At 59.5% G+C, this 111,223-nt stretch carries 114 protein-coding genes, 3 tRNA genes and 1 pseudogene (1 of these 118 cut by a window edge); 62 read left to right on the forward strand and 56 right to left on the reverse strand.

Going from position 1 to position 111,223, the window contains the following annotated elements:
* Nucleotides 1–95, reverse strand: partial view of an alpha/beta hydrolase gene (locus VOY09_RS02010; RefSeq protein WP_322892555.1) — the start only. Its footprint begins 559 nt before the window's first position; 95 of the gene's 654 nt are visible here — the first part of the coding sequence; its start codon is at nt 93–95; its stop codon lies off the left edge, out of view.
* 165 nt (nt 96–260) lie between these two features.
* Here VOY09_RS02010 and VOY09_RS02015 point away from each other — a divergent pair, with 165 nt between their 5' ends.
* From VOY09_RS02015 to VOY09_RS02060, 10 genes are all read left to right on the forward strand, one after another.
* On the forward strand, nt 261–722 hold the full coding sequence (locus VOY09_RS02015; RefSeq protein ID WP_322892554.1) for an Rrf2 family transcriptional regulator: 462 nt from the start codon (nt 261–263) through the stop codon (nt 720–722).
* A gap of 25 nt (nt 723–747) precedes the next feature.
* Nucleotides 748–1,779: a cysteine desulfurase family protein gene (locus tag VOY09_RS02020; RefSeq protein ID WP_322892553.1), complete on the forward strand. Its 1,032-nt coding sequence runs from the start codon at nt 748–750 to the stop codon at nt 1,777–1,779.
* Between the two features lie 10 nt (nt 1,780–1,789).
* Nucleotides 1,790–3,313, forward strand: coding sequence for a Fe-S cluster assembly protein SufB (gene sufB, locus VOY09_RS02025; protein ID WP_322892552.1), 1,524 nt, complete (start codon nt 1,790–1,792; stop codon nt 3,311–3,313).
* Complete coding sequence (locus VOY09_RS02030; protein ID WP_322892551.1) at nt 3,310–3,552, forward strand: hypothetical protein; 243 nt, start codon at nt 3,310–3,312, stop codon at nt 3,550–3,552. Before sufB ends, VOY09_RS02030 begins: the two co-directional genes overlap by 4 nt.
* 19 nt (nt 3,553–3,571) lie before the next feature.
* Entirely contained in the window at nt 3,572–4,330 is a 759-nt protein-coding gene (gene sufC / locus VOY09_RS02035) for a Fe-S cluster assembly ATPase SufC (protein WP_322892550.1), read from the forward strand.
* Nucleotides 4,330–5,616, forward strand: coding sequence for a SufB/SufD family protein (locus VOY09_RS02040; protein ID WP_322892549.1), 1,287 nt, complete (start codon nt 4,330–4,332; stop codon nt 5,614–5,616). The genes sufC and VOY09_RS02040 overlap by 1 nt, the downstream gene beginning before the upstream one ends.
* Nucleotides 5,616–6,119: a YIP1 family protein gene (locus tag VOY09_RS02045; protein WP_322892548.1), complete on the forward strand. Its 504-nt coding sequence runs from the start codon at nt 5,616–5,618 to the stop codon at nt 6,117–6,119. The genes VOY09_RS02040 and VOY09_RS02045 overlap by 1 nt, the downstream gene beginning before the upstream one ends.
* Nucleotides 6,116–6,712, forward strand: a complete 597-nt coding sequence (locus tag VOY09_RS02050; protein ID WP_322892547.1) for a YIP1 family protein — start codon at nt 6,116–6,118, stop codon at nt 6,710–6,712. Before VOY09_RS02045 ends, VOY09_RS02050 begins: the two co-directional genes overlap by 4 nt.
* Nucleotides 6,709–7,932 (forward strand): cysteine desulfurase, encoded by a 1,224-nt coding sequence (locus VOY09_RS02055; protein WP_322892546.1) that lies wholly within the window; start codon nt 6,709–6,711, stop codon nt 7,930–7,932. The genes VOY09_RS02050 and VOY09_RS02055 overlap by 4 nt, the downstream gene beginning before the upstream one ends.
* 48 nt (nt 7,933–7,980) lie before the next feature.
* Nucleotides 7,981–8,057 (forward strand) — tRNA-Arg (locus VOY09_RS02060).
* A gap of 120 nt (nt 8,058–8,177) precedes the next feature.
* Here the strand turns inward: VOY09_RS02060 and guaA are convergent.
* Nucleotides 8,178–9,737 carry a glutamine-hydrolyzing GMP synthase gene (gene guaA, locus VOY09_RS02065; RefSeq protein WP_322892545.1) on the reverse strand — a complete coding sequence of 520 codons (1,560 nt, stop codon included), beginning with the start codon at nt 9,735–9,737 and terminating at the stop codon, nt 8,178–8,180.
* Between the two features lie 134 nt (nt 9,738–9,871).
* On the opposite strand from guaA, the gene VOY09_RS02070 reads away from it, so the two are divergent.
* A complete protein-coding gene (locus VOY09_RS02070) occupies nt 9,872–11,422 on the forward strand; it encodes a trimethylamine methyltransferase family protein (protein WP_322892544.1) in 1,551 nt (516 codons plus the stop codon).
* Nucleotides 11,423–11,467: 45 nt separating this feature from the next.
* On the opposite strand, the gene VOY09_RS02075 is transcribed toward VOY09_RS02070, so the two are convergent.
* A complete protein-coding gene (locus VOY09_RS02075; RefSeq protein ID WP_322892543.1) occupies nt 11,468–11,764 on the reverse strand; it encodes a DUF6477 family protein in 297 nt (98 codons plus the stop codon).
* 242 nt (nt 11,765–12,006) lie between these two features.
* Here VOY09_RS02075 and VOY09_RS02080 point away from each other — a divergent pair, with 242 nt between their 5' ends.
* Nucleotides 12,007–13,128: a DUF6456 domain-containing protein gene (locus tag VOY09_RS02080; protein ID WP_322892542.1), complete on the forward strand. Its 1,122-nt coding sequence runs from the start codon at nt 12,007–12,009 to the stop codon at nt 13,126–13,128.
* 101 nt (nt 13,129–13,229) lie between these two features.
* Nucleotides 13,230–14,189, forward strand: coding sequence for a lipoyl synthase (gene lipA, locus VOY09_RS02085; RefSeq protein ID WP_322892541.1), 960 nt, complete (start codon nt 13,230–13,232; stop codon nt 14,187–14,189).
* Between the two features lie 107 nt (nt 14,190–14,296).
* Here the strand turns inward: lipA and VOY09_RS02090 are convergent, their stop codons facing one another.
* From VOY09_RS02090 to hpt, 3 genes are all read right to left on the reverse strand, one after another.
* A complete protein-coding gene (locus VOY09_RS02090) occupies nt 14,297–15,163 on the reverse strand; it encodes a cytochrome c (RefSeq protein ID WP_322892540.1) in 867 nt (288 codons plus the stop codon).
* Nucleotides 15,163–15,627, reverse strand: coding sequence for a cytochrome c (locus VOY09_RS02095; protein ID WP_322892539.1), 465 nt, complete (start codon nt 15,625–15,627; stop codon nt 15,163–15,165). The genes VOY09_RS02090 and VOY09_RS02095 overlap by 1 nt, the downstream gene beginning before the upstream one ends.
* A 100-nt stretch (nt 15,628–15,727) precedes the next feature.
* Nucleotides 15,728–16,270, reverse strand: a complete 543-nt coding sequence (gene hpt / locus VOY09_RS02100; protein ID WP_322892538.1) for a hypoxanthine phosphoribosyltransferase — start codon at nt 16,268–16,270, stop codon at nt 15,728–15,730.
* Between the two features lie 132 nt (nt 16,271–16,402).
* Here hpt and VOY09_RS02105 point away from each other — a divergent pair, with 132 nt between their 5' ends.
* Complete coding sequence (locus VOY09_RS02105; RefSeq protein ID WP_322892537.1) at nt 16,403–16,876, forward strand: type II toxin-antitoxin system RatA family toxin; 474 nt, start codon at nt 16,403–16,405, stop codon at nt 16,874–16,876.
* On the opposite strand, the gene VOY09_RS02110 is transcribed toward VOY09_RS02105, so the two are convergent.
* Genes VOY09_RS02110 through VOY09_RS02120 form a run of 3 tightly spaced genes read right to left on the reverse strand, consistent with a single transcriptional unit; the run spans nt 16,837 to nt 18,919 of the window.
* A complete protein-coding gene (locus VOY09_RS02110; protein WP_322892536.1) occupies nt 16,837–17,304 on the reverse strand; it encodes a CinA family protein in 468 nt (155 codons plus the stop codon). The genes VOY09_RS02105 and VOY09_RS02110 overlap by 40 nt on opposite strands.
* Nucleotides 17,301–17,789, reverse strand: a complete 489-nt coding sequence (locus VOY09_RS02115) for a phosphatidylglycerophosphatase A (protein ID WP_322892535.1) — start codon at nt 17,787–17,789, stop codon at nt 17,301–17,303. The genes VOY09_RS02110 and VOY09_RS02115 overlap by 4 nt, the downstream gene beginning before the upstream one ends.
* Entirely contained in the window at nt 17,786–18,919 is a 1,134-nt protein-coding gene (locus VOY09_RS02120) for a bifunctional 2-C-methyl-D-erythritol 4-phosphate cytidylyltransferase/2-C-methyl-D-erythritol 2,4-cyclodiphosphate synthase (RefSeq protein WP_322892534.1), read from the reverse strand. The genes VOY09_RS02115 and VOY09_RS02120 overlap by 4 nt, the downstream gene beginning before the upstream one ends.
* A gap of 195 nt (nt 18,920–19,114) precedes the next feature.
* Here VOY09_RS02120 and dusB point away from each other — a divergent pair, with 195 nt between their 5' ends.
* The 9 genes from dusB to hflX all read left to right on the forward strand — a co-directional run bounded on the left by dusB (nt 19,115) and on the right by hflX (nt 30,827).
* The gene (dusB, locus tag VOY09_RS02125) at nt 19,115–20,104 is read left to right on the forward strand and encodes a tRNA dihydrouridine synthase DusB (protein WP_416236719.1); all 990 of its coding nucleotides are present in this window, start codon (nt 19,115–19,117) and stop codon (nt 20,102–20,104) included.
* Nucleotides 20,101–21,177: a two-component system sensor histidine kinase NtrB gene (locus tag VOY09_RS02130; protein ID WP_322892533.1), complete on the forward strand. Its 1,077-nt coding sequence runs from the start codon at nt 20,101–20,103 to the stop codon at nt 21,175–21,177. Before dusB ends, VOY09_RS02130 begins: the two co-directional genes overlap by 4 nt.
* The gene (locus tag VOY09_RS02135) at nt 21,177–22,550 is read left to right on the forward strand and encodes a response regulator (protein WP_322892532.1); all 1,374 of its coding nucleotides are present in this window, start codon (nt 21,177–21,179) and stop codon (nt 22,548–22,550) included. The genes VOY09_RS02130 and VOY09_RS02135 overlap by 1 nt, the downstream gene beginning before the upstream one ends.
* A 183-nt stretch (nt 22,551–22,733) precedes the next feature.
* Nucleotides 22,734–24,902, forward strand: coding sequence for a PAS domain-containing sensor histidine kinase (locus VOY09_RS02140; RefSeq protein ID WP_322892948.1), 2,169 nt, complete (start codon nt 22,734–22,736; stop codon nt 24,900–24,902).
* 7 nt (nt 24,903–24,909) lie between these two features.
* Nucleotides 24,910–26,313 (forward strand): sigma-54 dependent transcriptional regulator, encoded by a 1,404-nt coding sequence (locus VOY09_RS02145; RefSeq protein WP_322892531.1) that lies wholly within the window; start codon nt 24,910–24,912, stop codon nt 26,311–26,313.
* A complete protein-coding gene (trkA, locus tag VOY09_RS02150) occupies nt 26,310–27,686 on the forward strand; it encodes a Trk system potassium transporter TrkA (RefSeq protein WP_322892530.1) in 1,377 nt (458 codons plus the stop codon). Before VOY09_RS02145 ends, trkA begins: the two co-directional genes overlap by 4 nt.
* A complete protein-coding gene (locus tag VOY09_RS02155) occupies nt 27,686–29,206 on the forward strand; it encodes a TrkH family potassium uptake protein (RefSeq protein ID WP_322892529.1) in 1,521 nt (506 codons plus the stop codon). The genes trkA and VOY09_RS02155 overlap by 1 nt, the downstream gene beginning before the upstream one ends.
* A 110-nt stretch (nt 29,207–29,316) precedes the next feature.
* Complete coding sequence (gene hfq / locus VOY09_RS02160; protein WP_007204924.1) at nt 29,317–29,550, forward strand: RNA chaperone Hfq; 234 nt, start codon at nt 29,317–29,319, stop codon at nt 29,548–29,550.
* A 2-nt stretch (nt 29,551–29,552) separates the two neighbouring features.
* A complete protein-coding gene (gene hflX, locus VOY09_RS02165; protein WP_322892528.1) occupies nt 29,553–30,827 on the forward strand; it encodes a GTPase HflX in 1,275 nt (424 codons plus the stop codon).
* Between the two features lie 47 nt (nt 30,828–30,874).
* Here the strand turns inward: hflX and VOY09_RS02170 are convergent, their stop codons facing one another.
* From VOY09_RS02170 to VOY09_RS02200, 7 genes are all read right to left on the reverse strand, one after another.
* Complete coding sequence (locus VOY09_RS02170) at nt 30,875–33,337, reverse strand: penicillin acylase family protein (protein ID WP_322892527.1); 2,463 nt, start codon at nt 33,335–33,337, stop codon at nt 30,875–30,877.
* 55 nt (nt 33,338–33,392) lie between these two features.
* Entirely contained in the window at nt 33,393–34,697 is a 1,305-nt protein-coding gene (locus tag VOY09_RS02175; RefSeq protein ID WP_322892526.1) for a branched-chain amino acid ABC transporter permease, read from the reverse strand.
* Complete coding sequence (locus VOY09_RS02180; RefSeq protein ID WP_322892525.1) at nt 34,694–35,704, reverse strand: branched-chain amino acid ABC transporter permease; 1,011 nt, start codon at nt 35,702–35,704, stop codon at nt 34,694–34,696. The genes VOY09_RS02175 and VOY09_RS02180 overlap by 4 nt, the downstream gene beginning before the upstream one ends.
* A gap of 454 nt (nt 35,705–36,158) precedes the next feature.
* Nucleotides 36,159–36,983 carry an ABC transporter ATP-binding protein gene (locus VOY09_RS02185; RefSeq protein ID WP_322892523.1) on the reverse strand — a complete coding sequence of 275 codons (825 nt, stop codon included), beginning with the start codon at nt 36,981–36,983 and terminating at the stop codon, nt 36,159–36,161.
* The gene (locus VOY09_RS02190; protein WP_322892522.1) at nt 36,980–37,762 is read right to left on the reverse strand and encodes an ABC transporter ATP-binding protein; all 783 of its coding nucleotides are present in this window, start codon (nt 37,760–37,762) and stop codon (nt 36,980–36,982) included. The genes VOY09_RS02185 and VOY09_RS02190 overlap by 4 nt, the downstream gene beginning before the upstream one ends.
* Nucleotides 37,763–37,858: 96 nt before the next feature.
* Nucleotides 37,859–39,043 carry an ABC transporter substrate-binding protein gene (locus VOY09_RS02195; protein WP_322892521.1) on the reverse strand — a complete coding sequence of 395 codons (1,185 nt, stop codon included), beginning with the start codon at nt 39,041–39,043 and terminating at the stop codon, nt 37,859–37,861.
* Nucleotides 39,044–39,176: 133 nt separating this feature from the next.
* The gene (locus VOY09_RS02200) at nt 39,177–40,178 is read right to left on the reverse strand and encodes a GlxA family transcriptional regulator (protein ID WP_322892520.1); all 1,002 of its coding nucleotides are present in this window, start codon (nt 40,176–40,178) and stop codon (nt 39,177–39,179) included.
* 155 nt (nt 40,179–40,333) lie between these two features.
* Here VOY09_RS02200 and VOY09_RS02205 point away from each other — a divergent pair, with 155 nt between their 5' ends.
* Nucleotides 40,334–41,704 carry a class II 3-deoxy-7-phosphoheptulonate synthase gene (locus tag VOY09_RS02205; RefSeq protein WP_322892519.1) on the forward strand — a complete coding sequence of 457 codons (1,371 nt, stop codon included), beginning with the start codon at nt 40,334–40,336 and terminating at the stop codon, nt 41,702–41,704.
* On the opposite strand, the gene VOY09_RS02210 is transcribed toward VOY09_RS02205, so the two are convergent.
* Nucleotides 41,705–42,334 carry a PAS domain-containing protein gene (locus tag VOY09_RS02210; protein WP_322892518.1) on the reverse strand — a complete coding sequence of 210 codons (630 nt, stop codon included), beginning with the start codon at nt 42,332–42,334 and terminating at the stop codon, nt 41,705–41,707.
* A gap of 180 nt (nt 42,335–42,514) precedes the next feature.
* Here VOY09_RS02210 and VOY09_RS02215 point away from each other — a divergent pair, with 180 nt between their 5' ends.
* The 3 genes from VOY09_RS02215 to VOY09_RS02225 are packed head-to-tail and all read left to right on the forward strand — an operon-like array spanning nt 42,515 to nt 44,565.
* Nucleotides 42,515–43,405 carry a YicC/YloC family endoribonuclease gene (locus VOY09_RS02215; protein WP_322892517.1) on the forward strand — a complete coding sequence of 297 codons (891 nt, stop codon included), beginning with the start codon at nt 42,515–42,517 and terminating at the stop codon, nt 43,403–43,405.
* A 3-nt stretch (nt 43,406–43,408) separates the two neighbouring features.
* Nucleotides 43,409–44,047 (forward strand): guanylate kinase, encoded by a 639-nt coding sequence (gene gmk / locus VOY09_RS02220; RefSeq protein WP_322892516.1) that lies wholly within the window; start codon nt 43,409–43,411, stop codon nt 44,045–44,047.
* Nucleotides 44,044–44,565: a gamma carbonic anhydrase family protein gene (locus VOY09_RS02225; RefSeq protein WP_322892515.1), complete on the forward strand. Its 522-nt coding sequence runs from the start codon at nt 44,044–44,046 to the stop codon at nt 44,563–44,565. The genes gmk and VOY09_RS02225 overlap by 4 nt, the downstream gene beginning before the upstream one ends.
* On the opposite strand, the gene VOY09_RS02230 is transcribed toward VOY09_RS02225, so the two are convergent.
* Nucleotides 44,540–44,932 carry a hypothetical protein gene (locus tag VOY09_RS02230; RefSeq protein ID WP_322892514.1) on the reverse strand — a complete coding sequence of 131 codons (393 nt, stop codon included), beginning with the start codon at nt 44,930–44,932 and terminating at the stop codon, nt 44,540–44,542. The two genes, VOY09_RS02225 and VOY09_RS02230, sit on opposite strands and share 26 nt — an antisense overlap.
* A gap of 151 nt (nt 44,933–45,083) precedes the next feature.
* Between VOY09_RS02230 and VOY09_RS02235 the strand changes: the two genes are divergently transcribed.
* The 4 genes from VOY09_RS02235 to VOY09_RS02250 all read left to right on the forward strand — a co-directional run bounded on the left by VOY09_RS02235 (nt 45,084) and on the right by VOY09_RS02250 (nt 48,287).
* A complete protein-coding gene (locus VOY09_RS02235) occupies nt 45,084–46,136 on the forward strand; it encodes an ATP-binding protein (protein WP_322892947.1) in 1,053 nt (350 codons plus the stop codon).
* Between the two features lie 74 nt (nt 46,137–46,210).
* Nucleotides 46,211–46,918, forward strand: a complete 708-nt coding sequence (gene phoU / locus VOY09_RS02240) for a phosphate signaling complex protein PhoU (protein ID WP_322892513.1) — start codon at nt 46,211–46,213, stop codon at nt 46,916–46,918.
* A 146-nt stretch (nt 46,919–47,064) separates the two neighbouring features.
* A complete protein-coding gene (gene aroQ, locus VOY09_RS02245) occupies nt 47,065–47,514 on the forward strand; it encodes a type II 3-dehydroquinate dehydratase (protein ID WP_322892512.1) in 450 nt (149 codons plus the stop codon).
* Nucleotides 47,515–47,540: 26 nt separating this feature from the next.
* Complete coding sequence (locus VOY09_RS02250; protein WP_416236725.1) at nt 47,541–48,287, forward strand: helix-turn-helix transcriptional regulator; 747 nt, start codon at nt 47,541–47,543, stop codon at nt 48,285–48,287.
* A gap of 352 nt (nt 48,288–48,639) precedes the next feature.
* Here VOY09_RS02250 and tsf read toward each other — a convergent pair whose 3' ends face one another.
* The 3 genes from tsf to VOY09_RS02265 all read right to left on the reverse strand — a co-directional run bounded on the left by tsf (nt 48,640) and on the right by VOY09_RS02265 (nt 51,395).
* On the reverse strand, nt 48,640–49,512 hold the full coding sequence (tsf, locus tag VOY09_RS02255) for a translation elongation factor Ts (RefSeq protein ID WP_322892510.1): 873 nt from the start codon (nt 49,510–49,512) through the stop codon (nt 48,640–48,642).
* Between the two features lie 69 nt (nt 49,513–49,581).
* Complete coding sequence (gene rpsB, locus VOY09_RS02260) at nt 49,582–50,367, reverse strand: 30S ribosomal protein S2 (protein ID WP_322892509.1); 786 nt, start codon at nt 50,365–50,367, stop codon at nt 49,582–49,584.
* A 149-nt stretch (nt 50,368–50,516) separates the two neighbouring features.
* A complete protein-coding gene (locus VOY09_RS02265) occupies nt 50,517–51,395 on the reverse strand; it encodes a HupE/UreJ family protein (RefSeq protein WP_322892508.1) in 879 nt (292 codons plus the stop codon).
* Nucleotides 51,396–51,503: 108 nt separating this feature from the next.
* Between VOY09_RS02265 and VOY09_RS02270 the strand changes: the two genes are divergently transcribed.
* The 4 genes from VOY09_RS02270 to VOY09_RS02285 all read left to right on the forward strand — a co-directional run bounded on the left by VOY09_RS02270 (nt 51,504) and on the right by VOY09_RS02285 (nt 54,714).
* Nucleotides 51,504–52,394: a PfkB family carbohydrate kinase gene (locus VOY09_RS02270; RefSeq protein ID WP_322892507.1), complete on the forward strand. Its 891-nt coding sequence runs from the start codon at nt 51,504–51,506 to the stop codon at nt 52,392–52,394.
* Nucleotides 52,391–53,296, forward strand: coding sequence for a pseudouridine-5'-phosphate glycosidase (locus VOY09_RS02275; protein WP_322892506.1), 906 nt, complete (start codon nt 52,391–52,393; stop codon nt 53,294–53,296). Before VOY09_RS02270 ends, VOY09_RS02275 begins: the two co-directional genes overlap by 4 nt.
* An 82-nt stretch (nt 53,297–53,378) precedes the next feature.
* Nucleotides 53,379–54,107 carry a DUF502 domain-containing protein gene (locus VOY09_RS02280; RefSeq protein ID WP_322892505.1) on the forward strand — a complete coding sequence of 243 codons (729 nt, stop codon included), beginning with the start codon at nt 53,379–53,381 and terminating at the stop codon, nt 54,105–54,107.
* A gap of 4 nt (nt 54,108–54,111) precedes the next feature.
* Nucleotides 54,112–54,714 carry a LysE/ArgO family amino acid transporter gene (locus tag VOY09_RS02285; protein ID WP_322892504.1) on the forward strand — a complete coding sequence of 201 codons (603 nt, stop codon included), beginning with the start codon at nt 54,112–54,114 and terminating at the stop codon, nt 54,712–54,714.
* Here VOY09_RS02285 and VOY09_RS02290 read toward each other — a convergent pair.
* A complete protein-coding gene (locus VOY09_RS02290; RefSeq protein WP_322892503.1) occupies nt 54,707–55,738 on the reverse strand; it encodes a patatin-like phospholipase family protein in 1,032 nt (343 codons plus the stop codon). The two genes, VOY09_RS02285 and VOY09_RS02290, sit on opposite strands and share 8 nt — an antisense overlap.
* A complete protein-coding gene (locus VOY09_RS02295; protein WP_322892502.1) occupies nt 55,735–56,508 on the reverse strand; it encodes a 3-hydroxybutyrate dehydrogenase in 774 nt (257 codons plus the stop codon). Before VOY09_RS02295 ends, VOY09_RS02290 begins: the two co-directional genes overlap by 4 nt.
* A 295-nt stretch (nt 56,509–56,803) precedes the next feature.
* On the opposite strand from VOY09_RS02295, the gene VOY09_RS02300 reads away from it, so the two are divergent.
* Nucleotides 56,804–58,594 carry an extracellular solute-binding protein gene (locus VOY09_RS02300; protein WP_416236724.1) on the forward strand — a complete coding sequence of 597 codons (1,791 nt, stop codon included), beginning with the start codon at nt 56,804–56,806 and terminating at the stop codon, nt 58,592–58,594.
* A gap of 76 nt (nt 58,595–58,670) precedes the next feature.
* Here VOY09_RS02300 and VOY09_RS02305 read toward each other — a convergent pair whose 3' ends face one another.
* Nucleotides 58,671–59,294 carry an XRE family transcriptional regulator gene (locus tag VOY09_RS02305; RefSeq protein WP_322892500.1) on the reverse strand — a complete coding sequence of 208 codons (624 nt, stop codon included), beginning with the start codon at nt 59,292–59,294 and terminating at the stop codon, nt 58,671–58,673.
* 99 nt (nt 59,295–59,393) lie between these two features.
* Here VOY09_RS02305 and VOY09_RS02310 point away from each other — a divergent pair, with 99 nt between their 5' ends.
* Entirely contained in the window at nt 59,394–60,038 is a 645-nt protein-coding gene (locus tag VOY09_RS02310; RefSeq protein ID WP_322892499.1) for a DsbA family oxidoreductase, read from the forward strand.
* A complete protein-coding gene (locus VOY09_RS02315) occupies nt 60,035–61,243 on the forward strand; it encodes a multidrug effflux MFS transporter (RefSeq protein ID WP_322892498.1) in 1,209 nt (402 codons plus the stop codon). Before VOY09_RS02310 ends, VOY09_RS02315 begins: the two co-directional genes overlap by 4 nt.
* 52 nt (nt 61,244–61,295) lie before the next feature.
* On the opposite strand, the gene mfd is transcribed toward VOY09_RS02315, so the two are convergent.
* Both mfd and VOY09_RS02325 read right to left on the reverse strand, forming a co-directional pair.
* On the reverse strand, nt 61,296–64,742 hold the full coding sequence (mfd, locus tag VOY09_RS02320) for a transcription-repair coupling factor (RefSeq protein WP_322892497.1): 3,447 nt from the start codon (nt 64,740–64,742) through the stop codon (nt 61,296–61,298).
* A gap of 38 nt (nt 64,743–64,780) precedes the next feature.
* Complete coding sequence (locus tag VOY09_RS02325; RefSeq protein WP_322892496.1) at nt 64,781–65,305, reverse strand: hypothetical protein; 525 nt, start codon at nt 65,303–65,305, stop codon at nt 64,781–64,783.
* Nucleotides 65,306–65,426: 121 nt separating this feature from the next.
* Between VOY09_RS02325 and hemB the strand changes: the two genes are divergently transcribed.
* From hemB to VOY09_RS02340, 3 genes are all read left to right on the forward strand, one after another.
* Complete coding sequence (gene hemB, locus VOY09_RS02330) at nt 65,427–66,425, forward strand: porphobilinogen synthase (protein ID WP_322892495.1); 999 nt, start codon at nt 65,427–65,429, stop codon at nt 66,423–66,425.
* A 118-nt stretch (nt 66,426–66,543) separates the two neighbouring features.
* Entirely contained in the window at nt 66,544–67,101 is a 558-nt protein-coding gene (locus VOY09_RS02335) for a YSC84-related protein (protein WP_322892494.1), read from the forward strand.
* Nucleotides 67,102–67,115: 14 nt separating this feature from the next.
* The gene (locus VOY09_RS02340; RefSeq protein ID WP_322892493.1) at nt 67,116–67,706 is read left to right on the forward strand and encodes a nucleotidyltransferase family protein; all 591 of its coding nucleotides are present in this window, start codon (nt 67,116–67,118) and stop codon (nt 67,704–67,706) included.
* Here the strand turns inward: VOY09_RS02340 and VOY09_RS02345 are convergent.
* Nucleotides 67,703–68,497 carry a Hint domain-containing protein gene (locus VOY09_RS02345; protein WP_322892492.1) on the reverse strand — a complete coding sequence of 265 codons (795 nt, stop codon included), beginning with the start codon at nt 68,495–68,497 and terminating at the stop codon, nt 67,703–67,705. The two genes, VOY09_RS02340 and VOY09_RS02345, sit on opposite strands and share 4 nt — an antisense overlap.
* Nucleotides 68,498–68,793: 296 nt before the next feature.
* A tRNA-Leu gene (locus VOY09_RS02350) sits at nt 68,794–68,879 on the reverse strand.
* A gap of 109 nt (nt 68,880–68,988) precedes the next feature.
* Here VOY09_RS02350 and VOY09_RS02355 point away from each other — a divergent pair.
* The 8 genes and pseudogenes from VOY09_RS02355 (at nt 68,989) to gluQRS (ending at nt 77,948) form a co-directional block, all read left to right on the forward strand.
* Complete coding sequence (locus tag VOY09_RS02355) at nt 68,989–69,567, forward strand: YqaA family protein (protein ID WP_322892491.1); 579 nt, start codon at nt 68,989–68,991, stop codon at nt 69,565–69,567.
* A complete protein-coding gene (locus VOY09_RS02360) occupies nt 69,564–70,031 on the forward strand; it encodes a disulfide bond formation protein B (RefSeq protein WP_322892490.1) in 468 nt (155 codons plus the stop codon). The genes VOY09_RS02355 and VOY09_RS02360 overlap by 4 nt, the downstream gene beginning before the upstream one ends.
* A 75-nt stretch (nt 70,032–70,106) precedes the next feature.
* Entirely contained in the window at nt 70,107–71,036 is a 930-nt protein-coding gene (gene rocF / locus VOY09_RS02365) for an arginase (protein WP_322892489.1), read from the forward strand.
* 30 nt (nt 71,037–71,066) lie between these two features.
* A pseudogene (locus VOY09_RS02370) lies at nt 71,067–72,058 on the forward strand (ornithine cyclodeaminase).
* 102 nt (nt 72,059–72,160) lie between these two features.
* Nucleotides 72,161–74,893: a DNA gyrase subunit A gene (gene gyrA / locus VOY09_RS02375; protein ID WP_322892488.1), complete on the forward strand. Its 2,733-nt coding sequence runs from the start codon at nt 72,161–72,163 to the stop codon at nt 74,891–74,893.
* Between the two features lie 43 nt (nt 74,894–74,936).
* Nucleotides 74,937–75,647: a hypothetical protein gene (locus VOY09_RS02380; RefSeq protein ID WP_322892487.1), complete on the forward strand. Its 711-nt coding sequence runs from the start codon at nt 74,937–74,939 to the stop codon at nt 75,645–75,647.
* Between the two features lie 94 nt (nt 75,648–75,741).
* Nucleotides 75,742–77,097 (forward strand): methylenetetrahydrofolate--tRNA-(uracil(54)-C(5))-methyltransferase (FADH(2)-oxidizing) TrmFO, encoded by a 1,356-nt coding sequence (trmFO, locus tag VOY09_RS02385; RefSeq protein ID WP_322892486.1) that lies wholly within the window; start codon nt 75,742–75,744, stop codon nt 77,095–77,097.
* Complete coding sequence (gene gluQRS / locus VOY09_RS02390) at nt 77,094–77,948, forward strand: tRNA glutamyl-Q(34) synthetase GluQRS (protein ID WP_322892485.1); 855 nt, start codon at nt 77,094–77,096, stop codon at nt 77,946–77,948. The genes trmFO and gluQRS overlap by 4 nt, the downstream gene beginning before the upstream one ends.
* Here gluQRS and hisI read toward each other — a convergent pair.
* Nucleotides 77,920–78,297: a phosphoribosyl-AMP cyclohydrolase gene (hisI, locus tag VOY09_RS02395; protein ID WP_322892484.1), complete on the reverse strand. Its 378-nt coding sequence runs from the start codon at nt 78,295–78,297 to the stop codon at nt 77,920–77,922. The two genes, gluQRS and hisI, sit on opposite strands and share 29 nt — an antisense overlap.
* 67 nt (nt 78,298–78,364) lie before the next feature.
* Between hisI and VOY09_RS02400 the strand changes: the two genes are divergently transcribed.
* Nucleotides 78,365–78,811, forward strand: coding sequence for an iron-sulfur cluster assembly scaffold protein (locus tag VOY09_RS02400; protein ID WP_322892483.1), 447 nt, complete (start codon nt 78,365–78,367; stop codon nt 78,809–78,811).
* 157 nt (nt 78,812–78,968) lie between these two features.
* Here the strand turns inward: VOY09_RS02400 and VOY09_RS02405 are convergent, their stop codons facing one another.
* From VOY09_RS02405 to VOY09_RS02425, 5 genes are all read right to left on the reverse strand, one after another.
* Entirely contained in the window at nt 78,969–79,091 is a 123-nt protein-coding gene (locus tag VOY09_RS02405) for a hypothetical protein (protein ID WP_322892482.1), read from the reverse strand.
* Nucleotides 79,092–79,182: 91 nt separating this feature from the next.
* Nucleotides 79,183–81,273, reverse strand: coding sequence for an ATP-dependent DNA helicase RecG (gene recG, locus VOY09_RS02410; protein WP_322892481.1), 2,091 nt, complete (start codon nt 81,271–81,273; stop codon nt 79,183–79,185).
* Nucleotides 81,270–83,408, reverse strand: coding sequence for an NAD-dependent DNA ligase LigA (ligA, locus tag VOY09_RS02415; RefSeq protein WP_322892480.1), 2,139 nt, complete (start codon nt 83,406–83,408; stop codon nt 81,270–81,272). Before ligA ends, recG begins: the two co-directional genes overlap by 4 nt.
* Before the next feature lie 77 nt (nt 83,409–83,485).
* On the reverse strand, nt 83,486–84,199 hold the full coding sequence (ctrA, locus tag VOY09_RS02420; RefSeq protein ID WP_322892479.1) for a response regulator transcription factor CtrA: 714 nt from the start codon (nt 84,197–84,199) through the stop codon (nt 83,486–83,488).
* Between the two features lie 89 nt (nt 84,200–84,288).
* Complete coding sequence (locus VOY09_RS02425; RefSeq protein ID WP_322892478.1) at nt 84,289–84,567, reverse strand: DUF1153 domain-containing protein; 279 nt, start codon at nt 84,565–84,567, stop codon at nt 84,289–84,291.
* Between the two features lie 130 nt (nt 84,568–84,697).
* Here VOY09_RS02425 and mnmA point away from each other — a divergent pair, with 130 nt between their 5' ends.
* The 7 genes from mnmA to VOY09_RS02460 all read left to right on the forward strand — a co-directional run bounded on the left by mnmA (nt 84,698) and on the right by VOY09_RS02460 (nt 90,798).
* The gene (gene mnmA / locus VOY09_RS02430; protein ID WP_322892477.1) at nt 84,698–85,837 is read left to right on the forward strand and encodes a tRNA 2-thiouridine(34) synthase MnmA; all 1,140 of its coding nucleotides are present in this window, start codon (nt 84,698–84,700) and stop codon (nt 85,835–85,837) included.
* Between the two features lie 111 nt (nt 85,838–85,948).
* Nucleotides 85,949–86,812 carry an ATPase gene (locus VOY09_RS02435; protein WP_322892476.1) on the forward strand — a complete coding sequence of 288 codons (864 nt, stop codon included), beginning with the start codon at nt 85,949–85,951 and terminating at the stop codon, nt 86,810–86,812.
* A 36-nt stretch (nt 86,813–86,848) separates the two neighbouring features.
* On the forward strand, nt 86,849–87,766 hold the full coding sequence (metA, locus tag VOY09_RS02440; protein ID WP_322892475.1) for a homoserine O-acetyltransferase MetA: 918 nt from the start codon (nt 86,849–86,851) through the stop codon (nt 87,764–87,766).
* Entirely contained in the window at nt 87,756–88,748 is a 993-nt protein-coding gene (locus VOY09_RS02445) for an alpha/beta hydrolase (RefSeq protein WP_322892474.1), read from the forward strand. The genes metA and VOY09_RS02445 overlap by 11 nt, the downstream gene beginning before the upstream one ends.
* A gap of 45 nt (nt 88,749–88,793) precedes the next feature.
* The gene (ppk2, locus tag VOY09_RS02450; RefSeq protein WP_322892473.1) at nt 88,794–89,663 is read left to right on the forward strand and encodes a polyphosphate kinase 2; all 870 of its coding nucleotides are present in this window, start codon (nt 88,794–88,796) and stop codon (nt 89,661–89,663) included.
* On the forward strand, nt 89,656–90,273 hold the full coding sequence (locus VOY09_RS02455) for a TetR/AcrR family transcriptional regulator (protein ID WP_322892472.1): 618 nt from the start codon (nt 89,656–89,658) through the stop codon (nt 90,271–90,273). The genes ppk2 and VOY09_RS02455 overlap by 8 nt, the downstream gene beginning before the upstream one ends.
* A gap of 9 nt (nt 90,274–90,282) precedes the next feature.
* Entirely contained in the window at nt 90,283–90,798 is a 516-nt protein-coding gene (locus VOY09_RS02460) for an acyloxyacyl hydrolase (RefSeq protein ID WP_322892471.1), read from the forward strand.
* A gap of 77 nt (nt 90,799–90,875) precedes the next feature.
* Here VOY09_RS02460 and VOY09_RS02465 read toward each other — a convergent pair whose 3' ends face one another.
* From VOY09_RS02465 to VOY09_RS02490, 6 genes are all read right to left on the reverse strand, one after another.
* Nucleotides 90,876–91,961 carry an ABC transporter ATP-binding protein gene (locus VOY09_RS02465; protein WP_322892470.1) on the reverse strand — a complete coding sequence of 362 codons (1,086 nt, stop codon included), beginning with the start codon at nt 91,959–91,961 and terminating at the stop codon, nt 90,876–90,878.
* On the reverse strand, nt 91,958–92,758 hold the full coding sequence (locus VOY09_RS02470; RefSeq protein WP_322892469.1) for an ABC transporter permease: 801 nt from the start codon (nt 92,756–92,758) through the stop codon (nt 91,958–91,960). The genes VOY09_RS02465 and VOY09_RS02470 overlap by 4 nt, the downstream gene beginning before the upstream one ends.
* Entirely contained in the window at nt 92,755–93,627 is an 873-nt protein-coding gene (locus VOY09_RS02475) for an ABC transporter permease (RefSeq protein WP_322892468.1), read from the reverse strand. The genes VOY09_RS02470 and VOY09_RS02475 overlap by 4 nt, the downstream gene beginning before the upstream one ends.
* A gap of 155 nt (nt 93,628–93,782) precedes the next feature.
* Nucleotides 93,783–94,277 (reverse strand): 30S ribosomal protein S9, encoded by a 495-nt coding sequence (gene rpsI, locus VOY09_RS02480; RefSeq protein ID WP_322892467.1) that lies wholly within the window; start codon nt 94,275–94,277, stop codon nt 93,783–93,785.
* Nucleotides 94,277–94,738: a 50S ribosomal protein L13 gene (rplM, locus tag VOY09_RS02485; protein WP_322892466.1), complete on the reverse strand. Its 462-nt coding sequence runs from the start codon at nt 94,736–94,738 to the stop codon at nt 94,277–94,279. Before rplM ends, rpsI begins: the two co-directional genes overlap by 1 nt.
* A gap of 145 nt (nt 94,739–94,883) precedes the next feature.
* On the reverse strand, nt 94,884–95,300 hold the full coding sequence (locus VOY09_RS02490; RefSeq protein ID WP_322892465.1) for a PaaI family thioesterase: 417 nt from the start codon (nt 95,298–95,300) through the stop codon (nt 94,884–94,886).
* A 61-nt stretch (nt 95,301–95,361) separates the two neighbouring features.
* On the opposite strand from VOY09_RS02490, the gene VOY09_RS02495 reads away from it, so the two are divergent.
* Nucleotides 95,362–96,153 carry an enoyl-CoA hydratase gene (locus tag VOY09_RS02495; protein ID WP_322892464.1) on the forward strand — a complete coding sequence of 264 codons (792 nt, stop codon included), beginning with the start codon at nt 95,362–95,364 and terminating at the stop codon, nt 96,151–96,153.
* Between the two features lie 35 nt (nt 96,154–96,188).
* Here VOY09_RS02495 and VOY09_RS02500 read toward each other — a convergent pair whose 3' ends face one another.
* From VOY09_RS02500 to VOY09_RS02510, 3 genes are all read right to left on the reverse strand, one after another.
* A complete protein-coding gene (locus VOY09_RS02500) occupies nt 96,189–97,658 on the reverse strand; it encodes a carboxypeptidase M32 (protein ID WP_322892463.1) in 1,470 nt (489 codons plus the stop codon).
* A 1-nt stretch (nt 97,659) separates the two neighbouring features.
* Entirely contained in the window at nt 97,660–98,796 is a 1,137-nt protein-coding gene (ctaA, locus tag VOY09_RS02505; RefSeq protein WP_322892462.1) for a heme A synthase, read from the reverse strand.
* Nucleotides 98,797–98,869: 73 nt separating this feature from the next.
* A complete protein-coding gene (locus VOY09_RS02510; protein ID WP_322892461.1) occupies nt 98,870–99,604 on the reverse strand; it encodes an RNA methyltransferase in 735 nt (244 codons plus the stop codon).
* A 126-nt stretch (nt 99,605–99,730) separates the two neighbouring features.
* On the opposite strand from VOY09_RS02510, the gene VOY09_RS02515 reads away from it, so the two are divergent.
* Nucleotides 99,731–100,357, forward strand: a complete 627-nt coding sequence (locus VOY09_RS02515) for a thiamine phosphate synthase (protein WP_322892460.1) — start codon at nt 99,731–99,733, stop codon at nt 100,355–100,357.
* Between the two features lie 7 nt (nt 100,358–100,364).
* Here the strand turns inward: VOY09_RS02515 and VOY09_RS02520 are convergent, their stop codons facing one another.
* The 3 genes from VOY09_RS02520 to VOY09_RS02530 all read right to left on the reverse strand — a co-directional run bounded on the left by VOY09_RS02520 (nt 100,365) and on the right by VOY09_RS02530 (nt 102,311).
* Nucleotides 100,365–101,228: a lysophospholipid acyltransferase family protein gene (locus VOY09_RS02520; protein ID WP_322892459.1), complete on the reverse strand. Its 864-nt coding sequence runs from the start codon at nt 101,226–101,228 to the stop codon at nt 100,365–100,367.
* Entirely contained in the window at nt 101,221–102,036 is an 816-nt protein-coding gene (locus VOY09_RS02525; protein ID WP_322892458.1) for a GNAT family N-acetyltransferase, read from the reverse strand. The genes VOY09_RS02520 and VOY09_RS02525 overlap by 8 nt, the downstream gene beginning before the upstream one ends.
* A gap of 77 nt (nt 102,037–102,113) precedes the next feature.
* The gene (locus VOY09_RS02530; protein ID WP_322892457.1) at nt 102,114–102,311 is read right to left on the reverse strand and encodes a DUF3553 domain-containing protein; all 198 of its coding nucleotides are present in this window, start codon (nt 102,309–102,311) and stop codon (nt 102,114–102,116) included.
* 29 nt (nt 102,312–102,340) lie between these two features.
* On the opposite strand from VOY09_RS02530, the gene VOY09_RS02535 reads away from it, so the two are divergent.
* Nucleotides 102,341–102,931 (forward strand): histidine phosphotransferase family protein, encoded by a 591-nt coding sequence (locus tag VOY09_RS02535; RefSeq protein ID WP_322892456.1) that lies wholly within the window; start codon nt 102,341–102,343, stop codon nt 102,929–102,931.
* Between the two features lie 87 nt (nt 102,932–103,018).
* Here the strand turns inward: VOY09_RS02535 and VOY09_RS02540 are convergent, their stop codons facing one another.
* From VOY09_RS02540 to VOY09_RS02570, 7 genes are all read right to left on the reverse strand, one after another.
* A complete protein-coding gene (locus VOY09_RS02540; protein ID WP_322892455.1) occupies nt 103,019–104,275 on the reverse strand; it encodes a glutamate-5-semialdehyde dehydrogenase in 1,257 nt (418 codons plus the stop codon).
* A gap of 9 nt (nt 104,276–104,284) precedes the next feature.
* The gene (gene proB / locus VOY09_RS02545) at nt 104,285–105,391 is read right to left on the reverse strand and encodes a glutamate 5-kinase (RefSeq protein WP_322892454.1); all 1,107 of its coding nucleotides are present in this window, start codon (nt 105,389–105,391) and stop codon (nt 104,285–104,287) included.
* Nucleotides 105,379–106,425 carry a GTPase ObgE gene (gene obgE, locus VOY09_RS02550; protein ID WP_322892453.1) on the reverse strand — a complete coding sequence of 349 codons (1,047 nt, stop codon included), beginning with the start codon at nt 106,423–106,425 and terminating at the stop codon, nt 105,379–105,381. Before obgE ends, proB begins: the two co-directional genes overlap by 13 nt.
* 39 nt (nt 106,426–106,464) lie before the next feature.
* The gene (locus VOY09_RS02555) at nt 106,465–106,965 is read right to left on the reverse strand and encodes a GNAT family N-acetyltransferase (protein WP_322892452.1); all 501 of its coding nucleotides are present in this window, start codon (nt 106,963–106,965) and stop codon (nt 106,465–106,467) included.
* Between the two features lie 64 nt (nt 106,966–107,029).
* A complete protein-coding gene (locus VOY09_RS02560) occupies nt 107,030–107,572 on the reverse strand; it encodes a GNAT family N-acetyltransferase (protein WP_322892451.1) in 543 nt (180 codons plus the stop codon).
* A 123-nt stretch (nt 107,573–107,695) separates the two neighbouring features.
* Complete coding sequence (gene rpmA / locus VOY09_RS02565; RefSeq protein WP_322892450.1) at nt 107,696–107,965, reverse strand: 50S ribosomal protein L27; 270 nt, start codon at nt 107,963–107,965, stop codon at nt 107,696–107,698.
* Nucleotides 107,966–107,976: 11 nt separating this feature from the next.
* A complete protein-coding gene (locus tag VOY09_RS02570; RefSeq protein ID WP_322892449.1) occupies nt 107,977–108,627 on the reverse strand; it encodes a 50S ribosomal protein L21 in 651 nt (216 codons plus the stop codon).
* Nucleotides 108,628–108,805: 178 nt separating this feature from the next.
* Between VOY09_RS02570 and VOY09_RS02575 the strand changes: the two genes are divergently transcribed.
* Complete coding sequence (locus VOY09_RS02575) at nt 108,806–109,141, forward strand: hypothetical protein (protein WP_322892448.1); 336 nt, start codon at nt 108,806–108,808, stop codon at nt 109,139–109,141.
* Here the strand turns inward: VOY09_RS02575 and VOY09_RS02580 are convergent.
* Both VOY09_RS02580 and VOY09_RS02585 read right to left on the reverse strand, forming a co-directional pair.
* Nucleotides 109,138–109,545, reverse strand: a complete 408-nt coding sequence (locus VOY09_RS02580; RefSeq protein ID WP_322892447.1) for a hypothetical protein — start codon at nt 109,543–109,545, stop codon at nt 109,138–109,140. The genes VOY09_RS02575 and VOY09_RS02580 overlap by 4 nt on opposite strands.
* A gap of 64 nt (nt 109,546–109,609) precedes the next feature.
* Nucleotides 109,610–110,431, reverse strand: a complete 822-nt coding sequence (locus VOY09_RS02585) for a DUF2059 domain-containing protein (protein ID WP_322892446.1) — start codon at nt 110,429–110,431, stop codon at nt 109,610–109,612.
* A gap of 130 nt (nt 110,432–110,561) precedes the next feature.
* Between VOY09_RS02585 and VOY09_RS02590 the strand changes: the two genes are divergently transcribed.
* A tRNA-Ser gene (locus VOY09_RS02590) sits at nt 110,562–110,651 on the forward strand.
* Between the two features lie 134 nt (nt 110,652–110,785).
* On the opposite strand, the gene VOY09_RS02595 is transcribed toward VOY09_RS02590, so the two are convergent.
* Nucleotides 110,786–111,106: a hypothetical protein gene (locus tag VOY09_RS02595; protein WP_322892445.1), complete on the reverse strand. Its 321-nt coding sequence runs from the start codon at nt 111,104–111,106 to the stop codon at nt 110,786–110,788.
* Nucleotides 111,107–111,223: the final 117 nt, after the last annotated feature.

Here is a 111,223-nt window from a genome sequence, read left to right on the forward strand (position 1 = left end):
TGCAACACGATGGCGATTGGCGCGTCACGGTCCTTTTGCGGATGATAGCGCCCTTCAAGGCGTCCTTCGGGTCCGGGGAAGATGACTTCGGGCATATAATTTTCCGTCGCTGGTTGGGTGCGAGGTTTCTTGACGAAAACACTCGGGCACCTTAGAAGGATTCTAAACTAGGGGTCGCGACCCCAGGTCCGGTTCACGGTTGAGTAATGACGCAGCCGTGCGCCGTCAATGGATTTGCAGGGATTGGGCAGGGCGCGGGTATGAAGTTAAGCACAAAAGGCCGTTATGCGATGGTCGCTCTGGCCGATCTGGCGTTGCAGCCGAAAGAGGCCTTGGTCAATCTGACCGAGATTTCCAAGCGGCAGGATATTTCCCTGCCCTATCTGGAGCAATTATTCGTCAAACTGCGCCGGGCCGGTCTGGTGGATTCTGTGCGCGGACCGGGCGGCGGGTATCGCCTGTCACGCCCCGCCTCGGAAATCCGCGTGGCGGAGATATTGGGCGCCGTGGATGAAACGGTTTCGGCCATGCACAAAGGGGCCGGGGCCTCGGGCGGTGCGTCCGGCAGCCGCGCGCAATCGCTGACCAACCGGCTGTGGGAAGGGTTGTCGGCGCATGTCTATGTGTTTCTGCATCAGGCGCGTTTGTCGGATGTGATCAGCAATGGTCTGGCCCCTTGCCCAGCCGTGCCTGCCTTGTTCGAGGTCGTCGATGAGGATTGAGCGTCGCAAAACAGGTCGTCCCTGAATGAGGGTCTATCTGGATCATAACGCCACCACCCCTTTGCGGGCAGAGGCGCGCGACGCGATGCTGGCGGCGATGGATGTGGCGGGCAATCCGTCGAGCGTCCACGCCGAAGGCCGCGCGGCCAAGGCGATAGTCGAACGCGCCCGCGCGCAGGTGGCCGAGGCTGTCGGCGCAGGCGAGGCGGATATCGTGTTCGTCTCAGGCGCGACCGAGGCTGCGGCGCTGGCGCTGGCCGGGCGCGGATTGCAGGCGGGACCGGTTGAGCATGATGCGGTCCATGCTTGGGTCGATCCGGTTCTGCCGGTTATCGACGGTGCCGTGCAGGTGACTGACCCTGCGCGCGCGACCTTGCAATTGGCGAATTCCGAAACCGGCATCGTGCAGCGCCTGCCGGATGGCTTGGCCGTCTCTGATATCACCCAAGGTTTTGGCCGGGTGGCGTTTTCCTATGCCTGGGCCGGTGTGCAGATGGTGTTTCTTTCAGCGCATAAATTCGGTGGCCCCAAGGGGATCGGCGCCTTGATCATCCCGCGTGGGCATGACCTGAGCGCGCAGATCAAAGGCGGCGGGCAGGAAATGGGCCGCAGGTCCGGCACCGAAAATGTCATGGCCATCGCCGGGATGGGCGCTGCAGCCGCTGCTGCACAGGCCGATCTGGCGGCGGGGCGTTGGGAACGGGTTGCGGAACTTAGAAATATTCTAGAAAAGGCCATTGAGGCTGCCGAAAAGAATACTATTTTTGTAGGGAAAGGCGCGGAGCGTTTGCCGAACACATCGTGTTTCGTGACACCGGGCTGGAAAGGCGAAACACAGGTGATGGCGATGGATCTGGCAGGTTTTGCCGTTTCCGCCGGATCGGCCTGTTCGTCGGGCAAAGTCAAGCAAAGCCGCGTGTTACGCGCGCTCGGTCTGGACGGCGATGATGCGGCCTGTGCGCTGCGGGTGTCGCTGGGGCTGGATACAACAGAAGAAGAGGTCTTGCGCTTTGCGCAGGCCTGGACAGAAAAACGCGCGCGGTTGCGCGCGGCATGAGGGGAAAGATATGACTGCTTTGGACAAGATAGACGTCAAAGATGGTGTCGATCAGGAAACGGTCGATGCGGTCGCAGCCCTGTCAGGCACCTATAAACACGGCTGGGAAACCGAGATCGAGATGGATTATGCCCCCAAAGGCGTGAATCCCGATATCGTGCGGCTGATTTCATTCAAGAATGAAGAACCCGAATGGATGACCGAATGGCGTCTGCAGGCCTTTACCCGTTGGGAACAGATGACAGAACCGACCTGGGCGATGGTCAGCTATCCGAAAATCGATTTTCAGGATATTTTCTACTATGCCCGCCCGAAAAGCATGGCGGTCAAGCCGAAGTCCTTGGACGAGGTCGATCCGAAACTGCTGGCGACCTATGCCAAGCTGGGGATTCCTTTGAAAGAACAGGCGATCCTTGCTGGCGTCGAAGGGGCAGAGAATATGCCCGCCGAAGGCCGTAAGGTCGCGGTGGATGCGGTATTCGATTCCGTTTCTGTCGGCACCACCTTTCAGGCGGAGCTGAAAAAGGCTGGCGTGATTTTCTGTTCCATCTCCGAAGCGATCCGCGATCACCCGGAATTGGTGAAGAAATACCTCGGCTCGGTCGTGCCCCAGTCGGATAATTACTATGCGACGCTGAATTCGGCGGTCTTTTCCGATGGTTCGTTCGTCTACATCCCACCGGGCGTGCGCTGCCCGATGGAATTGTCGACTTATTTCCGCATCAATGCCGAAAATACCGGCCAGTTTGAACGCACGCTGATCATCGCGGATAAGGGGTCTTATGTCTCCTACCTCGAAGGTTGCACCGCACCCAAGCGTGACGTCGCCCAATTGCACGCCGCCGTGGTCGAGATCATCATCGAAGAAGATGCAGAGGTGAAATATTCCACCGTGCAGAACTGGTATCCCGGTGATGAAAACGGCAAGGGCGGGATCTATAACTTTGTCACCAAACGCGCCGATTGCCGTGGCGACCGGGCCAAGGTGATGTGGACGCAGGTCGAAACCGGCTCTGCCGTGACATGGAAATACCCAAGCTGCATTCTGCGCGGGGACGATGCACAGGGTGAATTCTATTCCATCGCCATCGCCAACAACATGCAGCAGGCCGATACCGGCACGAAAATGGTGCATCTGGGCAAGAATACCAAATCGCGGATCGTGTCCAAAGGGATCAGCGCGGGCAAGGCGCAGAACACCTATCGCGGGCTGGTGTCAATGCACCCCAAGGCCAAGAACAGCCGCAATTACACCCAATGCGACAGCCTGTTGATCGGCGATCAATGCGGCGCGCATACCGTGCCCTATATCGAGGTGAAGAATAATTCATCGCGGGTGGAACATGAGGCGACGACATCCAAGGTGGACGACGATCAATTGTTCTATTGCCGCAGCCGTGGCATGGACGAAGAAGAAGCCGTCGCATTGGTCGTCAACGGGTTCTGCAAGGAAGTCCTGCAAGCCCTGCCGATGGAATTCGCCATGGAAGCACAGGCGCTGGTCGCCATCAGCCTCGAAGGATCGGTGGGATGAAGCAGATTGACGGGATGCATATGAGTTCTGTGGTCGTGGAACAGGATGCTCATGTCCTGTCTTCCGCAATGATCATGGGCGATCTGCATGTGCGCGGCGGCGCGCGTGTGATCGTCGACGGCATGGTCGGCGGCACCCTGATCGCCGAGGATAGCACCGTTGTCCTGAACAATATGGCTAAACGGATAGAAACGCGCGGCACGGGTGAGATTACCGGCCCCGGCATGCGCGGAAATTGATTGAGTAAGGAAGAATAAAATGTTGGAAATCAACAACCTACACGCCGAACTGGAAGACGATTCCGAAGTAACGATCCTCAAGGGTCTGTCGCTCTCTATCAAACCGGGCGAGGTGCATGCGATCATGGGCCCGAACGGGTCGGGCAAATCGACCCTGTCCTACATCTTGTCCGGCAAGGATGGCTATAAGGTCACCGATGGTTCCGCAACTTTGGAAGGTGCCGATCTGCTGGATTTGGAACCCGAAGAACGTGCCGCCGCTGGCCTGTTTCTGGCCTTCCAATACCCTGTTGAAATCCCCGGTGTCGGCAACATGACCTTTCTGCGCACCGCTGTGAACGCACAGCGCAAAGCGCGCGGGGAAGAGGAATTGAGCGCGGGTGATTTCCTGAAAGAAGTCCGCGCGAAGGCCAAGGATTTGCAGATCGACGCTGACATGCTCAAGCGGCCCGTGAATGTGGGATTCTCGGGTGGTGAAAAGAAACGCAATGAAATCCTGCAAATGGCGATGCTGGAACCCAAGATGTGCATTCTGGATGAAACCGATTCCGGTCTGGATGTCGATGCGATGAAACTGGTCGCAGACGGCGTGAATGCGTTGCGGTCTGACAACCGCTCATTCCTTGTGATCACCCATTATCAGCGCCTGCTCGACCATATCAAACCGGATTTCGTGCATATCCTGTCGGGTGGCAGGATCATCAAATCAGGCGGCCCGGAACTGGCGCTTGAGGTGGAAAACAACGGTTACGCCGATCTGTTGGCGGGGGCGGCCTGATGGCAGTCGCGCAACTGAAACTGGATACCACGACCAACCGGCTGGCCGCAGTCACCTTGCCTGACGGTGCCGTCTGGGCGCAGGCCGCGCGCAGCGATGCGCTGGCGCGGGTCAGCGCGATGGGCCTGCCCACGCGGCGCGATGAATATTGGCGCTACACCGATCCGGCCTCCTTGGTGGCGGTCGATGCCCCAGCGGCGGCATTGTTCGACAATGGCGAAGGGCCGCTTTTCGCGGGCCTCGACAAGATCGCGCTGGTCTTTGTCGATGGCGTTTTCGACGCCAGCCAGTCGGATGATCTGACAGGCGTGGGGCTGGAGATCGACCATCTGTCCACCGCGACGCAAGCTGATATCCATTGGGCGACAGACCTTTATGGCAAGCTGGAGGAGCGTGGCCAGCATCCTGTGCCGCGCCCGCTGGCGGCACTTAACACCGCTATTGCGACGGATGGCATCGTCATCCGCGCAACTGCCGCCGTGACCAAGCCCGTGCATATCACCTATCTGCACCAATCCACGACCTCGGATGTCACCCTGCACCATGTCGTCCGGGTCGAGGAAGGCGCAAGCCTGACCCTGCTGGAAACCGGCCCCGGTGCCGCGCGGCTGAACACCTGTCTTGAGGTCGATATCGCCAATACTGGCCAGTTCCACCACATCCGCGCCCAAGGCAACGACCATGAACGCCGCGCCGTGACGCATTGCTTCGCGCAGCTTGGCACGGAATCGGTGTTCAAATCCTTCACGCTGACCTTCAACGGTGTGCTGACGCGCAATGAATGCGTGATCGACATCCGCGGCGATGATGCCATCGCCCATGTGGCAGGTGCCTGCGTCGGCGACGGCGATGATTTCCACCATGATGACACGGTGTTCGTGACCCACGACGCGTTGCGCGGCGAAAGCCGTCAGGTGTTCAAAAAGGTCCTGCGCAACGGCGCCGTCGGCGTGTTCCAGGGCAAAATCCTCGTCAAACAAGGCGCGCAGAAAACCGATGGCTATCAGATCAGCCAATCGCTGCTGCTGGATGACGACAGCCAGTTCCTCGCCAAGCCGGAACTGGAAATCTACGCCGATGACGTCGCCTGTTCACACGGCTCCACCACCGGGGCGATTGATGAAACGGCCTTGTTCTATCTGCGCTCGCGCGGGGTGCCGCTCCATACGGCGCGCAATCTGCTGACGTTGTCCTTCCTTGCCGAAGCCTTGGCCGAGATTGAAGACGAAGCCTTGGCCGAAGAACTGCAGACCCGGCTGGAAGGCTGGCTGGCGCGGCGCGCCTGATGCCAGTCACCAGCGACATCGTGCGGACATGGCGCGCGCCGCGTGCGGTGATGCGCGATATTCTGGCGCAGGGCAGGCGGGAGGATCGGGCAATCGCCTATTTGCTGATCGCCTGTTTCCTGATCTTCATCGCGCAATGGCCACGGTTGTCACGGATGGCGGCTGGCTTTGATCTGGCACCGGGGGCCGAGGTGCCGGAACTCGACCGGCTGATCGCCTATGAATTTCTGGCATGGCTCATGGTCTGGCCGCTGTTCTTGTATTTCATCGCGGCCGTCACACATCTGATCGCGCGGCTGTTTGGTGGCAAGGGCAGCATGTATAGCGCACGGATCGCCCTGTTCTGGACGATGCTGGCAACCTCGCCCGCGATTCTGCTGCACGGCATGATGCGCGGTTTCGTCGGGCCGGGGCTTGAGGCGAATATCATCGGCGCATTCTGGCTGATCGCCTTTGCTATCATCTGGGTCCAATCACTCCGCGAAGCAGAAAGCAAACCATGAATATGACACCGCAAACTGCTTTCCGCGCGCTTTGGGGCACGATCACGGACCCGGCCAATGCGGCGCGCCATGTGCTGCAATGGCCGATCAGCCTGCTGAACCTCTGGTCCGTTCTGGTGCTGGTCGCGGTGCTGAACGTGCTGATGCTGGCTTTGTTGCAGGCGGTGTCGCCGGTACCGGTGGTATTGCAGGACCAAGGGCTGGTGCTGACGCCGTTCAGCTATGCTGCCATCATCCTCGTGTTCCTGTTCCTGCTGGTCTACACGATCTACCAAATCGGTCGGATGATGGGCGGCCAAGGCAGTGTCGAGGATTGTCTGAAAGCCATCATCCTGTTCCAGACCGTCAGCGTCTCGCTCGAGGCGGTGCAGGTCCTGCTGGTGATCATCAGCCCGATGATTGCAGGATATTTCGGCATCATTTCGCTGGTGATCCTGATCCGCTGCATTTTGAATTTCGTCAATGTGATGCACCGCTTTGAAAGTATTGGCAAAACCATTTTGACCTTGCTTTTCGCGCTGATCGCCACCGCCCTGATCGCCGGGATCGTCCTGTCGGTTCTGGGCGTCGCACCAACAGGGATGCAAGCATGAGCCTTGATATCGCAAAAATCCGCGCCGATTTCCCGATCCTGTCGCGGCAGGTGAATGGCAAACCCTTGGTTTACCTTGATAACGGGGCCTCGGCGCAAAAACCGCAGGTGGTGATCGATGCAGTCACCCAGGCCTATTCCCAGGAATATGCCAATGTGCATCGCGGCCTGCATTACCTGTCCAACCTTGCGACGGACAAATACGAATCCGTGCGCGGCACGATTGCGCGCTTTCTCAATGCCGGGTCCGAGGAGGAGATCATCATGAACTCCGGCACCACCGAGGGGATCAATATGGTCGCCTATGGCTGGGCCATGCCCCGGATGGAAGCAGGCGATGAAATCGTCCTGTCAATCATGGAACATCACGCCAATATCGTGCCCTGGCATTTCCTGCGCGAACGGCAGGGCGTGGTGATCAAATGGGTCGAAACCGATGCCCGCGGCGATCTGGACCCGCAAAAGGTGATCGATGCAATTGGACCCAAGACGAAACTGGTTGCCATCACCCATATGTCCAACGTGCTCGGCACAGTGGTGGATATCAAGGCGATCACCGCCGGTGCCCATGCCAAGGGCGTGCCGGTGCTGGTCGACGGCTCACAGGCCGCCGTGCATATGCCCGTCGATGTGCAGGATCTGGGCTGCGATTTCTATGCGATCACCGGGCATAAACTCTATGGCCCATCAGGGTCTGGCGCGATCTATGTGAAACGCGAAAGGATGGCCGAAATGCGCCCCTTCATGGGCGGCGGCGATATGATCCGTGAAGTGGGCCGCGACACCGTCACATGGAACGACCCCCCGATGATGTTCGAGGCGGGCACCCCCGGCATCGTCCAGATGATCGGCCTCGGCGTGGCCTTGGATTACATGACCGGGCTTGGCATGGCGCAGATCGCCGAACATGAACGGCAACTGCGCAATTACGCCCGCGACAGGCTGGACGGTCTGAACTGGGTGCAGGTGCAGGGCACATCCGACACCAAAGGCGCGATCTTTTCCTTCACGCTGGACGGTGCAGCCCATGCGCATGACATTTCCACGGTGCTGGACAAGAAAGGCGTCGCCGTGCGCGCCGGATCACATTGCGCCATGCCGCTGATGGAGCATATGGGGCTGGGTGCCACCTGCCGCGCGTCCTTCGCGGTCTATAACACCACCGACGAGGTCGATATCCTGATCGACGCGCTGGAATTGTGCCACGACCTGTTTTCCTGATATTTGACATTGCGAGGGGCCACTGGCCCCGCTATAGAACCCTCAAATGCACCCGTAGCTCAGCTGGATAGAGCGCTGCCCTCCGAAGGCAGAGGCCACAGGTTCGAATCCTGTCGGGTGCACCAATAATCCTTTGTAAATAAAGCGATAACTGCACTGCATTTTTGCTGTGTTCTGCGGCCGGATACCGATTGGATGCGGAAATAAAAACGCCGCCCGGATCTGGGGCGGCGTTTTTTTTCGTTTCATTCCCACTCAATCGTGCCGGGCGGTTTGGAGGTGATATCATAGGTCACCCGGTTGATGCCGGTGACTTCATTGATGATCCGTGTGGCGGTTTCGCCAAGGAAATCATGGCTGAACGGGTAGTAATCCGCCGTCATCCCGTCAACTGACGTGACCGCGCGGAGCGCACAGGCGAAATCATAGGTCCGCCCGTCACCCATCACGCCGACCGTGCGCACCGGCAGGATTGCCACGAAGGCTTGCCAGATATCATCATAGAGCCCGTGTTTGCGGATCTGGTCGATAAAGACCGCATCGGCCTTGCGCAGGATATCCAGCTTTTCGCGGGTGATTTCGCCGGGGCAACGGATCGCGAGGCCCGGGCCGGGGAAGGGGTGACGCCCGATGAAACTGGGCGGCAGGCCGAGTTCGGCACCCAAGGCGCGCACTTCATCCTTGAAGAGTTCGCGCAGGGGTTCGACCAGTTTCAACCCCATTTTCTCGGGCAAACCGCCGACATTATGGTGGCTTTTGATCGTCACAGAGGGGCCGCCCGAAAACGACACCGATTCGATCACATCGGGGTAGAGCGTGCCTTGGGCGAGGAATTCTGCGCCTTCGATCCCGTTGGCGTATTTCTGGAACACGTCGATGAACAACCCGCCGATGATCTTGCGCTTGGTTTCGGGGTCACTGACACCGTCGAGTTTACCAAGGAACAATTCCTTTTCGTCGGCATGGATCAGCGGCATGTTGTAATGGTCGCGGAACATGGTCACGACCTCTTCGGCCTCGCCCAGCCGCAAAAGGCCGTGATCGACGAACACGCAGGTCAGCTGGTCGCCGATGGCTTCATGGATCAGCACGGCGGCGACAGAGGAATCAACGCCGCCCGACAGACCGCAGATCACCTGTTTGTCGCCGACCTGTTCGCGGATCGCGGCAATCGCCTGTTCGCGGTAGGCCCCCATTGTCCAATCGCCGGAGAAACCTGCGATGCGGACGAAGTTTTCGTAAAGCCGCGCGCCGTTGGGGGTGTGATGCACTTCGGGGTGGAATTGCACGGCATAGAAATGCCGTTCGATATCTGCCGTGATCGCGAATGGTGCATTGGGCGAGGTGCCGTAGACCGCGAAACCGGGCGCGATGGCAGAGACATGGTCGCCATGGCTCATCCAGACCTGTTCGCGGTCGGTCAGGAACCAGCCTTCGAGCAGGTCGAGCTTTTCGACGGGCGTCACAAAGGCCCGGCCGAATTCGGCGGTGCCATGGCCGCGTTCGACCTTGCCACCAAGGACATGCATCATCACTTGCTGGCCATAGCAGATACCAAGGATCGGCACGCCAAGGTCGAACACCGATTTGGGCGGCATCGGCGCACCATCGGCAAAGACCGAGGATGGACCGCCCGAGAAAATCACGGCCTTGGGCGCGAAATCCTTCAGGAATTCATCCGTCACATTATGGAACGGGTGAATTTCGCAATAGACGTTCAATTCGCGCAGACGCCGCGCGATCAGCTGGGTGACCTGAGAGCCGAAATCAATGATCAGCAGGCGTTCATAAGTGATGTTTTCCATGTGCTCTCCGGTAAAGCCAGTTGCGGGTCTGCGCAAGAGGCGGGGAATGTCGTTTTCGCATGTGAAGGGGCGCAAATACGGCAAGGGCTGCGCCGAGCGCCCGCTAGAAAGAGCGAAACCTTGGAGGAATCGCCATGTCTGATGAAGCCGTTACACCATCCCGCCGTGCCCGTGGCGGCGGCGGGGCCGCCAGACGTGCGGAACGCACGGCGGTCAGCGTCGAAACTGCGAAGTATATTGAGCGCAATATCCCCAATTACGAGGTGCTGACCGAAGAGGCCCTGCAGGTGATCGAGGCCAATGCTGAAACGGTGCTGGCCGAAATCGGGGTGAATTTCGTCGATAACCCTGCTGCGCTGGAATTGTGGCGCGATGCGGGGGCGCAGATTGATGGCGAACGCGTCCGCATTCCGCGCGGTCTGGCGCGCCAACTTTGTGCCACGGCGCCTGCGGAATTTACCCAACATGCCCGCAACCCCGAGCGCAATGTGGTTATGGGTGGCAAGAATCTGGTGCTCGCCCCGGTTTACGGCCCGCCTTTCGTGCGCGATGCCGAAGGGGGGCGGCGTTACGCAACCATGGCGGATTTCGAGAAATTCGTGAAACTGGGCTATATGTCGAAATGGCTGCATCATTCGGGCGGGACGGTGTGCGAACCCACCGATATTCCGGTGAACAAACGCCATCTGGACATGCTGCTGGCGCATATGGTGCTGAGCGATAAGCCGTTCATGGGGTCGGTGACGGAACCCAGCCGCGCGCAGGATTCGGTCGAGATGTGCGAGATCCTGTTCGGCAAGGACTTCGTGCGCGACAATACGGTGATGACATCGCTGATCAATATCAACTCTCCCCTGACGTTCGATTCTGTGATGATGGGCGCGTTGGAGGTCTTTGCGCGGCATAATCAGGCATCGATCATCAGCCCCTTCATCGTCGGCGGCGCGATGGCCCCGGTTTCTGTCGCCGGTACGTTGACTCAGGTTTTGGCCGAAGTGATGGCCGGTGTCGCTTATTCCCAGTTGATCCGCCCCGGATCGCCGGTGATTTTCGGCACTTTCGTCGCCTCGATCGACATGAATTCCGGCGCGCCGACCTTTGGCACACCAGAGGCGAGCCAGATCACCTATGGCGCGGGGCAACTGGCGCGGCGGATGGGCTTGCCTTACCGTTCCGCTGGTGCGTTCTGTGGGTCGAAATTGCCCGATGCGCAGGCCGCCTATGAAACCGCCAACAGCCTGAATATGGGGCTTTTGTCGGGGGTGAATTTCATGCTCCACGCCTGCGGCTGGCTGGAAGGTGGGCTGGTCGCCTCTTTCGAAAAATTCGTCATGGATGCCGATCAGTTGGGCACTCTGCATCATTTCGCGCGCGGCGTGGATATGTCCGAAAACGGGCAGGCGATGGATGCTTTGGCCGAGGTCGGGCCGGGCGGGCATTTCCTGGGCTGCGACCATACACAGGCGAATTTCAAGGCGGCTTTCTGGCGATCCGACCTGTTCGATTACAAACCGTTTGAGACATGGGACGAAGAAGGCGCGCGTGATACCCAAGCTTTGGCATCTTTGCGGGTCAAAAAGCTGATCGACACCTACCAGCAACCGCCGCTGGACCCTGAGATCGAGGCGCGGTTGCGCGCCTATGTGGCTGACAAGAAGGCCGCGATGCCGGATGCTTTTGGCTGACCTTCCCCGCGGGGAAGGTTTTGCATATCTTCCCCGCGGGGAAGATCACAGAGCGCGCGGGGTGAGGGCGGTGAGCAGACGCGCCTCGCCGACAATCGCGGTCAGCAAGGCGACATGACGGGCGGGTGAATATTGCGCAAGCTGCGCGATCCGGCTGCGGTCCATTTCTGCCTCAATCTCTAGCAGGGCCATGATCGCTGCGGCGGGGCGCGGCAGCACAGCGGTTTTCAACAGCCGGGGCAATTGTGCCTCGCGGCGATAGTCGTCACTGCCGAAATGGGCGGCGCGGGCCAGAAGCGCAGGGCGCTGCAACTGGCGGATACGGGTCATGAGATCAATCATTGGGGCAGCCTTTCTGGATAAATGGTCTGACCTGTATCGCACAGCCCCGGCGGGTGTTGCCTGATCGCCAAAAGTTAAGAACGCTGCGGTTACGAATATTTATCCTTTGGTAAGAATACTTGACAGAGCTGAAACCTGGTTAACACATAGGTAACCATACATCTCTAGGTTGTGTACATGACAAACATCCTGCCAAGGGTTTTGCCTGGACCGGAGATATCTGCCGGGAAAGGAAGATGCAGATGACCATACGACCGGGACCGGAACGGTCTGATAATTTCCCGCCATGGGTGCCAGAGGCCGTCCGCCATTATCTGGAGCATACCGAGACGGGCATGTCGATCCGAGCTCTGGCGCGCGCCAGCGCCTGCCATCCGTCCACCGTGTTGCGGCAGGTCCGCAAGCTGGAAATCCGCCGCGATGATCTGCTGATCGACGGCGCGTTGAAATCCCTTTCCATGCGCGCCAGCGCCGGGTCTGAACAAAGCCAGAAGGAAACACCACAGATGACATCGGATGAAGCTTTGCCAGAGGCGTCGGGCGGGATCGCCCTGACCCAGCGCCGGATCGATGATGAGGCGCGCCGCATTCTGCGACGGCTGTGCGAACATGGGGCGGTGCTGGCGGCGGCCCGCGACATGGATACCGCCGTTGTCGTGCGCGAAAGCCAAAGCGGTGCGCCGTTGCGCACGACAAGCGTGGACCGGGAAATCGCGCAGGCGATGGCGTTGAAAGACTGGATCGCCTGTGCCGATCCCGATGCGCGGATCGCGCGCTACTTCATCACCAATCTGGGGCGCGCGGCCTTGCGTCGTCTGACTGCGCAGGATGAAAACCGCGCCGGTGGATTTTCCGACAAACGCGCCGGCAAGGATGGCGATGCCCGCTGGGACATGATGGCGCTGGACAGCGGTGAGCGGCCGGTCGCGCGCTATCACGTCACTGAAAGCCCGCTCGTCGGTCTGGCCCGCAGGCGGGATCGTGATGGCGGGATGTTTCTGAGCCGGGATCTGGTAGCCACGGGCGAGCGGTTGCGCGAGGATTTTGAGCTGGCGCAGCTGGCGACGGGAGGCGGGCGCGGTTGGGACAAGGCGGCTTTGGGGCAGATCCCCGATATCCAGCCTGATGCCCCGGCCCATAGCCGGGCCGCGCATGACCGGGTGCGTGCCGCGTTGCGGGATCTGGGGCCGGGGCTGGGCGATGTGGTGTTGCGCTGTTGTTGTCTTCTCGAAGGGCTGGAAGCGACCGAGAAATGCATGGGCTGGTCGGCAAGGTCCGGCAAGATCGTGCTGCGCATCGCGCTTGAACGGCTGGCGCGGCATTATGCCCAAACCCACGGCCCCTATGCTCCGCGCATCGGTTAGGCGCATGTGCTGCGCGCAGTGCTGTCATGTGGGGACGCTTGGGATTGGACAAATCCCGCGCGCAAGGCTACCTGTATTGCATATCTGAGCGGAGCGAGCCTATGTCCCCACGCGATCTGAAAATCCCGGCCCAGCGCCACCCTGAAAAGCAGCGCCGCGAAGACGCGCCGCAACCGAAGAAACCGGATTGGATCAGGGTCAAGGCACCGACATCGGAAGGCTATAAAACCACCCGCGATATTATGCGCGAACATAAGCTGGTGACGGTCTGTGAAGAGGCGGGTTGCCCCAATGTCGGCGAATGCTGGTCACAGGGCCATGCCACGATGATGATCATGGGCGAGGTCTGCACCCGCGCCTGCACCTTCTGCAATATCGCGACCGGCAAACCGCCGGAGGCTCTGGATGTGTTCGAACCGGGCCGTGTCGCCGATGCAGTGAAGAAACTGGGGCTGAACCATGTCGTGATCACCTCCGTGGACCGCGACGATGTCGAGGATGGCGGTGCGGAACATTTCGCCCAGACAATCCGCGCGGTGCGCCGGCAAAGCCCCGGCACCACGATCGAGATCCTGACCCCGGATTTCATCCGCTGCGATCCATCGGTGTTGGAGGTGGTGGTGAAAGCGCGCCCCGATGTCTTTAACCATAATCTGGAAACAGTGCCGGGCCTTTACCCCGAGGTGCGCCCCGGTGCGCGCTATTTCCACAGCTTACGCCTGTTGCAACGGGTCAAGGAACTCGACCCGTCGATGTTCACCAAATCCGGGATCATGGTGGGGCTGGGCGAGGATAAGCAATCGGTCCAGCAGGTCATGGATGATATGCGCGCCGCGGATATCGATTTCCTGACCATTGGCCAATATCTGCAACCGACGCCAAAACACCACCGGGTGGACCGTTTCGTCACGCCAGAGGAATTCGCAGGCTATGAAAAAGCCGCCTATGGCAAGGGGTTCCTGATGGTCTCGGCTACGCCGCTGACCCGGTCATCCTATCACGCAGGCGATGACTTTGCCCGCTTGCGGGATGCACGGAATAAAAAACTCGGGATCGCCTGACGTCCCCTTCTTATTTCTGGAAATACTTCTGGGGGTTTGGGGGCAGAGCCCCCATTGCGGCTGTGCCGCAGCCTCCGGCGGGGATATTTGGGCTCGGACGATGAGGTTTAAGGGAGTGCCTTGAGATAGGCGGCAATGGCCAGACGGTCCTCATCGCTCAATTGTTCGGTGTTGCGGATCACATCGGCCATGGTGCCACCGGCGCTGTCGAAGTCCGGGGTGAACCCGCTGCTGAGGTATTCGGCGATATCCTGTTCAGACCAATCCAACCCGGCGGGCGTGATATCGGGAATGCGCCCGTCGCCGCTGGGGTTCGGCGCACCTGTCATCCATGCGGCGCGGTCCAGCCCGCCCAAGGCATCGCGCGGCGTGTGGCATTCGGCGCAATGGCCCAAAGCCTCGACCAAGACCCGTCCGCGTTCCAGTTCGGGCTTGGGGGCGTCCATCACCCAATCGTCGCGCAGGTAGAGCGCTTTCCATGGGCCGAGCGTGGCGCGGATGTTATAGGGAAAGGTCAGATCATGGGGCTGGCTGGGGGTGGCATCGGCGGGCAGGGTCCGCAGATGGGCGATCAGGTCGGCGACGTCCTGCAGGTCGGCCTTGATATAGCTGGTATAGGGGAAGGCGGGGTAATAGTGCGCCCCATCGGGCGATACGCCGCGCATGATCGCGCTCGCCAATTCCAGATCGGACCAGCCGCCGATACCCTGCACCGGGTCAGGCGAGATATTGGGCGCGACGAAAGTGCCGAAGTCGCTGGCGAAGCTTTTGCCGCCTGCCAGCACCTCGGGCGGGCCATCCGGCGCCGCATGGCAAGAGGCGCAGCCCGCGGCGGCAAAAGTGATCGCGCCGCGCGTGGCATCGCCGGTGATCCCGTCAAGGGCAGAGGCGGGCAGGGGTGTGGGTTTGGTGGCGAACCAGCCCGCGCCGATGCCAGCCGCAACGATCCCGGCAACCCAAAGCCAGCGGACCATTAATTTGCAGGCGCGCGATAGGTCTCGTGACAGGCACCGCAGGATTGGCCGACCGGGCCAAAGGCGCCTTTCAGCGCATCCAAGCCATCACCGGCAACCATGGCCAAGGCGGCGGTTGCGGTTTCCATGTCCTGTTTGACCTCCAGATAGCCCTCCGGATCGGTCCAGATTTCGGCGCGCGCGCGGCTGCGTTCCAGCGTACTGTCGGTGCCCTCAACCCAGAACGCGCTTTGGTCAATCGCGGCCATGGCGGCCAGATTATTCGCCGCAGCGGCGGCGACCTCGGCATCATAGGGGATGCGGTCCTGTGCCATCTGGCCCAAAGGGGTGAGGTAGAAGCCGTAAAGCCCCATATGCGCCTGACGGGCGGTCAGGGCGCGGTCTTGGTCCTCGGTCAGATCCTGCGCCAGCAGGGCTGTGGCGGACAGGCAAAGAGTGGTGGCAAGCAAGGTAAAGCGGCGCATGGCAATCTCCGGTTGGGCGGCGTTGACGCAAGGTTAGCCCGGCGTTGCGCGAATCCATAAACACGAAAATGTCAGCGGCTTGTGTGGCCTGCCCGCTGCCTCAGGTGAACCTGACCTTGCCGATATAGGGCAGGTTGCGGTTGCGCTGGCCGTAATCGATGCCGTAGCCGACGACGAATTCATCGGGGATTTCAAACCCGATCCAATCGGCTTTGAAATCCACTTCTCTGCGCGCGGGTTTATCGAGCAAGGCAATGGTCCGCAGGCGGGCAGGATTGCGCGACAACAGGAACTTGGTGACATGCGCCAATGTATGGCCGGTATCGACGATATCTTCGACCACCAGCACATCGCGGCCTGCGATCTGGCCACGCAGATCTTTCAATATTCTGACCTCGCGGCTGGTCTGCATGCCGTCGCCATAAGAGGAGGCTTCTAAAAAATCAACTTCGACGGGAAGATCCAACTCGCGCACCAGATCGGCGATAAAGACGAAGGAGCCGCGCAGCAGGCCCACGACGACCAGCTTGTCGGTGCCGGCGAAATCCTTGGCAATGTCGCGTGCCAATTCTTCGATCCTTGCGGCGATGGATTTCGCGCTGATCATCTGGTCGATCACATAGGGGGGATGGTCGGCGGGCATCATGGTCTCCGGGTCTGGGGCAGGGGTGTTGTGGCGCAAATCGCGGACTGCGACAATGGTGCATTTCTGACGCGCTGCCCTTGAAACCCGCACCGTTTTGGCCGACAGAGCGCAAAGCCAAGGAGTGCGATGATGCCACAACATTCCGAAACCCGGGTTCTGCCTTTTGCTGCGGACCAGATGTATGCGCTGGTTGGCGATGTTGCCAATTACCCGAAATTCCTGCCCTGGACCGCTGCCGCACGCATCCGCAGCACGGTTGATAAGGGCGATCATATCGTGATGTTGGCCGATCTGGTGATTTCGTTCAAAGTGTTTCGGGAAACCTTTGGATCACAGGTCACGCTCTGGCCCGAGACCCGGCGGATTGACACCGCTTATCTGGATGGCCCGTTCAAACATATGGAAAGCCAGTGGAATTTCCGGGATGTGGAGGGCGGCTGCGAAGTGTCGTTCTTTGTCGATTTCGAATTCCGCAATCGGCTGTTGCAGGGTGCTGCGGGGATGTTTTTCAACGAGGCGATGCAGCGGATCGTGCGCGCGTTCGAGCGCCGCGCGCATGAGCTTTATGATGACAAGGCGGCCAAGAGTAAGCCCAAGGCGTGATTTGCTGAGGCTTGCCGCACTTGTGCGCGGCCCAAAGCGCCGAATTCGATTGTTTCTGTCTGGCACTCGATCGTTGTGGCGATACCGAAACAGACGCGGCCTTCGGGTTTGTGGTCTGACCCGCCCGGCCCTGCGATGCCAGTGACCGAGACAGAGAGTTGCGCATTTGAATGTGCCAGCGCGCCTTGCGCCATTTCCGCCGCCACCTGTTCGGAGACTGCGCCATGCGCGTCGAGCGTGGCTTTCTGCACCCCCAGCATCTGCATTTTCGCGGCATTGGTGTAGGTCACAAAGCCCCGGTCAAAGACGGCTGATGATCCCGCCACATCCGTCAGTGCCGCGCTGATCATGCCGCCGGTGCAGCTTTCCGCTGTCGTGATCATCATGCCGCGCGCTTTGGCCGCGTCCAGCACGGCGGCGGGATTCATAGCAGCACCAGATGGAACAGGGCGGCCAGCGCCATGACGCCGATGGCGGCGAAGAGACCCGCGATCACATCGTCCAGCATGACGCCGGTCGGGCCATGTTTGCGGTCGGCCCAGCCGATGGGGCCGATCTTGGTGATGTCGAACAGGCGGAACAGCAGGAAGGCCGCGACCCAGCCGGGCCAGAGCGCCAGCAGATCGGCGTCGCGGGCGGCGGCACCGAATACCACGGGCAGGAGGGCGATCCATTGGCCTGCGACCTCGTCAATCACGATTTCGGAAGGGTCGTGATCGGCTTTGCCTGCGGTTTCCACGCCGGTCGCCCAGACACCGAGGGCATAGGCCAGCACGATGCCCGCGACCAAGGCCCAAGGGCCTGCGAGTATTGCCAGCGCATAGGCAACGGGCAAAGCGGCGAGTGATCCCCAGGTGCCGGGGGCGGGGCGCAGGTGGCCGATGTAGAAAAAGGTTGCGATCAGATGACTCATGATTTCACCAATGTGACTGTGGCCAGAGAGGCGATGCCTTCCTCGCGCCCGGTGAAGCCGAGCCGTTCGGAGGTGGTGGCTTTCACGCTGATGCGGTCGGCAGCAAGGCCCATGATGGCGGCGAGCGCCGCTTTCATTGCCGGTTGGTGCGGGCCGATTTTGGGGTATTCGCAGACCAAGGTGCAATCGACGTTGCTGATCTGGTAGCCAGCGTCATGGGCAAGGGCCACGGCATGGCGCAGGAAGATATGGCTTTCCGCGCCTTTCCATTGCGGGTCTGACGGCGGGAAATGCTGGCCGATATCGCCCTGCCCAAGCGCGCCATAGATCGCGTCGGTCACGGCATGCATACCGACATCGGCGTCGGAATGGCCTTGGAGGGACCGGCCGTGCGGGACCTTCACGCCGCAAAGCCAGACATGATCACCCGGGCCAAAGCGGTGGACGTCATAGCCGTTGCCGCATCTGATATCCATATTCTGTCCCATCAATCTGGCTGCGCGGGCGAAATCGCCGGGCGTCGTGACTTTGATATTGCTTTCATCGCCCGGCACGATGGCGACGTCCAGCCCGGCGGCGCGGGCCACGCCGACGTCATCGGTGGCGTCATCCTGATGCATCTGATGGGCGGCGAGCAAGGGCGCAAGGTGAAACCCCTGCGGTGTTTGCGCGCGGTACAGGGCGCTGCGGTCCTGCACGCCGGTGACCTGATCGCCCTCGCCGTGCCAGAGCGTATCGGTGACAGCGACGGCGGGTGCGGCCCCTTGATGCGTTTCCAGTGCCGCCAAGACTCGGTCGATGATCGCCGCAGTGACCAAAGGGCGGGCGGCGTCGTGAATCAGCACCTGCGTCGTGCCTGCGGGCGCGGCGGCGAGGCCTGCCATGACGCTTTGCTTGCGGGTCGCACCACCGGCGATGACCTGCGCCTTTGGCATGTCGCGCCACAGATCGCTGTTGATATCATCGGGATGCAGCGCCAGCACCAGATCGCTCACCAGCGGATGATCCGCGAAAGGCTGCATCGCATGGGCGGCAATGCTGCGGCTGCCAAGCCTTTGCCATTGTTTGGGAATATCCCCGCCTGCGCGGGTGCCACGGCCTGCGGCGACGATGATGGCACAGATGCTCATGGTGATCCTGTCGTTGCTATCACAGGTGTAAGCTGCTGCGCAGGGCGGTGCAATTCGTCTCTTTGTCGGGCGGTTTGCCTAAGTTTTGGGCATATGCTATGGAATGGGGATAATTCACCCCGGATGGCGTTGTGGTGTCACCTGATCCGGCCTATTTCAACGGCAACGCACACCCTTTAGGCGCATGTGATCTCCTTGGCTTATAACAATACCATTGATCTTGACCAATTGTCCTTGCAGCCACCTGTGGCGCTGGCGCCGCTTGCCGGGATCACCGATCTGCCGTTCCGGCAATTGGTGGCGTCTTTCGGGGCCGGTTGGGTCGTCAGCGAAATGGTCGCCAGTCAGGAAATGGTGCAGGCGAAACCCGGCGTGCGCGAACGGGCCGAGCTGGGGTTTGATCAGGCAGGCACCGCTGTGCAGATCGCCGGACGTGAGGCGCATTGGATGGCCGAGGCGGCGCGGATGATCGAGGCCAATGGCGCAGCGATGATCGATATCAATATGGGCTGTCCGGCAAAGAAAGTGACCAATGGCTATTCGGGCTCGGCGCTGCTGCGCGACCCGGATCATGCCTTGCGGTTGATCGAGGCGGTGGTAAATGCGGTCAAGGTCCCGGTCACGCTGAAAACAAGGCTGGGCTGGGATCATGATTGCCTGAATGCCGCTGATGTGGCGCGGCGTGCGGAAAATGCCGGGATCAGGCTGGTCACGATCCATGGGCGCACGCGCTGTCAGTTTTACAAAGGCAGCGCCGATTGGGCGGCGATCCGCGCGATCAAGGATGCCGTGACGATCCCCGTCATCGCCAATGGCGATATCACCGGGCCGCAGGCGGCGCGTGATGCGCTGGCGCAATCGGGGGCGGATGGCGTGATGATCGGGCGCGGCGCGCAGGGGCGGCCCTGGGTTTTGGCGCAGGTGGCGGCGGCTTTGCATGGCGGGCCGTTGCCGGTGATACCGCAAGGGTCGACATTTTATGACATGGTTTCGGGGCATTACACAGCAATGTTGTCGTTTTACGGGATCGATATGGGCCGCCGCGTGGCGCGCAAACATCTGGGGTGGTATATGGATGATGCGGGCACGCCTGCCGGGTTACGCAAGGCGATCCTGACCCATGCCAACCCTGATGACGTGCTGCGCGATCTGCCGGATGCTTTGGCGCTGCGGGTGGCGGCATGATCGAGGATTCCGCGCTTTGGTCCTCCCTCCCGGTGCCCGCGCTGCTGCTGGACGGCGATGATGTGATCATCCAAAGCAATGCGGCGGCAGAGAGTTTTCTGAACCTGTCGACACGGTCGCTGGTCGGGCAAAGGATATGGGAAAAGGTGCTGATTGATGCGCCACTGGAGGCACCGTTTGCCCGCGCCCGCGCGAACCGGTCATCGCTTTTCGTCAATGATGTCGATGTCGGCAGCGGTGAAAATGCGCCGATGCAATGCAATCTGCAATTCGCCCCGGTGCAGGGCAGCGACGATGTGATGATCGTCATGATCAGCCCGCGCGAGATCGCGAGCCGGATCACGCAGAACCTGTCATCCGCCAAGGCCGCGAAATCAGCGATCGGCATGGCCGAAATGCTGGCACATGAGATCAAGAACCCGCTGGCCGGGATCACCGGTGCTGCGCAGCTGCTGTCGATGGGGCTGAGCAAAGAAGATCAGGAATTGACCGATCTGATCGTCGAGGAAAGCCGCCGTATCGTCAAATTGCTGGAACAGGTCGAACAATTCGGCAATCTGCGCCCACCCTTGCTGAAACCCGTCAATATCCACGATGTGCTGGACCGCGCGCGGCAAAGCGCCTCGGTCGGGTTTGGCGCGCATATGCTGTTTATCGAGGATTACGACCCGTCCTTGCCCCGCACCATGGCGGATGCTGATCAGCTTTTGCAGGTGTTTCTGAACCTGCTGAAGAATGCTTCCGAGGCGAATAAGGACGGTGGTGCGATAAGGCTGCATACGTTTTACGACACATCCCTGCGGGTGCGCCGGACCGATGGCACGCAGGCGCGGCTGCCATTGCAGATCGAGGTGATCGATGACGGGCCGGGCCTACCGCCCAATATTGCCGATGATGTGTTCGAACCCTTCGTGTCGGGTCGTGAAAACGGCACCGGGCTGGGTCTGGCGCTGGTGTCAAAGCTGATCAGCGATGTCGGTGGGTGGATTTCGGTTGAATCCGTGCCGGGGCGCACAGTGTTCCGCATCTCGTTGCCGCTGGCACCCAAAGAGACTGAAACAGGAGAAGAGTGATGGACGGGACAATTCTGGTTGCCGATGACGACCGCACGATCCGCACCGTATTGACGCAGGCGCTGACGCGGGCGGGGTGCAAGGTCCATGCCACATCATCGCTTGTGACGCTGATGCGCTGGGTGGACGAAGGCAAAGGCGATCTGGTGATTTCCGATGTCATCATGCCCGATGGTAACGGGTTGGAGCAATTGCCCAAGATCGCCGCGCTGCGCCCCGGCCTGCCGGTGATCGTGATTTCGGCGCAGAATACGATCATGACGGCGATTCAGGCGGCAGAGGCTGATGCCTATGATTACCTGCCCAAACCTTTCGATCTGCCCGATCTGATGAAACGTGCCGCCCGTGCGCTCGAAACCAAGCGCCGGGCGGGGCCTGCGCGCATCCCCGATGTGAACGCGACCGAACAGGGCGGTGATCTGCCCTTGGTCGGGCGCACCGGGGTGATGCAGGCGCTCTATCGCCTTGTTGCACGGGTGATGAATACGCAATTGCCAGTGCTGATCACCGGCGAAAGCGGGACCGGCAAATCCCTGATCGCGCGCGCGGTGCATGATTTTTCTGACCGGCGCAGCCTGCCGTTTATCACGGTCTCTGCCGCTGATCTGGATGGGATGGATGGGCCGTCGACGATCCTCAGCCGTGCGCGTGGTGGCACGATCCTGTTTGATGAGGTCAGCGATCTGTCGGACGCCGATCAGGGGCGGATCGTGCGGATGCTGGATGCTTTGGGCGAGAATGCGCCGCGGATCATGGCGACATCGCAATCGGACCTGATGGCGCGGATGGAAGAGGGCAAGTTCCGCGAGGATCTGTTCTATCGCCTTGGCGGTGTCACTGTCGCGGTGCCGTCCTTGCGTGAACGCGTTGACGATATCCCGCTGCTGGCGGAACATTTTCTGGCCCGCGCGGAACGTGATGGCGCACCTGTCCGGCGGTTCGGCACAGCCGCGCTGGATATGGTGCGCGCCTATAGCTGGCCGGGCAATGTGCGCCAGTTGGAAAACGCCGTACGCCGCTTGGTCTTTACGGCAGCCGAGGAAGAGATCAGCCGCGCCGAGGTTGAGATGGTGCTGGGTAACCAGCCTGCGATTGAACCGCTTCGGTCGGGGGGCGAGGGCGAGAAACTGTCGGCCTCTGTCGCCAAACATCTGCGGCGCTATTTCGATCTGCATGGCGGGGTCTTGCCGCCGCCCGGTCTTTACAACCGTATTTTGAAAGAGGTCGAGGGGCCGCTGATCGAGATCGCGCTGGATGCTTCGGGCGGTAATCAGGCCAAATGCGCCGATCTTTTGGGGATCAATCGCAATACTTTGCGCAAGAAGATTACAGACCTTGATATCCGCGTGACACGCCGCCGCAAATTGATGTAAAACCGCAACAGAAATGTGGCCCATCTGCGTCAGACTGTAAACTGGGCCATGACATATTGCGGTAACGTGGGGGCGACCTCACCTCAATGACAAGGCGCATGCGTGCGGCGTTCCCTTCTGACATTGGATTTTGCGCGTCTGGGCCGCTGGTTCCGCCAGCGACACGTGCAAAATGCACTGACCATGACATTGATCATCGCGGCGCCGGTGCTGGCGGCGCTGACCTATTTTGTCGTCGGGCCATTGGGGCAGGGTGCGTCATCGCCGCAATTGCAATTGGTCCTGCTGATCGACCTGATCTATGTGCTGATCGTGATGGCGCTGGTCATGCGGCTGGTGGCCAAGATGATTGCCGCAAGGCGCGCAAAGTCTGCCGGGTCACGGCTGCATCTGCGGCTGACCAGTGTTTTTGCGGTGTCCGCCCTGATCCCGACCGTGCTGGTCGCGGTGTTTTCGGTACTGCTGCTGTCGGTCGCATTGGACGGGTTGTTTTCAGAACCTGTGGGCAATGTGCTGCGCACCTCGCTCACCACCGCGCAGGCCTATGAAGAGGAGCATATCCACGACCTGACCCGCGATGCTGAAGGCCTGGCCAGTTACCTGAACCGTGAACGCCAACGCGATCTGTTCATGGATGACGGGGACGTCCGGCTGGCGCTGGCTGATGTGCAGGGCCAGATTGACCGCAGCCTGACCGAGGCTTTTGTCATCGACAGTGCGGGCGTGATCGCGGCCCGCGCGGTGGGGTCTTACGATTTCTATTATGAACAACCCAGCGCAGAGGAGTTCGCCCGCGCCCGTGCGGAACAGCTGCTGATCATCGAAGATCCGGCCAATAACGAATTCCGCGCGCTGATCCCGCTGCAAACCTTCCCGGACAGGTTTTTATATGTCACCCGCGCTGTGGACGGGAATGTGCTGGCCTTGCTGGATGAAACCACCGAAACCGTGCAGCAATATGAACAATTGGCCAGCGACCGGGGCCGGTTGCTGTTCCAGTTCGGGCTGCTGTATCTGGGGTTTGCGCTGATCCTGATCCTGGGCGCGATCTGGGGCGGGCTTTGGTTTGCCGAACGGCTGTCGCGGCCCATCGGACGCATGGTGACCGCATCGCAAAGGGTGGGTTCAGGCGATCTGGATGTGCGCGTGATCGAGGATGACGGCGACGATGAAATTTCGCAATTGGGCCATTATTTCAATCAGATGACCGGCCAGTTGAAAGGCCAGCGTGAGGCTTTGCTGGAAAGCAACCGGATGTCGGAACGGCGCAGGCGGCTGTTTGATTCTGTGCTGAGTTCGGTCACGTCGGGCGTTGTGGGCCTTGATGCGGATGGGCGGGTGACCTTTGTGAACCCGTCTGCCGGACGGTTATTGTCGGTCAGCGATGCCGCGGCGGATGCGTCTTTGTCGGTCGCTGTGCCGGAATTCGGGGCTTTGTTTGATGAGGTCCGCCAGTCCGGCCACGATTCCGTGCAGGATCAGATCAACCTGATCCGCAAAGGCCAGCAGGAAAGCCTGCTGGTGCGGATGTCGCCGCGCCGCACGGCGGAAGGCGCGCTGGAAGGCTATGTTGTCGCCTTTGACGATGTCACCGATCTGGTCAGCGCGCAGCGCATGGCCGCCTGGGGCGATGTTGCGCGGCGTATCGCGCATGAGATCAAAAACCCGCTGACCCCGATCCAACTGTCTGCTGAACGGATCAAACGCAAATTCCGCGCGCAGGTCGGCGATGATGTTGCCGCATTGGATCAGATGACCGATGTGATCATCCGCCAGACCAATGACTTGCGCCGCATTGTGGATGAGTTTTCCAAATTCGCGCGGATGCCGGAGCCGGTGTTGGTACTGAATGATTTAAGCAAAGTCGTCACCGATGCGGTGGCCTTGCAGCGTGCGGGCCAGCCAAAGGTCCGCATCACCGCCGATCTGCCGCAGGAGCCGGTGCTGGCGGATATGGATGCGACGATGATCAGTCAGGCCTTGCTGAACCTGATCAAGAATGCGGGCGAAGCGACTGAAACCTATATCGAAAAAAACGATGCTGAAGGTTATGAGGCAGAGGTCAGGATCGCGATGCATCAGGATGGCAACCGGGTTGCGATCACGATTTCCGACAATGGCATCGGGTTGCCCGAAGACAGGTTGCGTCTGTTTGAACCCTATGTGACGACACGCGACAAAGGCACCGGGCTGGGCCTGCCTATCGTCAAGAAGATCATCGAGGAACATGGCGGCAGTCTGACACTGACGGATGCTGATGTTTTCGAAGGCCAGACGCATCACGGTGCGCAGGCCATCATTCAGCTTCCGGCAGTGCCGGCGGCGACTTTAAAAGCAAAAATACCTGCATGAGGACGATATGGGCGATATCCTGATTACCGACGACGAACGCGATATCCGCGAACTGATCTCTGACATCCTGCGCGATGAAGGCTTTACCACGCGGTTGGCTGGCACTTCTGACGAATGTATGGCGCAGATCGCGACCGAAACACCGGCGCTGATGATCCTAGATATCTGGCTCAAGGACAGCAGCATGGATGGGATTGATATCCTGAAAGCGGTGAAGCGCGATCACCCCGAGGTGCCGATTGTCATTATTTCGGGCCATGGCAATATCGAAATTGCTGTCGCGGCAATCAAACAGGGTGCTTATGATTTCATCGAAAAGCCGTTCAATATCGACCAGTTGATGGTCGTTATTCGCCGTGCGATGGAAACCTCGCGCCTGCGTCGCGAGAACAGCGAACTCAAGCGCGGAGAAAGCGTTTCTGCGGAAATGATCGGCGAAAGTGCGGCCTTCCGCACGTTGAAATCGCAGCTGGACAAGGTGACCAAATCGAATGGCCGCGTGATGCTGACCGGGCCTGCCGGATCGGGCAAGGAGATTGCCGCGCGTTACATTCATGCCAATTCTGCCCGGGCCTCTGGCCCGTTTATCACCGTCAGTTCAGCCTCTGTCGCGCCTGACCGGATGGAAGAGGTGTTGTTTGGCCGTGAAGATGCCGGGCGCGGCATCGAACATGGCCTGCTGGAAGAGGCCAATGGCGGCGTCATCTATTTCGACGAAGTGGCCGATATGCCTTTGGGCACGCAGTCAAAAATCCTGCGGGTGCTGGTCGATCAGCGGTTCCAGCGGGTGGGTGGCAATGACAAGGTGCAGGTCGATCTGCGGGTGATCTCAAGCACCAACCGTGATCTGTCCGCTGCCATCGCCGCAGGTGTGTTCCGCGAAGAATTGTTTCATCGTCTGAATGTCGTGCCGATTGCGGTGCCCGCACTGGAAGAACGGCGTGAGGATATTCCGGTGCTGGCAGAACATTTCATTGCGCAGTTCAACACGGCGCAAGGCCTGCCATTGCGCAAACTGGCCGATGATGCGCGTGCGCTTTTGCAGACGATGCATTGGCCGGGCAACGTACGGCAGTTGAAGAACGTCATGGAACGTGTTCTGATTCTTGGCGAAAGCCGCGGCGAAATATCCGCCCGCGAATTGCCATCGACCGAGGATCATACCGATGATGACAGCCGGATCGTACTGGCCGGTGGGCTGGCCACCTTGCCTTTGCGCGAGGCGCGGGAGTTGTTTGAGCGTGAATATCTGCTGACCCAGATCAACCGTTTCGGCGGCAATATCAGCCGCACGGCGTCTTTTGTCGGGATGGAACGGTCTGCCTTGCATCGCAAGCTAAAGTCACTGGGAGTGGTCACCACCTCTAAATCGGGCGGGCGTGTCGCCTATCTTGAAGGTGATCTGGAATGAAAGTCATCATCTGTGGCGCGGGGCAGGTCGGCTGGCAGATCGCCCGGCATCTGTCGGGCGAAAAGAACGATGTCACCGTGGTGGACAATAATCCCGAACTGGTGCGCCGCGCGACAGATACGCTCGATGTGCAAGGGGTCGCGGGCTATGCCAGCCATCCGGATGTGCTGGAACGGGCGGGCGCGCGCGACGCCGATATGATCATCGCCGCGACCTATTCGGATGAGGTGAATATGGTCACCTGTCAGGTCGCGCATTCGGTTTTCGCCGTGCAGCGCAAGATTGCGCGTCTGCGGGCCCAGACCTATCTGGACCCCGCCTATTCCGATCTTTATCGCCGCGATCACCTGCCCATTGATGTGGTGATTTCACCAGAACGCGAAGTGGCCGAGGCCGCTTTGCAGCGCCTTGCTGCGCCTGCGGCTTTTGATACCGAAAGCTTTCTGGACGGGCGGGCGCAATTACTGGGGATCATGATCGAGGATGATTGCCCCGTCATCAACACGCCGCTGCGGCAATTGACCGATCTGTTTTCCACCCTGCGCGCCATTGTCGTGGGGATCAGGCGGGACGGGACATTGTTCGTCCCTTCGGCGGGCGATCAGATTTTTGCGGGCGATGCCTGTTATGTTTTCACCCATACGCAGGACCTGAACCGGACGTTAGAGATTTTCGGCAAGACTCAGGCCAAGCAGGAACGCATCGTCATCATCGGCGGCGGCAATGTCGGGCTGGGCGTCGCACTGGCGCTGGAAGCGCGGACCGACCGTGTCCGGGTCAAGGTCATTGAAAAAGACCGCAATGCCGCCGAACGCGCCGCCGATACGCTGGACCGGACCATCGTGCTGCATGGTGACGGGCTGGACACCGCCCTGCTGGATGAGGCCGGGATTGCCAATGCCGATGCGGTGCTGGCGGTCACGGATGATGACAAGACCAATCTGCTCGCCGCTGTCCGGGCCAAGGAAATGGGCTGCAAAATGGCGATCTCTCTGGTCAATGACCCGACTTTGGTGCCGCTGATGGGCCCGCTGGACATCGATGCCTATATCAACCCGCGTGCTACCACGGTCAGTTCGATCCTGCGCCATATCCGGCATGGCCGGGTGCGCGGTGTCTATTCCATCGGCGATGCCGAGGCCGAAGTGATCGAGGCGCAGGTGCTGGGCACCTCGCCCATTTCAGGGCAAAAGATCAAGGATGTCGATTTCCCCGAAGGCGTGCTGATCGGCGGCATGATGAAGGAAGGCAAGGTCATCCGCCCCACATCGGAAACCCGGATCGAAGAAGGCGATGTGATCGCCATTTTCGCCATGACCCCCGATGTGCCAGAGGTGGAACGGCTGTTGCAGGTCAGTATCGACTTTTTCTGATGCAGTGGATCATCCGCCTTCCGTTTTTTGTGGTGTTGATGGGGCTGGGTGCCATCGCCATGCTGTTGCCCGCGACCCATGCCGCCATCGTGCAGGATTTCACCACGATGCGGGTGTTTTTCTACGGTTTCATCCTGTTTTCGGTGCTGACCGTGCTGATCGCGCTGACAATGTCGAATTACGCGCCCAGCAACGTGGCGCGCAGCCAGTTGATCGGGCTGCTGGCGGCGTTTTCGGTCCTGCCATTGATGTTCGCCCTGCCGTTTTATGAGGCGGTGCGGAACACCAGCTTTTTTGACGCCTGGTTTGAAATGGTGTCGAGCTTTACCACAACAGGCGCCACCACCTATGAAAGGATCAGCGCATTGACCCCGTCGCAGCATCTGTGGCGCTCGACCGTAGGCTGGCTGGGGGGGCTTTTGGTCTGGATTACGGCGGTGTCGATCTTTGCCCCGATGAATCTGGGCGGGTTCGAGGTGCGCGCCACCGCGGCGGTCGGCAAAGGCACCACCGGCACCTTGACCCAGATCGGCGCGGTCAGTGACCCGTCTGAACGGCTGGTGCGCTATACGCTCGCGCTGACCCCGGTCTATATGGGGCTGACGCTGATGCTGTGGATCGGGCTGATGATGCTGGGCGAGCGACCTTATGTCGCACTGGCCCATGCCATGGCGGTGCTGTCCACATCCGGGATCACGCCGATCGGCGGGCTGAATTTCGCCGCCTCGGGGTTTCTGGGTGAGGTGCTGATTTTTGCTTTCTTTGCTTTTGCCCTGTCGCGGTTGACGTTTTCGCGCGGAATCACCGGCGAAAGAAATCAGGTTCTGTGGCGCGATCCTGAATTCATCACCGCCATCGTGCTGATTGTTCTGGTGACGTTGCTGCTGTTTGCGCGCCATTATACCGGGACACCGGACAGCAGCGGCTGGACCAGCCTGCGCAATGTTTTCACATCATTCTGGGGCGCTTTGTTCACCGTTACGTCTTTCCTGACGACGACGGGCTTTGAATCGCGCGCCTGGGACGGGGCGACAGATTGGTCGCGGCTCAGCACGCCCGGGCTGTTCCTGATCGGTCTGGCGCTGATCGGCGGCGGCGTGGCGACCACGGCGGGTGGCGTCAAGCTGTTGCGGATCTATGCCTTGTTCCGGCATCTGGAACGCGAACAGGAACGCCTCCTGTCACCGTCATCGGTGGGCGGCGGCGGGCGCGATGCGCGGCGCATCCGCAAACAGGGGGCCTATATTTCATGGGTGTTCTTCATGCTTTTCGCGCTCAGCATCGCGGGGGTCATGGTGCTGTTGTCGCTGACAGGTGTCGCCTTTGAAACCGGCATGGTGCTGGCTGTCGCGGCCTTGTCGACCACCGGGCCTTTGGCCGTGGTGGCCGCAGAAACCCCGATCCTTTATTCCGAACTGCCCGATGCGGCCAAGATGATCCTTGCAGGGGCCATGGTGCTGGGCCGGTTAGAGACATTGGCGATTATCGCGCTGTTCAATCCAGAGATCTGGCAGCGCTAGTCCTTGGTGCGCCTGTCTTTTTGGGGCTGGAAACTCTGCAATCAGCAGGACATACTAGAGCGGAATGGGGGGCCGGTCTGCGGTCACAAGAACAAAAAAAGGGTGTGGTTATGGCCGCCGATAAAGCAAATCTGCAAGATGCATTTCTGAACCACGTCCGCAAGACCAAGGTTCCGGTGACAATCTTTCTGGTGAACGGCGTCAAGTTGCAGGGTGTGATCACCTGGTTTGACAGTTTCTGCGTGCTGTTGCGGCGCGACGGTCAATCGCAGCTGGTCTATAAAAGCGCGATCTCGACGATCATGCCGGCGCAACCGATCAGCCTTTATGAAGGCGAAGAATAGTTTTGCAAGAACACGATAAGCCCGTCACACGGGCCTGGGTGCTGCACCCGGAACTCAAATCCGACCATACGCGCCGCGCGCCTGTGCCTGCCTTGGCCGAGGCGGTGGCGCTGGCTGCGGCCTTGCCTGACCTGGAAGTGGTTGGGTCCGATATCGTGCGCCTGCCCAAGATGCATGCGGGCAAATTGTTCGGAAAAGGCAAGATCGAGGAATTGAAAACCAGTTTTGCCGCTGCCGATGTTGAACTTGTGCTGGTCGATGGGCCGGTAACACCTGTGCAGCAGCGCAATCTGGAAAAGGCCTGGGGGGTCAAGCTGCTCGACCGAACCGGGCTGATTTTAGAGATTTTCAGCGACCGCGCCCGGACGTCCGAAGGTGTGTTGCAGGTCGAAATGGCGGCTTTGTCCTATCAACGCACAAGGCTGGTCCGCGCATGGACCCACCTTGAACGGCAGCGTGGCGGGCTTGGTTTCGTCGGTGGTCCCGGCGAAACCCAGATCGAGGCGGACAGACGCGCGATTGATGATCAATTGGTCCGACTGCGCCGTCAGCTGGACAAGGTTGGTCGCACCCGGGCGTTGCACCGGGCGTCACGCGCGAAAGTGCCGTTCCCGATTGTCGCTTTGGTGGGCTATACCAACGCGGGCAAATCGACCCTGTTCAACAGCCTGACCGGGGCGGATGTTTTCGCCAAGGACATGCTGTTTGCCACGCTTGATCCGACGATGCGCAAGATCACCTTGCCGACGGGCGATGAGATCATCATGTCCGATACAGTCGGTTTCATCTCTGATCTGCCGACAGAACTGGTGGCTGCGTTTCGTGCGACATTGGAAGAAGTGCTGGACGCCGATCTGATCCTGCATGTGCGCGATATAAGCCATGACCAGACCGAGGAACAATCCCGCGATGTCATGGCGATCCTGCAAAAGCTGGGTGTTGCCGAAGGCGCGCCTTTGATCGAGGTCTGGAACAAGGTCGATCTGCTGGAAGGCGAAGCGCGTGAGGCACGCGTCAATCAGGCCGCGCGCACGGATGATCTGTTCGCTGTCTCTGCGATTACGGGTGAGGGGATGGCGGCATTGCTGGCCGCGATCCCGGAAAAGCTGAAAGATCCACGCACCGAGGCTGTGCTGACGTTAGGCTTTGCCGATGGCCGCAAACGCGCGTGGCTGTTCGAGGCCGGGATTGTTACGCACGACGAACAGACAGAAGACGGCTATAAAATGACAGTGTTCTGGACCGCCTTGCAGGAAGAACGTTTCAACCGCCTCTGATCCTCATCTTCCGAGTATAAATATCCCCGCCGGAGGCTTAAAAGTTTTTACTCGGCGGGCTCCAAAACCGTGACCCCCACGGCTGCTGCGCGCGCCAGATCCGGGTCCAGCGACATCGGAATGTATTCACCGCGCCGCCACAGCTCGCCCAGATTGTCGTAATAGCGCGAGAACGGATGGCCTGATTGCCCGGTCGATGAGATGAAGACCGATGAATCCGGGTCGGCGAAATCATAGACCCCACGGAACCCTGCCGCATGGACGTTCTGGAATGGCGCAGGCCCGGTGCCACGGGTGCGGCCGCGCATCAGCGTGTTGTCATCGCCGCTGGTCGATTGGCGGATATTGACGATCCAGCCAAGGATCGGCGTGGTGCCAAGCACCGGATGGTCATGCGTTGCCTGATGAGCGTCGCCCCAGCGGACAGCCTCGATCGCGGGGCCGTGGTTTTCGGTGATCCAGATCAGCGCCTCGTCCAAGGCCTGACTTGCGATATCGGTGCAGGTCTCAACCGGGGCGGATTGGATGACGTCGCACCAGATGGATGCACCATCCACATCGCGGAAAATCCGTTCCAGAAACACCGGGTCCAGATGGGTGAATTCCGCGGCCAGCGGCCCCAGTTCATCGCGGATCACCCGCGCCTGAAACGCGCGCGCCCAGGCGGCATAGATCAGCGGTTCGGGCAGATGTTCGTTCATCTCACCATTCCAGGCCGCCAGCAGTTCCAGTGCGACCTGCCTGCGCCGTTCCGGCGTGCCATCGGGGGCGGCGTCACCGGTGAACCACAGATCGGCGCCCATGAAGGTCAGCAGGGTTCGGGCGGTGACGCTGACGGTATCCAGCTGCGCCTCGATGAAACTGTCGCGGGTATGCACCTCGCGCGCTTGCATCAGGTTGCGCCAGCGGATCACCCGCTGCGTGTCGCCCCAGTCAAAGGAGACGTGGTCGGGAAAGGGGCGGTCGATCATCTTGTTATTGGTATTGCCGACGATGCCGCCTTCGGGGTTCACGAAACGCGGGTTATCGGCATAGGGAAAGATACCCTGCCAGCGGTTTTCGGGCAGATAGCCGAAACTGGGGTAGCGGCCCTGACTTTGATGCGCCGCGTCACGGATCGGCATCGCGCCGATGGTCTGCATGGCGACACGGTTGCGGTCGGCCAGCGTGATATTCTGCGCCGGTGCGATATGGCCTTCACCTGCCGCAATCGCCTGAGTGACAGAGCGCGCGCGCATCAGCGCCATGGCTGAAGACATCGATGTATCTTGCTGCGACAGGGCGGTCCAGCCAATCGCCGTGACATGGCCCTGCGGGGTGATCGTGCCCAGATCGAACTGATCGGGCGGCATCACTGGCCCGTTTTCGGTCCAGCGCAGGCGGATCGTCACGGCGGGCTGGTCTTTGACATTGATGATGGACTCGCGGGCGCGGAAGTTTTTCCAGCCGTCGAGCCCGCGATATTGGTCGGGATTGTCGGGGTTGACCTGTTCCAGAAAGATATCCTGATCATCGACATTGGCCGTGGTCAGCCCCCAGCCCAGATTGGCGCTGCGCCCTGACAGGATCACCGGCACGCCGGGGATGGTGCCGCCGATCACGCCACCGTCCTGCAGTTCCAGCCGTGCCAGAAACCAGATGCTGGGTGCTGTCAGCCCCAGATGCGGGTCATTGGCCATCAAGGTGGACCCGGTAGCAGAACGTGTCGCATTGGAGGCCCAGGCGTTTGATGCGCCTGCCAAGGCGCGTGGCGGGACCGGCATCAACGGGTCATAGGCCATGCGGGTATTGGGCGTATAGTCCGGAACGCCCGGCACAAGTGCCGCATAGGAGGGCAGGGCCGCCACACCGCTGGTCGGATCATCCGGCAGGATATCGCGCAGACGGTCGGGGCTGACGATGAGTGAGGTGCGGGCGCGTAGCACTTCATTTTCAACGCCGGAGGTCAGTTGCAGCGCCATCAGTTTCAGAATCGCGATGGAATCGGCAGGTTGCCATGGGGCGATGGCATGGTTGAACAGCCACATTTCCGGCGCGCCGCGGCCCAAGGCACCTTTGTTCACCTCTGCGAGCCAGGCATTGACGCCATCGGCATAGGCTTCCAGCGCGGCAAGAGTTTCGGCGTCCTGTGCGGCGACAGAGGCTGTGGCGGCGGAATAAAGGTCATAGCGGCGCATAACCTCATCAATCCCGATTGTGCGGGTGCCGAACAGTTCTGACAGCCGTCCCTGCACAGTGCGGCGCAGCATCGTCATCTGCCACAGCCGGTCCTGCGCATGGGCATAGCCAAGGCCAAAGAAGACGTCAGGATCGCTGTCACCAAAGATATGCGGCACGTTGGCATTGTCGCGCACGATCTCGACCGGGGCGGAAATGCCGGGGACCTGTGCTGTGCCATTGTAATCGGGCAGCGAGCGTGTGGCGAAATAATAGGCCAGAGCGCCCAGCGCCACGACCAGCACGATAACCCCTGTGGTCAGTCTGACCAGCCACCGAAAGATCACGACCATAACGCCCTCGCCTGTCACCTCTGCCCCTTCTAGCAGGGCAGAGGTGAAGAACAAGTCACCGTTCGGGGATCAATCCACGCGGGCTGAACCGCAGCACGATCAGCATCAGCAGACCCATCGTCAGCAGGCGCATATGGGCGGCGGCATCGACCATCCGGGTCTGCATTGCGCTGCCATCGGCCAGACCGCTGGACAGCAGCTGCATCAGCGCCAGACCCATCGGTTCGACCTGCACCCAAAGCCACCAGATCAGGATACCGCCCAGCACGGCACCCCAATTGTTTCCCGAGCCGCCGACGATCACCATCACCCAGACAAGGAAGGTAAAGCGCAACGGCTGATAGCTGCCCGGCGTCAATTGCCCGTCGAGCGTGGTCATCATCGCCCCCGCAATGCCGCAAATGGCCGAGCCGAGGATGAAGATCTGCAGATGCCGCGCGGTGACATCCTTGCCCATGGCACGTGCCGCGGTTTCATTGTCGCGGATCGCGCGCATCATCCGGCCCCATGGGCTGTTCAGTGCTTTTTCCGCCATCCAGAGCAGGATCAGCAGCACGATGGCAAACAGGCCCGCATAGGCAAGTTTGGTATAGATCCCCGAGGCCCAGACCGGGTTCATCCCAAAGCTGAGCGCGCGTTCGACAAAGGCGGGGTCCTGCTGCAACTCAATCTCGAACGGGACAGGGCGGGGCAGGCCGATGACGTTTTTGACGCCGCGCGACAGCCAGTCTTCGTTTTTCAGGACGGCAATGATGATTTCGGCAATGCCCAGCGTCGCAATCGCCAGATAATCGGATCGCAGGCCAAGCGCTGTCTTGCCGATGACCCAGGCCGCCGCCCCGGCGAGCAAGCCGCCCACGGGCCATGCCAGCAGGATCGGGAGGTTCAAACCACCGATATTGCCGCTGACCGAAGGGTTGATCGCCTCGATCGCGACGACGCCGGGATCAAAGACGGCGCGGTAAACAAAGAAGCCGACAGTCAGAATTGCGATGGTCGTCAGATTGCGGATGCGGCCCTTTTGCATCCGGGTCTGCGCCAGCACGGCGGCTACGACAGTCGCGGCACCCAGTGTCAGCCCGATCAGAACATTCCAGCCCCCGGCGGCAAAAGCCCCCGGTGTCGGTGGTGTGGCGACCAGCACGGCGGCCAGACCGCCTAAGGCAACAAAGCCCATGACCCCGATATTGAACAGGCCGGCAAAGCCCCATTGCAGATTGACCCCCAGCGCCATGATCGCGGAAATCAGCCCCATATTGAGAATCAGCAGGGTGGAATTCCACCCCTGCACGAGGCCGGTCCCGATCATCAGGAGAGCGACGAAACCAAACAGCAGCGGTGCGCGGATTGCGGGGTTCATACGGATTGCCCTTTGAACAGGCCGGTCGGCTTGAAAAGCAAGACGATGATCAGGATCGCAAAGCTGACGGCGAATTTATAATCGGTTGACATAAGCTGGACCAAGCCATCAGGGGCAAGGTTTTCCGGTACGACATAGGTCAGCACCCGTTTCCACGCATAAGTCACGGTGACTTCGCTGAAGGCGATCACGAAACCACCGGCGATAGCGCCCAACGGATTGCCCAAACCCCCGACGATGGCGGCGGCAAAGATCGGCAGCAACAACTGGAAATAGGTGAAGGCTTTGAAGGATTTATCCAGCCCATAAAGCACGCCCGCCGTGGTGGCGAGGGCGGCGACAATCATCCATGTCACCTTGACCACCCAATCGGGGTTGATGCCGGATAACAGCGCCAGATCCTCGTTATCGGAAAAGGCGCGCATGGATTTGCCGGTGCGGGTCTTGTTCAGGAACCAGAACAACAGCGCCATGGCGATCAGGGCGACAACCACGGTAATGACCTGCGTGGTGCGGATGGCCAGCCCTTCGGCCAGCCCGGTGGCCTCACGGAACCCACCTGCGGTCACGACGAACCTTTCGCCATCGGCAAAATTGATATCACCCACGCCGATGATGAACCGCACGATCCCGTTCATGACGAACATGACACCCATCGAGACGATCACCAGAATGACCGGAGCCGCCTTTTTCACACGGTAGAATTTATAGACGGCCCAATCGGTGCCAAGCAGCAGCAGACAGCTGATCGCGATGCCAAAGGGCAGGGCGAGCAAGGCGGTCGGCAGCGGACCAAAGGTGATCCCCGCCGCCAGCAGCGCATTGGTGCCGATGATGGTGATCGCGGTGCCAAAGGCCATCGTGTCGCCATGGGCAAAGTTGGAAAACCGCAGGATGCCGTAGATCAGCGTGACACCCAAAGCACCCAAAGCAAGCTGCGCACCATAGGCCAGCCCCGGCACTATCACGAAATTGGCCAGCACGACGATGGCGTTGAGAAAATCCATTTAATTCACCAAATCTGCTAGTTGGGGGGCGCCGCAAAGATCCAGACACTGACGAACCAGTTCGCTGAGTGGTCCATATACAGGTACCCTGCCCAGTTTCGGTTGTTCACCGTAGCGAAGCCGATGAGACGTTAGTAAGTCTGAGATTATTGCCAGAATGTTCTCGTCGATCTGGGGCAAGTTTGCGTTGTTTGCCTTACAAGTGTCCCACAATTTCACAAGATCATGCCCTAGTTTCCGAACTTCATCTTCGTTGTTGCCGTTTTTAAGGAGAAGAGATTTTAAAGATAGCTCAATTGCGTGTGCGCAAAGTGTCATAACTGGCGGCGGCGCAGCCAACTCATAACCAGGCAGGAAGCCAATCTTTCTATCTGCATGATCAGCGCACTCAAAATTTAATCGTGCAAGATAAGCATAGTAATCTGCTCTATTGGTTGTATCGACTGAAAACACTCTATCCCCCAAGAAAGCTGCGGCGCACTTCGGGGTTTGCCAGCAATTCTTTGCCACTGCCGGTATGGGCGTTGCGGCCCTGCACCAAGACATAGGCTTTATCTGCGATTTCAAGCGCTTGGCGCGCGTTCTGTTCAACCATCAGGATCGGAATGCCGGTGCGCGCAACTTCGATGATCCGGTCGAACAATTCATCCATCACGATCGGGCTGACTCCGGCGGTCGGTTCGTCCAGCATCAAAACCTTGGGCTTGGTCATCAGCGCGCGGCCGACCGCGACCTGCTGGCGCTGCCCGCCGGACAATTCGCCCGCCGCCTGATGGCGCTTTTCCTTGAGGATCGGGAACAGATCATAGACCTGCATCATCGTATCGCGGAAATCATCACGGCGGATGAAGGCGCCCATTTCGAGGTTCTCTTCGACCGTCATCGAGGTGAAAATATTGGAGGTCTGCGGCACGAAACCCATGCCTTTGACCACCCGGTCCTGCGGTGTCAGCGTGGTGATATCCTCGCCATCCAGCAAGACACGGCCAGAGCGGACGTTCAGCATCCCGAACACCGCTTTCATCGCGGTGGATTTGCCGGCACCATTGGGGCCGACGATCACCGCAATTTCGCCGCGTTCCACGGCGATGGTACAATCGTGCAGGATATCGGGGCCTTTGCCATAGCCGCCGGTCATTGCCTCGCCAATCAGGAATGGGCTGCCCTGCGCGGCTGTGACCTTGCCGCTTTTGTTGCGTGGCATCTCGCTGCCTTGACCGGCGGGGTTGGTGATGGACCGGTCCTTGTTGCCACGACTGTCCTGATAGGCATTGCTCATGTGGCCACCATATCCTTGTTCTTCAGACCGGTGCCCAGATAGGCCTCGATCACCTGTTCATTGGCCTTGATCTCTGCCAGCGTGCCTTGCGCCAGCACGCGGCCTTCGGCCATGCAGATCACCGGATCGCAAAGCCGTTCAATGAAATCCATGTCATGTTCGATCACGACAAAGGTGTAGCCGCGTTCCTTGTTCAGCCGGATGATCGCATCGCCGATGGTATTGAGCAGGGTGCGGTTCACGCCTGCGCCGACCTCGTCGAGAAAGACGATCTTGGCATCGACCATCATTGTGCGCCCCAGTTCGAGCAGTTTTTTCTGCCCACCGGACAGATTGCCCGCGCGTTCGTCTTTCAGATGTTCAATGGTCAGGAATTCGATGACTTCATCGGCCTTGGCTCGCAAGGCGCGTTCTTCATCAGCGATCCGTTTGCGGCCAAACCATGCGTTCCAGAGCGTTTCACCCGATTGGTCCGCAGGCACCATCATCAGGTTTTCGCGGACGGACATGGATGAAAATTCATGCGCGATCTGAAAGGTACGCAGTAACCCTTTGTGAAACAACTGATGCGGTTCCAGGCCTGTGATGTCTTCGCCCATCATCGTGACGCGCCCGGAGGTTGGTTTCAGAACACCGGCGATGACATTGAAAAGCGTGGTTTTTCCGGCCCCGTTTGGACCGATGAGCCCGGTAATGGACCCTTGTTCGATGCGCAAGGATGCCCCATCGACAGCGTGAAAACCACCAAAGGTCTTCACCAGATTTTCAACGACGATCATTTTTGCTCCCCGCGCGCGGACGTTATCGCCCGTCTTGCTTTGAAAAGCGGCGCAAGGCGTGATGCCCTGCGCCGCTTCGATTCCGATCAGGTGGAATTAACGGTAACCGACGGTGGAGTAAACGCCATCCACGAATTCGATTTCCTGATAATTGCCAGCGGATTCGCCGGGCCCGATCAGTTCCACGGCAGAGGCACCTTCGTAGTTGATGTCTTCACCAGCGGCGATCAGTTCCAGCGCCTTGGCCAGTTCGCCCGGATAGATCATTTCGCCCGGTTCGTTGGCGACGTCCATGACGTGGTCTTTGTAGACAGCGGAATCGGTCGACTCAGCTTTCGCCATCGCCAGCATGATCAGCGCGGCAGCGTCATAGGATTCAGGCGCAAAGGTGCTGGTGCCGTCAAAGCCAGCCGCTTCGGCCAGATCGACGAACAGCGCCGCACCCGGGCTGTCGGTGCCGGGGTAGGAGCCGAAGGTGCCGTCAATTTCGGAGCCGAAACGGTCGTTCAGCGCGGCACCGACCATGCCGTCGGGCAGGTAGAATGTGTCGAAGGCGCCGGTGTCGAGTGCGGCACGGATCACGCCGGACCCGCCTTGGTCGACGTAGCCCGCGACAACCAGCAAGTCACCACCGGCGGATGCCAAGGCGCCGACTTCAGCAGAGTAATCGGCCTTGCCGTCTTCATGCGCTGCAGAGATCGTCACAGTGCCACCTGCAGCCTCAAATTCGGCCTGGAATGCATCGGCGAGACCTTTGCCGTAATCATTGTTGGTATAGGTGATTGCGACGCTGTCGAAACCCCGATCCTGAATGATTTCGGTCATGATCACGCCCTGACGCGCGTCAGAGGGGGCGGTGCGGAAGAACAAACCATCATCTTCGGCAGTGGACAGGCCGGGCGAGGTGGCGGAAGGCGAGATCATCACGATCCCATTGGGCCGCGCTGCGTTTGCAAGGATCGCGCCGGTCACGCCCGAACAATCCGCGCCCATGATGGCATTGACTGCATCCGAGGTGATCAGACGTTCAGCAGCCGCCGTTGCGGCAGCGGCATCAAGGCAGGTGCTGTCTGCACGGACGGATTCGACCGCAGCGCCATCCAGCAACAGGCCGGATTCGGTGACTTCGGCCATCGCCAGTTCGGCACCGGCTGCCATCGCAGGCGTGATCGATTCCAGCGGGCCGGTAAAGCCCAGGATCACACCGATCTTGACGTCCTGCGCAAATGCGCCGCTCGCGATCAGTGTCATGGCGGTCGTTGCCATCATCAGTTTTTTCATTGTCGTCTCCCTTATTGGATATTTTTACCCTGCGGCGCAGATTAGCAGGGTGTTTCCAAAAGGAAAGGCTGAACCAAAAGTGATTTGGCCTTTAAACTCGCCTTGATTCAGTGAATTATCCGTTGCCCTTGCGTCACTCAGGCAGGCGAGCCGCGTGGCTGCCGCGTTCGCGATATGGTGTGGTATCGTAATGCGACCGATAGCATTTGGAAAAATGCGAAGGCGAGGCAAAACCGCAGGCCAGCGCCACATTGATCACCGTCATATCGGTCTGCATCAAGAGATTACGCGCCTTTTGCAACCGCAGTTCCATGTAGTACCGCTTCGGGCTGCGGGCCAGATAGCGGCGGAACAGCCGTTCCAGCTGCCGCGTCGACATGCCCACGTCGCGCGCCAGCACGGCAGGGCTGATCGGTTCTTCGATATTGCCTTCCATCAGCTGGATCACCCGCGACAGTTTGGGATGACGCACGCCGATGCGGGTGGGGATCGACAGGCGCTGCGTGTCTTGATCAGTGCGGATCGCGGAATAGATCAGGATATCGGCAACGGCATTGGCCAGATCCTCGCTGAAGTGATCGGCGATCAGTTTCAGCATCAGATCAATGGACGCCGTGCCGCCAGCGGTGGTGATCCGGTTGCCGTCCACCACGAACACCGATTTGGTCAGGATCACATCTTCGAATTCTTCGGCAAAACTGTCCTGATTCTCCCAATGGATCGTCGCGCGTTTCCCGTCGAGCAGCCCGGCCTTGGCCATTGTATAGCCAGCGGTGCAAAGCCCCGCGACCTGCACACCGCGCCGCGCCTCGCGCCGGAGCCAGTTGAGGATGCGTTTGCTGGTGGCTTTCTGCACATCGAGCCCACTGCACAACATGATCGTGTCGTCACGATCGAGTTCGATCAGGTCGGATTCCAGCTTGAAGGCGCAGCCGTTGGAGCAGGTGGCGATATCGCCGCCATCACCGATGATCACCCAATCGTAAATCTGCTTGCCCGCCGTGCGGTTGGCGATGCGCAGGCTTTCCACCGCGCAGGCGAAACACAGCATGGTAAACTGATCCATCAGCACAAAGACAAACCGGCGCGGTTTCGCGACAGGGCCGACATCGATGATCTGGGGGGCTTGGCTCATGGCGATTTACTTTGGCTGGGACGTCGCGGGACATCACCAGTTTTCCTCTTGCGCGACAAGGGCAAATGTCGGTGGTGCAGATTGGCATTGGCCCTGCCGGATAGGCGCGCTATACCACGCGGGCAAAAAGCGAAATAGTTGACTGGAGCAAGACCATGACTGACTGGCAGAAATCGGACTGGCGCAAAAAGCCACGAGTCCAGATGCCCGATTATACCGACGCGGCAGCGTTGTCGGCTGTCGAGGCGCGTCTTGCCAGCTATCCTCCGCTCGTTTTTGCAGGTGAAGCGCGCAAGCTGAAAAAGCAGCTTGCTGCCGTCAGCCGGGGTGAGGCGTTCATGCTGCAAGGCGGCGATTGTGCCGAAAGTTTTGCGGAATTTTCCGCCAATGGTATCCGCGACACGTTCAAGGTGCTGTTGCAGATGGCGATGGTGCTGACCTATGGCGCGAAAGTGCCGGTGGTGAAAATCGGCCGGATGGCGGGCCAGATGGCCAAGCCACGCTCCGCACCGACCGAGGTGATCGATGGCGTGGAATTGCCCAGCTACCGTGGCGATATCATCAACGGTTTCGATTTCACGCCAGAGGCGCGCAACCCTGATCCAGAGCGGATGTTGCAGGCCTATCTGCAAGCTGCCGCCACGCTGAACCTTTTGCGCGCCTTTTCGACGGGTGGCTTTGCCAATGTGCATCAGGTGCATCAATGGACGCTCGGCTTTACCGATGCCAATGAAGTGCAGAAATATTCCGACATGGCCAGCCGGATCACCGATACGCTGGATTTCATGCAGGCTGCCGGTCTGACGACAGATACGAACCATGAATTGCAGACGGTGGATTTCTATACCAGCCACGAAGCTTTGTTGTTGGAATATGAAGAGGCGCTCTGCCGTCTGGATTCCACATCGGGCAAGATGCTGGCAGGCTCGGGCCATATGATCTGGATCGGCGACCGCACGCGGCAGCCGGATGGCGCGCATGTCGAATTCTGCAAAGGTGTGATGAACCCGATTGGCCTGAAATGTGGCCCGTCGATGACATCGGGGCATCTGAAGGCGCTGATGGCGTCGCTGAACCCCGACAATGAGCCGGGCCGTCTGACGCTGATCGCCCGCTTTGGCGCAGGGGCGGTGGGTGATCACCTGCCACGTCTGATCCGTGCGGTTGAGGAAGAAGGCGCCAATGTCGTCTGGACCTGTGACGCGATGCACGGCAATACGATCAAATCCTCGACCGGCTATAAAACCCGGCCGTTTGAATCGGTGCTGCGCGAGGTGAAGGAATTCTTTGCCATCCACAATGCCGAAGGCACGATCCCCGGCGGTGTGCATTTCGAGATGACTGGCGCAGATGTCACCGAATGCACCGGCGGCGTGCGGGCTGTGACGGATGAGGATCTGTCAGACCGCTATCACACCGCCTGCGATCCACGCCTGAACGCCTCTCAATCTTTGGAACTGGCGTTTCTTGTGGCGGAAGAGCTTTCCGCCCGCCGTAACAAGATCGGCCAGGCCAAGGCCAGTTGATCAGGCGTTATTGACGATTAATCGCAAAGCCGGGCGTATCGCGTCCGGCTTTTGCTGTGGTGAAGGCTGGCTGCTGACCAGTCCGATAGCCAGACTGTCGATCCGCAGCGTCCGTCCGGGAGCCAGATCAAACCGTCTTGGCGCATTGCCTGTCACTGGCTTGGTCACCAAGGCCCCCAGCACCCGGCTGGTCTTGCCCTGATCGTCGCGCAGGGGCAGCAGCATTATTCTGCCTGCCAGCGCTGGGTGAAACAGCTGCGCCGGTGCGATCAGATCGGCAGCGATGATCGCAGGCCGGACAAAGGCGGTTTCCACCAGATCGGACAGCGCGTCGCGGCTGCCGGGTGCGAACAGGATGCTGACCGGCATGCCGCGCGCATCCATCCGCAGCAGATCATGGATGCGTTGTCCTGCCACCCGCATGCGCGCGACACCGGGGGCGACCCTTTGCAGGACAAAGGCATAGGGCAAGGCCGCGTCGATCTGATCTGGCGCGATATCATTACGCGCTGGAATACGCCGGGCATGGCGCAAGGATTGCCAATAGGCTTCAAGACTGCGTAAAATCGGACAATCGGCGCCTGGCAGACTGTCGCGCCCGTTTTCGGGATGATCGCGCGTTGGTGACATGAGACCCTCGGAACTGAAAAACACCATTCCGTTCGGAATGGACACACTATTTACACCGCCAGACATAGCTTAAGTATCCGGCAACTTCACTTAACAAAGTGTTAACGGGTTAACGGCAGCGGGTTGCCCCAAGGCCGGGTTTTCCCTTAGGTGCGGGCAGACCCAAGCAAGAGGCCCGCGATGATCCATTCCATGACCGCATTTGCCAGCCGCACCGGTGATCTGGGGCCAGTGTCATGGGTGCGGGATATGCGCGGCGTCAATGGGCGCGGTCTTGACCTGCGGCTGCGCCTGCCTGACGGGCTGGACGGTCTGGAACAGGCTGTGCGGGCCGCGTTGCAGGGCGCTCTGACGCGCGGCAGTATCACTGTGGCGCTGCGGTTGACCCGCGATGAGGGTGGCAGCGCGCTGCGGCTGGATGAGGGTGCATTGACGGCAGTCTTGCAAGCGCTTGATCAGGTGCAGGAACGCGCCTTTGCGATGGGCGTGACCCTGGGCCAGCCCACGGCGGCGGATGTGCTGGCGCAGCGTGGCGTCTTGGTCGGCAGTGGGGCGCAGGGTGATGATGCAGCGCTTGTCCAGAGCCTGGCGCAGGATTTCACAGCACTTCTGGCGGATTTCACCGCGATGCGCGCCAGCGAAGGCGCGGCGATGCTGGCCCTGATCACCGGCCATCTGACCCGGATCGCCGATCTGACTGCACAGGCCGCCAAGGCGGCAGCAGATCGCGCGCCTGCGCAGCGCGTAACGCTGCAAGGCGCGCTGGCCCGTGTGATGGACAATGTCGAGGGGGCCGACCCAGCACGTGTGGCGCAAGAACTTGCCCTGATCGCTGTAAAATCGGACGTGACCGAAGAAATCGACCGCCTGCATGCGCATGTCGCGGCAGCGCGCGATCTGCTGGCGCAGGACAAACCTGCAGGCCGCAAGCTTGATTTTCTGGCACAGGAATTCAACCGCGAAGCCAATACCTTATGCGCCAAGGCGCAATCCAGCACTCTGACGGCGATCGGGCTTGATCTGAAGGCCGTGATCGAACAGATGCGCGAACAAATCCAGAATGTGGAGTAAACCATGCAACGACGCGGCCTTTTGATCATCCTATCCTCGCCATCGGGCGCGGGGAAATCGACGCTGGCCGGGCGGTTGCGGGTCTGGGATGACAGCCTGCGGTTTTCCGTTTCGGCCACGACACGCGCGCCGCGCATCGGTGAAGAGGATGGGCGCGAATATTATTTTGTCAGCACCGAAGACTTTCAGACGCAGGTTGCGGATGGCGAAATGCTGGAACATGCGCTGGTCTTTGGCAATTATTACGGATCGCCCAAAGCCCCGGTGCAGCATGCCATCGAGGCCGGGCGCGACGTGCTGTTCGACATCGACTGGCAGGGCGCACAGCAGATCAGCAATTCATCCCTCAGCCCGCATGTGCTGTCGATCTTCATCCTGCCGCCATCTATCCCCGAATTGCATCGCCGTCTGGTCAGCCGCGGGCAGGACGCACCCGAGGTGATCGAAAAGCGGATGCAGAAAAGCTGGGACGAGATCAGCCATTGGGACGGCTATGATTATGTGCTGATCAATGACAATATCGACGCGACCGAAGCGGCGCTGAAAACCATCATCAGCGCCGAACGGCTGCGCCGCAGCCAGCAACCGCAATTGGTGGACCATGTCCGCGCCCTGCAAACCCAGTTCGGAGAGTTGATATGAGCCTTTACGCCCTTGGTGATCTGGAACCCGAAATCGCTGCTGACGCCTGGGTTGCCCCCGGCTGTCACGTGATCGGACGTGTCGTGGTCGCGGCGCAGGCATCGATCTGGTTCGGCAGCACGCTGCGCGGTGACAATGAAACGATCCACGTGGGCGCAGGCAGCAATATTCAGGAAAACTGCGTGCTGCATACCGATATGGGTTTTCCGCTGACAATTGGGGCGGGCTGCACGATTGGCCATAAGGTGATGCTGCATGGCTGCACGATTGGGGCCAATTCACTGATCGGGATGGGGGCGATTGTGCTGAACGGCGCTGTGATCGGCGAAAACTGCCTGATCGGGGCAGGGGCGCTGATCACCGAAGGCAAGGTGATTCCCGACGGGTCACTGGTCATGGGCGCGCCGGGCAAGATCATCCGCGAGTTGGATGATCAGGCGATTGCGCGGCTCAAAGCCTCGGCCTTGCATTATCAGAAAAATGCGCTGCGGTTCAGCCAGAACCTGCGGCCGCATTAGCATTGCGCGGGAAAACCAGCAGATCGAAATCCAGTTCCGGGGCAATCGATCTGATCTCTTGCCGGATAATCTCTGGATTGGGCACGTCATCGACAACGGCACAATAGCGCCCGGCAAAGGCCGCAGCGCGCAGACGTCTGGCGACATCCACAGCATCAAATCCTGTGGCAACCAGCGGTGAAATGATCAGATCGGGGGCGATTTGTTTGATCTTTTGATGATCAAGCTCACCCATATCGACAAAGCAGAAGCCGGACAGGTCATCGCGCAGGCGGCCAAGTTGTTTCCAACGGGCGACATCGCCCACGACCAATACTTTCACAATTTTTGCCTCTGCCGGACCTTTGGCGAAACTGATCTTATGCATGTCACGTCGCGCCGCCATATAAGACACAAATACTGGTTATCGTTTCGTAAACGTTAACGGTGAATTCAATTCGAGAGTAGTGGTTAATTCCCCCGCGACAATTTGGTCTTGCCTGTGAGACTTGAAAGCACCACTTATCCGCCTGCGCCTGATGAAAGGGACTGCTGTGTCCACTGAACGTATCCTGAACCTGATCGATGCTATCCCGATGCCCGTGCTGGTGATCGGGCCCGATGACCGTATCCGTGCAACGAATCAACCGCTGGAGGCGCTTCTGGGCGGGGATCTGATCGGCAAGCACCATATCACGGCCTTGCGCCAGCCGGCGGTGATCGATGCGATTGCCACGGTCCGCCAGACAGGCACCAAGATGAATGTGCGCTTTGTCACGCGCGAACGTGACAAGGATACGCCGTTTCAGGTGCTGGTGGCACAGGCTGATGGCGATGTCGTGCTGTCATTCGAGGATCAGAGCGCGGCGGAAGATGTCGGCAAGATGCGCCGCGACTTTGTGGCCAATGTCAGCCATGAATTGCGCACGCCGCTGACCGCGCTTTTGGGGTTTATCGAAACGCTCAGCGGGGCGGCGCGCGATGATGCGGCAGCACGGGCGCGGTTTCTGGGCATCATGGCGCATGAGGCGAACCGGATGACCCGGCTGGTGGATGATCTGCTGTCGCTGAGCCGGGTAGAGGAAGATGAACGCGTCCGTCCGCGCGAACAGGTCGAACTGGGGGCTTTGCTGGCCTCGGTGATCAAAGGGCTGGAACCGCAGGCGGCGGCGGCGGATGTCGCCGTGCAGCTTGATCTGAAGCGCGACACGATGCATGTGCCCGGGGATGCGGGGCAATTGACCCAGGTTTTCAGCAATCTGATCGAAAACGGGATCAAATATGGGGCCAGCGGCAAAGAATTGCGTATCACGCTGGAAGAACCCGTCAATCATCTGCGGCTGCGCGGGCAGGGCGTGCAGATCCGCGTGGCCGACAAAGGCGACGGGATCGCCGCCCACCATATCGCGCGGCTGACCGAACGGTTCTACCGCGTCGACAGCCACCGGTCGCGCGAGGTGGGCGGCACCGGGTTGGGTCTGGCGATTGTCAAACATATCATCAACCGGCACCGTGGGCGTTTATTGATCGAAAGCGAATTGGGGCAGGGCACGACTGTCTCCGTCTTTTTGCCGGTGGCACCTTTGTCATAAAATTGTTACGTCCGTGCCACACTGGCGACGACGAACCATGCTATTCTCGGGGCCAGCCCTGACAGGAGATTGCGATGACCGACCATATCTCATCCGCTTATGACCGTGATCTGGAACAGATCACGACGCTGATCGTCAAGATGGGTGGTCTGGTCGAAGATGCGATTTTGAAAGCGGCGCGGTCGCTGGCGGAACGCGATGTCGAACTGGCCGAAGAAGTCCGCAACGCTGATCAGGCCATCGATGATCTGGAAGAGCAGATCAACGAAGAGGCTGCGCGTACGATTGCGCTGCGCGCGCCGGTGTCCAAGGATCTGCGCGCGATCCTGACCGTGCTGCGGCTGGCGGCATCACTGGAACGGATCGGCGATTACGCCAAGAACATTGCGAAACGCACCTCTGTTCTGGTCGAGATGCAGCCGGTCAGCGGATCGGACACCGCCTTGCGCCGCATGGCGCGCGAGGTGGAAGGGATGCTGAAAGACACGCTCGACGCCTATGTGCGCGGTGACGCGGAACTGGCCGAGGATGTGCGCCAGCGCGATCACGAAGTCGATCAGATGTATAATGCTTTGTTCCGCGAATTTCTGACCTTCATGATGGAAGACCCGCGTAACATCACGGCCTGCATGCATCTGCATTTCATGGCCAAGAATATCGAACGGATGGGCGATCTGACGACCAATATGGCCGAACAGGTGATCTATCTGGTCACTGGCGAGATGCCGGATGAGGCACGGCCCAAGGGCGACCGCACATCATTCGTGACGCATCCGCGCTAAGGCAGGGCGTGGTTTGGTGCAGTTAGACTATCAATCCATAAGGCGCATAATCAGTATTATGTTAATTATATACTGATCACGTTTCGAGTACATGCCACTGATCATTTTCCTTTATAGGATTGGTTGAATGATGGTACAAAACCCCTATGCAACATCATATCCTGATCCTGAACGGCCCGAACCTCAATCTGCTTGGCACGCGCCAGCCCGAAGTTTACGGTCCTACGACATTGAAAGATATCGAAAACCTGTGCATGGCTAAGGCAGATGCGCTTGGTGTCACTCTGACCTTCCTGCAATCCAATCATGAAGGCGTGCTGATCGACACATTGCATAATGCGCGCGGTGTGCATGACGGTGTGATCCTGAATGCCGGCGCTTATACCCATACATCGGTCGCGCTGATGGATGCGGTGTCGTCGATCATGTTGCCTGTGGTGGAACTGCACCTGTCCAATATCCACGCGCGTGAAACCTTCAGGCATAAATCCTTTATCGCCCCTGTCGCTATCGGCCAAATCTGCGGTTTTGGTGCGGCGGGCTATCCGCTCGCGATGGAGGCATTGGTCAACTATCTGGGTACTGCTACGGCGTGAAGGATTTCGTTGCCCATCTGGACCGGATGACAAATGCCGGCAGCGTCGAAGATCTGTGGGCCATGCATGTCGATAAAATGGCGGGCTTTGGTTTTGACCGGATCATGTACGGCTATACCCGCTATATGACGCCGCAATCTTTGGGCAACCGGCAGGATTGGGTTTTGCTGTCGACCCAGACCCCTGAATATATGAAGGTGTTTTTCGATGAAGGGCTGTATTTTCAAGCCCCGATGATCAAATGGGCCATGGCCAATGACGGTGCCTGTAGCTGGCGCTGGATGATGAATATGACCTGTGTCGAAAATCTGACACCCAGTGAACGACGGGTGCTTGCCTTTAACCGCTCGATGCAGGTGACGGCGGGCTATACGATCAGTTTCCGGTCCCTGTCGGAACGGACCAAAGGTGCGATCGCGCTGACAGCCGCGCCAGGCATCACCCAGGATCAGGTCGAGCAGGTCTGGGCGGCGCATGGCGATGAAATCACCGTCATGAACAATGTCATGCATCTGAAACTGCTGACCCTGCCCCTTTGCGGTATGCGACAATTGACCAACCGTCAGCGCGAGGTGCTGCAATGGGTCGGTGATGGCAAGACCACTCAGGATATCGCGGTGCTGCTGGGCCTGACCCCGGCGACAGTAGAGAAACATTTGCGGCTGGCGCGCGATGCGCTGGATGTCGCGACCACAGCACAGGCCGTGCTGAAGGCCGCGTTTTACAACCAGATGTATCAGGTTGAGAACAAGCCCAGCCGCATTGAGCCATGATCACACGAAAAGACACGTAAAAGTCAGGATAACCTGACTACAGGTTCGCAATGGTTGTGTCTATGTTGTGTAAGCGCCGCAGGAAACTCGACTTGCGGGGCTGCTGGCAGGTCCTTGTATTTCCGGGGACTTGCTGGAATCCGGGAGACCGGTTCCCTTGATGCGGCAGATTTTGGCTGCCGATGCGGGGGGGAATGCTGGTCTGGATTGATTTTCTTGTCCAAAAGAATTGGATCAATCCAGATCACAGCGGCACCGCCCTTTATCTTCCTGTGGCGGTGCCGTGCAGCGGTCAGCGACAATAAAAAAACGGCCCGCATTGCTGCGCGCCGCTCTTTGCATTTTGTTGATATCAACCGTTCAGTTTGGCGACTTCTGCGGCGAAATCTTCTTTTTCGACTTCGATACCGTCGCCGACTTCCAGACGCACATAGCCGGTGATCTCGACGCCAGCTTCGGCAGCCGCAGCCGCCACGGTCAGGTCCGGGTTCACGACGAATTGCTGGTTCAGCAAGGTGACTTCGGCCATGTATTTCTGCATGCGACCGACGATCATCTTTTCGATCACCGCATCAGGCTTGCCGGATTCGCGGGCGATATCGATCTGAACCTGCTTTTCCTTTTCAACCATTGCTGGATCAAGGTCAGCTTCTGACAAAGCCGATGGGTTGGCTGCTGCGATATGCATCGCGACCTGACGGCCGAATGTTTCGTTATCGCCATTCATTGCGACCAGAACACCGATGTTGCCCATGTTTGGTGCTGCAGCATTGTGGACGTAAGTCACTACCGATCCGCCAGTCAGCGTTGCCATACGGCGCACGGACATGTTTTCACCGATCACGGCGACAGTGTCTGTCACGGTCTGTTCGACGGATTTGCCATTCAGATCAGCCGCTTTCAGCGCATCGACATCATCAACAGTCAATGCAACGTTTGCGATCTTCTGGACCATATTCTGGAAATCGCTGTTTTTCGCAACGAAATCGGTTTCAGAGTTCACTTCGACAGCGATCCCTTTACCGTCTTTCACAGCGACGGCCACCAGACCTTCGGCGGCGGTGCGGCCCGCCTTTTTCGCGGCTTTCGCAAGGCCCTTGGTGCGCAGCCAGTCAACGGCGGCTTCCATATTGCCATCGGTTTCGGTCAGCGCCTTTTTGGCGTCCATCATGCCTGCGCCTGTGCTGTCGCGCAGGTCTTTCACCATTGCAGCGGTGATTGCCATGTTAAATCTCCTTTAACGGAATGGGTCAGGCGGGGCATAACGCCCCTGCCCTAAAGTTTTGTGACGCTTTTACGCGTTGGCGGCTTCAGCTGCGCTTGCGGCCTCTTGCGCCAGCGTTTCTTCGGCGTAATTTTCCATCGCACCCATATCAACGCCAGCAGCGCCAAGCTGCGCTGTCATACCGTCAAGGGCAGCACGGGCGGCCAGATCGGTGTAAAGCGCGATCGCACGGGCCGCGTCGTCATTGCCGGGGATGACATAATCAATGCCCGCAGGCGAACAATTGGTGTCAACCACAGCCACAACGGGGATGCCCAGCTTGTTGGCTTCGGCGATGGCGAGGTCTTCTTTGTTGACGTCAATGACGAACATCAGATCCGGCACGCCGCCCATTTCGCGGATACCGCCGAGCGATGCCTGCAATTTGCCCTGCTCGCGTTCCATGCCAAGACGTTCTTTCTTGGTCAGGCCAGCGAAGCCGTTGGCCGATGCCTCATCAATCGCCTTTAGGCGGTTGATCGACTGCGACACGGTCTGCCAGTTGGTCAGTGTGCCACCGAGCCAGCGGTGGTTCATGTAGAATTGGGCCGATTTTTCAGCAGCTTCCATGATCGGTGTCTGTGCCTGACGCTTGGTGCCGACGAACAGAACGCGGCCGCCTTTGGCGACAGTGTCACGGATGACTTGCAGCGCCTGATCCAGCAATGGCACAGTCTGGGTCAAGTCCATGATATGGATGCCGTTGCGCGACCCATAGATGTATTGACCCATCTTGGGGTTCCAGCGCGCCGTCTGGTGGCCAAAGTGAACGCCAGCTTCCAAAAGCTGACGCATGGAGAACTCTGGAAGAGCCATGGTCGTTTCCTTTCCGGTTTCAGCCTCAGCGGGGGATCAGCCTGTTGGCCAACCGGTGGATGGTCTGGGATTTCTCCCCAGCACACCCGCCCCCGCTTGCGGGATTAAGTGAGGGCGCTATAGACGCCTGTGCTGTGGCGCGCAAGGGGTCAGAGCAGGATCGGTGCCAGCCACCAATAGAGGCAGAGCCCGATCATCGCGGCTGAGACTGGCACGGCCACAATGTGATGATAGGCATCGATCCGGTCCCGCATCGTGACGGACAAAGCGCACAGCGCAAAGAGCGCTGTCAGCGGTGCGGCAAAGACCCAGATAGGTTGGTGCAGGATAGCCACCAAAAACGGCGGGTTCAGTGCGATCAGCGCCAGTGCGGCTGCGGCAAGCACGCCGTAGATCGCATAGCTTTGCAGCACCTCATTGACGCCCTGATCGACGCGGATTGCTTCCCAGATACTGATCCCGACGATGGCTGCGACCAACAGCAAGGCCATCTCGATCCCGATAATATAGCCGACCAGCGCAGGCAGGATCGCAGGCACTGATGCGTCAAATCCATTGGCAAGGCCAAAGCCGTGGATCAGCGCCAGCCCGAAGACAAGGATGACACGCCGCATGCCGAAAACTTTGCCAAAGATATTATCGATAGCAAGGATCACGACAGATACCGCCATTAGCGGAAAGACGACCTGCGGCGATATGCTGATGATCCCGTAGGCGCCCAGCGTCAGCGCGCTGATATAACCCAGTGCGAATAGACCAAGCTGCCAGATCAGCGGCCCGCTTCGCCTGCTCAGGAAAAGCAGGGCCAGCACGAACAGGATATGCACCGGCCCACCCGGCAGGATGTTTTCAAACCCCTGTGGCAGCATTTGCAGAACGCTGCCCCATGCCGTGACAGGGGCGTCGGACAAATCTGTGTTTTCGACAATTGCGGTATCATTCACCGGCTCTTGCGCGATCAGCGGCGTGACCGGCCACAGCAGCGCAGCGCTGATCCAGACCGGCAGTTTGGGAAGAGACACGATCATAGGCGCGCTTTCTGTAAATACCTTGCCAAGGGTAAGGTGCGGCTGGCCCGTGTCAACGTCGAAGGGACGGGCCTTGCTCTTGCCCGTACTTCGAGGCAGAAGCGCGGCATGACACATCAGCCTGATATCCTGTGCATCGGTTCGGTCCTGTGGGACGTGATCGGGCGCGCGCCCAGCCATATGCGTGTGGGATCGGACGTGCCGGGGCGGATCACCCGCCTGCCGGGTGGTGTCGCGATGAATATCGCGATGACGTTGCGCCGCTTTGCCATGATCCCTGCCCTGTTGACCAATATAGGACGCGATGTGGAGGGTGATGAACTGATCGCTGCCGCGACGGCGATAGGGCTGGTCTGCGATCATGTTTACCGGTCCGAGGATTTACCGACCGATGTTTATATGGCCATCGAAGGCGCAAACGGTCTGATCGCCGCAATTGCCGATGCCCATTCACTGGAGGCCGCAGGCGATAAAATCCTGCGCCCTTTGGCGAGCGGTGCTTTGGGATCACTGGACAGCCCGTGGTCCGGTCCTGTGGCGTTGGATGGCAATCTGACGGTAGAATTGCTGCGCGAAATAGCCACCTCGCCATTGTTCCGCAATGCCGATCTGCGCGTGGCGCCCGCGTCACCGGGCAAGGCGGAACGGTTGCTGGCGCTGCTCGGGCATCCCTCCGCGACGCTTTATGTGAATTTGGAAGAGGCCGGGTTGCTCTGCCAGACGGAATTCGCCTCTTCGGCGCAGGCCGCCGCTGGCCTGATCGCGCGTGGTGCGCGGCGCGCCTTGGTCACCGATGGCGGCAAATCCGCGTCAGAGGCGACAGGCAGCGATATCATCACCCAAACCCCGCCTGCCGTCATGGTCACCCGTGTGACCGGCGCGGGCGATACATTCATGGCCGCCCATATCGCGTCAGAGACGCAAGGGATGACCCGCGCCGATGCTTTGCAGCGCGCCTGTCAGGCCGCGGCCACCTATGTTTCAGGAGAAATACCATGATCCCCATCACCTATTCCGCCGAAGTCGCCGAAGCCCGCGCCAATGGCCGCGCGATTGTGGCATTGGAAAGCACGATCATCACCCATGGCATGCCGTTTCCGCAAAACGTGGAAACCGCGCGTCTGGTCGAACAGGATCTGCGCGATGCCGGGGCCGTGCCTGCGACGATTGCCGTGATGAACGGGACGCTGCATATCGGGCTGGAACCGGCGGAACTTGATGCTTTGGGTCAGGCGCAGCATGTCGCGAAACTGTCGCGCGCTGATCTGGCCGCCTGTATCGCCATGGGTGGCACTGGTGCGACCACCGTTGCGGCGACGATGATCGCATCGCATCTGGCGGGGATTCATGTCTTTGCCACGGGTGGCATCGGTGGCGTGCATCAGGGTGCGGAACTAAGTTTCGATATTTCCGCCGATTTGCAGGAACTGGCGCTGACGCCGGTGACCGTGGTCTGCGCCGGTGCCAAGGCGATCCTTGATCTGCCGAAAACCTTTGAAGTACTGGAAACGCTTGGCGTGCCAGTGATCGTTTATGATCAGGACAGTATTCCCGCCTTCTGGTCTGCTGCCTCCGACATGCCTGCGCCGTTGCGGATGGATGATGCGGCCCAGATCGCGGCAAGCCATCAGATGCGCGTGGCGATGGGCCTGCCCGGTGGGCAATTGGTCACCAACCCGATACCGCAGGCAGATCAGATCGCGGCAGAAACCCTCGCCCCGATCATCGCGCAGGCTTTGGCCGAGGCGGAGGCGCAGAACATCAGCGCCAAGGCGGTGACACCTTTCCTGCTCGACCGGATTTTCGCGCTGACCGAAGGCCGGTCCCTGACCGCCAATATCGCGCTTGTGCGCAACAATGCGCGGCTGGCAGCCAAGATCGCGCTGGCGATGATAAAATAAACCCCGCCAAGGGATTATCCGGCTTGCTGCGGCGCGAATGCGACCTTACGTCTGGAGCTGTTGTTTTAGCCGGATGCCGCCTATGTCTGACCCTGTCATCAAAGATCCCAAACGCCGGACCCGCCCCAGTGTGATGGCCCGGTTGCGGGGCAATTTTCTGGCCGGTCTGATCATCGTCGCGCCGATTGGGCTGACCTTCTGGCTGATCTGGACGGTGGTCGGCTGGGTCGATAGCTGGGTCTGGCCCTTTGTGCCGAATTATTACCATCCCGAGCCCTTGGTAAACCGCCTGCTTGGCCGCACGCCGGGCAATGAAATCACCGTCAATGTGCGCGGTGTCGGTGTGGTGATCTTTCTCGTCTTCACCATCATCATCGGCTGGCTGGGTAAAGGCCTGATCGGGCGGTCATTTCTGGCGATGGGCGAACGCATGGTGGACCGGATGCCCGTGGTCCGCTCGGTCTATAATGCCGCAAAACAGATTGCCGAAACCGTGTTTTCGCAACGCGAGACATCCTTCGACACCGCCTGTCTGGTGGAATATCCGCGCAAGGGCATGTGGGCCATCGCCTTTGTCTCGACCGACGCCAAGGGAGAGATCGCGGCAAAAGTGTCGAACGGCGAAACCATTGTCACTGTCTTCATGCCGACCACGCCGAACCCGACATCTGGCTTTCTGATGTTCCTGCCGCGCAGTGAAATTATCGAGCTGGATATGTCCATCGAAGATGCCGCCAAACTGGTGATTTCTGCCGGGTTGGTTTACCCCAGCAACAAGGCCGTCGCTGACCTCCCCCCGCCGACGGAGTAAGTTTATGTTGAGTGCGGGTGTCACCGGCTTTGCGACCGGATTTGCGTTGATATTGGCGATTGGGGCGCAGAATGCTTTCGTTTTGCGGCAAGGGCTGGCGCGGCAGCATGTGTTCTGGCTGTGCCTGCTTTGCGCCACATCCGATGCCGTGCTGATCACGGCGGGTGTGTTGGGGTTTGGCTATATCGTCACGCTCTACCCGTCTTTTCCGCAGATCATGGCCTGGGGTGGTGCAGCGTTTTTGTTTGTCTACGGCGCGTTGCGGTTCAAAGCTGCTGTAACGGGTGATTACACGATGCAATTGGCGGGCCAATCTGCCGGGCTTTGGACAGTGCTGGCAACCGGCGCTGCTTTCACCTGGCTTAATCCCCATGTCTATCTGGACACTTTGGGATTGGTGGGCGCGGTCTCCACCCAATACACTGACACGGCACTGAAAACCGCCTTTGGAGTCGGCGCGGTGCTGGCGTCCTATACGTTCTTCTTCAGCCTCGGCTATGGCGCCCGCTTGCTTGCACCGGTGATGCAATCGGCCAGCGCATGGCGCAGGCTTGATGTGCTGATCGGCGTTGTGATGTGGGCCTTGGCGATCAAACTGATCAGTTGAACATCGCCGCCAGATCGATGGTGCTTTTGACGTTCAGATCAGCTTTGTGATTTTTCAGAAATGCCTTTGCCGCGGCCTGCCCGGCCTCTTTCAGCCGCGCCAAAACCACCGCCTGCGGGATCGTCTTGGTCGCGACATTGAGTTCGTTCATCAACACATCGTCCGAGATCATATGCACGATGACATCCTTCATCGTGCCAGATGTCAGCGATCCATCCGCGATCAGCCGTTTGACAAAGGCGATGGCGCGGAGTTCGCGCAGCAAGGAAGAGTTGAAACTGATCTCATTAATCCGGTTCTGGATCGCCTGCACATCGGTGGGCAATTCTTCGCGATACAGCGGGTTGATGTTCACGACCAGAATATCGTCTGGCAAGTCTTTGTTAAACAGCGGATAAAGTGCGGGGTTTCCAGCATAGCCACCATCCCAGAACGCCTCTGACTTGCCGGTTTTCGGATCGGTAAATTCCACCGCCTGAAACAGGGTCGGCAGACAGGCCGAGGCCATGATGACATCGGATGAAATCTCATCCCCTGAAAATACCCGGATCTTGCCTGACCGCACATTGGTCGCACAGATATGCAGATCCGGCCCATGGGTCGCACAAACTGCGTCATATTCGAACTTGCTGACAATGTTCTCCAGCGGGTTCCGCATCAAAGGCCCATAAACATAGGGCGACAACATCCGCGTGGTCATGTCCATCATCGCATAGGCGGGCGAATATTTCATCGCCTTGGCCAGCATCGCAGCGGATGGTGTCAGCGCCGATACCCAATCCGACATGCTGTCATCGGTGACCGCACCCACCTGCCCCCAGAGCCAATCGAGATTTTCGCGCGCGCCGTCGCGCCCGTTGCGGACATAGCCTGATTTCAGCGCCGCCGCGTTCAGCGCCCCCGCCGAGGTGCCAGAGATCGCTGCAATCTTAACCTCTTCATCCGCCAGCAGCACATCCAGCACGCCCCAGGTGAAGGCGCCATGCGCGCCGCCGCCTTGCAGGGCCAGATTGATCCGCTTCATTGCGCGGTCCAGCCCCCATCGACAGAAATCGATGTGCCGGTGATCTGGGCTGCTGCGTCAGAACAGAGGAACACCGCCGTGCCGCCCAATTCCTCGACCGTGGCGAATTGTTTGGATGGTTGCCGTTCCAGCAGAACCTTTTCCAACACCTCTTCGCGCGACATGCCGTATTCTTTCATCGTGTCAGGGATCTGCGCCTCGACCAATGGGGTCAGCACATAGCCGGGACATATCGCATTGCAGGTGATCGGGTCTTTCGCGGTTTCCAGACCCACGGTCTTGGTCAGGCCCATAATCCCGTGCTTGGCCGCGACATAGGCGGATTTATAGGGCGAGGCGGTCAGGCCATGCGCGGAGGAGATATTGATGATTCGTCCCCAGCCGCGTTCACGCATGCCAGTGACGGCTGCCGCAGTTGTGTGAAACGCCGATGACAGATTGATCGCGATGATCGCATCCCATTTCTTGGGATCGAAATCCTGAATCGGTGCCACATGCTGAATACCGGCATTGTTCACCAGAATGTCGCAGCCCCCGGAAGCCACGATCAACCGGCGACAATCGTCGCCTTTGGACATATCGGCCTGCACATATTTCGCCTCGACTCCTGTCACATCAGCGATTTCCGCGGCGCGGGCATGGTCTTCTTTACTATCCGTAAAGGAATTCAGCACCACATTCGCGCCCGCTTTGGCCAGTTCGCGCGCGATCCCCAGCCCGATGCCAGAGGTTGATCCGGTGATGACGGCGGTTTTACCTTTAAGCTGCATGTCAGGCTCCTTGTGATGTCGCTTTGCGACTCACCCTATATGCTGCAATTGCAAAGGTCACCTGTCTGCCGGAATCGCCCATAAAAAAACGCCCGCACAAGGCGGGCGTGAAGTTATTGAGGCAGGTTTCATACAGGCAAGAAACCTATCGAGCAGTGCCCCTGTTATAAGCAATCTGTCGCCCGGCTCCAAGCTAAAAGTTTGAAAAGGCTCAAAACCATCTTTACGGTGGTGGAAAGCAAATCAAAAATCTGACGGGGACATCACAAAAATGGCATCTTATCTTGGCGGGCTGATGGCAATTTGCCGCACCGCGATTGCAGTTCTCGCCACGGGCGGTCTGGTCCATGCCCAGCCTCAGCATGGCATAGCTATGTATGGCGATCCTGCACTGCCACCTGATTTTGTGTCCCTGCCCTATATCAACGCCGAAGCGCCCAAAGGCGGGCGCATCGTCACGTCCGAGGTGGGGGGCTATGACAGCCTCAATCCGTTCATCCTGAAAGGGTCGGTGTCGTGGCAATTGCGCTACTTTGTCGGCGAAAGTCTGATGGCGCGCTCGTTGGACGAACCTTTCACCTTGTACGGGCTTCTGGCCGAATCGATTGAGACCGGACCGAACCGGGAATGGGTCGAATTCACACTGCGGCCAGAGGCGCGGTTTTCCGATGGCAGCCCGGTCACCGTCGAAGATGTGATGTGGTCCTACGAGACTTTGGGCACCATCGGCCATCCCCGCTACCTTGGCTTCTGGACGCGGGTCGAGAGCATGGAACAGACCGGCGACCGCTCTGTCCGCTTCACCTTCAACACCGAGGATCGCGAATTGGCGCTGATCGCCGGGATGCGCCCGATCCTGAAAAAGGCGCAATGGGACGGCGTGGATTTCGCGGACAGCACGCTGGATATCGTGCCGATCACCTCTGCCCCATATGTGATCGAGAGTTTCGATGCCGGTCGGTCCATCAGCCTGCGCCGCAACCCCGATTACTGGGGCGCTGATGTGCCCTTCCAGCGCGGCCAGCATAATTTCGACGAGGTCCGTATCGAATTCTTCGGCGACGAAACCGCCGCATTCGAGGCGTTCAAGACGCTGGAGGTCAATACCAACCGCGAATTCAACGTCGCCCGCTGGGAAACCCAATATGATTTCCCTGCCGCCCGCGATGGCGATGTCGTGATGTCGGTGCTGGGCCATGAACGCCCATCGGGCATGACGGGTTTCGTGATGAACAGCCGCCGCGCGCAATTCGCTGATTGGCGGGTGCGTGATGCGCTGATCCATGCGTTCAACTTCGATTTTATCAATGAGGCGATGACCGGATCGGCGCAGCCGCGGATCACATCTTACTGGTCGAATTCCCCGCTAGCGACAGACCACGGCCCCGCGACGGGGCGCGTGCTGGAATTTCTGGAACCTTTCGCCGCTGATCTGACCCCCGGCACGATCGAAGGTTACAGCCTGCCCACCGGCGACGGGTCAGAGCGGAACCGCGCCGGCACCCGCGCGGCACTGGACCAGATGGCAGAGGCAGGCTGGAATGTACAGGACGGTGTCTTGCGCGATGAGGCAGGCAATGCCTTCACGTTCGAGATCCTGCTCGAACAGGGCAGTTCCGAAAATCAGGCGATCATCGACATGTATCGCCAGGCGCTTGGCCGGATCGGGATCACCCCGACAGTCGCGGTCGCCGATGGCGCGCAATACAAGGAACGCGTCGATGCCTATGATTTCGACATGACCTTCTACCGCGTCGCGGTTTCGCTTTCACCCGGCAATGAACAATATAGCTATTTCGGCTCTGAAGCCGCCGACCAACCCGGTGGGCGGAATGTGATGGGCATCAAATCCCCCGCGGTGGATGCCATGATCAACCGCCTGCTGACGTCCGAAAGCGAAGAGGACTTTGTTGCGACGGTGCAAGCGCTGGACCGAATCCTGACCGCTGGGCGCTATGTGATCCCGATCTATCAATGGAACATCAGCCGGATCGCGCATGCCAAGGAATTGCGCTACCCCGAGACCCTGCCGATCTTTGGCGACTGGCCCGGCTGGCAACCCGATGCCTGGTGGTATGAAGACTAAAGCAAAAAGGCCCGGATCAATGCTGGGCCTTTTCAGCTTCTTATTTCCCAAAATACTCCCGCCGGAGGCGTAAAAGTTAAGAAAGCGACGTGACCCAAAGGATCGTCGCATCCTCGGCGCTCAGTGACACAACATTATGCCCCATTGCCGCGTCATAATAGGCGCTGTCGCCGCGCTTCAATTCAATCGGCTCATAAAATTCGGTATACAGCCGGATCTGTCCGGTCAGGACATAGAGAAATTCCTCGCCATCATGGCGGACCCAGCCGTCGAATTCCTCCATGCTGCGGGCACGCACCCGGGCGCGGTAAGGCAGCATTTTCTTGGCACTCAACGCCTCGGCCAGTAGCGCATGTTCATAGGTCGTTGTGATCTGCACCGTTTCGTCACCGTCGCGGGTCACCGCCATCCGACCATTGACCTGCCCCTTGGACGGCGGGGTAAACAATTGCGGCACCGAAATCCCCAGACCCACGGCGAGCTTTTTCAACGCATCATAGGTCGGCGACATCTGCCCGTTTTCAATTTTTGACAGGGTCGAGCGTGCCAGCCCCGCCTGTCGCGCCGCCTGTTCCAGCGTCCAATCCCGCGCCTTGCGCAATTCCCGCACCCGCGCCCCAAGGTCGAGAGGTTGTGCCATAGAACTCGCGCCATTTTCATGGGCGATGCGGATCAGGTTGCGCGGATCAATATCAGACATGACATTTCTTTAAGCAGCGCCGCGCGATCTTGCAACTGACACGGGTCAGGGATAGGCCTGCGGCATCTTTACATGCCATAGCTGACAGGGGGCCTTTTCATGGTCAAACTTGACATTATTTCTGACCCGATCTGCCCCTGGTGCTATATCGGCAAGGCCAATCTGGACCGGGCATTGGCACAATTCCCTGACCATCCGTTCACCGTGGAATGGCACCCGTTTCAGTTGAACCCGGACATGCCAGCAGGCGGGATCGACCGGAAAACCTATATGGAAAGCAAGTTCGGCAGCAAGGAGGCTGCGGCCAAAGCCTATGTGCCTGTTGCAGAACACGCCGAAAAGGCCGGTGTCACGATCAATTTTGAAGCGATGAAAATCGTCCCCAACACGATCAATGCCCATCGTCTGATCCATTGGGCGGGCATCGAGGCGCGACAGAGTTTCGTCGTGGACCTGTTGTTCAAAGCCTATTTCGTCGAAGGCCGCGACATTGGTCGTGACGACGTGCTTGCCGATATCGCGGATAGCGCCGAGATGGATGCCGCGCTGATCACCCGCCTGCTCGAATCCGATTCCGACACGGCTGATATCCGCGCGCGTGACGCACATAGCCGTGAAATGGGGATCACTTCGGTGCCGACTTTTGTTGTCGCCAATCAACATGCCGTGCCCGGCGCACAGCCACCTGACCTTTGGGTCAAAGTCATCAGCGACATCATCGCGCAAGTCGGAGAGTCAGAATGATCGCCCCCACACAAAAGCTCGGCCAGACCGAATTCATCGCCATGATGGCGATGCTTGTCGCCACAGTCGCCTTTTCCATTGACGCGATGTTGCCCGCTCTGCCCGAAATCGGCGCGACGCTGAGCCCCAGCAACCTCAACAATGCGCAGCTGATCATCACCAGCTTCGTGCTGGGCATGGGTTTCGGCACCTTGTTCACCGGGCCTTTGTCGGATGCTTTCGGACGCAAACCTGTGATGGTCGGTGGCGCGATTGTCTATGTCATCGCCTGCGGCATGGCCTGGGCAGCGCAATCATTGGAAATGATGCTCTTCGCCCGCGTGTTGATGGGGCTGGGTGCTGCCGGTCCACGGGTGGTCGCCATCGCGCTGGTGCGTGACCTTTACGAAGGCCGCGACATGGCGCGGATAATGTCCTTTGTCATGGCAGTTTTCGCGCTGGTCCCGGCGCTGGCCCCGACCTTGGGCCATTTCATCATCCTTGGCTTTGGCTGGCGCGCGATCTTTGCGGCCTTCATGCTGTTTTCGGTCGCGACCCTGCTTTGGTTGCTGGTTCGCCAGCCAGAGACGTTGACCCCGGAAAACCGCCGCCCGCTCAGCATCAAGGCCTTGGCAAGCGCCACCGGCCAGATGTTCGCGCATCGCACGGCACGTCTGTCGATCATGGTGCAAACGCTGGTCTTCGCGATCCTGTTCATGGTCCTGTCCTCGACCCAGCAGGTCTTTGACATCACCTTCGGCCAAGGCGAATATTTCCATTACTGGTTCGGCGGTATCGCGATTTTCGCCGCCTCGGCCAGCGTGCTGAACGCGACCTTGGTGATGAAACTGGGGATGCGCGCGATCATCAAAGCAATGCTGACAATCCAGATCGGCCTTACCGTCGCGATGATCGTGATCACCGCCGCCGACGGCCCCTATTGGCTGGCCTTCGGCACCTATGTGATCTGGGTTACCGGCAATTTCTTTCAGGCTGGGCTGACCATTGGGAACCTCAACGCGCTGGCGATGGAAGAAATGGGCCATATCGCCGGCCTTGCCGCCTCGATCATCGCGGCCATCAGCACCGTGGGTGCAGTCATCATCGCCGCACCCATCGCGCTGATGTTCGATGGCACACCGATGCCGATGGCGATTGGTGCGCTGGTCGGTGCCAGCCTCGCACTTTGGCTGACCACCAAGATCAAACGCCCTGGCGAAACCTGATCAACATCGTCAGAGCCTAAATATCCCCGCCGGAGGCCGGAAAAAGCAGGGTTCACCCTGCTTTTTTCGTTTCCTGCGCCAGCTTCCCCGCCAGATCCCGCGCGATGGCAAAGGCCCCTTGGATCTTGTCACGTTCCTTAGCCCAATCGCGCTGCACGACGATCTTGTTATCCCTGACCTTGGCCAAGCCACGCTGGTCATTGATGAAATCCACCAGCCCGGCGGGCGAGGCGAATTTGTCATTGTGGAACCGGATTGTCGCGCCCTTCGGGCCCGCATCCAGCTGGCTGATGCCCGCCTTCTTGCACATCGCCTTGATCCGCACGACCAGCATCAGCGTGTTCACCTCACGCGGCAAAGTGCCGAAACGGTCGATCAATTCAGCGGCAAAGCCTTCCAGTTCGACCTTTGTCGTCAGGTTGGACAGGCGACGATAGAGGCCCAGACGCACATCCAGATCAGGCACGTAATCTTCGGGGATCAGCACCGGCACGCCCAGATTGATCTGCGGCGCCCATTGCCCGTCATCTATGATGCCTTCAGCCTGACCGGACCGGATCGCCATGATCTGATCTTCCAGCATCTGCTGATAGAGCTCATAGCCAACTTCACGCATCTGCCCGGATTGTTCTTCACCCAGCAAATTGCCCGCACCGCGAATGTCGAGGTCTTGTGACGCCAGCATGAACCCCGCACCAAGGCTGTCAATCGATCCCAGCACCCGCAGCCGTTTCTGCGCGGAATCGGTCAGTTTCTGGCGGGGTTTCGTCGTCAGATAGGCATAGGCCCGCGTCTTGGACCGGCCCACCCTGCCCCGGATCTGATAGAGCTGCGACAGCCCGAACATATCCGCGCGCCAGACGATCATCGTATTGGCGGTCGGGATATCCAGCCCCGATTCCACAATCGTCGTCGCCAGCAGCACGTCATATTTACCGTCATAAAAAGCGTTCATCCGGTCGTCGAGTTCCCCCGCCGCCATCTGCCCGGTGGCGCTGATATAGCTGACCTCGGGGACCTCATCGCGCAGAAACGCCTCCATCTCATCCATATCGGTGATCCGGGGGACGACGATAAAGCTCTGCCCGCCGCGATAATGTTCGCGCAGCAAAGCCTCACGCACGGTGATCGTGTCGAATTCACTGACATAAGTGCGGATCGCCAGCCGGTCGATCGGCGGCGTGCCGATGACCGACAGATCGCGCACACCTGACAGCGACAGTTGCAAGGTACGCGGAATCGGCGTCGCGGTCAGGGTCAGAACATGGACATCGGTGCGCAGTTGTTTCAGCCGTTCCTTGTGCTGCACGCCGAATTTCTGTTCTTCATCAATGATCAACAGGCCAAGGTTCTTGAACCGCACAGATTTCGCCAGCAAGGCATGGGTGCCAATGACGATATCCACCGTGCCTTTGGTGATCCCGTCACGGGTCAGGGCGGCATCCTTGGCCGAAACGAACCGCGACAAAGGCCGCACGTTCACCGGGAACCCCCGGAACCTTTCGGCAAAACTCTGGTAATGCTGCCGCGCCAGCAAAGTCGTCGGGGCCACAATTGCCACCTGCACACCGGCCATCGCGGCGACGAAGGCAGCGCGGATCGCCACCTCGGTCTTGCCGAAACCGACATCGCCACAGATCAGCCGGTCCATCGGCTGACCAGAGCCCAGATCGGTCAGCACATCATCAATCGCCGACAATTGGTCATCGGTTTCGGCATAGGGAAAGCGCGCCAGAAACTGATCCCACAACCCGCTTTCGGGTTCCAGCACCGGCGCTTTGCGCAAGGCGCGTTCGGCGGCAACCCGGATCAGCCGTTCCGCGATCTGGCGGATGCGTTCTTTCAGCTTGGCCTTTTTCGCCTGCCACGCGCCGCCGCCGAGTTTGTCGAGAAGGCCTGTCTCATGGCCATATTTCGATAAAAGTTCAATGTTTTCGACAGGCAGATAGAGCTTTGACTCCTCTGCATATTCAATCAGCAGGCACTCATGCGCGGCCCCCAGCGCCGTGACCACCTCCATCCCCTGAAACCGCCCGACGCCGTGATCGACATGGACCACCAGATCGCCGGGGGTCAGGCTGTTGGCCTCGGACAGGAAGTTATCGGCGCGGCGTTTGCGTTTGGTGCTGCGGATCAACCGGTCGCCCAGCACATCCTGTTCGGAAATCACGGTCAGCCCGGGGGATTCAAACCCTTGATCCAAAGGCCAGACCGCCAGATAGACACCGGTTTTGCCGATGCGGGAAAAGTCGGTGACAAGGATGGTTTCCCCCACCCCTTCATCCTCGATCAAGCCTTCCAGCCGATCCCGCGCGCCTTCGGAATAAGACGCGACCACCACCGGACCTACAGCGCTGCGCGCCTTGATATGGCTCGCCAAAGCACCGAACAGGCTCAGGTTTTCCTGCTGGCGCTCAGGCGCGAAACTGCGGCCCATCCGTCCGCCTGCGTCAATCACACCGGGGCCGGTGGACTGCTTATGCGGCGAAAATTGCATGACACGATGGTCGGCGACGGCTTTGGTCCAAGCCGCATCATCAAGATACAGCAATTGCGGCGGCGCGGGCTTATAGACCGAATCCATTCGCCCCTTTTGCGTCAGCGCATGCATCCGCGTGCCATACTGGTCAGAGATCGATTCCCACCGCGCCAGACGCTGCGGGCCGATCTGGTCATCCAGCGTGATCGTGGTCTTTGGCAGATAATCGAACAAGGTTTCCAGATTATCCTGAAAAAAGCCCAGCCAATGTTCCACGCCCGCATGTTTACGGCCCGCGCTGACGGCCTCATAAAGCGGATCATCCGACCCCGCCGCCCCGAATTCGATCCGATAATTCTGCCGGAACCTTGTGATTGACGCTTCGTCGAGGATCACCTCCGACACCGGGGCCAGTTCCACCTCACTCAGCTTTTCAACCGTGCGCTGGGTGGCGGGATCGAACCGGCGCGCAGCGTCCAGCACATCGCCGAACAGGTCAAGCCGCACCGGGCCAGATTGGCCGGGCGGGAAAATGTCGATGATCCCGCCACGCACGGCATAATCACCCGGTTCCATCACATTGGGGCTTTGTGTGAACCCCATCCGCACCAGAAAGGCGCGCAGGGCGCTTTCATCCAGCCGTTTGCCGACCGTGGCGGTAAATGCCGCCTCGCGCAGCACGGACCGCGCCGGCACCCGTTGCGTGGCCGCAGAGAGCGTCGTCAGCAGGATAAACTGCCCCGGCATCCCATGCACAAGGGCGGCCAAAGTCGCCATCCGTGCTGCGGAAATATCGGTATTAGGCGACACCCGGTCATAAGGCAGGCAATCCCACGCCGGAAAGACAAAGACCGGCACCGCAGGCGCAAAAAACGCCAAGGCTGCCTGCACGGCTGCCAGCCTCTTGTCATCGCGCGCGACATGCAAAACGGGCTGACCCTTGGCCAATTCGGCGAGGATCAATCTGGCGTCAAACCCTTCGGGGGCGCCGCTGACGATGATATGATTGCGATCAGACATTGCGCCGAGATATCCTGCACCAGCCGCGTGTCAACTGCTCAAAACATCTGCATCCGGCTCAGGTTGATATACATGCCCAAAAGCGCGGTGAAAAAGATCGCACTCATCGCGATGACCTGTATCCAGAACCGCAAGCGGATCAGGGCTTTGATCAACGCATCGCCGGTTGGTTCATGCGCGGCAAGGCTGCGGCAGGTACGCAGTGTCAACGCGGCCACAAAGATCAGTGGCAAGGCCAGACAGACCACACCCTGCGCCCATTCCACCCGGTAGCCAAAGCCGAGCATCGCCGCAGTGGTGATAAAAAACGCCGCGATCGCAGCAAGGACCAGCCCCGGCGTCCCTGTCAGGGTCAGCAGACGACGCAGATTGATGGCAGTGATCTGTTCCAGATCCTGCATGGCCTGTCCACCGTGCCTGCGGGCGTTATAAATCATGTCAAACGGCACGCCGATGATCCAATGGCTGACACTTGCCCAGGTCACAGCAACGGCCAACCAATACCAGATGTTTGAAAATGTGCGAAAGTCGATCTGGCTGAAAATCAGGTCGGAAAAGGTCAAGGCAATCTCATTTCATACGCGTCAGGCGCGAGCATAGCCGCAGCACCTTGGATTGCCCAGACTTGTGGTGCTGGAAAATCCATGCGACCACATGACAAAACCGTAATGAAGGCGAGCTGTCATGCACCCGATTACCCCTGCTTTCCCTGTCACCCGCCTCCGCCGGATGCGCCGCACCCCGGCCCTGCGCGCGCTGTCGCGCCAGAACACGCTGACGGTGGATGATCTGATCTGGCCGGTTTTCGTGATGGATGGCAAGGATGACGAAACCCCCGTCGCCTCCATGCCCGGCGTGATGCGCCGCACCGTGGACCGGATTGCCAAGGCCGCGGTCGAGGCACAGGCGCTGGGTATCCCCGCGATCTGCATCTTTCCCTATACCGGGATGGAGGCGCGGACCGAAGATTGCGCCATGGCCTGGGATCCCGACAACCTGACCAATCAGGCGATCCGCGCGATCAAGGATGCAGCACCGGATATCGCCGTGATGACGGATATCGCGCTCGATCCTTACAACATCAACGGCCATGACGGTTTCGTCGAGAATGGTGAGATCGTGAATGACCGCACGGTAGAGGCTTTGGTGAAAATGGCGCTGGCGCAGGCCGATGCCGGGGCGGATATTCTTGGGCCATCGGATATGATGGACGGGCGGATCGGAGCGATCCGCATGGCACTGGAAGGGGCCGGGCATCACAATGTCACGATTCTGAGCTATGCAGCGAAATATGCATCGGCCTTCTACGGCCCGTTCCGCGATGCTGTCGGTGCCTCTGCCGCGCTGACCGGCGACAAGAAAACCTATCAGATGGACCCCGGCAATACGGATGAGGCGTTGCGCCTTGTCGCCCGCGACCTCGCCGAAGGGGCCGATATGGTCATGGTCAAACCCGGCATGCCCTACCTCGATATCTGCCGTCAGGTGAAAGACACATTCGGCGTGCCGACCTATGCGTATCAAGTCAGCGGCGAATATGCGATGATGCAGGCGGCGATCCAGAATGGCTGGCTGGACGGCGAAAAGGTCATGATGGAAAGCCTGCTTGGCTTCAAACGCGCGGGCTGCGACGGCATCCTGACCTATTTCGCAATCGAAGCGGCGAAGGTCCTGCAACGCTAGCGCATCGGCGCGAATTAACCGTCACAAGCACCAAAAGCGTGACACTTTGTCCGCAATGGCGTAATCTACAACCATGAAGGGCGGTCAACGCCCCGGTTTGAACATAGGCGGACATGATATGAGCAGTCTTTCACGGCGCGGCTTCGCGCTTGGTGCTTTGGCAGTGGCGGCCCTTGCTGCATGTGACAACGGTGTCGGCAGCGGTGGCGCTGCGATGATCGATGCGCGGGTCGAAGCGACGCTGAACCAGATGTACGCAGAATTCCCCGGCACACGCGATCTGTCGACACGCGCCGCGGGCATGCTGGTGATGCCATTGGTGACCAATGCCGGTCTGGGTCTGGGTGGGTCATTTGGGCGCGGGGCTTTGCGCGTCGGGCCATCCACGGTGGATTATTACTCCGCCACAGCAGGCTCTGCCGGTTTGCAGATCGGCGCGCAGCAATTCAGCTATGTGCTGTTCTTCATGACGCCCGATGCCTTGCTGGATTTCCGGCAGTCGCCCGGCTGGGCCGCCAGTGCCAATATCGATTATGCCGTCAGCAACCAGAGCGAGATGTTGCGCGCCGAAACCACCACATCCCTTTCGCCGGTGATCGCCGTGGTCTTTGGCCAGACCGGCTTGCGCCTTGGCGCGACATTGGAAGGCAGCAAATACACGCGGATCATTCCCTGATCCAGGGGTCTGACATGGTTCCGGTGCTGATCCTTGCAGCCGGCGAATCGCGCCGGATGCGGGGATCGGACAAGTTGCTGCAGGAAGTCTACAGCATGCCTTTGCTGCGCAGGCAGGTGCTGATGGCGCAGGCAGTGGGTCAGCCCGTCTTTGTTGCCCTGCCTGCATGCGACCATCCACGCGCCGCAACGATCAGCGATCTGAATGTGACCATTCTGGCTGTGCCGGAAAGCACGCAAGGCATGTCGGCCACGATGCGCGGCGCTGTTGCGCAATTGCCGGACACCAAGGCGTTCATGATCCTTCTCGCCGATCTGGTCGCCATCACCAGCGCCGATCTGCACATGGTTCTGGACGCGCAACACCGGCACCCCGAACACCTGATCTGGCGCGGTGCGACGACAGATGGTAAACCCGGCCATCCGATCATCTTTGACGCGGCCCTGCGCCCGGATTTCGCGACCCTGACGGGTGATCAAGGCGGCGAACCCATCGTCAGGGCGCATCTGGCGGAAACCTGCCTTGTCCCCCTGCCCGATCAAAGCGCAAGGCTGGATCTGGACACGCCAGAAGATTGGGCGGCCTGGCGCAAGACCACGCTTTAAGCCTGCACCAACATGGCCTCTTCTTGCGACAGGGTCTTGCGGGCTGTGCGATAGGCTTTGCGTCCGGTGCTGCAAGCCAGTTCCGGGAACAGTGTCAGCAATTCGGTGCGTTTTGCCGCATCAATCCCATGCAGCGAATCGTCATTGGGCTGAAATGTCTCCGTCCATGTGCCATCGGAAAAGACGATCTCGTGCTGCGCGCACATGAAATGAATATAAGTCACATCCGGAACATGCAGCGGATCAACACCGGGCATATAGGTCATGTGCTTGGCGGCCAGCAGCATCTCTGTCTCGGCAAAGCTGTCGCGCAGGTGGTCTGCCGCGATCAGCATCCGGTGATTGGGTGACACGACCATATCGCGTTCCGGGCAATTCTGGCCCAAAGCGCCTTTGCGGATGCGCACCGGCCGCATATCGGACGTTAGCGGCAGATCCTGCATCGTCATCGTCTTTTGCCCAGCCCAGGTGATGATCTGCAAACCATTGTCACGGGTCAGCACACGGTCGCCGGGCCGCAACGCCTCTGCCGGGATTTCCCCGTCAGGGGTGGCGATCATCGTGCCCGCCGTAAAGCAAGGGATAATCGCCGCGATCTGCGCAAAAGAAAGATCGGTGCCGCAGTGATATCTGACGCGGCTGCTGTCAGGCTGATCGGTGAAATGCGCGATCTGGCGTACATGCGGACCGGTCAGATCAAGCAGATCATGCCGCGAAAATTCATCAAAGGGCGTGAAGTCAGCACAGTCGGACGCGTTACTCTGCGTCGCAAGACCAAGGGGCTGTTCCATAGGGGTATTGTCCCAGCCGGGTGACGCAACAGGCGTCAGGTTACACAAAAACCGGGTGATACAGCCCGGCACACTAACACAAACAACTCAGCATACAGGCGGATATCCGTTATTGGTCCAAATATCGTACCTGAATTGTCTTTACACGCAAACTGGTTCTGATTGCAAGGTTTACTGCGCATGAACCTTAATGGGGTGTGGTCATACGTCGTCTGCCGTATCGTTGATACGGCTGCGACCATGTCATCGGAGAATGGCGGGTATTTTTGAGAATTCTCAACGCCATAAGGCGTTATTGGTGCCGATGGAGGGACTCGAACCCACACGATGTTACCACCGGGGGATTTTGAATCCCCTGCGTCTACCATTCCGCCACATCGGCACTGGGATGCTTCCTAATGCGGCCCGCAGACGGCGTCAATCGCATTTGCATTGCCTTGACGGGGCATCATTGCCGTGGCCTAAGCAGCCCGACGAATAAGGGCTTGGCCATGTTGCGCAGATTATATGACTGGACGATTTCGCTGGCACGCACGCCCTATGCCCTATGGGCATTGGCGGCGGTGGCCTTTATCGAATCGTCCTTCTTTCCGATTCCGCCTGATGTGCTGATGATCCCGATGATCATCGCGCGCCCGACGCGCGCCTTTATCATTGCGGCTGTGGCGACCTGTGCCTCGGTGCTGGGGGGGATGTTCGGCTATTACATCGGCTTTGCGCTTTACGATTCGGTCGGCGTGCAGATCCTGCAGTTTTACGGGAAAGAGGCGTATTTCACCGAATTCGCCGCCACCTATAACAGCTATGGTGCCTGGGCCGTCCTGGTCGCTGGTGTCACCCCCTTCCCTTACAAGGTGATCACTATCGCGTCGGGGGTCACGCAATTGTCGCTGCCGGTGTTTATCCTCGCCTCGATTGCGGCCCGCGCGTTGCGGTTCTTCCTTGTCGCGGCGCTGCTGTGGAAATTCGGTGAACCGATCCGCGATTTCATCGAACGCCGCCTTGGTCTGGTCTTTATCCTGTTCTGCGTCCTGTTACTGGGCGGTTTCGCATTGCTGGGGGTCTTATGACACGCAACTTTCTCATCTTGCTGGCTGGTGCCGGGTCTTTCGCACTTCTGGCCGGGGCTTTCGTGTTTCAGGCCTTGGGCTATCCGCCCTGTGCCATGTGCCTTTGGCAACGCTGGCCGCATGTGGCCGCGATCCTGGTCGCGGCTTTGGCGCTGCGCTTTGGCGGGCGCGCCCTGCCCGCTTTCGGCGCTGTCGCAGCGGCCGCGACCGGCGCTATCGGCGTGTTCCACACCGGGGTTGAGCGGGATTGGTGGGAAGGTCCGACCTCCTGCACCGGCGGCGGCAGCCTGCAAGGCCTGTCCGGCAATGACCTTCTGGCCATTGAGGGCCCGCGCGTCGTGATGTGCGATCAGGTGTCTTGGGAATTTCTCGCGCTGTCGATGGCAAGCTGGAATGCGATCCTGTCGTTTGGTCTGATGGCGATCTGGATCATCGCATTGCTCCGCCCCAAAGGCGCGCGCTAAGGCCTCCGCCGCGTGTTTTGTCATGGTCGCAACGAACAGGGTTTCCCTCCGCGCGTTTCCGGATAATCTGCCGCCATGACACATAAACATTGCATATTGATTGGCGCCCCCGTGGATTGTGGCAAACGCCGCCGGGGCTGTTTGATGGGGCCTGATGCCTATCGCACCGCTGGCATCGCAGAGGCGATCACTGCGCTGGGGCATAGCTGCACCGATTGGGGCAATCTTGCCCCGGCAGAGGTTACGGTGGGCGAACCCCGTAACCCCTTGGTCTATAAGCTGGCCGAAAATGTCGGCTGGACCAAGACCTTGGCCGATGCCGCGCAAAAAGCCGCCCCCGATGGATTCCCCATTTTCATGGGTGGCGATCATGCGCTGGCGGCGGGCACCGTCTCCGGCATGGCCGCCCATGCGCAGAAACTTGGGCGTCCGTTCTTCGCGCTCTGGCTGGATGCGCATAGCGATATCCACACGCCCGACACCAGCGACAGCGGCAATCTGCATGGCACGCCCGTGGGTTACGTGACCGGGCGCGATGGGTTTGACGATTTCCCACCCCTGCCCGTCCGTGTTGATCCCGCCAATATCTGCATGATCGGCTTGCGGTCTGTTGATGTGGCAGAACATGAAATTCTCGCCGATGGCGATGTCGAACTGGTCGATATGCGCCGGATTGATGAGGAAGGGATCAGGATGCCGTTGCAAGGCTTCCTCGACCGCGTTGCTGCTGTTGACGGGATGCTGCACGTGTCGCTGGACGTTGATTTCCTTGATCCGTCCGTCGCCCCTGCCGTTGGCACCACCGTGCCGGGCGGCGCGACCGTGCGCGAAGGGCATCTGGTCATGGAAATGCTGTCTGATTCCGGTCTGGTGACCTCGCTCGATCTAGTGGAACTGAACCCTTACCTCGATGAACGCGGCAAGACCGCCAATCTGATGGTTGATCTGACAGCCTCCCTACTGGGCCGCCGCGTGTTCGACCGGCCCACGCGGAGCATGAAATGAGCCTGAAAGCCTTTCGTCAGCGTCGATAATATGATGCGGCTGGTGCATCATATCGGGATTGAGACCTTCATCGCCGATCTGGCCGCCGCCATCGAAGAAGATTTCGCCAAATGGGACCAGGCGATAAAACGCCACGCGTCGGGTCGCATTCCGATGTCGGGGTGATCGAATTGATGCCGACCTCTGACGGCGTGCTTTACGGTTTCAAATACGTCAACGGCCACCCCAAGAATATGGGCGAAGGGTTGCAGACGGTGACCGCCTTTGGCGTGCTGTCGGATGTCTATTCCGGCTACCCGAAATTATTCACCGAGATGACCCTGCTGACCGCCCTGCGCACGGCAGCGATGACGGCGGTGGCGACGAAACATCTGGCCGCGCCCGGTGCCGATACGATGGCGATGATCGGCAATGGCGCACAGTCAGAGTTTCAATGTCTGGCGGTCAAGGCGGTTTGTGGTGTGAAAACCGTCCGCCTCTACGACATCGATCCTGCCGCAACCGCGAAATGCGCGCGCAATCTGGCGGGGCTTGGGTTGAACGTGGTCTCCTGCACCTCGCCCGAAGAAGCTGTGGAAGGTGCGCAGATCATCACCACCGCGACCGCTGACAAGGATATGCAGACCATCCTGACCGACAATATGGTCGGCAGCGGCGTCCACATTAACGCCATCGGCGGCGATTGCCCCGGCAAGACCGAATTGCACCGCGATATCGTGGCGCGCGCCAGCACCTTTGTCGAATACACGCCACAAACAAGGATCGAAGGCGAAATCCAGCAGATGGCTCCCGACCATCCTGTGACCGAACTCTGGCAAGTCATCACCGGCCAGACCAAGGGCCGCACATCCGCTGATGAAGTGACTTTGTTCGACGGTGTCGGCTTCGCGATCGAGGATTTCAGCGCCCTGCGTTACGTCCATGCACAGATCAAGGACACGCCCTATTACATCGATCTGGACCTTATCGCCGACCCGGACGATCCACGCGATCTGTTCGGCATGCTGAAACGGGCCAAATAGGGCCGGTTTTACCTATGTTTTGCAATGCGGCATTGCACCCCAGATAGGGTGTCTGTTAGAATGCCGTAACAAAATATAGCAGATAGCAGACAGGCGGCCTTTGTGAACGATACTCCTGAAACCCCTGAAAACGATGATGATTTGCCGGTCACCCGGATGGCCCATGCCGGGCCAACCGTCACCATCGAACATGAGCTGAAAACCAGCTATCTGGATTACGCGATGAGCGTGATTGTATCCCGCGCGATCCCCGATCTGCGCGACGGTCTGAAACCTGTGCACCGCCGCATTCTGTATGGGATGTATGAGGCCGGGAATACGCACGATAAATCCTATCGTAAATCCGCCCGCTCCGTTGGCGACGTGATGGGGAAATACCACCCCCACGGTGACAGCGCGATCTATGACGCTTTGGTGCGGATGGCGCAGGATTTCTCCATGTCGCTGCCGCTGCTGGATGGGCAGGGCAATTTCGGGTCCATGGACGGCGACCGCGCCGCCGCGATGCGCTATACCGAAGTGCGGATGGACAAACCCGCCGCCTATATGCTGGCCGACATCGACAAAGATACCGTTGATTTCCAGGACAATTACGATGGCAAAGACCGCGAACCCACCGTCCTGCCCGCGCGTTTTCCCAATATGCTGGTCAATGGCGCGGGCGGTATCGCTGTCGGCATGGCGACGAATATCCCGCCGCATAACCTTGGCGAAGTCATCGACGCGACATTGGCGCTGATCGACAATCCCGATCTGACGTCAGAGGAAATGATCGACTATATCCCCGCCCCCGATTTCCCCACCGGCGGGATCATTCTGGGCCGGTCCGGCGCGCGCAAAGCCTATCTTGAAGGGCGCGGTTCTGTCATCGTGCGTGCCAAGACGGTGATCGAGGAAATCCGCAAAGACCGCTATGCCATTGTGATCAATGAGATTCCCTATCAGGTCAATAAATCCGTGATGATCGACCGCATCGCCGAGGCCGCGCGCGATAAACGCATCGAAGGCATCGCCCATGTGCAGGACGAATCCGACCGCAACGGTGTGCGCGTGGTGGTCGAACTGAAACGCGATGCCACGGCAGAGGTGGTGCTGAACCAACTGTTCCGCTTCACCCCGATGCAAACCTATTTCGGCTGCAACATGCTGGCGCTCAACGGCGGCAAGCCGGAACAACTGACCTTGCGCGCCTTCCTTGTCGCCTTTGTCGATTTCCGCGAAGAGGTCGTTGCGCGCCGTACCGCGTATGAGCTGCGCAAGGCCCGCGAACGCGCCCATATCCTCTGCGGTCTGGCCGTGGCCGTCACGAATATTGATGAAGTCGTGGCCACCATCCGCGCCTCTGCCGATGCCGCCGATGCGCGGCATACTTTGATGACGCGGCCTTGGCCTGCGGCCGCGATACTTGAATATATCAAGCTGATCGATGATCCGACCCATACTGCCAATGAGGACGGCACTTACAACCTGTCAGAGGCACAGGCGCGTGCTATCCTAGAGTTGCGCCTGCAACGCCTGACCCAGATCGGCGTCAAGGAAGTCACCGATGAATTGCAGGAACTGGCTGGCAAGATCCGCGAATACCTCGAAATCCTCGGCTCCCGCGACCGGATCATGCAGATCATCCGCGACGAGTTGACCGAGGTCCGCGATCTGTTCGCCGTCCCCCGCCGCACCCAGATCCTTGATTGGGCCGGTGATATGGATGATGAGGACCTGATCGAGAAGGAAGATATGGTCGTCACCGTCACCTCCGGCGGCTATATCAAACGCACCGCCTTGGCCGATTTCCGCGCGCAACGGCGTGGTGGCAAGGGTCTGTCGTCAATGGGCACCAAGGACGAGGATGTTGTCACCACCCTCTTCGTCGCCAACACCCATACGCAATTGCTGTTCTTCACGACCGATGGCATGGCCTATAAGCTGAAAACATGGCGTCTGCCTTTGGGCAGCCGCACCGCCAAGGGCAAGGCCATCGTCAACATCCTGCCGATTCCGCAGGGCGTGTCGATTGCCGCGATCATGCCGGTGGACCGGCCAGAGGCAGAATGGGACGCGCTGCAGATCGTCTTTGCAACATCTGCAGGCGATGTGCGCCGCAATGCTTTGTCAGACTTCACCAACGTCAAGTCGAACGGCAAGATCGCCATGAAACTGCCTGATGAACATACGCTTTTGGTCAATGCTCGCATCTGTTCACCGGACGATGACGTGATGCTAGTCACAGATTCTGGCCGCGCGATCCGTTTCCCCACCACCGATGTGCGCGTCTTCAAAGGCCGCGACAGCACCGGGGTGCGCGGGATCAGGTTGCAAGGCGATGACAAGGTCGTCTCGATGAGCATCATCCGGCATTTCGAGGCTGAGGCCGAAGAACGTGCCGCTTACCTCAAAATGCGCCGTGCCATGGCCGGTCTGGCCGATGATGCTGAAGTCGAGGATGAAGAAGCAACGCCGGGCCAGATTTCACAGGAACGCTATGCCGAAATGTCCGCCGCCGAAAACCTGATCCTGACGATCAGTGCCAAAGGCTCGGGGAAATTGTCGTCCAGCCACGATTACCCGGTCCGCGGACGCGGCGGCATGGGTGTCACGGCGATGGACAAGGCGATGCGCGGCGGGCCGCTGGTCACATCCTTCCCGGTCGATATGTCGGATCAGATCATGCTGGTGACCTCGACAGGTCAGTCGATCCGCGTTCCGGTGGAAGGGATTTCCTTCCGGTCGCGCAGCGCTGGCGGCGTGAAAGTGTTCAACACAGGCAAAGGCGAAACCGTGGTCTCTGTGGCCTGGATCGCCGATCAAGGAGACGATGAGACCGAGGCAGATACGTAACCGGCACCGGGACAACCCGGGCCACGAGCAAGAGGCAGAAACGATGTACAGGACACTGACTTTTACGACGGCTTTGATGCTGACCGCAGGGTCTGCGGCAGCACAAGGGTTTACCGGGGCGACGCTGGGCATTGATTACAGCAAATCCTTCGACACAGACGATCTGGGCGGCATCACCTATTACGGTCAGGCACAATTCGAGGCCATGGCAGGCGTCAGCTTTGCGCTTGATGTGACGGCCTATGATTTTGCCATCGCCGGATCGGATGCGCAAAACCTGACCGGCCATGCGATCTATGCGCTGGACCCTTATATCTCGCTTGGGGCCTATTTCGGGCGCGATTGGGTCGATGACGACTCTATCGACACTTACGGCGTGCAGGGCGCCTATGATTACGGCTTCGGCACGGCGCAGGCCTATGCCGGGCTGGGCGACGGTGCCTTTGAAGAAGTGTTTATCGTCGGCGCCGCGGCCAATTACGATTTCGCCGGTGGGATCAGCGCGATTGGCGCGGTTGACCGGGTCAGCTTTGACGGCGGCAATGGCCTCGCCTTTGAGGTCGGTGGCGAATATGCGCTGGAAAATGGCCCGGTGTTCAGCGGTGTGCTGGGCCGGGTGGCGCTGGAAGAGAACAATGCCAGCAATGACGAGCTTTATGTCGGCGTGAAAGCGCGGATCGATCTGGGCTTGCAAGGTGGGACGACCTTTGACCGGCGCGGGTTTTTCGAGGCTTTCCGCGCCGCTGGCAATTAAGGGTTTAGGCAGAGGCCCCGGATTTGATCCGGGGCTGCATCGCGCCAAGATGCGGGGCCTTTTCTTTTGGCCTGCGTCAGCCTAAATGCAGGATATGCAAAACACACTCCATATCATCGGTGGCGGCATGGCCGGGTCCGAAGCCGCCTGGCAAGCCGCCAATCTGGGCATCCAGGTCGTCATCCACGAAATGCGGCCCAAGGTCGGCACTTTCGCCCATCGCACCGGCAATCTGGGGGAAATGGTCTGTTCCAATTCCTTCCGGTCCGACGATCATGAACAGAACGCTGTCGGCCTGCTGCATTGGGAAATGCGTCAGGCGGGCGGCTTGATCATGGAAATGGCCGCGCGGCACCGTCTGCCTGCGGGTGGGGCCTTGGCCGTGGACCGCGACCCTTTCGCGGAGAGCGTGACAGCCGCGCTGAAATCACATCCGAATATCACCGTCGATTACGACGAAATCACCACCCTGCCCGATGATGGTCATTGGATCATCGCCACTGGCCCGCTGACATCGGGTGCCTTGGCCGAGGCGATTGCGGCAGAGACCGGGACCGAGGCGCTGGCGTTTTTCGACGCCATTGCCCCCATCGTTTACCATGAGTCGGTGAATATGGACGTCGCATGGATGCAGTCACGCTATGACAAGGGCGAGACGGTGGAGGAACAGACCGCCTATCTGAACTGCCCGATGAATAAGGACCAGTATGAGGCCTTCATCGACGCGCTACTGGCTGCGGAAAAGACGGAATTCAAAGAAGGCGAAACCGCCGGGTATTTCGACGGCTGCCTGCCGATCGAGGTGATGGCTGAACGCGGCCGCGAAACTCTGCGTTTCGGCCCGATGAAACCTGTCGGCCTGACCAATGCCCATGACCCACAGAACAAAGCCTATGCTGTGGTGCAATTGCGGCGTGATAACGCATTGGGAACGCTCTATAATATCGTGGGCTTTCAGACCAAGATGAAATACGGCGCGCAAAAACGCGTCTTCGCCATGATCCCGGGGCTGGAAGATGCCGAATTCGCCCGTCTTGGCGGCATCCACCGCAACACTTTCATCAACTCGCCCACTTTGCTCGACGATCAGATGCGCCTGCGCTCGCGCCCCAATATCCGCTTTGCGGGCCAGATCACTGGCGTTGAAGGCTACGTGGAAAGTGCGGCCATGGGCCTGCTCGCCGGCCGGATGGCTGCGGCGGAATTGCAGGGGCAACCCCTCGCCCCCGTGCCGAACACCACCGCGATGGGCGCGCTCGTCACCCATATCACCGGCGGTGCAGAGGCGAAAACTTTCCAGCCGATGAACGTAAATTTCGGGCTGTTCCCGCCGCTGGACGGGGTCAAAGGTGGCCGTCGCGGGCGCAAGGACCGGTACAAGGCCTATACCGACCGCGCCAAGCTGGACTGGCAGGATTGGCTTGCGCCACAGGCGCTTGCCGCCGAATGATCACGCGGTTTGCCCCGTCGCCGACGGGGCCGCTGCATCTGGGCCATGCCTATTCCGCGATCCTCGCCCATGACATGGCGCGCGCCGCAGACGGTCAGTTTCTGCTGCGGATCGAGGATATCGACCAGACCCGCGCCCGCCCCGAATGGGAGGCGCAGATCTACGAGGATCTGGCATGGCTTGGCCTGACATGGGACGGGCCAGTCTGGCGGCAATCCGAAAGGATGGACAGCTATCACAAGGTCATCGACGATCTATGGCAGCGCGGGCATCTTTATATCTGCAGCTGCACGCGGCGCGATATTCAGGATGCTCTGAACGCGCCACAGGAAGGGGCTGCTATTGGTCCTGATGGGTTGATCTATCCCGGCATTTGCAAGCCGCAGCGCCGCCTCCGGCGGGAGTATTTGCAACAAAGTGAAAGCAAGCCGCCACGCGATGCGGTGCTGCGCTTTGATATCGATACATTAGCGCGTGAGGTTATGTCGTTTAAAAACAATGGCTTGCAGATTGAAGTGACGCGTGATGATTTGCGCCGCGATGTTGGCGATTTCGTCATCGGGCGCAAGGACAGAGGCACCTCTTACCATCTCAGCGTTGTTTTGGATGATGCCGCGCAAGGGATCACCGATGTCCTGCGCGGCGCGGATCTGACCGAGGCGACGCAGATGCATGTCGCCCTGCAACGCCTGCTCGGCCTGCCGACGCCGATCTATCACCACCACAGGCTGATCCGGGATGAGAACGGCAAACGCCTTGCCAAGCGCCACGATGCCAAGGCGATTGCGAAGTTCCGTGATGAGGGGGCGACCCCGTCAGATATCAGACAGATGGTGGGTTTGGCGCCATAGGCTGCATCAACTCGACCTCGGCATCATCGCGCACCGCCCTGTAGAAACACGACCGCCGCCCGGTGTGGCAGGCAGGACCCGTCTGGTTGACCGTCACCAGAATACAATCACGGTCGCAATCCACCCGGAAATCCACCAATTCCTGCACATGGCCGCTGGTGTCGCCCTTGACCCAGAACGACTGGCGCGAGCGCGACCAATAGGTCACCCGGCCCGTCTCTAATGTCCGCGCCACCGATTCCGCATTCATCCAGGCCATCATCAGCACATCACCGGATGCGGCATCCTGCGCGATGGCGGGGATCAGCCCTGCGTCATTATAGGTCAGGGTCGCAGGATCAAAAGACATGGGGTTTCCCTTTGCAAGCCGGAGGCAGGGCACTATCTAAAGGGAACTGCACCTAAGGGCAAATGCGATGTCAGCCGAAACCGATATGATCAAACTCTATTCCGCGCGTATTCTGGCGCTGGCCGCCGATATGCCGCGCACCGCACGCCTAGCGCAGCCCAGTGCGACGGCAAAGAAACGTGCGCCGCTTTGCGGGTCCAATGTCACGGTGGATGTGGTGGTCGATAACGGCGTGATCACGGATTACGGGCAGGATGTGAAAGCCTGCGCCTTGGGACAAGCCGCCGCTGCCGTGATCGGTGGCGCTATCGTCGGGTTGACCGTAGATCAGGTCCAGCAAGGGCGCGATGCGCTTTACGCCATGCTGAAATCGGATGGCCCGGTGCCTGCCGCCCCTTTCGACGGGCTGGCGGTGCTGGAACCTGCGCGCGATTACAAGAACCGCCATGCCTCGATAATGTTGGCTTTCGAGGCGACATTGGACGCGCTGCAAACCGCCAAGGCCCGCGCATAAAAAACCGCCGCGCATCCCGGGCAGGATGGCGGCGGCGAGTTTGGCGGTATCCGATCCAATAACCATCAGGGAGAGGCAAAACCCCGTGACAGCGGGCGGGACAGGTCATTGCAAGGTGGGACAGGCAATGAAACAGACCGGACAACCGCGCTTGACGTCAGATTGACCCGGGCAAGGCCAATCCGGCAAACAACAAAACCATCAAGGCAATCACGCCCAAGGCGTCCCCGATCAGCGTATGCCGCGAACGGATGAGAATGGTTTGAATTTCTTTCGCCATGTTCATGTTCCCTTAATGTTCTTGTGTTAACTTGATCACATAACGAATCGCCTGTGTAAAGAACATTTTAGGAACATCGGTGAGGAATTTTTTAACCTATTGAAATCAAAAGGATCGCGCGGTCCTGTTCCAATAGCCAAAGCAGAGTGCGCGCACCTTCTCCGCGGGGAAGGTTCAGGTCAGGGTCATCATGCAGCAATTTGCGGGCATCCGATTGCGCCACCGCCATCAACCCCGCCTGCCGTTCCAGATCGGCAACGCGGAACCGTGGCAGACCCGATTGCGCAGTGCCGATCACATCTCCGGCGCCGCGCATCATCAGGTCTTCTTCCGATATGCGAAACCCATCCTCGGTCTCGCGCAGGATTTCCAGCCGCTTGCGGCCATTCTCGGTCAAGGGCGGTTGGTAGATCAGCAGACAGGTGGATGCCGCATCGCCGCGCCCGACCCTGCCCCGCAACTGATGCAATTGCGCAAGGCCAAAACTTTCGGCACCTTCGATCATCATGATCGACGCATTGGGCACATTCACCCCCACCTCAATCACCGTGGTGGCGACCAGCACGCGGGTGTCCCCGCTGACAAACCGCGCCATGGCGGCGTCTTTTTCGGCAATCGGCATCTGGCCATGCACCAGCCCGACGACATCATCGCCCAAGGCGGCGCGCAGCCGTTTGAACCGTTCTTCGGCGGCGGTCATCGCGATGACCTCGCTTTCCTCGACCAGCGGGCAGACCCAATAGGCCTGCCGCCCCTCGGCCACGGCGGCGCGCAGTTTCGCGACCACCTCATCCATCCGCGCCGCTGACACCAGCGCGGTCTGCACCGGTTTGCGCCCGGGCGGTTTTTCATCCAGCACCGAGACATCCATATCGCCATATTGCGCGAGCGCCAGTGATCGCGGGATCGGCGTCGCCGTCATCACCAGCACATCAACGGCGCGGCCTTTTGCGCCAAGCTCCATCCGTTGTGCGACACCGAACCGATGCTGTTCGTCGATCACCGCCAGCCGTAGGTCATTGAAATGCACGTCTTTCTGGAACACCGCATGGGTGCCGACCAGAATATGGATATCGCCCGCCAGCAATGCTGCCAGTTTCGCCGCGCGATCAGCGCCTTTGTCACGGCCAGTCAGCACCTCCAGCCGTATTCCGGCAGCAGTGGCCAAAGGTGCCAGCCCGGCATAATGCTGCCGCGCCAGAATTTCGGTCGGGGCCATCATCACGCCCTGCCCGCCAGCCTCGACCACCTGCAACAAGGCCATCATCGCGACCAAAGTCTTGCCGGACCCGACATCGCCCTGCAACAGCCGGTTCATCCGCTGCGGTGCCGCCAGATCGGCGCCGATTTCCTTAATCGCACGGATTTGCGCACCGGTCGGCGCATAGGGCAAATCCGCCAAGACACGGCCCTGTAGCGCGCCGTCACCCTTGGACACGATGCCCTTGCCCCGCCGCGCCTTGGCCCGGGCCAGCGCCAGCGTGATCTGATGCGCCATCAATTCATCATAGGCCAGCCGCGCGCGGGCCGGGTGATGCGGCGACAGATCGGTGGATGATTGCGGGTTATGCGCAAGGTGCAGCGCATCTACCCAATCGGGCCAGCCTTCACGCGCCTTTTGGCCCGGATCGATCCATTCCGGCAGGTCGGGCAACAGGGTTAACGCGGACCTTGTCGCCTTCCACATCACCTTTTGCGTGATCCCGTGGTGCAGCGGATAGACCGGTTCAAAGGCGGGGATTGTGTCCGCCTCTGCACTGGGCAAGACGTGATCGGGATGCACGATCTGCGCGATGCCGTCGAACAATTCCAGCTTGCCCGATACCACCCGCCGCTGGCCCGTGGGCAGCAGTTTTTGCAGGTAATCGCCGCGCGGGTGGAAAAAGACGAGTTGGAAACTGGTCTCTGCATCATCAACCACGATCCGGTAAGGTTTCCCCTTGGATTTGGGCGGCATATGCAGACCCACCGTGACCTCCACCGTCACAACGCAAGGGGCGATCACCTCGCGTATGCTGGCCCGCCTGCGCCGGTCCACGCCGGAAATCGGCAGGGTGAACAAGAGGTCAGCCGGTTTTTCGATACCCGCATCCGCCATGATCTGCGCGGTTTTCGGCCCGACGCCGTCGAGCCTGGTCAGCGCGCCGAACAGCGGGAAAAGAACCTCTGGCCGGCCTTTCATGAGCCGGCAATCAGCGATAGCCAGCCATCCTCATCCATCGTGCGGATGCCAAGCGCCTCTGCCTTCGCCGCCTTCGACCCGGCCCCGGGACCTGCGACCAGAATGTCGGTCTTGGCGCTGACCGAGCCTGCGACCTTGGCGCCCAAGGATTCAGCGCGCGCCTTGGCCTCTGCCCGTGTCATGCGCTCCAGCGTGCCGGTAAAAACCACCGTCAGGCCCGACACCGGGCTGTCGCTGGCGACCTTCGCGGCATCCTGCACATCGAGTTCGGCGACCAAGGCGGCGATGGAGTTTGCCTCTGCCGCGTTCTGCATCGTCGCGATCAGGGATGTCGCCATCACGGCACCGACACCGTCGATGCTGATCAATTCCTCCCAAGCCGCACCGCTGCCGATGTCGGCCTCTGCCATTGCGGCGGCGAATGCGGCCCATGATCCGTAGTGATTGGCCAGTAACGCCGCAGAGCTTTCGCCGACATGCCGGATCCCCAGCGCAAAGATCAGCCGGTGCAGCGGGATTTTGCGTTTGTCGTCGATGGCGGCAAAGAGGTTATCGGCACTTTTCGCGCCCCAACCTTCGCGGTTCTTCAACTGCTGGAGGCCCTGCCCGTAGCGCCTGCGCAATTGAAAAATATCGACCGGGGTTTTGATCCAGCCATCGGCATAGAATTGTTCAACCTGTTTCGCGCCCAAACCTTCGATGTCAAAGGCCGCGCGGGAGACGAAATGTTTCAGCCTTTCAACGGCTTGCGCGGGGCATATCAAGCCGCCGGTGCAGCGGCGCACAGCGTCGCCATCTTCGCGGACCGCGGGGGAATCGCATTGCGGGCAAGTGTCGGGAAAGACATAGGGCGCGGCATTCGCAGGCCTGCGCGCCAGATCCACATCCTTGATTTTGGGGATCACGTCACCGGCGCGGTAGACCTGTACCCAATCGCCGATGCGGATATCGCGGCCTTCGCGGATGGGCTGACCATCGCCGCCACGCCCGGCGATGTAATCCCCATTATGCAGCGTCGCGTTGGACACCATGACGCCGCCGACATTGACCGGCACCAGCCGCGCGACGGGTGACAAGGCCCCGGTGCGCCCGACCTGAATGTCGATCCCGGTCAGTTCCGTCCAGGCGAGTTCTGCGGGGAATTTATGCGCAATCGCCCAGCGGGGTGTGGTGGACCGGAACCCCAGGCGTTGCTGCAAGGCCAGATCATCGACCTTGTAAACCACGCCATCAATGTCATAGCCAAGGGTCGCGCGCTGCGCCTCGATCCCTTGGTAATGCGCGATCATCGCCTCGGGGCTGTCGCAGGTCACGGTCAGCGGATTGGTCGCGAAACCCAAGCTTTTCAGCCGCGCGATGGCACCAGATTGCGTATCCGCCAGCGGTTCTGACACTTCCCCCCAAGCATAGGCGAAGAAACGCAAAGGTCGCGCGGCGGTGATCTGCGCATCCAATTGGCGCAAGGACCCGGCGGCGGCATTGCGCGGATTGGCAAAGGTTTTCGCGCCTCTCTCGGCTTGCCGCGTGTTGAGGGCGGCGAAATCCGCGTGGCTCATGTAAACCTCACCGCGCACTTCCAGCACGGCGGGCGCATCGGTCAGGCTTTGCGGGATATCCGCAATCGTGCGCGCATTGGCGGTGACATTTTCCCCCACGGCCCCGTCGCCACGGGTTGCGGCCTGCACCAGTTCCCCGTTTTCATAGCGCAGCGACAGCGACAGCCCGTCAATCTTTGGTTCTGCGGTATAGCGCAACGGCTGATCGCCCAGCCCCAGATACTTGCGCACGCGCTGGTCGAAATCGGTGACATCTTCATCGCTGAACGCATTGCCCAACGACAGCATCCGCACCGCATGGGGCACTTTGCCGAATCCATCCGCGACGGCGGAACCGACCTGATCGCTGGGGCTGTCGGCGCGTTTGAGCGCGGGAAAGCGCGCCTCGATCGCGGCGTTGCGCTGTTTCAGCGCGTCATAGGCGGCGTCATCTATCGCCGGATCATCCTCGCGATGATAGGCGGCATTGGCCTTTTGAAGAACATCCGCCAGCCGCGCCAGCTCTGCTTTGGCTTGATCTGTGGTCAGATCCTCTGCCGCGATGGTCGCGATATCGTCATTTTTTGCGTTCTGGCTCACCTTGGTCCCCAATGCGGTTGCGCGCCAGATAGTGTTAGGCAGCCATCACGCCAAGGTCCAGAGAGCAGAGCCTTGCATTACGCCCCGACAGCCAATCTTGCGGGGGCTTTCACCGGTTCGGGGTCGCGCAACACGTAACCCCGACCCCAGACGGTTTCGATATTGTTTTCGCCATTCGACGCCTCTGACAATTTCTTGCGCAATTTGCAGATAAAAACATCGATGATTTTCAATTCCGGTTCATCCATACCGCCATATAGGTGGTTCAGAAACATTTCCTTGGTCAACGTCGTGCCTTTGCGCAAAGATAACAATTCAAGCATCTGATATTCCTTGCCGGTCAGATGCACGATGCTGCCCGCAACCTCGACCGTTTTGGCGTCCAGATTGACGGATACCTGCCCGGTGCGGATGATCGATTGCGCATGACCTTTCGACCGGCGGATGATCGCATGAATCCGCGCGACCAGTTCTTCACGGTGAAACGGTTTGGTCAGGTAATCATCAGCGCCAAAGCCGAAACCTTTCAGCTTGCTTTCGGTCCCGTCATCGCCCGTCAGGATCAGGATCGGCGTGTCGATCCGGCTGAGCCGCAATTGCCGCAACACCTCGTGCCCATCCATATCCGGCAGGTTCAGATCCAGCAGGATCAGATCGTAATCATAGAGCCGTGCCAGATCGATCCCTTCTTCGCCCAGATCGGTGGTGTAGACGTTCAGGTTCGCATGGGTCAGCATCAATTCGATGCTTTTGGCGGTGGTCGGGTCATCTTCAACCAGCAGGACGCGCATAAGGATTCTCCGCTTTCATGTGTGCAGCTCACCTTGATCACAAAAAGGTTAACCACACGTTACCTGTGCGCAACAAGAGAAATAACACGCTAAGGTTGTCTATATTTTTGCATTGTGGTGGCTTTCAGCGCCGATTCCCCATGGGTTTGCACGGCTTTTTCCCATTCGGTCAGCTCTTCTTCGGACAGATCATAGGTTTCCAACGCTTCTTCGCGGTTGATCAGCCCATGCGTGACGGCGCGCACCACGGCGGCCTTGCGCGACGCGACCCAACGTTTGATCGCCTTGTCCGGCAGATCCGCCCGCGTCATGCTGGACCCGTCCGGCAATATCACGGCGCGCGGTCCCGGTACTTTTCTGATACGCATCTGGCACCCCTTTCCCCAAACTTGCCGGGATGGTATGACGCGGATGACTTAACGAGAGGTGTAGCCGCACCTTGAGAATGCAAAGCATTTTCCTATATTTGTCGCTGATCTTGACCTGATGGATTGTATGATGCCGCTGGAAGCCCCGTTGAACTCGCTTGGTTTTGCCAAGGCCCCTGCCGATACCCGCGTGGTTGTTGCCATGTCCGGGGGCGTTGACAGCTCTGTAGTGGCGGCAAAGCTGGCCGAAGAAGGCTATGATGTCGTCGGCGTCACCTTGCAGCTTTATGACCATGGTGCAGCCTTGGCCAAGAAAGGTGCCTGTTGCGCCGGGCGCGATATCCACGACGCCCGCCGCGTGGCCGAGGAAATGGGCTTTCCGCATTACGTGCTGGATTACGAAAACACCTTCCGCGAGGCGGTGATGGATGAATTCGCCGACAGCTATCTGGGTGGTGCGACGCCGGTGCCCTGCATCCGCTGCAACGAGCGGGTGAAATTCAAGGATCTGCTGCAAACCGCCAAGGATCTGGAAGCCGATTGCATGGCCACCGGCCATTATATCCAGCGCAAGATGGGGCTGGAAGGCGCGGAACTGCACAGTGCTGCCGATGCGGGCAAGGATCAAAGCTATTTCCTGTTTTCGACCACGCAGGACCAGCTGGATTACCTGCGCTTTCCTTTGGGCCATCACAAAAGCAAAGATGAAACCCGCGCCTTGGCTGCCAAATATGGGCTGAGCGTCGCGGATAAACCCGACAGTCAGGATATCTGTTTTGTCCCCAACGGTGATTATGCTGCGGTGATCGAAAAACTGCGCCCCGGGGCTGCGGCACCGGGCGAGATTGTTGATATCAATGGCAAGTTGCTGGGCCAGCATAACGGGGTGATCCATTACACTGTGGGGCAACGGCGCGGCCTTGGCATCGGTGGGTTGGCAGACCCGCTTTATGTGGTGCGTCTGGATGTCGAAAAAAAACAGGTCATCGTCGGGCCGAAAGATATGCTCGCCACCCGCCGGGTGCCGATCCGCGAAATCAACTGGATCGGCGGCGGCAAGATCACAGATTTCGCCGAACGCCAGATCGGTGTGCGTGTGCGCTCCACGCGGCCCCCGACCGAGGCTGTCCTGCGTCCGATCAGCGCGACCGAGGCCGAGGTTGAATTGCTGGTCGCCGAACAAGGCGTCTCACCCGGTCAGGCCTGCGTGTTCTACGACCTCGACACCACCCGCATCTTGGGCGGCGGCTGGATCTGGCGCGGCGCTTAACCCCGCGCCCCCCTTCTTATTTCTGAAAATACTTCCGGGGTCAGGGGCAGCGCCCCTGCTGCGGCGCAAAAAACGCTGGCAGATCATGACAGTCCCGATTACCCAAGGCGCATGATTTATACATCCGCATCAGACTGGCGCGCCGCGCCGCAAAAACGTGTCCTGCTGTTCGCTATGTCGGGGCTAGGCAAGACCTATTTATCCAGCATGCTGCGCGAGACGGGTGATTGGTTCCATTATTCCATCGATTACCGGATCGGCACCCGCTATATGGGTGAATATATCGCCGATAATGCCAAGCGCGAGGCGATGAAGGTGCCGTTCCTGCGCGATCTGTTGCGAAGCGACAGCATCTATATCGGCTCCAACATATCCTTCAACGATTTGCGGCCGATGTCGTCTTATCTGGGCAAACCCGGGGATCCGGCCAAGGGCGGCCTGCCGTGGGATGAATATACCCACCGTCAGGACCAGTTTCAAAAGGCCGAGGTCGCGGCGCTGCACGACACCGGCCATTTCATCGAACGCTCGCATGACCTCTATCAATATCCGCATTTCGTCTGCGATACGGGCGGGTCGATCTGTGAATGGGTCGATGTGAATGACCCCGATGATCCGATCATGACCGACCTTGCCGCCAAAACCTTGATGGTCTGGATCGAAGGCACCGATGCCCATACCGCAGAACTGATCCGCCGCTTTGATCGCGAACCCAAGCCGATGTCCTATGACCCGGTTTTCCTGCTGGACACATGGCAGGCTTATCTGGCGGAATTCAACAAGGCCCCCGATGCGGTGGACCCTGATGATTTCATCCGCTGGGCCTTTGCCAAGGCTTTGGCGCATCGTCAGCCGCGCTACAAGGCGATGGCAGAGCGTTGGGGATTAACTGTCGCGCAGGATGACGTGGCGGCGGTAAGGGATGCGCAAGGTTTCATCGACATGATCGCCACAGCCCTTGAGATGCGGGGCTAAGCCGCCTATCTCAACGCCTCTGTCAGGATAAATCCCATGCCGATCAAACTCCCCTCTGCCCTGCCCGCATATGATGTTCTGTCGAAAGAAGGCGTCATGGTGCTGGATGAAGTCACCGCCGCGCGTCAGGATATCCGCCCCTTGCGGATCGCCTTGCTGAACCTGATGCCCAAGAAAATCCAGACCGAAAACCAATTCGCCCGGCTGATCGGCGCGACACCGTTGCAGATCGAATTTTCGCTGATCCGCATGTCGGAACATCAGACGCGGAACACCGCCGCCGATCATATGGAGGAATTCTATCGCCCGTTCAGCGATGTCAGGGGTGAAAAATTCGACGGGCTGATCATCACCGGTGCGCCGATTGAACATCTGCCGTTCGAAGATGTGACCTATTGGGATGAATTGAAACAGGTTTTCGACTGGACCCAGACCAATGTCCATTCCACCTTTGGCGTCTGCTGGGGGGGGATGGCGATGATCAATTATTTCCATGGTGTGCGGAAACATCTGCTGGATCAAAAGCTGTTCGGTTGCCTGCGGCATCAGAACAAGGCGCCCAGCTCGCCCTACCTGCGGGGGTTCTCTGATGATTGCGTGATCCCTGTCAGCCGCTGGACCGAAATGCGGCAGGCTGAAATCGACGCAGCACCAGGGTTGAAAACCCTGATCACCAGTGATGAGGCCGGGCCTGCGCTGGTCGAAGACCCTGCCCACCGCGCGCTTTATGTCTTTAACCATTTCGAATATGACACCGGCACGCTGAAACAGGAATATGACCGCGACGTCGCCAATGGCACGACGATCAATATCCCGGCGAATTATTACCCCGATGACGATCCGTTGAAGATGCCACAGAACCGCTGGCGCAGCCATGCACACCTTCTATATGGCAATTGGATAAACGAGATTTATCAGACCACCTATTTCGAGTTGGATAAAATTGGTACTTAAAGCGCTCACCTACACCGCCATCGCCCTCGGGCTCGGCGCGATCCTGACCGCCTGCACCGCATCGCAGCGGGTGGACCGGATCGAGGCGGCCTATCCCCCCATTGGCCAATTCGTCAATGTGACGGGTGGGCGGGTGCATTATGTGCAGGCAGGGGAAGGTCCCGATGTGATCCTGCTGCATGGCGCGGGTGGTAATCTGCGCGATTATACTTTTTCGCTGATGGATCAACTCAGCGACCGCTACCGCGTCACCGCCTTTGACCGGCCCGGTTTGGGCTATACCGACCGGGTGCCGGGGATCAGCACGGGGCCTTTCGCCACCGAAGGTGACAACCCCAACGCGCAGGTCGCCATGCTTCGTGAAGCGGCCACGGCTCTTGGCATCACCGATCCCGTGGTCGTCGGCCACAGCTTTGGTGGGATCGTCGCGATGGCTTGGGGCACGACCGGCCTGACGCTGGATGATCCGACCAATGCTGCCGCTATCGTGACATTTGGCGGTGTGTCGATGCCTTGGCCCGGCGACCTTGGCGCTTATTATTCCGTCAACGGCAGCGCCATTGGCGGCGGGCTGGTGATCCCGCTGATCACGGCGTTCACCCCGCGCAGCACCGTCGATAGTATCGTAGCCGAAACCTTCGCGCCGCAAGACCCACCGCCCGGCTATATCGCCCATCTTGGCGGCGAACTGGCCCTGCGCGAACGCACCTTCCGCGCCAATGTGCGGCAAGTGAACACGTTGCGCCCCTTCGTGGTGGAAATGACCGCACTTTACCCCCAGCTGACCATCCCGATCGAGGTGATCCACGGCACCGCAGACAACACCGTTCCGATCCATGTGCATGCCGAGGAATTGATCAAGATCGCCCCGACCGTCAATCTGACAAGGCTCGAAGGCGTCGGCCACCAGCCGCATCACAGCGATGAACCCGCAGCAATCGCCGCCATCGACCGCGCCGCCGCCCGCGCCGGATTGCGCTAGACGCGCGGCGCGCCCATAAAGGGGCAACAAAGCGGGGATGATTTCATGGACCTACCATTTGACGGCGCGATCAGCCGCTATTTCAAGACCGAGGCCCCGGCAGATATCCGTGACATCATCGCGGATTCCAAGAAAAACGACATTCTCAACCCCAGTTATCCCTATGACACAATCTGGGATAAGGATGACTACAAGGATGCATTGGACGATCTGCAGGTCGAATTGGTCCGCATGCAGGCCTGGGTGCGCGACACCGGCCAGCGCGTTGTCGTCGTTTTTGAAGGGCGCGATGCGGCAGGCAAAGGCGGGTCGATCAAACGGTTCCGCGCCAATCTGAACCCGCGTGGCGCCAAACTGGTGGCTTTGCCGAAACCATCGGATACCGAAGCCGGGCAATGGTATTTCCAACGCTATATCGCGCATCTGCCTGCCAAGGGAGAAATGACACTCTTTGACCGCAGCTGGTATAATCGTGGCGTCGTCGAACATGTGTTCGGCTTTTGCACCCCGGACCAGCGCGAAAATTGGTTCAAACAGGTTCCCGAATTCGAGGATATGCTGGCCAAGGAAGGCATCACCTTGTTCAAGATCTGGCTCAATGTCGGGCGGGCCACGCAATTGCAGCGGTTTCTGGACCGCGAACAGGACCCGCTGAAACAATGGAAACTCAGCCGGATCGATGTCGAAGGTCTGGCGCTGTGGGATCAATATTCCGACGCGATTCAGGAAACGCTCGACCGGACCCATCTGCCAGTTGCCCCTTGGACCGTGATCCGCGCCGATGACAAACGGCGTGCCCGCGTCAATCTGATACGCACCATCCTCCAAGGCCTTGATTACACGCGAAAAGATAGGGATGCCTTGGGTGCGACAGACCCGCTGATCGCCGGTGGCCCCGACCTGAGACATGTCTAAACAAGGCTATCACCACGGCAATCTGCGCGAGGCGCTGGTGAATGCCTGTCTCGACCTGATCGAAAAACGCGGGCCGACCGGGTTTACCCTGTCCGAGGCAGCGCGCGAGGCGGGCGTCACCCCCGCCGCCGTCTATCGCCATTTCGCAGGACGCGAAGACCTGATCGCGGCGGCCGCGCAAGAAGGCTATGCCATCTTTGCCGATCTGATGGATCATGCCTATGCCAAAGGGCAACCATCGGCGCTCGCCGCCTTTTCCGCGACAGGCCGCGCCTATCTCGCCTTCGCGCGGCGCTATCCCGGCCATTACATCGCGATGTTCGAATCCGGTGTTTCGATCAACCACAGCGCGGAACTGCATGCTGTCGCAACCCGCGCCATGGGTGTGCTGGAAAAAGCCGCAGCGGCGCTGAGCCAGCATATCCCCGCCGACAAACGCCCGCCCGCCCAGATGTTCAGCGCCCATATCTGGGCGATGTCGCATGGCGTGGTCGAATTATTCGCCCGCGGCAATCCAGGCCGGACCAGCCCGTTTCCGCCCGATGATCTGCTGGAAACCGGCATCGGTATCTATCTGCGCGGGCTTGGCCTCTTGGACCCTGACACATAGGAACGCATCATGGACGGCACTTTTGCAGTTATCTTTTTCATTGTCGGCCTGACCGATACTTATCTGAACGAATGCGATAAAGGCTGTTTCGCGCTGCGCGAGGCCCCTGCCCGCGTGGCCCTGCAATTGAGCGAGACCTATTTTCAATCCGAGACTATCAGCGAAGAACTCTATGCCACCTATGATTTCGCGCGTAGCTATGGCGCGTTCCAGCCGGTCATCGGGGCGAGTGCGACCAGCGATGGCGATCTCTGGCTGGGTGCCGGTGCCAAATGGACGACGCAGAATGTGATCGAAGGCCCGTTCTTTGTCGAACTGTCCTTCATGCCTGGGCTTTATGTGCAGGGCGACGGCCCCGACCTCGGCGGCCCGCTGGAATTTCGCGGCGCGCTTGGGGTCGGCTATGCCTTCGACAATGGCGCGACATTGACGGTTCTGGCCGACCACCGCTCCAACGCCGATCTGGGTGATATCAATCCGGGGCTTGAAACCGTCGGCCTACGCTTCGCCATGCCGTTGAACTAACCCATCGTCCGAGTATAAATATCCCCGCGCGGCGCGTTCCGGCGGAGCCGGATCAGTAGGGTGGATGTCAATCCACCCTACGCCAGCAACACCAGCGACCGTTCGTCCCAGACGACTTTGGTCTGGGTGCCGACATCCAGCACTGGCCGCCCGATCAGATTTTTCATCGCGATATTCAGCGGCTGGTCGATCCCCGCCACGCGCACATCGTAATAGGTCATATCGCCGTAATAGACGACCTCATCCACGACACCATCGACAAGCTTGCGGTCGGTCGTCTCGCCCTCAAACAGGATCGCCAAAGTCTCTGGCCGCACGCCGGCAACGGCGGCGCCTTTGTGCAGTGCCATCGGCGCTTGTTCCGCATTCACGCTGACGCGCCCAAGCCCCGCAACCTCGACATTGATCTGATCACCAATGTCATGCACCTCAGCCGCCAGAAAATTCATCTTGCCGATGAATTCCGCCACGCGTCGCGAATTGGGGCGACGGTACAGCGTTTCCGGGTCGGCCAATTGGCCGATCTCGCCTTCGAACATGACGGCGATGCGGTCGGACATCACCAAAGCCTCTTCCTGATCATGGGTGACCAGAATGAAAGTGATGCCGACATGGCGTTGCAGGCGGATCAATTCCACCTGCATCTGTTCGCGCATTTTCTTGTCGAGTGCGGACAAAGGCTCATCCAGCAGCAGGACCTTGGGTTTCAGGATCAGCGCGCGGGCCAGGGCCACCCGCTGCCGTTGCCCGCCCGACAAAGCATGCGAGGCGCGTTTGCCATAGCCGGACAGGCCGACCATGCTCAGCGCCTCTTCGACCATTTTCGATTTATCGTCCTTGGACAGATCCGACCGTTTGCGCAGGCCAAAAGCCACGTTTTCCGCCACCGACAGATGCGGGAAGATCGCATAGGATTGAAACACCATATTGGTCGGGCGCAAATTGGCAGAGACACCCGCCATATCCTTGCCGCCGATCATCACGACACCGCCAGAGACATCCTCCAACCCCGCGATCACCCGCAGCAACGTGGTCTTGCCACAGCCCGACGGACCCAGTAGCGAGAAAAACTCCCCCGCGTTGATCGTCAGGTCGATGTCACGCAAAGCATGATAATCGCCGTAATATTTATTGACGCCCTTGAGCGTGATCAAAGCTGTCAAAGAAAGCCCCCTTTGTCTTTCACACCGGCGCGGGCCATGCCGCGGCGGCGCAAAAGCTCTGCAATAGTCAACAGGATGATCGACAGCGCGACCAATATAGTCCCCAAAGCCATGACAATGGGCAAAGACGCCGGGAACCGCATCAGGCCCCAGATATAAACCGGCATCGTCGGGCTAGTGCCGGACAAAAAGAACGCGATGATGAATTCATCCAGCGAGATGGTGAAGGCGATCAGCATGCTGGAAATGATACCGGGCATGACCAGCGGTAAAGTCACCAGCCGAAAGGCCGAGAACCGGCTTTCGCCCAAATCCATCGCCGCCTCTTCCATGCTCGGATCAAGATTCTGAAAGGCACCGTTCAGGATGGCGATGCAGAATGGCGTGCAGATCAGCACATGGGCGGCGATGATCGTCCAGTTCGACAGGCCCAGATCGAAAATCTGCACCACGACGACCAGCAAGGACACCGCTACGATGATTTCAGGCAGCACCAGCGGCAGCATGATGAACCCCATGATCCCCGCCTTGACAGGAAAGCGATACATCGCACCCGCCCGCGCCGCGCAGATCCCCAGCAAGGTCGACAGGATCGCCGTCATCACCGCGATGAACAGCGAATTTTTCACCGCCGTATGCAGCGAGGTATTGGTCATCAAGGCATCAAACCATTCGGTGGTAAAGCCTGACAAAGGAAAGGCGATAATCGTTGCATCATTAAAGGCAAAGATCGGCAGCAATACGATCGGCGCGTAAAGAAAGATCAGATAGGCGATGGCATAGATGCGCAGGCTCATGACCGGCCCCGCAGCCAGCGGCGGTTGAGCAGCACGAAAAACAGGCTGATCGCGGTGACCGACAACATTGCTACTACGGCCAATGCGGCGCCAAGCGGCGCATTGTTCAGCGCCAGAAACTGGGTCTGGATCATATTTGCGATCAGCTTGCCCCCGGCCCCGCCCATCAGTTCCGGCGTCACATAATCACCGATGGTCGGGATGAAAACGATCAGCACCGCTGCCACCACGCCCGGCATAGCAAGCGGCAAGGTTACGCGGAAAAACGTCATCACCTTGTTTTCGCCTAGGTCCTGCGACGCTTCCAGCAACGACCGGTCAATCTTTTCCAGCGCCACGAAAATCGGCAGGATCGCGAAAGGCGCGAAAGCATGGGCCAAGGTGATGATCACCGCGTTCACGTTATACAGGATGAATGTCAGCGGCTCGTCGATGATCCCGATATTCAGAAGGCCGGTGTTGATCACACCGTTATAACCCAGGATCACTTTCCACAAAAACACCCGGATCAGATAGGATGTCCAGAACGGGATCGTGATCAGGAACAGCCAAAGCGATTTCCGGTCCGGCCGGACATGAAACGAGACGAAATAGGCGATGGGAAAAGCCAAGAGCACCGTCACCAGCGTCACCGTGCCGGACACAAACAAGGACCGCTGCAACAGCGCGCCATAGATCGGCTGGTCGATGATCGTGCGATAATTATTCAGGGTGAATGTCGTATCGACATCCATGAAATTCTGGGTCCAGAAACTGAACAGGATGATCGCCCCTAAAGGGAAGGCCATCAGCAGCAAAGCATAGAAAAACGGCGGGCTGATCAACAGCAATCCGCGCCCGCCTTCGGTTTTTGTCAGCCTTTTGAACATGGGCTGATCTTGATCGCCACAGTGGAAAGATCAATATCAAAACGGTGGCGCGCGGCAGAAACCTGTCAGATTATCCGGCACTTGCCCGATTAGGCGTCACTCTGAAAACGCGAAAAGGCCCGCGCTTGCGGGCCTTTTCCAAATATGTGCCAAACTTAACGCTTGGAGAACTGGAAGCTCTTACGGGCTTTCGCCTTGCCGTATTTCTTGCGTTCCACAACGCGGCTGTCGCGTGTCAGGAAGCCGGCAGCTTTCAGCGCAGGGCGCAGCGATGGATCATAAAGCTGCAATGCTTTGGACACACCATGCTTGACCGCGCCGGCCTGACCGGACAGACCGCCACCCTTCACTGTCGCCACAACGTCGAACTGACCTGTGACACCGGCGATGGAGAACGGCTGGGCGAGGATCATCTGCAGCACGGGGCGCGCAAAATAGACCTTCATTTCCTTGCCGTTCACAACGACCTTGCCGGAACCGGGGCGGATCCAGACGCGGGCGACCGCATCTTTACGCTTGCCGGTGGCATAGGACCGGCCCAGCTCATCGCGCTTGGGTTCACGGGGGGGCGCGACGGGTGTTGGTGCCGCAGCTTCAACACCTTCAGCGACCTGCCCCAGCTCTTCGAGCGAATTGACTTGATCGGCCATTATGCGGTCCTCGTGTTCTTTTTGTTCATGGATGCAACATCCAGAACTTCGGGCTTCTGAGCTTCCATGCCATGTTCCGCGCCTGCGAAAATCCGCAGATGGGTCATTTGCAGGCGGGACAGCTTGCCACCGGGCAGCATGCGCTGAACGGCTTTTTCGACGACGCGCTCTGGGTGCTTGCCTTCAAGGATTTCGGCCTTGGTCTTGGATTTGATCCCGCCGGGGTGGCCTGTGTGCCAGTAATAACGCTCATCGCGCTTGTTACCGGTCATCTGGATTTTCTCGGCATTGATCACGATCACATTGTCGCCCATATCCATGTGCGGTGTGAAGGAGGGCTTGTGCTTGCCGCGCAAGCGCATGGCGATGATCGAGGCAAGACGGCCCAGAACAACGCCTTCAGCGTCGATCAGGATCCACTTTTTCTCGATATCCGCCGGGGTAGCGGTAAAGGTTTTCATATCTCACCAAAGTTTTGGGGTGGCATTGCGCCACGGTCATTCGGATAGAGGGCTTATAAGCGCCGCAGCTTTCGCGTCAAGCGGGGTTTATCCGAATAAAATAAGCAAAAACAAAGTCTTGCAAATTAGGTATTATAATACCCCATCATTTTGGCAGCGAATAGGTCAAACTCGCGCGCGCCACCGGTGCCGCCTGCTCCGCGCTGTAGATCAGCGCATCGACCACGGCCAGCGCCCGGCCCAGTTTCAACAACCGTGCTTCGCAGATCAGCATCTGCCCGGCTGCGGGTTTGCGCATGAAATCAATGCTGCAATTGGTCGTCACCGCCAGCGCGCGTGGTCCGATATTGGCCAGAATGATCAGATAGGCCGTCACATCCGCCAGTGCGAACATCGCGGGGCCGGATATCGTGCCGCCGGGGCGCAAATGGCGGTCGGCGACCGGCATATGGACGGTGATTGCCGCGGGCGTCAGCGCATCGACGATGAAATCAGTCCCCACCTGCGGAAAGGTCTCGGCCAGAAACCCGTGTAAATCCGCGATATCCATCTTCAGCGTCATGGCTTCCCTCACTCCCGTTGCTGGCCTAGCATGACCCGGAACCGAAACAAAGGACAAGCCGATGGATATCCTGCTGCGCGAAGATCGCGACCATATCGCCCATCTGACGCTGAACGCGCCGGAGCGGCTGAACGCGCTCGGCGATACGATGCTGGCGGGCTTGCATGCAACTTTGGACGATATCGCCAGTGACCCCGATATCCGCGCCGTGATCATCGCGGGCGCTGGCAAAGCTTTCTGCGCGGGCCATGATCTGCGCGAAATGCAGGAAGCGCGGCAGGCCGATGATGCAGGCGCCGATTATTTCGCCGATCTTTTTGCGCGCTGTGCCGCCCTGATGCAGCGCATCCAGTCCCTGCCACAGCCAGTCATCGCGCAGGTCCATGGCATCGCCACTGCCGCAGGCTGCCAATTGGTCGCGACCTGTGATCTGGCGATTGCCGTCGATGACACGCGCTTTGGCGTGAACGGCGTGAATATTGGGCTGTTCTGTTCCACCCCGATGGTCGCCCTGACCCGCAACATCCCGCGCAAGGCCGCGTTCGAGATGCTGACCACCGGGCGTTTCATCGCGGCGGATGAGGCCTTAACGCTCGGCCTGATCAACCGCGCTGTGCCTGCTGCTGAACTTGCCAGCGCGACACAGGACCTCGCCCAGAGCATTGCCACCAAACTACCCGTGGCGGTCAAGATCGGCAAATCCGCCTTTTACGATCAGGCGCAACTGTCGACAGCAGAGGCTTATGCCTTCACCGCCGCCGTGATGGTGGAAAACATGATGATCCACGACACCGATGAAGGCATCACTGCTTTCCTCGAAAAGCGCCGCCCTGATTGGTCATCTTCCGAGTAAAAATATCCCCGCCCGAGGCTCCGGCGCAGCCGGACCTAAATCGCGTAGATCGCGGCGAACTTGGCCTCAAGATAATCCAGCAACGGCCCTTCTGCCGGGGCCATCCCTGCGGCATGGGTGATCGTGGCAACCGGCTCCCGCAAACCGCCATATTGCTGCAGATTGGTCCGTAACCAGCCTGTCGCGCGCGATATATCGCCGCGCGCCAGATCAGCATCCAGATCAGGCACAGCCGCGCGCAGCGCCTGATGCAGGCAACCCGCATAGACATTGCCCAAAGTATAGGTCGGGAAATAGCCAAACAACCCTTCGGACCAATGCACATCCTGCAAGACACCGTTCGACGGACGATCCACCGCAAAGCCAAAATCTGCCTTGAAACGGTCATTCCACGCCGCCTCCAGATCAGCCACCGCCAGATCGCCCGAAATCAGCGCGCGTTCCAGATCAAAGCGCAGCAGCACATGCAGATTATATTGCAGCTCATCGGCTTCCGTCCGGATGAACCCGTCGCTGACGCGGTTGACGCAGGCATAAAACGTATCCTCACCATCAATCCCGAAATCACCGAATTCATCGCGCATCTGGCCATAGAGCCAGCCGGTAAAGGCACGGCTGCGGCCGAGCTGGTTTTCATAGATCCGGCTCTGGCTTTCATGCACACCCATTGACACGCCTGCGCCAACAGGCGTCAGCAGATGCGTATGATCGATGCCTTGTTCATAGGCGGCATGGCCGACCTCGTGAATGGTGGAATAGAAACAATTGAACGGATCGACAGGATTCGTCCGCGTCGTGATCCGCACATCAAGGCCAGAGCCGGATGAAAACGGATGCACCGCCTTGTCGATCCGGCCAATGTTCAGGTCATAGCCAAAGGCTAGCGCGAGTTTTTGCGACATCGCCAATTGCCCTGCTTCATCGAAAGTGCGTTGCAGCATCGGCGGCGCAGGCGCATCCAGCACGGCAGCGCGTAGATCAACCAGGCGCGGGCGCAGGGCGGCGAACATCGCGCTCAGGCTGGTCCCCGAAGCGCCAGGCTCGTAATCATCCAACAAGGCATCATAGGGATCGGCATTACCCGCAATCGCCGCCGCCTCTTCCCGGCGCAGATCAAGGACCTTTTGCAGGACCGGTAGAAAAGCCGCGACATCTTCCTCGGCCCGCGCCTTGGCCCAGACCCGATGCGCCAGCGACGTGGTGCGCGCCAGTTCAGCGGCCAGACGCGCAGGCACCTTGGTCGCGCGGTCAAAGCTGCGGCGGATATGGCGCAGGTTCGCCGCTGCCACTTCATCCACCGCTTCGGCCTTGGCCAGCCAGTCGCCCACGCGCGGATCGACACGCCGCGCATGCAGGATATTGGCCATGGCGCCATGTTCCTCGGCCCGCTGCGGCCCGGCGCCATCCGGCATCATGGTTTCCTGATCCCAGCCAAGACGGCCCGCGACTTGGGCCAGCGCCTCTGTCTCGCGCTGAAAGGCCATCAGATCATCATAGGCTGTCATCTCAACGCCCCCGGACAGATTGTGGTTTGGGATATTGCGCGACAAAGCGCGCGCGCAGGATCATGGCCCAGAGGATCACCGCCACGAATTGATGGGTGATCGCCAGATGCACAGGTGCTGCATAAATCACCGTGAAGATGCCCAGCACGACCTGCACCAGCATCACCGCCATCATCATATTGAACGCCGCGCCGATATGCCGGTTGGCCGACCGCCGCGCGATCCACCAGAGCGCCAAAGCAAAGGCAAACAGAATATAGCCCGCCATGCGGTGCATGAATTGCACCAGCCCGGCATCTTCAAAGAAATTGCGCCAGATCGGTTGCAGGCTGAACGGATCGGGTGGAAAGAAACCGCCCGCCATCAATGGCCAGTCCGGGAAGGCCCGGCCGGCATCGATGCCCGCGACCAGCGCGCCCAGCAATATCTGCACGAAGGCCAGACCGACCAACAGCGACCCCAGCCGCGCCAGCCGCGCATCGCCCGAGCGTCTCGCCTGTAACAGATCAGCAGGCGCGCGGCCCAGCAGATAGATATACCAGGCGATAAAGCCAAAGATCACGAAAGCCAGCCCCAGATGCGTGGCAAGGCGGTAGGAGGCGACGCTCAGCATCCCCTCTTCCAACCCCGACGCCACCATCCACCAGCCGATCGCGCCCTGCAAGCCGCCCAATGCGCCGAGGAGGAGCAACCGCCCGGTCCAGCCTTTGGGGATCTGGCGTGCTACGAGGAAGCCGACAAAGCCCAAGGCCCAGACCAGCCCGATCACGCGGCCCAGCTGCCGGTGTCCCCATTCCCAATAATAGATGACCTTGAACTCTTCGAGGCTCATGCCCCGGTTCATCAATTGATATTGCGGGATCTGACGATATTTGTCGAATTCCACCTGCCATGCTTCGGCAGACAAGGGCGGTAAAGCCCCTGTCACCGGCGCCCATTCGGTGATCGACAAGCCACTATCGGTCAACCGGGTAAGCCCGCCCACGGCGATCATCACCACGACCAGCGCAAACAGCACCATCAGCCATGCACGGATCGCACGGCGCGCACCCTGCCCGGCCCTGCTGATCCCGCCCGGCGTTGCCACCTGTTTGGGGCTGTCGCCGACCTCTTCAAATATGCTGCGTTTGGTTGCCATTGCGGGTCTCCGTCATTTGGGCGGAACCTAGGTCCGCGCGCGCGGCAGTGCAAGCGTCAGACTGCCACAGCCGTCAACCGCGTTCCTTCCAGCGAACCATCTGGCGCAATATGCCGTGCAGCATCTGCACATCGGCACGGGTCAGCGGCATCCGCGACCACAGATTGCGCAGGTTCATCTGCATATTCGCAGCCTTGTGGTCTGGAAAGAAGAACCCCGCCTCATCCAGCCGTTCCTGATAATGATCGGCGAGCTTTTCAACCTCGACCTGAGACGCCCAATCGGCCAGCGCATCCACCCGCATTGGTGTCACCTCTGTCACGATCCGCCGCCATTCATAGCCCAAAAGCAAGACACATTGGGCAAGGTTCAGCGACGGAAATTCCGGGTTCACCGGCACCGAGATAATTGCATTGGCGCGCGCGATATCGTCATTCTCCATCCCGGCGCGTTCCGGGCCAAACATCACCGCGACCTTGCCGCCCGCCGCGATCCGCGCTTGGGCATCCTGCATCGCGGCCTCGGGCGAGAACACCGGTTTGGTCAGACCGCGCGGCCTTGCGGTGGTCGCATAGACGAAATCGCAATCGGCAATGGCGCTGGCAGTGTCATCGAACAACTGCGCCTCATCCAGCAACCGCCCCGCCCCGCTGGCCATCGCGACAGCGCGGCTGTTGGGCCAGCCATCGCGCGGCGCGATGACCCGCATCCGGTCCAGCCCGAAATTCCACATCGCGCGGGCCGCAGCCCCGATGTTTTCGCCCATCTGCGGGCGGATCAGAACAAAGGCGGGTTGAGGATCAGACAAAGGGAAAGGCTTTCTGGACAGGTTTTGCGCCTGATACGCGGCACCGGGGGCCAAGGCAAGCAAGGCATGGCCAAGCGCTGCGTTCCCCGCTAGAGATGGCAAAAGCTCAATGAACCGGAATGCCCCATGTCGGACGCCCAAGACACCCCGCAAATCTATCTGATCACCCCGACAGAATTTGACCTCGACACTTTCCCTGACAGGCTCGTTGCCTGTCTGGACAGCACCGAGGTCGGCTGCGTCCGCCTCGCGCTGGCGACCAAGGATGACAGTAAGATCGCGAAAGCCGCCGACGCCCTGCGCGCCGTGACACACGCCCGCGATGTGGCGCTTGTCATCGAAAGCCATGTGCTCATGGTGGACCGTCTGGGTTTGGACGGTGTGCATCTGCTCGATGCCGCGCGATCCGTCAAAACCATCCGCAAGGATCTGGGCCCTGACGCCATCGTCGGCGCATTTTGTGGCCAGTCGCGCCATGACGGGATGAATGCCGGTGAACTCGGCGCGGATTACGTCAGCTTCGGCCCGGTCGGTACCACGCCACTGGGTGACGGACGCACAGCCGAACTGGAACTTTTCGAATGGTGGTCCGCTATGATCGAAGTGCCGGTCGTCGCCGAAGGCGCGCTTGACCTTGCGCTGATCCGGCAACTCGCCCCGCATAGTGATTTCTTCGGCATCGGCGATGAAATCTGGCGCAGCGATGATCCGGCAGCGACGCTGGCCGAAATGCACAAGGCAATGGCTGGCTGACCCCTTCTTATTTCGGCAAATACTCCGGGGGGGATAGGGGGGCAGCGCCCCCCTCTGGCATCAACCCAGCCCGCACCTGATTTTCCAAGGCAAGCGCCAACCCCTTGCGATCCGCGAAATCGCGCACGGCAACAGGCGGGTGATAGATCACACAAACCTCGCCCTGCCGCTTGGCCGCCAAGGTTGCCAGCAGATGCGGGCCAAAGCCCATATCGCCCCACCAGCCATAGAACCGCGGATCGGCCCCCGCAGGCGCGCGGTAGCGGACCGTCACCGGCTGGACCTGCATCATGTCGCGCAAGGCCGGATCAAAGAAGGCCGCAAACAGCGTCGGTTTGAACGGCAGCACCTGCAAACCGTCGGTGGATGTGCCTTCAGGGAAAAATAACAGTTTATGCCCTGCTTGCAGGCGCGCCTTGAAAATGGCGATCTGATCCAATGTATCGCGCCGGTCGCGGCGGATGAAGACAGTGCCAGTCGCGCGGGCGAGCCAGCCGATGCCGGGCCAGCCTGCCACTTCGGACTTTGATACGAAGTAAATCCGTTTACGCGCGTTCAGCGCGAAAATATCCAGCCAGCTTGCGTGATTGGCGACAACCGCCCCCGGCCCGCGCATGGCTTTGCCCTGATTGCGAAAGCGAATGCCCAGCAGGATCAACGCCGTCCGGCAGACCCATTGCGTGATATGCGGCGTCAGCGGGCGGCGCAGGCCGTAAATCGGGCGCTCGATCAGGCGGATCAGCAACAAAAGCAGCAGCGCGCCGAAAACCAAGATCGCCAGCGGCACACCGCGGCGGATCACGCGCAGCCAGTCGCGCAGCCCCCGCGCCGGATGCAATGGTGCCGCTGCACCTTGCCAGGTCTTAGCCATTGCGCCGCGCCCGCGTGTAGATCTGGCGTTGCATGTCGCTGACGCCGGATGTCGGCAGGATCAGACAGACATCGGTGGTGTTAAAGGCGTGATCGACAAAGATGCCCTGCCCGACAACGCCGCCGATCCGCAGATAGGCCTTGATCAGCGCTGGCGTGGCGCGCAAGGCCGCGACCCTATCGATCTGTGCCTCGGGCATCAGGGTGAATTGCTGCGCGCCGTCGCCGATGGCCTGAACCCGCAACGATTCCGGTGCCAGATGGCGGTGGAACAGCAGGCTGAGCGGGGCCGCCAGCCGCGCCAGATCGGTGCCATGAAATGACGCCACGCCGAACAGGATATCGATGTTGTGGTCCTGCACGTAGATCGCCAGCGCCTGCCACAGATGCATCATCGCCATACCGCCCCGGTAATCCGGGTGCAGACAGGACCGGCCCAGTTCCAGCAGATTGAGCCCTGAATTTTTCAATGGTGACAGGTCATATTCCGTCTCGCAATAGAATTTGCCGGCCATCGTGGCGGCATCCTGCGGTAGCAGACGGTACACGCCGACAACCCGGTCATCTGCAGGCCGGGTCATATCGCGCAGGATCAGATGGGTGGCGATGTCGTCAAATTCGTCCTTTTCCAGCCGTGCCTGATGATCGACCAGCGGGCCATTGCCCCCCAGCTCTGAAACAAACACCAGATAACGCAGGCGCTGGGCGGCGCGCAATTCTGACTCGGTCCGGACAATGCCGACCTGAAAGCGCAATTCCTGCCCGCGAAGATCATAATCCGGCAAAGGTTTATCTCTCATATCGCTCATTAAGGAATAATTAACCTTTTTTGACACATATATTGAAACAATATGAAACGCATAGGTTGACAGATGTCACCATTGCTCTACTCAAAGTTGTAAAGATCTGTGTGTACGATTTCCAATGCGATATGGTTTCCATCGATGACGACCTTACCTGCCTCTGTGAAGTTCACGGTGATCCGGCCTGAAATGTTGGATTGCACCTGTCCCACACCCCAGTCGGGTTGTGTCGGGTGTCGCACCAGCAGCCCCGGTTCCAGAATGGCGTTTATCCCCAACATCAGTGTTTCCCTTCCAAGGAGCTTAGTCCATGCAGCCTGATCTGGCCACACTTGTCGGCTCGCGGATTTGCCACGACCTTATCAGCCCAATCGGGGCCATCGGCAATGGGTTAGAGCTATTGTCGCTGACCGATGGTGATACCGGCGCAGAAATGGCGCTGATCAGCGATTCTGTCGAAAATGCAAATGCAAGGATCCGGTTTTACCGTATCGCCTATGGTGCTGCGGGGGCCGACCAGATGCTGAGCAGCAATGAAGTTCTGTCGTTCATTTCGATCCTCGCGCGCGGTGGACGGTTCACCTATTTCTGGCAGGTGGCACAGGACCGGCCCCGCCGCGAAGTCCGCTGTGCCCTGCTGATGCTGCAATGTTTCGAAGCGGCAATGCCTGTCGGTGGCGATATCCATGTGCAATTTATCGATGACGCTTGGATGATCAGCGCCGAAAGCCTGCGGTTCAAGATTGATGAATGCCTCTGGGATCATCTGGCTGCAGGGCAACATTCTGCGGCCTATTCTGCGTCACAGGTCCAGTTTGCCTTGCTGCCCGGGTTTCTGGCCGAAGCAGGGCGGAGCCTGACGATCGAGATGGCGCAGGACCGGATCGTCGCGCGGTTTTGACAGGACAACAGGGGCGCTGCCCCTCGGCCCGGATCAAGTCCGGGCCTCACCCCGAAGTATTTTTGGAAAAAAGAAGAGGCTGGCGCGTCAGGCGCGCGTCGCGCCTTTGCCGGTCACAAGATATTTGAAACTGGTCAATTGTTCCGCACCCACCGGCCCACGGGCATGCATTTTTCCGGTGGCGATGCCGATTTCCGCACCCATGCCGAATTCACCGCCATCGGCAAATTGGGTGGAGACGTTGTGCATGAGGATCGCCGAATCCAGTTGCCCGAAGAAATAGGTGGCGGCCTGCGCATCCTCGGTAATGATCGCATCGGTGTGGTTTGATCCGTAGTGCCGGATATGGGCGATGGCGGCGTCCACGCCGTCCACCAGTTTGGCGGCACAGATCATGTCGAGGAATTCCTGCCCGAAATCATCTGCTTTGGCCTTGGTTGTGCCCGGGGTCTTGGCCAGATCGCCATCGGCGCGGACCTCGACCCCGGCTTTGACCAGCGCGTCGATCAGCAAGGACCCGTGTTGCGTATAGAACCGCCAGTCGATCAGCAGGCATTCCATCGCGCCGCAAATGCCGGTGCGACGGGTTTTGGCGTTCAGCACAATCTCGACCGCCATGGCGGGGTCGGCGGTCGCGCCGACATAGATGTGGCAGATGCCTTCGAGATGGGCAAAGACCGGCACCCGCGCCTCGCGCTGCACCAGTCCGACAAGGCCCTTGCCGCCGCGCGGCACGATGACGTCGATATAATCGGTCGCGGTCAGCATGGCGCTGACAGCAGCACGGTCACGGGTTGGCACAAGCTGGATCGCGGTTTCGGGCAGGCCTGCCTGTTTCAAGCCCGTTTGGAGGCATTTATGAATCGCGGTTGACGAGTGGAAACTCTCTGAACCGCCGCGCAGGATCACCGCATTGCCCGATTGCAGGCAAAGCGCACCGGCATCGGCGGTGACATTGGGGCGGCTTTCATAGATCACGCCGACCACGCCCAAAGGGGTACGTACCCGGCGGATATGGATGCCGCTCGGCATATCCCATTCGGCGATGACCTCGCCCACCGGGTTGTGCTGGGCGGCGACATTGCGCAGACCTTCGGCCATGGCGCGGATGCGCGGTTCGGTCAGGATCAGCCGGTCCATCATCGCGGGGGACAGGCCTTTTTCCTCGGCGTAAAACTGATCTTCAGCATTGGCGTCGAGGATTTGCATGATATTGTCGCAGATCGCATCGGCAGCACCGATCAGGGCGGCATATTTGCGTTCTGACCCGGTGGTCGCCAACACAGTGGCGGCAGCGCGGGCATCGGCACCGATCTTGTCCATCATCGCAGAAATTTCAGTCATATCAGATCCTTACAGCACCATATCATCGCGGTGGACCAAGGCGGCGCGGCCTTCATAGCCCAAAATACCGGGGATATCGGCAGACCTGTGGCCCATGATCTGCCGCGCCTCGGCGCTGGTATAGCGAGTCAGGCCTTGACCTAAAGGTTGCCCATTAGCATCGGCAATCGTGATCACCTCGCCCCGGCCAAAGCTGCCGCTGATCTGGGTCACACCGGCGGGCAAAAGGCTTTTGCCTGACAGCAGCGCCTGTCCGGCACCGGCATCGACGGTTACAATACCGCGCGGTTTCATCGCCGCGATCCAGCGTTTGCGCGCGGCTTGCGGGTCGGTCTGGGCGGTAAACCATGTGGCGCGCGCGCCACCAGCCAGAGCATTCAGCGGATGCAGACCCGTGCCAAGCGCAATGGCCATCGCACAACCGCCTTCGGTGGCGATCTTGGCAGCCATGATCTTCGTGATCATCCCGCCTTTCGACAGGGCCGAGCCGACATCACCGGCCATATTTTCAATCTCTGGCGTAATTTTATCTACAATCCCAAGATGTTGCGCCGTGGTGTCAATCTTAGGGTTGGCGGTGTAAAGCCCATCGACATCCGACAACAAGATGAGCTGATCCGCGCCAATCGTCACCGACACCTGGGCCGCCAGCCGGTCATTATCGCCATAGCGGATTTCATCGGTGGCGATCGTGTCGTTTTCATTCACGATCGGCACGACGCCGAACCCCAACATAGTTTCCATCGTTGCGCGGCTGTTCAGATAACGCCGACGATCTTGCGAATCTTCAAGCGTGACAAGCACTTGCCCCGCGATAATGCCATGCGGCGCGAGCGCCTGTTCATAGGCCCGCGCCAGCCGGATTTGTCCGACCGCCGCCGCCGCCTGTGATTGTTCCAGTGCCAAAGCCGCCTGCGGCAGACCCAGAACACCACGGCCCAAGGCGATGGACCCGGATGACACGAGGATCACCTGCGTCCCGCGCGCCTTGATCGCGGCGACATCCGCGGCGAGTGACGTTAACCAATCCTGCCGCAAAGCCCCCGTCGCGGCATCGACCAACAGGGCCGAGCCGATCTTGACCACCAGCCGTTTGGCATCTGTCAGGGACGCCATTCTTCGTTTTCCTCTTCCGCCGCCTCTGCGGTGCGGTGGCGCAGGCGGTTGTCGTCAATCTCGGCCCGCAGGGCGCGCAGGACATCGATGATGCCTTCGCGGCTGACGCCGGACATCAGCATCACCGGGCCAACGGCAACTTCGGCCAGTTCATCGCGCAGGAAATTGCGTTCTTCTTCGTCCAGGGCGTCGATCTTGTTCAGCACCGTGATCCGGGGCTTGTCGGCCAGATCGCCGCCATAAGCCTCCAATTCCTGAATGATCGTGATCAGATCGCCCGCCGGATCGCCGGAAGTGCCGTCGATCAGATGCAGCAGCACCGCGCAGCGTTCGACATGACCAAGGAACATATCGCCCAGGCCCCGCCCTTCGCTGGCACCGGCGATCAGGCCGGGGATATCGGCGACGACGAATTCGACCTCATCCACGCCGACGACGCCGAGGTTTGGCACCAGCGTGGTAAACGGATAATCGGCGACCTTGGGACGCGCGTTTGACGTGGCGGCCAGAAAGGTCGATTTCCCGGCATTGGGCATCCCCAAAAGACCAACATCGGCGATCAGTTTCAGCCGCAGCCAGATCGTGCGTTCAATCGCCTCCTGCCCCGGATTGGCGCGGCGCGGGGCCTGATTGGTCGCGGATTTGAAATGCAAATTGCCCCAGCCACCATTGCCGCCTTTGGCGATGACCACGCGTTGGCCGACCTCAGTCAGATCGGCGATGACGGTTTCTTCGTCCTCGTCGATGATCTCGGTCCCGACAGGCACGCGCAGAATCTTATCCTCGCCATCCTTGCCAGTGCGCTGGCTGCCCATGCCGTGCTGGCCGCTGCCTGCAAAGAAATGCTGCTGATAGCGGAAATCGATCAGCGTGTTCAGACCATCCACCGCCTCGACAATCACATCACCGCCATTGCCGCCGTCACCGCCATCCGGGCCGCCATATTCGATGAATTTTTCACGGCGGAACGAAATACAGCCCGCGCCGCCCGCGCCAGAGCGGATATAGACCTTGGCAAGATCGAGAAATTTCATGGTCTGGGGCCTTCCGGGGCTGTTCAGCGTCGCGATAGTCTATTGTGCCGCGCTTCTCAAGTCTTCCCAGTCTGCACGGCTCAACCGATAGTATTGCGACAGAACAGGAAGCCGCCGGGCGACGCTTTGTCCATAGCGGGTTTGCCAATGAACAAAGCCGCATTTGCGCAACACCTTGGCAGAGGCTGCATTATCCCACCAGATCGAGGCTGTCAGAAAGGGCCAGTCAAATTGCGCGAAGGCGTGATTGATCGCGTCACTGCAAGCGCGGGTCATGATGCCCTTGCCCTGCTCGCTCGGCGCCAGTTTATAGCCCAATATGCCCCGCGTCACCGCAACCGACCCAATCATCCGGTCATCGCGGCAAATGGCCCAGACGAAACCTGGCCCGCCATAGGCACGACAGCGCTGGCGCGTAAAATCAGGCGCGGCGGGCCATGGGAAACTGCCCAATTGCCGCACAACCGACCAATCGCTGACGATGGCGTGCATCGCATCGAAATCGCTGGCTTGCGGGGGGCGGTAGGTCAAGTCATGCATCGGGAGTCTGCTGCCATCTGCTGCGGGAATGAACTCAGCCGCGCCGTCTGCAAGGTCGGGACGGTCACTGCCCGGTTTTCAGCGTATAGGTCCATGTCGGCACTGTGGCACCACGCGAAACAGAAAACGCCTCTGCATCGCCCAGGTAATCGAAGCCACAGTTGGTCAATACACGGGCAGAGCCGGGATTGTCCTGAAACACCTCGGCAAAAATCCGTTCGGAGTGATGCGGATTGGCATTGATCAGCGCGCGCACGGCCTCTGACGCATAGCCTGTGTTCCAGAAGGCAGGCGCGATCCAGTAAAAGATTTCCGATTGCTTGCGGTCCATCCGTTCCAGACTGATCAAGCCCAAAGCCTCTGCATGGCCAAGGGCGGAGCCGTCGATGATCCAGATATCCTCGGTCCGGTCAGGGCGCAGGGCGCGGTCGATCATCGCCTCCACCGTGCCGGGGGGCAAAGGATGCGGCACAGAGCGCGTGCCGCGCGCAACGCGGTCGTCGCCTGCATACATGGCGATCAGGCCCGCATCGGATTTGCGGCATGGGCGCAGGATGAAGCGGTCCGACTGGACCACCTGCTGCACTGCTACTCCTTCGTGGATCATGTTTTCCCTCCTCGAAAACAAGCCGGTCTGGCGCTGTCTAACCCGCAGAAGTTGCGGATTTATGAACGAAAAAGGGGACCGGTTTACACCGATCCCCTCAAAATCTTGATTGAGATTTTCGGTTTACTCTGCGGCCTCCGCCACGGGGAGAACCGAAATAAAGGTGCGGCCTTTCAGACCGGTGTGAAATTTCACGGCGCCTTCTGTGGTTGCAAAGATCGTGTGATCCTTGCCCATGCCGACGCCCATGCCTGGCCACATCTTTGTGCCACGCTGGCGCATGATGATGTTGCCGGGAATGACGGCTTCGCCGCCGAATTTCTTCACACCAAGACGACGACCCGCAGAGTCGCGTCCGTTACGGGATGAACCGCCTGCTTTTTTATGTGCCATCTCGTCTCTCCTTAAGCTTTGGACAGCTCGGTCGCTTGTGCAACCCAGTCATCACGTTCCACACGGCCACCGAGAGAGAGTGTCTCCTCGTAGCCAGCGATATCTTCTTCACTCCACGCGGCGATCTGAGCGTAGGATGTGATGCCTGCTTCATGCAGCTTCTTTTCCAGCGCCGGGCCGACACCGGTGATTTTCTTCAGATCGTCACCATCGGTCGCGGCGGCCTTGGTTGCTGCCGATTTCTTTGGCGCGGCACCGGCCTTTGGTTTGGCAATGCCTTTGGGGTTCACGCGGGGCGTGATCACCATCTTGATGCCAGCACCGGACACAGCGGCCATGACGTCAGATTTGTCAGCGCCGGTTTCCAGAATGTCACCAATGCGGACCAGGGTCAGTTGCTGACGGTGGCCTTTCTTGCGCTGGCTGCCGTGCTTACGACGACGCTTGACGAAATTGACCGTCTTTTCGCCTTTGATCTGGTCAATGACTTCGGCCTGAACGCCGGCACCAGCCACCAAAGGCGCGCCAATGGTCGAACCGACCATCAGAATCTCGTTGAATTGAACTTTATCGCCAGCTTTTGCTGCCAGCTTTTCGACGCGCAATACATCGCCAGAGGCGACTTTATATTGCTTGCCGCCGGTTTTGAGAACCGCAAACATATGATCTTCCTTCATTTTCCGCGTCGCTGAGGCCCCGGTGTGATCCGGCGTTTGGTGCCTGTGGACTGCGCGCCCGTAGGCGTCATTTCGCACAAAGCCCGACAAAACCCTTGCCGGGATGCGGGCTTATCAGTCCAATGCCCCTGTAAGTCAAGCCAAAAGAAGGTGAAAAAAACCCATGCGCCCTGCCCTGCTGATCCCGCTGATCCTAGCCGCCTGCACCACCGACCCGAACAATCCGGGCCTGCCGGTCTTTACCCCACTGACCGCGATGACCGACCCCGGCTATGCGCAAAAGCGCGGGCAGGTCGAGATTATCGTCAAAAGCGAATATGACGCGATCCGCCGGGATATTGATGCGGGCGGCGGGCCGGTTCTGACGGCGGCTTTTGATGCGGCGGGTGTGCCACAGCAAGACCGCCCAACGCGGGTGATCCAGCTGCAATCGGACCGGGGTCTGTTCGATGTGAACCCCGGCGCCTTGGTCACCGCCTTGCTGGTCTATGGCGGTTAGAAACTGCCAACCGCTGAGTCGCGCTGCGCCACCAGATCCCAGAAGGCTTTGGATCGCGAGATATCCGTCGCCAGATCGGTGGGGATACCGCGCGCGATCATGCGATTGTAAAGATCCTGTGGAAAGCCGGGCGAGACCGAGGGCACGCTGACCATCGGGTTGATATCTGCCGGACGGCTGGCCGCATCTGCGGGGCATCCGCGTGTCGGGTCACCATTTGGCGCAAGGCCATCGGCCTGCAATTTGGCCACAGCCGCGAAATAGATCGCGCATTCGTTAAACACCAGGCGTTCCTGCCGCGGATCGCCCGTGGGCAAGGCCGGGTCAGCCGCCATTGGTGGCGTCTGTGCCCCACAGGCGGCCAAAAAACAAAGGGCGATAGCGGCGGGGAATTTCAGTTGCAATGACCTGCTCCTTCTTTTTGACTGACGGACAGCTTAACCGCTTTGCCCCCGATGCCAAGAGCGCCTAAAGCTCCTGCGCCATGATAAAGCCGGAAGCCGCCGACCCCAGATCATAGGACACCTGTTCGAACACCTGATCAAAGGCGGCGAATAAGGCCGCGGTCAGAACCTGCCCTTCCGGCGTCTGCATCGCATTGTTGAATTCGGTCAATTGCGCATCCGACAAAGGTTCGTAGGACAGCATCAGAAAGGCATAAAGCCATTCGGTGCTGCTGGCCCGGATGTCGGGTTCCTGCGCCCAGACATCATCAAGCAAGGTCTGTTCCGTCAGGCCAGGCAGGGTCGCGCCGCCCGACAATAGCCCCGTGACAAAGGCGTAATTGGAATTCAGCGCGCCGACCACATTGGCCTCAATCAGATCATTGGCGGCGATGAATTCATCAATCAGTTGAAAGCGTGGCGTGTCATCGCGCGCAGCCTCGGCCGCCAAATCCATGCTCGCGGCTTCCAAAGCGGGGTCCAGCATCGCCTCGCGCGCGGAAATTTCCAACAAGACAATCTGCTGACCCAGATCCGAGCGGTAAAATTCCAGCATTGGCGCGATATCCCTGCCGTCGAGTGCGGCCACAAAAGCGCTGCGCATCTCATCGGTCATGGTTTCGACATCATAGACCTGTGCCACAGCCTCGGCCCATCGCGGGGTCATGCCAGAGGGAAACATATCGCGCGCGATTGTATCGCCATAGGTCAATCCTTCGTCGCGCATGATGGTGATGATCTCCGGCAGACCCATCGCGTCAAACAGGGTATCGGCATCATCCTGCGCCCAAAGGGCGCTGGCCAAGGCAAGCGTGGCGATCACAGACAGACAGAGACGGCGCAACATGAACAATCCTTTCGTGATATGTCGTATCGGCGAGAAACATTATTTTTGCGTAAATGCCCAAGCAATTCTCGGTGACCGGCTTTTTGCCCCTTGCGTCCGCCCAGCGACCACATTATCTCGCCCCCACCGCGGAGAGGTGCCGGAGTGGTCGAACGGGGCGGTCTCGAAAACCGTTGTGGGTGCAAGCCCACCCAGGGTTCGAATCCCTGTCTCTCCGCCATTTTACCTTTTTATAAAACAAAATCAGCTACTTAGCGATTAACTTTGTGCTTGTTTTTATGCATGTTCGGCAAGTCGTTGATTTGGAAGGATAATCGACCAGACAAGCCGAAAGCGATCACACGAACGTGAAAGCTATTCAGTGCGCGAAAGCATGAGTTCCAAGACGGCGGCGAACTTCGGGTCGGGGTTGTTGACCTGATAAGTCCGGGGCGGGCCGCTGCGCTTCGCGATGGTGAAGCCGTCGATAAGCAGTTCGACGTTGGCAACCTGTGTCCAAGTGATCCGTTCGTTACGTTCGCCGCCTTCAAAGACAACGGCCTTGTCGGTGACAAGAAGCCGACCCCGTGCGGTCGCTTGCCATGACTTTTCCGTTCGGATGCTACCCGAACCGACGCGATGTTGCGCCGTCTTGGACCGCAAGAAGATTTTCCTTGGCGACAGGGCGATAACCAACGTCCGAAGCATTCAGCACTGGCAATGATGCCGAACTTGAACTTGTTAAAAGGGTTTGTTTCGCGCTTTCAACTTCGTTCGAATATGCGTTGCTTTGTTCAAGCTTGACCGCGTTTT

The organism is Yoonia sp. 67-2, from assembly GCF_035117555.1.
Lineage (GTDB): Bacteria > Pseudomonadota > Alphaproteobacteria > Rhodobacterales > Rhodobacteraceae > Yoonia.

What these genes read in the sequence shown, in the direction of transcription:
- VOY09_RS02015 (WP_322892554.1), top strand. Translation starts at nt 261, where the DNA reads ATGAAGTTAAGCACAAAAGGCCGTTATGCGATGGTCGCTCTGGCCGAT.
- VOY09_RS02020 (WP_322892553.1), top strand. Translation starts at nt 748, where the DNA reads ATGAGGGTCTATCTGGATCATAACGCCACCACCCCTTTGCGGGCAGAG.
- sufB (WP_322892552.1), top strand. Translation starts at nt 1,790, where the DNA reads ATGACTGCTTTGGACAAGATAGACGTCAAAGATGGTGTCGATCAGGAA.
- VOY09_RS02030 (WP_322892551.1), top strand. Translation starts at nt 3,310, where the DNA reads ATGAAGCAGATTGACGGGATGCATATGAGTTCTGTGGTCGTGGAACAG.
- sufC (WP_322892550.1), top strand. Translation starts at nt 3,572, where the DNA reads ATGTTGGAAATCAACAACCTACACGCCGAACTGGAAGACGATTCCGAA.
- VOY09_RS02040 (WP_322892549.1), top strand. Translation starts at nt 4,330, where the DNA reads ATGGCAGTCGCGCAACTGAAACTGGATACCACGACCAACCGGCTGGCC.
- VOY09_RS02045 (WP_322892548.1), top strand. Translation starts at nt 5,616, where the DNA reads ATGCCAGTCACCAGCGACATCGTGCGGACATGGCGCGCGCCGCGTGCG.
- VOY09_RS02050 (WP_322892547.1), top strand. Translation starts at nt 6,116, where the DNA reads ATGAATATGACACCGCAAACTGCTTTCCGCGCGCTTTGGGGCACGATC.
- VOY09_RS02055 (WP_322892546.1), top strand. Translation starts at nt 6,709, where the DNA reads ATGAGCCTTGATATCGCAAAAATCCGCGCCGATTTCCCGATCCTGTCG.
- guaA (WP_322892545.1), bottom strand. Translation starts at nt 9,737, where the DNA reads ATGGAAAACATCACTTATGAACGCCTGCTGATCATTGATTTCGGCTCT.
- VOY09_RS02070 (WP_322892544.1), top strand. Translation starts at nt 9,872, where the DNA reads ATGTCTGATGAAGCCGTTACACCATCCCGCCGTGCCCGTGGCGGCGGC.
- VOY09_RS02075 (WP_322892543.1), bottom strand. Translation starts at nt 11,764, where the DNA reads ATGATTGATCTCATGACCCGTATCCGCCAGTTGCAGCGCCCTGCGCTT.
- VOY09_RS02080 (WP_322892542.1), top strand. Translation starts at nt 12,007, where the DNA reads ATGACCATACGACCGGGACCGGAACGGTCTGATAATTTCCCGCCATGG.
- lipA (WP_322892541.1), top strand. Translation starts at nt 13,230, where the DNA reads ATGTCCCCACGCGATCTGAAAATCCCGGCCCAGCGCCACCCTGAAAAG.
- VOY09_RS02090 (WP_322892540.1), bottom strand. Translation starts at nt 15,163, where the DNA reads ATGGTCCGCTGGCTTTGGGTTGCCGGGATCGTTGCGGCTGGCATCGGC.
- VOY09_RS02095 (WP_322892539.1), bottom strand. Translation starts at nt 15,627, where the DNA reads ATGCGCCGCTTTACCTTGCTTGCCACCACTCTTTGCCTGTCCGCCACA.
- hpt (WP_322892538.1), bottom strand. Translation starts at nt 16,270, where the DNA reads ATGCCCGCCGACCATCCCCCCTATGTGATCGACCAGATGATCAGCGCG.
- VOY09_RS02105 (WP_322892537.1), top strand. Translation starts at nt 16,403, where the DNA reads ATGCCACAACATTCCGAAACCCGGGTTCTGCCTTTTGCTGCGGACCAG.
- VOY09_RS02110 (WP_322892536.1), bottom strand. Translation starts at nt 17,304, where the DNA reads ATGAATCCCGCCGCCGTGCTGGACGCGGCCAAAGCGCGCGGCATGATG.
- VOY09_RS02115 (WP_322892535.1), bottom strand. Translation starts at nt 17,789, where the DNA reads ATGAGTCATCTGATCGCAACCTTTTTCTACATCGGCCACCTGCGCCCC.
- VOY09_RS02120 (WP_322892534.1), bottom strand. Translation starts at nt 18,919, where the DNA reads ATGAGCATCTGTGCCATCATCGTCGCCGCAGGCCGTGGCACCCGCGCA.
- VOY09_RS02130 (WP_322892533.1), top strand. Translation starts at nt 20,101, where the DNA reads ATGATCGAGGATTCCGCGCTTTGGTCCTCCCTCCCGGTGCCCGCGCTG.
- VOY09_RS02135 (WP_322892532.1), top strand. Translation starts at nt 21,177, where the DNA reads ATGGACGGGACAATTCTGGTTGCCGATGACGACCGCACGATCCGCACC.
- VOY09_RS02140 (WP_322892948.1), top strand. Translation starts at nt 22,734, where the DNA reads ATGACATTGATCATCGCGGCGCCGGTGCTGGCGGCGCTGACCTATTTT.
- VOY09_RS02145 (WP_322892531.1), top strand. Translation starts at nt 24,910, where the DNA reads ATGGGCGATATCCTGATTACCGACGACGAACGCGATATCCGCGAACTG.
- trkA (WP_322892530.1), top strand. Translation starts at nt 26,310, where the DNA reads ATGAAAGTCATCATCTGTGGCGCGGGGCAGGTCGGCTGGCAGATCGCC.
- VOY09_RS02155 (WP_322892529.1), top strand. Translation starts at nt 27,686, where the DNA reads ATGCAGTGGATCATCCGCCTTCCGTTTTTTGTGGTGTTGATGGGGCTG.
- hfq (WP_007204924.1), top strand. Translation starts at nt 29,317, where the DNA reads ATGGCCGCCGATAAAGCAAATCTGCAAGATGCATTTCTGAACCACGTC.
- VOY09_RS02170 (WP_322892527.1), bottom strand. Translation starts at nt 33,337, where the DNA reads ATGGTCGTGATCTTTCGGTGGCTGGTCAGACTGACCACAGGGGTTATC.
- VOY09_RS02175 (WP_322892526.1), bottom strand. Translation starts at nt 34,697, where the DNA reads ATGAACCCCGCAATCCGCGCACCGCTGCTGTTTGGTTTCGTCGCTCTC.
- VOY09_RS02180 (WP_322892525.1), bottom strand. Translation starts at nt 35,704, where the DNA reads ATGGATTTTCTCAACGCCATCGTCGTGCTGGCCAATTTCGTGATAGTG.
- VOY09_RS02185 (WP_322892523.1), bottom strand. Translation starts at nt 36,983, where the DNA reads ATGAGCAATGCCTATCAGGACAGTCGTGGCAACAAGGACCGGTCCATC.
- VOY09_RS02190 (WP_322892522.1), bottom strand. Translation starts at nt 37,762, where the DNA reads ATGATCGTCGTTGAAAATCTGGTGAAGACCTTTGGTGGTTTTCACGCT.
- VOY09_RS02195 (WP_322892521.1), bottom strand. Translation starts at nt 39,043, where the DNA reads ATGAAAAAACTGATGATGGCAACGACCGCCATGACACTGATCGCGAGC.
- VOY09_RS02200 (WP_322892520.1), bottom strand. Translation starts at nt 40,178, where the DNA reads ATGAGCCAAGCCCCCCAGATCATCGATGTCGGCCCTGTCGCGAAACCG.
- VOY09_RS02205 (WP_322892519.1), top strand. Translation starts at nt 40,334, where the DNA reads ATGACTGACTGGCAGAAATCGGACTGGCGCAAAAAGCCACGAGTCCAG.
- VOY09_RS02210 (WP_322892518.1), bottom strand. Translation starts at nt 42,334, where the DNA reads ATGTCACCAACGCGCGATCATCCCGAAAACGGGCGCGACAGTCTGCCA.
- VOY09_RS02215 (WP_322892517.1), top strand. Translation starts at nt 42,515, where the DNA reads ATGATCCATTCCATGACCGCATTTGCCAGCCGCACCGGTGATCTGGGG.
- gmk (WP_322892516.1), top strand. Translation starts at nt 43,409, where the DNA reads ATGCAACGACGCGGCCTTTTGATCATCCTATCCTCGCCATCGGGCGCG.
- VOY09_RS02225 (WP_322892515.1), top strand. Translation starts at nt 44,044, where the DNA reads ATGAGCCTTTACGCCCTTGGTGATCTGGAACCCGAAATCGCTGCTGAC.
- VOY09_RS02230 (WP_322892514.1), bottom strand. Translation starts at nt 44,932, where the DNA reads ATGCATAAGATCAGTTTCGCCAAAGGTCCGGCAGAGGCAAAAATTGTG.
- VOY09_RS02235 (WP_322892947.1), top strand. Translation starts at nt 45,084, where the DNA reads ATGAAAGGGACTGCTGTGTCCACTGAACGTATCCTGAACCTGATCGAT.
- phoU (WP_322892513.1), top strand. Translation starts at nt 46,211, where the DNA reads ATGACCGACCATATCTCATCCGCTTATGACCGTGATCTGGAACAGATC.
- aroQ (WP_322892512.1), top strand. Translation starts at nt 47,065, where the DNA reads ATGCAACATCATATCCTGATCCTGAACGGCCCGAACCTCAATCTGCTT.
- VOY09_RS02250 (WP_416236725.1), top strand. Translation starts at nt 47,541, where the DNA reads ATGACAAATGCCGGCAGCGTCGAAGATCTGTGGGCCATGCATGTCGAT.
- tsf (WP_322892510.1), bottom strand. Translation starts at nt 49,512, where the DNA reads ATGGCAATCACCGCTGCAATGGTGAAAGACCTGCGCGACAGCACAGGC.
- rpsB (WP_322892509.1), bottom strand. Translation starts at nt 50,367, where the DNA reads ATGGCTCTTCCAGAGTTCTCCATGCGTCAGCTTTTGGAAGCTGGCGTT.
- VOY09_RS02265 (WP_322892508.1), bottom strand. Translation starts at nt 51,395, where the DNA reads ATGATCGTGTCTCTTCCCAAACTGCCGGTCTGGATCAGCGCTGCGCTG.
- VOY09_RS02270 (WP_322892507.1), top strand. Translation starts at nt 51,504, where the DNA reads ATGACACATCAGCCTGATATCCTGTGCATCGGTTCGGTCCTGTGGGAC.
- VOY09_RS02275 (WP_322892506.1), top strand. Translation starts at nt 52,391, where the DNA reads ATGATCCCCATCACCTATTCCGCCGAAGTCGCCGAAGCCCGCGCCAAT.
- VOY09_RS02280 (WP_322892505.1), top strand. Translation starts at nt 53,379, where the DNA reads ATGTCTGACCCTGTCATCAAAGATCCCAAACGCCGGACCCGCCCCAGT.
- VOY09_RS02285 (WP_322892504.1), top strand. Translation starts at nt 54,112, where the DNA reads ATGTTGAGTGCGGGTGTCACCGGCTTTGCGACCGGATTTGCGTTGATA.
- VOY09_RS02290 (WP_322892503.1), bottom strand. Translation starts at nt 55,738, where the DNA reads ATGAAGCGGATCAATCTGGCCCTGCAAGGCGGCGGCGCGCATGGCGCC.
- VOY09_RS02295 (WP_322892502.1), bottom strand. Translation starts at nt 56,508, where the DNA reads ATGCAGCTTAAAGGTAAAACCGCCGTCATCACCGGATCAACCTCTGGC.
- VOY09_RS02300 (WP_416236724.1), top strand. Translation starts at nt 56,804, where the DNA reads ATGGCAATTTGCCGCACCGCGATTGCAGTTCTCGCCACGGGCGGTCTG.
- VOY09_RS02305 (WP_322892500.1), bottom strand. Translation starts at nt 59,294, where the DNA reads ATGTCTGATATTGATCCGCGCAACCTGATCCGCATCGCCCATGAAAAT.
- VOY09_RS02310 (WP_322892499.1), top strand. Translation starts at nt 59,394, where the DNA reads ATGGTCAAACTTGACATTATTTCTGACCCGATCTGCCCCTGGTGCTAT.
- VOY09_RS02315 (WP_322892498.1), top strand. Translation starts at nt 60,035, where the DNA reads ATGATCGCCCCCACACAAAAGCTCGGCCAGACCGAATTCATCGCCATG.
- mfd (WP_322892497.1), bottom strand. Translation starts at nt 64,742, where the DNA reads ATGTCTGATCGCAATCATATCATCGTCAGCGGCGCCCCCGAAGGGTTT.
- hemB (WP_322892495.1), top strand. Translation starts at nt 65,427, where the DNA reads ATGCACCCGATTACCCCTGCTTTCCCTGTCACCCGCCTCCGCCGGATG.
- VOY09_RS02335 (WP_322892494.1), top strand. Translation starts at nt 66,544, where the DNA reads ATGAGCAGTCTTTCACGGCGCGGCTTCGCGCTTGGTGCTTTGGCAGTG.
- VOY09_RS02340 (WP_322892493.1), top strand. Translation starts at nt 67,116, where the DNA reads ATGGTTCCGGTGCTGATCCTTGCAGCCGGCGAATCGCGCCGGATGCGG.
- VOY09_RS02345 (WP_322892492.1), bottom strand. Translation starts at nt 68,497, where the DNA reads ATGGAACAGCCCCTTGGTCTTGCGACGCAGAGTAACGCGTCCGACTGT.
- VOY09_RS02355 (WP_322892491.1), top strand. Translation starts at nt 68,989, where the DNA reads ATGTTGCGCAGATTATATGACTGGACGATTTCGCTGGCACGCACGCCC.
- VOY09_RS02360 (WP_322892490.1), top strand. Translation starts at nt 69,564, where the DNA reads ATGACACGCAACTTTCTCATCTTGCTGGCTGGTGCCGGGTCTTTCGCA.
- rocF (WP_322892489.1), top strand. Translation starts at nt 70,107, where the DNA reads ATGACACATAAACATTGCATATTGATTGGCGCCCCCGTGGATTGTGGC.
- VOY09_RS02380 (WP_322892487.1), top strand. Translation starts at nt 74,937, where the DNA reads ATGTACAGGACACTGACTTTTACGACGGCTTTGATGCTGACCGCAGGG.
- trmFO (WP_322892486.1), top strand. Translation starts at nt 75,742, where the DNA reads ATGCAAAACACACTCCATATCATCGGTGGCGGCATGGCCGGGTCCGAA.
- gluQRS (WP_322892485.1), top strand. Translation starts at nt 77,094, where the DNA reads ATGATCACGCGGTTTGCCCCGTCGCCGACGGGGCCGCTGCATCTGGGC.
- hisI (WP_322892484.1), bottom strand. Translation starts at nt 78,297, where the DNA reads ATGTCTTTTGATCCTGCGACCCTGACCTATAATGACGCAGGGCTGATC.
- VOY09_RS02400 (WP_322892483.1), top strand. Translation starts at nt 78,365, where the DNA reads ATGTCAGCCGAAACCGATATGATCAAACTCTATTCCGCGCGTATTCTG.
- VOY09_RS02405 (WP_322892482.1), bottom strand. Translation starts at nt 79,091, where the DNA reads ATGGCGAAAGAAATTCAAACCATTCTCATCCGTTCGCGGCATACGCTG.
- recG (WP_322892481.1), bottom strand. Translation starts at nt 81,273, where the DNA reads ATGAAAGGCCGGCCAGAGGTTCTTTTCCCGCTGTTCGGCGCGCTGACC.
- ctrA (WP_322892479.1), bottom strand. Translation starts at nt 84,199, where the DNA reads ATGCGCGTCCTGCTGGTTGAAGATGACCCGACCACCGCCAAAAGCATC.
- VOY09_RS02425 (WP_322892478.1), bottom strand. Translation starts at nt 84,567, where the DNA reads ATGCGTATCAGAAAAGTACCGGGACCGCGCGCCGTGATATTGCCGGAC.
- mnmA (WP_322892477.1), top strand. Translation starts at nt 84,698, where the DNA reads ATGCCGCTGGAAGCCCCGTTGAACTCGCTTGGTTTTGCCAAGGCCCCT.
- VOY09_RS02435 (WP_322892476.1), top strand. Translation starts at nt 85,949, where the DNA reads ATGATTTATACATCCGCATCAGACTGGCGCGCCGCGCCGCAAAAACGT.
- metA (WP_322892475.1), top strand. Translation starts at nt 86,849, where the DNA reads ATGCCGATCAAACTCCCCTCTGCCCTGCCCGCATATGATGTTCTGTCG.
- ppk2 (WP_322892473.1), top strand. Translation starts at nt 88,794, where the DNA reads ATGGACCTACCATTTGACGGCGCGATCAGCCGCTATTTCAAGACCGAG.
- VOY09_RS02455 (WP_322892472.1), top strand. Translation starts at nt 89,656, where the DNA reads ATGTCTAAACAAGGCTATCACCACGGCAATCTGCGCGAGGCGCTGGTG.
- VOY09_RS02460 (WP_322892471.1), top strand. Translation starts at nt 90,283, where the DNA reads ATGGACGGCACTTTTGCAGTTATCTTTTTCATTGTCGGCCTGACCGAT.
- VOY09_RS02470 (WP_322892469.1), bottom strand. Translation starts at nt 92,758, where the DNA reads ATGAGCCTGCGCATCTATGCCATCGCCTATCTGATCTTTCTTTACGCG.
- VOY09_RS02475 (WP_322892468.1), bottom strand. Translation starts at nt 93,627, where the DNA reads ATGTTCAAAAGGCTGACAAAAACCGAAGGCGGGCGCGGATTGCTGTTG.
- rpsI (WP_322892467.1), bottom strand. Translation starts at nt 94,277, where the DNA reads ATGGCCGATCAAGTCAATTCGCTCGAAGAGCTGGGGCAGGTCGCTGAA.
- rplM (WP_322892466.1), bottom strand. Translation starts at nt 94,738, where the DNA reads ATGAAAACCTTTACCGCTACCCCGGCGGATATCGAGAAAAAGTGGATC.
- VOY09_RS02490 (WP_322892465.1), bottom strand. Translation starts at nt 95,300, where the DNA reads ATGACGCTGAAGATGGATATCGCGGATTTACACGGGTTTCTGGCCGAG.
- VOY09_RS02495 (WP_322892464.1), top strand. Translation starts at nt 95,362, where the DNA reads ATGGATATCCTGCTGCGCGAAGATCGCGACCATATCGCCCATCTGACG.
- VOY09_RS02500 (WP_322892463.1), bottom strand. Translation starts at nt 97,658, where the DNA reads ATGACAGCCTATGATGATCTGATGGCCTTTCAGCGCGAGACAGAGGCG.
- ctaA (WP_322892462.1), bottom strand. Translation starts at nt 98,796, where the DNA reads ATGGCAACCAAACGCAGCATATTTGAAGAGGTCGGCGACAGCCCCAAA.
- VOY09_RS02515 (WP_322892460.1), top strand. Translation starts at nt 99,731, where the DNA reads ATGTCGGACGCCCAAGACACCCCGCAAATCTATCTGATCACCCCGACA.
- VOY09_RS02520 (WP_322892459.1), bottom strand. Translation starts at nt 101,228, where the DNA reads ATGGCTAAGACCTGGCAAGGTGCAGCGGCACCATTGCATCCGGCGCGG.
- VOY09_RS02525 (WP_322892458.1), bottom strand. Translation starts at nt 102,036, where the DNA reads ATGAGCGATATGAGAGATAAACCTTTGCCGGATTATGATCTTCGCGGG.
- VOY09_RS02530 (WP_322892457.1), bottom strand. Translation starts at nt 102,311, where the DNA reads ATGTTGGGGATAAACGCCATTCTGGAACCGGGGCTGCTGGTGCGACAC.
- VOY09_RS02535 (WP_322892456.1), top strand. Translation starts at nt 102,341, where the DNA reads ATGCAGCCTGATCTGGCCACACTTGTCGGCTCGCGGATTTGCCACGAC.
- VOY09_RS02540 (WP_322892455.1), bottom strand. Translation starts at nt 104,275, where the DNA reads ATGACTGAAATTTCTGCGATGATGGACAAGATCGGTGCCGATGCCCGC.
- proB (WP_322892454.1), bottom strand. Translation starts at nt 105,391, where the DNA reads ATGGCGTCCCTGACAGATGCCAAACGGCTGGTGGTCAAGATCGGCTCG.
- obgE (WP_322892453.1), bottom strand. Translation starts at nt 106,425, where the DNA reads ATGAAATTTCTCGATCTTGCCAAGGTCTATATCCGCTCTGGCGCGGGC.
- VOY09_RS02555 (WP_322892452.1), bottom strand. Translation starts at nt 106,965, where the DNA reads ATGCATGACTTGACCTACCGCCCCCCGCAAGCCAGCGATTTCGATGCG.
- VOY09_RS02560 (WP_322892451.1), bottom strand. Translation starts at nt 107,572, where the DNA reads ATGATCCACGAAGGAGTAGCAGTGCAGCAGGTGGTCCAGTCGGACCGC.
- rpmA (WP_322892450.1), bottom strand. Translation starts at nt 107,965, where the DNA reads ATGGCACATAAAAAAGCAGGCGGTTCATCCCGTAACGGACGCGACTCT.
- VOY09_RS02570 (WP_322892449.1), bottom strand. Translation starts at nt 108,627, where the DNA reads ATGTTTGCGGTTCTCAAAACCGGCGGCAAGCAATATAAAGTCGCCTCT.
- VOY09_RS02575 (WP_322892448.1), top strand. Translation starts at nt 108,806, where the DNA reads ATGCGCCCTGCCCTGCTGATCCCGCTGATCCTAGCCGCCTGCACCACC.
- VOY09_RS02585 (WP_322892446.1), bottom strand. Translation starts at nt 110,431, where the DNA reads ATGTTGCGCCGTCTCTGTCTGTCTGTGATCGCCACGCTTGCCTTGGCC.